We start from the raw sequence: 115,343 nt of genomic DNA on the forward strand, positions 1-115,343 counted from the left end.
GTCGATCCTCGTCAGTCGGATCATCGCAGATCTTGGCGAGATCCTGCATCATCGCAAAACCGATCGCGTAAGGGTTCAGTCCGCTGTAGCGTCGATCGTCAAATTGAGGCTGGGTGATGACGGCGGAATGCATATGCAAAAACTCGAGCATCGATCCTTCGTCGATCCTGCCGGTGTCGTACAAGCGATTCATAATCTTGTAATGAATAAAGGTCGCACAGCCCTCGTTCATCATCTTGGTTTGTCGTTGCGGATAGAAATACTGGGCGGTGCGACGAACGATATGCAAGATTTCACGCTGCCAATCTTTCAGTTTCGGGGCATGATTGGCGAGAAAGGCCAGGATGTTTTCTTCGGGTAAATGAAGGCTTTCGGCTGAGGGAGCGTCATGATCCTGATGTTCACTCGGTTGCGATTTGCTGCGGCTCGGGAGCGTTCGCCACAGATCGTTATAGGTGGATTGCTCGTGCTCGTGACGCAGCGCCGCTTTGGCAATCCGATCCTTGGCACGGAGCGAGCGTTTGGGGGCGTAGCGACTGACGCCGTGCGCCATCAAGGCGTGGGCGGCGTCGAGAATGCTTTCGACGGCATGCAACCCATAACGTTGTTCACACTCGGCGACATAATGTTTTGCATAGGCCAAGTCGTCCAACACCCGATCGGCACGCGTCCATTGGCGGAACAAATGATTGTTTTTAAAGAAATGGTTATGCCCAAAGGCCGCATGGGCGATCACCAAGGCCTGCATCGTCATGGTGTTCTCTTCCATCACATACGACACACACGGGTTCGAGTTGATTACCAACTCATACGCTAACGCGCGAGCTCCTTTGCGGTAGAGCAGTTCTTCATGAGCGAAATGTTTCCCAAAGGACCAATGTTGATACATCAACGGCATTCCAATCGCCGCATAGGCGTCGAGCATTTGTTCGCTGGTGATCACCTCAATCTGGTTGGGATAGATGTCTAGCCCGAGTTCTTGGAGTGCGATTTGTTCAATCGCTTCATGGACACGGTGCAGCGAATCGAAATCCCATTCCGAGCCCTGGTAGATCAGATTCTTTCCGTTCATCGGCGACTCCGCCTGTTAGGCTGTTTGCTTCGTGCTAGAGAACAGTTTGTGAAAAACGGGATAGATTTCGGAAGGTTCGCTTACCTGAGCCCGTTCAAAGTGAGGGTAGGGGGTGACAAGTTTGGCATAGTGTTTCCACAGCACGCTCTCGTCTCGAAACGGCTCATCGCCCACTTCGATGTAGGCATAATACTGGCACATTGGCAGAATGGATTGCTCGAGCAACGCTAGGGTTTGCGGCATATCGTGGTCGAAGTTATGGCCATCGGAGGCCTGGGCGGCATAGATGTTCCAATCCTCGACCGGATAACGTGCTTTGATGATTCGCTCCATTTCGATCAACGCCGAGGAGACCACCGTCCCACCGGTCTCACGCCCATAGAAAAAGGTCTGCTCGTCAACTTCCGACGCGGTGTAGGTGTGCCGGATGAAGACAATTTCGACCGCTTGGTAGTAGCGTGTTAGGAACAGGTGTAGCAGCATGTAAAAACGCTTAGCCAGATCTTTCAAATCTTCGGTCATCGACGCGGACGTATCCATCAAGCAAAACATGACCGCTTGCGTGGTCGGTTTGGATCGTTGTTCAAAACGGTTGTATCGCAGATCGACCGTGTCGAGATAGCTGATCCGTTGCATCCGTCGCCGCGTCTGGGTGACCTGTGCGGTTAACCGGCGAACCGCTTCCTCGTCGCCATCCTCTTGGGCTTGACTGAGTTCGGCCAACAGCGCATCGAGTTGGCTAAGTTTGGGGCGGCCCAGTGCGATGCGACGCGACAAGGATCGCCGCATCGTTTCACGTAGGTTCAATCGCTGTGGCGCTCCGTCGACCGAGTATCCCGCGCGGGTGCGAGACGTCGTCGTCATCGACTTTAGCTTGCGTTTGGCCAAGTTGGGTAACTCGAGATCGTCGAAGAACATGTCGAGGAACTCTTCTCGCGTGAGCAAGAACACAAACATGTCCTCGCCGTCGCCATCGGCGCTGCCGGTCGCTCCACCGGCCCCCCCTGCCCCGCTTGGTTTACGAATGTGATCGCCGCGTTGGTAGCCGCGGTTGCCCGGTAGCACGTAGTTGCGATTGCCGGTGCCACGTTCGAAATTGAAGTTCGGTTCGCTGACATCGCTGGCGCTGATCGACACCTTTTCGCTGCCTTCGAGATCGGCAACTTTGCGATGACGAATCGCTTCCTTGACCGCTTTGCGGATATGCGATTTGACCCGTCGGACGAACCGTTGACGGTTCCCCAGACTCTTGGCATTGGGATTTTGACGGCGATCGATGACGTGCATGGTTTCAAGGGACCCCGATTTGTGTTAACCCGATTTGCTGACTCGCATGTACCAATCGACCAAGCGACGGACTTGATGTTCGGTGTAGCCGCGTTGGGTCAATCGTTGGACAAATTCGTTGTGTTTCTGTTCCGCTTCGGAGTCCTTTTTAGCTCCGAAACTGATCACCGGCAGCAGTTCCTCGATTTGACCGAACATGCGTTTTTCGATGACTTCGCGGATCTTTTCATACGACGTCCACTCGGGGTTACGCCCTTCATTTTTGGCTCGCGCCCGCAACGCAAATTTGACCACTTCGTATCGGAAGTCCTTCGCATTGGAGATGCCGGCGGGATGCTCAATCTTTTCGAGTTCGTCGTTCAAAATATCGCGATCCATCAATTGCCCGGTGTCGGGATCCTTGTAATCGGTGTCGTCGATCCAGGCGTCGGCATAGGCGATATAGCGATCGAAAATGTTTTGCCCATAGGCATGATAGGACTCGAGGTAAGCTTTGCGGATTTCGTTGCCGATGAACTCCGCGTAACGTGACGCCAATTCCTCTTTGACAAATTCCAGATAGCGATGTTCGGTGTCCTCGGGCAACTGTTCTCGCCGGATCGATTGTTCAAGCACGTACATCAAGTGAACCGGATCGGCGGCCACTTCATGGGTGTCAAAGTTAAACGTTTCGGAGAGGATTTTGTAGGCAAAACGAGTCGAAATGCCCTCCATCCCTTCGCTGACCCCCGCGGCATCATGGTATTCGCCAACCGTGCGAGCGTGAGGATCGGTGTCCTTAAGCGATTCGCCATCGTAAACTCGCATCTTCGAGTACAGACTCGAGTTTTCGTGTTCCTTTAAACGTGTTAACACTGAAAAACGTGCCATCATTTCCAAGGTGTCCGGAGCACAGGGGGCGGTGCCCAATTCCGAATGTTGGATCAATTTGTCATAGATCATCTTTTCTTCGGTCACGCGAAGACAGTACGGAACCTTGACCACACAGATGCGGTCGAGAAATGCTTCGTTGTTGCGATTCGATTTAAAGGATTCCCATTCCGACTCGTTGGAGTGGGCGACGATCATGCCTTGGTAAGGCATGGCCCCAACATTTTCGGTGCCGACGTAAGAACCATCTTGCGTCGCCGTTAACAACGGGTGCAACATCTTTAGCGGCGCTTTGAACATTTCGACAAACTCAAGCAACCCCTGAGTCGTGCGGTTCAGTCCTCCGGAGTAAGAGTACGCATCGGCATCGTCTTGCCCGAAGTGTTCCAGTTTGCGAATGTCGACCTTGCCGACCAAGGACGAAATGTCTTGGTTGTTTTCGTCCCCCGGTTCGGTCTTGGCAACCAAGGCACGCCGTTGTTCGGACGGCATCACACGAACGACCGAGAACTTGGAAATGTCGCCTCCAAATTCATCCAATCGTTTGAGGGCCCAGGGTGACATGTAGCCTGGCAATCGCCGACTGGGGATGCCGTAGTCATCTTCGAGCAAGTGACCCATCGTTTTCGGATCAAACAATCCCAGCGGGCTTTCAAAGATGGGGCTGACCTCGTCGTCGGCGCATAACACGTAAGCGGGACGCATCTGCATCAGCTTTTTCAGTTGATCGGCCAACGAACTTTTTCCACCGCCAACGGGGCCGAGCAGATAGAGGATCTGCTTGCGCTCTTCGAGCCCTTGGGCGGCATGGCGGAAATAGCCTACGATGCGCTCAATCGTTTCCTCAAGCCCGTAGAAGTGTTGGAATGCAGGATACATCTTGATCGTGCGATTCATGAAGATCCGACCCAGTCGCGAATCGCTGGCGGTGTCAAAGTGGACCGCTTCCCCAATCGCTTCGACCATGCGTTCGGCCGCGGTGCTATAAAGCGAAGCGTCGTTGCCTGCCGCTTCAAGGTACTCCTTGAGCGTGAACTTGACCTGTTTGGCTTGTTCGTACGTTTCGGAATAGAGTCGCAGGATGTTGTGGGATGATTCAGACATGGATATCCAGCTCCAATAGAGATCGCAATTTCGGACGACCAAGAGTCGCCCACGAGCCTCTCCACTTGCCGTCCCCAGGATGGGGTGCCCTCGCGAGTAGGTGTAGGGTGACGCAAGACGTCCGTCGTGCGTTTTCGTTGGGAAATAAAGATCAGGATGTGCTGCCCTCCATTATAGAGGCGAACCATCAAATCAAGCTAATAATTTTGCTCAGGGGGCGATTATGCCAATGTGCCGAACCCTGAAGCGGAGAACGATTTGCAACGCGATGGGGGCGTGAATGCAACGCAGGGGATGCAATAAATTTTCTTTTATCACGCTGGATTTGAGGGCGATGATTCCATCAAACCACCGACGTTGACACCTTTTTAAAGTTGCTGCCCTCGGTGCTGAGGGCACTTTGGGGGATCGCCTTGGAGGGGCGGTCAAGGTTTCGGTTCTGAAAGAGGAACCCCGTCGTGGAGCGACGTTTCGTGGCGAACGATTGACGTCAAAAGACGTCACGCGGGGACTCGATTCATGGCGCGGGAACTTCCTCGGGCTGACGCCCGAGGCCAGCGGGAATTGTCGTTCCGCGACTGCAAAGTGCGTCACTTCCAAACAGACGTGTCGAGTTGTGATTCTCTGGGAATCTAGCAATCGCGTCATCTCATCGCTGCCGCCTTCGGATGCATAAGACCAAAGTTAGCGGTTGCGTTTGGAGAGTCTTCTTCGCCGGTTTCGCTTGCGATGCTCCGTTTTCGGGACGGACGCGGTGGCGTGCAGGCGTATACCGCGGACGCTTCCCGCGATGATTGCGACCGCCATGGCCAACACGCTTAGAGCGGACCATGGTTGGGACGACATCCACGCCGTGCCAATGGTTAGCAAGGCGAGGCTGAGGGCGGCTAGAGTAGCGATCCACCATCGCTGGACCCTTCTGATTCTCGTGAAAAGTGCGTAAGGATTGATTACGCGTGGCCCTACCCGTATCAGCAAGTACATGCCCAAAATCATCGCAATCGTCGTGACCAAGCGATCCCACCATGTCGAACGCGACGTCGTGGCAAGGGCATGGTGGATCATGTCACGCGGTTTCATCGGGCCCATCAATAGCAGGTCGATTCGCGTTCCCGCCTGCGTGCGAAACGGGACAAACGAATCGCCTTGTTGCTGTGACATCACACTGACTTCGCCGCTCGGAGCCGTCGTAAAGTAAATTCGGACATCGCCAATTTGAGCGGGGCGATTTGACCGACCTCGTCCCTTGGACCAATACAAACGCGGTGACTGGTTAGGTCCATCGGGATGGATGAACGCATCGCGGGCGATTTCCACAGGCAACTCAGTGAGATCTAAATGCAGCGGATCGCTTGGTTCGATCTGATCAATCAGTGACGTGGACAGTCGGAAACCGCCGAGTTTTACTTCGCTGGCCTGGACGCTGAGGCTCGGGAATGGCATGGCCACTGGATTGTCGTGGCCGGAGTGTTTAAAGCTCGAGGAATCAATCGGTTGCTTGGCCCATGTTTTCCTGTAGCGATACGTGGTGTTGTAACTGCCAATCGAGTCTTCGCTTCGAAACCATCGGCGTTCTCGAGTTCGATATTCCTGCCACTGGAACATCTCGGCATGTCGTTCCAAGCGAATCCCTTTGACTGAGATCGCGAAGGTTTCGTCGCTCACCCACTCCGACGTTTCCAATCGACCGTTGACGTAGACAAGTTGGCCGTCATGCTCTGGTTTGGGGACCAACGCATCGATTTCAATCGCGGAGGTTGCGGCTTCGTCAAGCCCGGCGGCGGTTTGGACGCCACGCGTTTCGCTCTGGAAAAGCAAGGAGGTCGAGCTCAGTAACAACAGACTGGCGCCCAGGATACCGATGGCGGTTCCAATGCGATTAAGCCATGAATGAGGTGCGTGGTCGCCGTTCATCTCTGCCCGACCGTGTGCGATTGCAGTGCGGTGTGGTTGTCAGGAGGTGAACTGCATTGTAGCCGCCATGATGCGGGCTTTCACGGCATCGGGTCGGTTTGCACTACCAATGGCGTTGGGCTTGTTCGAACGCTGCGACGTTGACGCCGAATTGGTTCAAATAACGCTCGGTTTCGTTGATGAAGTTCACTTCGGCATCGCGATTTTCAAAGCGGAATCGCTCAATCGGTGGTGGGGCAATCTGGCGAATCGAATAGAGTTCGACGAGCGAAATGAGACGCTCGGAGTGGTTGACTTGCTCGGCGGGCGAATCGGATGGCTCGGCAACCTCGCGGCTCCAGTGTTCGATTCTCAGCGGCATGAATTTACCAAAGCCCGAGTCTTTGTTTCCGACTTTGGAAACGACCACACAGATTTTGACCGGGTACAGGGTCGGCCATTCGGTGCGTCCGTAAATCTGAATTAATTCGTCTTGCTTGGCTTCGGGAAGCGTCGCGGTGACGACCCAGACCGGTTGTCCTTGCAATTTACCGCTCGCGACATGCAATTGATGATCGCGTTGAATTTGCTCGAACATTTCAATCCAACCGCCGACTCGCAGTCGCAGTGGCAAGGAGGCCTCCGCTGGGGTCGCGTTAGACCATTCGTCCAAGCGGGCAACATCAACTCGGCGCAACGAGATTTGGCCGGCGACTTCGGTTCGTGTCCATGCCAAGCGACCGTCGCTGATTTGTTGCAGTGTGTGTTTGCCCTCGCCGTCATGCATCGTCATTTGGAAATTGAATTGTCCCGTCGCTTGACCGGACTGTTCATAGGTACCGACCCCCACCACTTCACGACCGGATGTCCAGACGCGTTGACGGACTTTGGATTCAAACGCAGGCCCGCTGGCGAGTTGAAAGATGACCCGTTGCAAAAGTTTTTTTGCCGCTTCTTGATTTTGCAGCGGCGCGTCCGGGGGATTGGCTTGCGCCGGTGTCGCGGTCTCGGCGGCAGGCTCCTGGGCGACGGCGGGCAGACGATTGAGTAGGGAAAACGTTAGCAAAACGATGGTCGTTGTGATCAAGCCGCTGCGCCACGCTGGTCCGCGACGCGGCGTGAAACCGGCCATGAAACCGCTGCAGGTTTTGCTATCGCTTGTCAAACGCTTGTAACGATCAATCTTCATTGTCCGGTTATGTCGATTTTTCCAAAGATAACACCCTCCGCATGCCGATGACCAACTACGAAGAAGGTCTGGCCGTCTGCCGAACGGATCGTAGTTTGATTCTCGACCACGCGTCCACCCAGATCGTTCACACTTACAAAACAATTATTTGGATGGGGTGAGGATGTCTGCTCGCAACACTGCGATGCAGCATTCCGAAGCCTCATCTGCCAAGGAACGAGGGGAAAGATGAAACGAATCGTCACTCATTTGTCGCTGCTGGCGGCCGCGGCGGTCTTCGCCACCGGGTGTGTGCCGGTTCGCCACAACTTGCCACCCGAACAGCGTATGCTCGAACCGGGTCCTGGTGTTGGCGGACCCGGTCCCGGAGTCATGGGACCACCCGCAATGGCGCCAGGCATGGGCGGGGGAATGCCCATGATGGGAGCTGGGGGAATGATGGGAGCCGGTGGAATGGGCCCAGGACCGATGCCTCCAGGGGCAATCGGTGCCGCAGGCCCCGATGTGATGCGGAGTGCTCCTTTGGGGCCGAACGCAGGCAACTTCCAACTCGCTAGCATGCGTAGCGGCGGCGGGAATGATTGTCCCGGCTGTGCGGCTGGCACCTGCAATGGCGGACCGGGGTGTGCCAACGCTTCCTCAGGGATTCCCCTGGGCGGCGGCGTGTCATCGATGATGCCAATGATGCCCAGCGTTCCCGCTACGGTGCAAGTCACGATGAGTCAACCCGAAGGGATGCAGGTTCGCTACGATGCGAGCGGCGGCGGCACGTTCGACAGCGATCCGCTTGTCGTTCCGGCTCGTCAAAACTTCCCTCAAGGTGGACTGTACCGTCTGAAGCTGACCAACATCCCGACTCGCGAAGGGGTCGAACTCTATCCGACCGTGGAACTTGCCTATGCAAATCCCCGTACCGGAGCCTACTTGGCTCACAACTCGGTGCCGATTCAATTCACTGCCGAAGACTTTGACCAAGTTCTGACCGGTAACTTTGTTACCAAGGTGATCTACCTTCCCGATCCCGACTTCCAGGGGCCTGCACTTGCCGGCATCGATACACTCGTCAGCACGCGGCTTGATCCAGGAATCGATCCCATCGTGGAAGCCGATCGTCGAGGTTCGATCTTAGCGATCATTCGCCTCGGTGACAAAGATATCGAAATGATGGGAGCCGATGGAAGTGGCGGAATCATGGGCGGAATGATGGGGCCACCGATTGCAGGCTTGCCTGCTCCGTTTGCGGCGGCAATGACCGAAGGCTGTGGCGGACCAGGCGGCAACGGAGCTCCCTTGCCCATGGGACTTCCCGGCATGATCGCGGGTGCCACCGCACCTCAATACGGCATGCCCATCACGGGCACGCCCATTGGATTGCCCGGGCCACCTCACATCCCCTTGGGAAGCCCTGCGGGATTGAAGAAGCACGTGATGCGTAACCACACCCCGATGCACATGCCACGACCGGTGGACAAGGTCAAGATCGGTGTGCGAATGCAGCCAGGCTATAGCTACCCCAACCCGGTCAGCCGTATCAACATCACCGAGCAGAACATCCATCCAGGGGTTCCAAACGGACGGCCACTGTATCAACACGCTAGTCAAGATGTTGAACCGGGAAACCACTAGCGATTTGCTGATTCGTCTAAGGCAACCAAACGCTCGATCTTCGTGTCGAGCGTTTCTTTATCCACCGCAGCACAGGTTTCTGGCTGCGGCCATTTTCGCATCTCGCTCGGCCATCGCATGTTGAATCGCCAAACGCATTCTCGAACCTCTCGCGTCTCTCGAACGTCTCGCACCTTGTGGGCTATCGTGTCATGCACTCTGGTTGTCTGGGGTGGCGTGGATGCGCGAGCGGCTGATCCGAGCGATTACCTTAGCAGCGGTGGACAACACCGCATCCTGCGTGGGGATATGCCCGCCGGAGTGATCGGCCAAGCTCGGCTTTCAGGCCGAGGCCCGGTGCAAGGGTATTTTCAACCGGTCGCATTTTCGGGCCCCCAAGGGGTGAGCTTCTCGATGCCGCAAGGCAATGAGTTTTTTGGGCAAGAGGAAGCGACGCTGCAAGCCGGATTGCTGATCGGTGCGGTCTATCGCTTTCGTATCACAGGCATTCCTCAAGCCGAGGGCGCCGAGTTGTATCCCACCGTGGAGTTGATCGATCGCATCTACCCACCGCCGGGGCTGGCGACGACGTTTCCCATTCCGATCAACCTCGATCGCGATGATCTCGAAGCGGCACTCGAGGGCCGATTGGTCACACGCGTGATCTATTTGGAAGACCCCTCGACCGCGCTGCCGATCGCGGAAACGCCGAAAACCTCGCGTGCGATTGAGCTTTCGGAATACCAAGACGCACTGCAGGTGGCCGATGAAATGGGACGCCCCGTGGCGATTGTTCGCATTGGATCGGTCGCCCCCCCAAGTGCCCCCGCCTTGATGCCTCAATTCTTCTTTGGTTATCCCGCTTGGACTCCCATCTATCAAGTCGAGCAAACTCAACCTGAGCAAGCGGTACAGCAATGACACGGGCTCCGAAAGAAAGTGCTCTGATGAACCAATCCAAACCCTTCCACGCGCGTCAAAGCGTCAGCGTGTTGACACTTGCGATCACGTTGTTCGTCGGTGCCATGTTGATGGGATGTCAAGTGCCATCCGTCAAACAAACGCCCATGGCGGCGCCCAACGCAGCGCCATACGCAGCAGCGCCATACGCAGCAGCGCAAGTCGCTCCACGCCCAGCGGCCGGACCGCAACACACCACCGCGATGCCGCCAACGTCACGATCGCCTCAGTTGCAAGCGTCTCCGTTGCAAACGGGGGCAAATCCAAAGGTACAGCAAGTCGGTTGGCAGCCTCACCATGCCCCGACTGCGAGCGGAGTGGCTGCGCATCCAGGTGCCTGTGGATGCGGTGCCTGTGGAGCCTACGGCGCGCAGGTCCAAGCCGGAACTCACGGCCAAGCCGGGCCTCATGGCTATGCGACTTATTCGCACGGCGGATGGAATGCCCATGGCCTTGATCCGAACGAGTTTCTATGCGATGGAGGCGACCGTGCTCCAAGCGTTGCGGTACGGCATAACGAAACCCTAGCGGGCCTTCATCCCGAAGACACCGTGGTCCACTACACCACCGATGCGGGTGATATTGAAATCAACGCCAGCAACCGGGTTTGTGTGTATGCACCGCGTTTTGCGTCGGTGCGAAAGATCACCGGTGCCGTCGCGGGTGGGCGTGCGGTCGGCATCGCTGGCTTCCAGCACGATGTCGGTTTGAACCGGATTCAAGACGAAACGCCTGGCTTGGTCATCAACGACTCGACCGGAATCGCCCATGCCGACGTGACACGCCGCATCGACGCCATGCGAGATCGCAATCGGGGTGTGCGTGTCGAAGGGGTTTTGCAACCCGAGATTGCCGAAGACGTGTTGGCGGCGCTGGCTGGTTTGTCGGTGCTCGAGATGAGCCAATTGCAAGAAAACCAACTGGCGGTCGTGCAAGAATCCGCATTGGCGGCGATGGCTTGGAGTATCGAAGAGTCGATCGAAGTGGCGATCGAAGACATGAAGCCACCGACATTGACCCGCGATCAACGCGTGGAAGAGATTCGGGTTTACGATTTCCCGGATGCCGGTCGATTGCAGATCAGCAAGTTTGCTGATCGCCAACATGCTCAACCCGGCGAACGCGTTACGTTCGCGATTCGCGTCGAAAACGTCGGCGATTCCGCGGTCAATCATGTCACTTTGACCGACAACCTGACGACTCGTTTAGAGTACGTCGCGGACAGTCAAACGTGCAGCGGCGGGGCCGAATTCACGAGCAATCGCAACGAAGCTGAATCGTTAACATTGCAGTGGAAGTTGACGGACGAATTGAAGGTGGGCGAAAGCGTCACCATCCGCTTCCAATGCAAGGTTCGTTAGAGACCTCGCATGTGATTAGTTTTCCAACCCGATTTGGTTTGGCTTTGTCCATGCGATCCGTGACATCCGGAGGTCGCCGCGTGCGGCCCGTTTAGGCATCCACTCACCGACCGTGACCCAGGATTCATCTGGACTCGCGTTGGTGACGTGGAAATTGCCCATCAAGGCGACGTCGTCTGGCGCGGCGACGCCATCGCCGACGAGCGGCAGGACCACTTGTTCGGTATCACGAAGCAAACAAAGTCGGTTGCGATCGACTTGCGCGATCCACAGCGGTGAACGCCAACGGATCACGTTCGTGTTCGTTTCGTCTTGGCGGGTGTAAACCAAGAACAATGCATCCGAATGAGTGACCCAGTGCTGTTGCGTGGTGGACATGGGGATCGGAGTTCCATCGTCCCACGCCCAGACGCGTTTTTCGCCGTAGTCGAGACCGTCAGCACTAGTCGCCACATATCCATGTCCATCTTCGGCACGAATCGTGATGTAGTACCGCTGATTCAAGTAAGTCACCGAAGGCTCGAGCAATCCTCGTCCGACGTTTAGGGTGAGCGGCTTGCCGACGTCGGCGATCTGTAATTGCTCGCCATCGAAGCTGCATCGCACGCCCACCACCATCCGGTTCTTGCTGGTCGCACCGCAAGTGAAGGACATGGTAATGTCGCCGTTGGGATCGACGACGCGTTGTCCGCAATTGTTGGTATAGATGAACGCACCCCGAGGGTCGTCCCAGTCGAGGATTTTTCGTTCGGACCATGATCCGTCGTCGCGGCGGACCGCGTACACCGGGTAGCGAGAAAGTTGCTCACGACTCGAAAACTTTTTGCCACGATAGAAAACGACGTGTCCCATCGCCAGCACGGTGTTGGTGTTCGCGTGGTATTCGGGAACGACATCGCAAACGCCCGCCTGTAGCCCCTCGTGCTCGGGTACGGGAACTCGCCCGAGCGCTTCAATCGGCTCGGGATCGGACCATGTCACGCCTTGATCGTCGGACCGTGACCAATGCACGGGGCCAAAGTAATCGGAGCCACGAATCCACTGCATCGTCATCAATGCAAATGAACCGCCGTCGCTACGAGGCACCCTGCAGGCGCGGGGGTGAAACCAAGTTTCCGATTGGCCATCGCGATTGCGGCGAAGGGTTTGCGGCGTGATGGACTTGATCAAGCCTGTGGGTTCCGCGGCAAAGCCAAGCGTGGGCAGCGCCCCAATCGCGGCTGAAATACCACCGATGAATTCACGTCGCAGCATCTGGCGTTCTCCTAGTGTGTAACGCCATCGGGTCGCGGAGGCAGAGCTCCGAGAGCGTTATGAAGTTTGAGGATTCACGATCGATCCGATTTGATCAACGACATGCTGCACTAACTCGGCTCGGTCTTCGCAAAGGTAGGCAACATGATCCATCGCAGGATGGAAACAGGACGACACTTCGTGGCGTCCCCTCAGTTCGGGGAACATGTGATCGAACTGGTTTGCGTAACTATAATACATCCCCACGCCACCGGTGTAGATAAAGTGCAAACGGGTTTGTCGATCGGCTAAGTTGGCTAATTGGGCGACCGCCTCGGTGCGTGAGGGGAACTCTCGGATGTCGTCCCCTTGTTGTAGTGATCGCGGTACTTTCTTGCGAATCCCCGTGATGCGGCGGATGACGTCGACCCATTTGCTCGGTCGCAGCATCCGTTGCAGATGGTGTCCTGCAAAACGATGCCAATAGTAGGCGGGGGTGCGGTATCCGCATCCATCCATCGGCACGACCCCCACGACACGATCATCGCGAACCGCGGCGTGCAGTGAGTCGTCCGCACCACTGCACAAGCCAAAGAGAATCACCTTTTCGATCTTCGTGTTTTGCTCGATCCAATCGATCGCTTGGCTAATCTCGTCTGCGGCGCGATCGATGGATCGCCCTCCCACGCCGACACCAAAACTCTCGCCGATTCCCGAAATGTCGAAACGCAACGACGCAATGCCATGACGAGCGAGGGATCGCGCCAAGTCGACATGCAAACGAAACGGGCCGACATGATGTAACATTCCTGCCGTGACGAAGATCACCGCAGTGTCGGTCTGAGTTTGCTGGACCGACGGCTGCCAAACGCCAAGCAAATGGTTGTAGTTGCCAAAGACGATCGCGTTCGGTTGCGAGTTCGGCACCGTTGGCTGTGTTTCCGACTGAAGATTCACCGAGGTGGGCGAATCGTCGGACGTGTGTCGCGGAAGGAGTCCGAGAATCGCTTTGACGCTTTCGGGTGAGGAAAACGCACTCTCCGTGTATTGAGTTGCTTCCCAACGAACGTCATCGGAAACATCGATGACGTTGGATTGCGAACGCAACCAAGCTGATTCGCCAGCGGAAGTCATACTTTGCTTGGTGACGATCACGGCGGTGTTCGGTCGGTTCAAGGGGACGCGAAGCGACTTTAGGCTGTTTCGTTTTTTGGGCGACATCGCGTGACCATAGCTTTGGTCGATCGCACCCGCCGATCGGATGCTGCGGAAACGCTGCAGTCCCACCAATTCCTGGTGATGAAATTGGTCCAGCATTTTGACGAACGTATCGCCGTTGATGACCGGATCCCAAAGGATGAATTGATCAAAGGTTGCCGGGGGCACGGTCGCGGCGATGCTGGCTCCCATCCGCAGCCCGATGGCGGTGATGTGCTGCACACCGCTTTGCCGCTGTAAATGATCGCGAGCGTCAATCAGGTTGCGTTGCATTTGCTCGGCGGTTAACTCTTCACAGCGGCCATGGGAGTTGCCGGTGTTGGCGTAATCAAAACGCAGGACATCGAAGCCATGGCTGCACAATTGCAAGGCTAATTGCTGCAAATTGCGATAGCCGCGTGCATATTCGTGCCCGATCGAATGGCAAAGCACGACGCCGCGGCGAAGTCGATTCCCCCGAGGCCGGTAATGCACGCCGTAAAGCGATTGGCCATCGCTCGGAAAAAAGTGAGCCTCGGCATGGGGTAAGCGTTCGCGAAACGCCCAAATGTCTTCGTCGGGCGATTCGCCATCGACTTGACCGAGTAAGCGACGCAAATGGCGAGCGGATGTTGCGATCGTAGGGTTGGCAAAAAAATCACGCACTGGCAAATCGATGTCCATGTCCGTGGTCAAACGAGCCACCACCTGAGTGACCAACAGCGAACTTCCGCCGAGCAAGAAAAAATCGTCATGGATGCCAATCTCAGGCACGTTCAATACGTCTTGCCAAAGCTCCACGAGGCGACGTTCGAGATCGTCACGCGGCGCTACAAAACTTTCGTCTCGTGGCACAATCCCTTCGTTTGGCGACGGTAATGCTCGACGATCAATTTTGCCGTTGATCGTTTTCGGAAAGGAATCAATGAAGACGTACCGAGCCGGAATCATGTACGCCGGCAGCAAGTTGCGCAGGGACTTTGCAATCAGATTGGCGTCAATCGATTGTTTGCCATGAGCGACATACGCAACAAGGTATTTCTTGCCATCGACCTCGTCGTAGCTCACCAATGAACTTAGCACCCCAGGGGCTTGGTCGATCGCGGCTTCAATCTCCGCCGGTTCAATGCGGTAAGACCCCAGTTTGATTTGGTGATCGACACGTCCGCCAAAGTCGATGTTGCCATCGGGTAACCAACGCGCCAAATCGCCGGTGCGATACAAACGTAGATCCTCTCCGTTGATCGTGACGTTTAGAAAAACCTCGTCGGTGAGCTCGGGCCGGTTCAAGTATCCCAACGCCAGCCCGGGGCCACCAATATACAGGTGGCCTGTTTCGCCTTCGGCGACGGGTTTCAATTCATGATCGAGAATGTGAGCGGTGTATCGCTTCAGCGGTTTGCCGATTGGCATATTGGCCGCATCAAACGTCTCATCAGGAATATAAACGGTCGACGTGACGGTGGCTTCGGTCGGTCCATACGCGTTGCAAAACAAGACGTCGTGATCGCATAACGTTTGCCAGCGTCGATAGTGCTGGACCGACACCTTTTCTCCGGTCGGGATGATCAAACGCAGGGTCTCCGGCACGCGTTCTTTGGACGCGACCATCAAATCAACCCATTGGTGCCAATACGCCGCAGCGATATGAACCGCCGTGATTTCGAAACGACGAATCAGGCTTGAGAGTTCATTGCGATGATTGGCGCGGCCGCGCGGACGAACCACCACGCAGCTGCCCGAGAGCAACGGTGGGAAAATTTCTTCGATCGCAATGTCAAAGCACAGCGTGGAAAACTGAAGCGTGCGATCGCTCTCACTCAAGCGAAAGACATCGATATCCGCAAAGCAATAGGTGGCCAACGCCGAATGTTGAATCTGGACCCCTTTGGGTTTCCCCGTCGAACCGGAGGTGTACATGATGTACGCCAAATCGCTGGGCGCAATCGTGAGCGTGGGGTTCAGCATTGCCGAATTCGTATTCGCATGCAAAGGGGCGGGTTTGCACTCGATCCAGTTTGTCGTGTTGAGCTTTTCTTGTCCGGGGCTGCTGGCCTGGATCAACGGAACGCCAATCGATTCACGATAATTTTCATGACCGATGATCGTGGTGATGGCGGCATCCTCGACCATGTACCGGAGGCGATCGACGGGGTAATCGGGGTCCAGCGGCACAAAGACCGCACCGAGCTTCATGATCCCCAGCATCGACGCAATCGCCTCGGGCGATCGGTCCACACACAGACCAACACGGGAACCGTGTTGGATCCCGTGGTCGATCAACTCACACGCGATCGCGCTGGATTGGCGATCGAGTTCCTGGTACGTCCACTGAACGTCTTCGCTGACGATGGCAACACGGTCGGGAGTACGGTCGAGTTGACGCGCCCATAACTCTGGAAACGAAATCAGTTCTTCCAAAGTTTGACTTTGAAGTGAATTTGGCATGAGCAGCGTGAGATCGGAGTCTGGGTGTGGGAATGCATGTCGAAACGTCTTTGTTAAAGGTTCGTCGTGACGCTCATACTCGCGGTATGGAACACCTCGGCAGGTGCCTTGACGGGTTTGAATAACGAAGCATCTACCGCCGACTCGAGGATTTGCAACCCTTTTTCAAGCAGCGATGTTTCGATGGTTAACGCCGGCATCACCTTCAATACCTGGTCATGTGCCCCGGCTCCTTCGATCAATAAGCCATGCTTGAATGCTTCGGCAATCGTCTCGCTAGCGAGATCACCACAGCGGAGGTCGAGGCCCCAGATGAGTCCGCGTCCGCGCACTCGAAATTGTCGCGCGCTGTGTTTCGCACAAATGGCATGCAGTTTGGTTTGGACCCTCTGGCTGCGTTCTTCGATCTGTTGCTCGAAATCGGAGTCGTTCCAATACTCGAGCACGGCGCGAGCCGAGATGAATGCCAAATTGTTCCCACGGAATGTACCGGTATGTTCCCCCGGTTTCCAAACGTCGATTTCGGGACGGATTAAAACCAAGGACATTGGCAATCCGCCGCCGATGGACTTGGAAATACAAACCATGTCGGGAACGATCCCAGCGTGTTCAAAACTGAAGAATTTTCCACTGCGACCGTTGCCGACTTGGATATCGTCAACGATTAAGTGGATGCCGTGCTGTTTGCATAGCGAGGCGATGCGTCGGAGCCAAGCGTCGCTGGCAACGTTGATGCCCCCTTCGCCCTGAATCGTTTCCAGGATCACGGCAGCAGGAAGTGGCAATCCACTGCTAGGATCATTGAGCATCTTTTCGAAAAGTGTTGAAGTATCTAGGTCTCCCATGTAGCCATCAAATGGCAGGTGGGTTACATCGTTGTGCGAACCGTAGTATTCGCTGTGGAAGAACTGGTTGCCGGTCAACGCCAAGGCGCCAAGCGAATGGCCGTGATATGCGTTTGTAAACGCAACGACATGCGAACGCTGAGTTTGCTTGCGAGCGAGCTTGACCGCAGCTTCGACCGCATTCGTTCCGGTCGGTCCGGTGAACTGAATGCGGTAATCGAGCTTTCGAGGTCGCAGGATGATACGTTCAAAGGCATCGAGAAAATCGACCTTGGCCGAGGTCACGGTGTCCAACGAATGTTGAATGCCATCCCGCTCGATGTAAGCGAGTAACGCCTGTTTCGCCTGCCGATTGTTATGCCCATAGTTGAGCGAACCCGCGCCACAAAAGAAATCGATGAAGGATTTACCATGGGTATCCGTCATCGTGGATCCTACCGCCGTGTCAAAAACAGTGGGAAACAGACGTGCATAACCCCGTACGTTCGATTCGATTGGTTCAATAGGATCTTGCATCGGTGACGATTCCTTGGGCAATAGGAATGGGAAATCTAGCGATTAGGCGAGAGGGCAAGGTTCTCGCCGAGGACGCAGCAAGCTTAGCTTTGTCTTAAAACGGGGCCGAAATGGCCGCCCGGTTCGATTGCGATTCCCACGAAGAGAGACGGTCTCTAACCCCTTCTGCGGATATTAACGGATATCACGGTTACGTGATTCAGAGGGGGGGATCTCGTTTGGGGGGCGTTGAGTACGCTGCGTTTGAATTCGCTCAAGATGATGTGAAATCTGCGATGCCAATCCGCAACCCACTTTCTTGCCCTGCTAAAATAAGATAACAGGAACACCTGCCTCCGTGGAGGGGTTTTCGGGGCGGGGACTTTTCTTGCCAATTAGGGTCTCCGCTCAGTGCGAGGGGAGGTGCGGATCGTCGGAACCTCGGTGTCCCCGCTGCGTTTCGCCCCTTTTGTCCGTTTCGATGCTTACGATTGAGGAACAGGATGCGCCCGAGTTTTCGCTACATTTCGCCAATCGTCTGCGGGCTTTTCGCCGCGGGGTTCGGTTTCGCAGAGACGCCAATCGATTTTAATCGTGATATTCGCCCGCTGCTGTTCGGCCGCTGTGTGGCCTGTCACGGACCCGATGAAGAGCAACGGGCCGCCGGACTAAGGCTAGATACCGAAGAGGGGTCACGTGAAGACCTGGGCGGCTATGTTGCTATCAAACCAGGCGATCCGGAGCAAAGCGAGATCATCGAACGCTTGGCGACCGACGACGAAGAGATGCGGATGCCACCGGCTGGAAAAGGCGATCCGTTCTCGGCACGCGAGCTCGCGTTGGTGCGTCAATGGATCAAGCAGGACGCCAACTACGCAAAGCATTGGTCATACGAAAAACCGAGCCGCCCTGCCCTACCCCCAGTCAAGCAAACCGATTGGATTCGAAATTCGATTGATGCGTTTGTGTTGTCCAAGCTCGAAGCACAGCAAATGAAACCGTCCCCTGAAGCGGACCGTTTGACGCTGGCGCGGCGTTTGGCGATCGATTTAACGGGCGTGCCGCCGACATGGCAGGAAGCTCAGAGCTTCGTCAATGATGTCGACGAAGACGCTTACGGAAACTACGTCGATCGGTTGTTAGCCAAGCCGTCCTTTGGCCGGCGATGGGCCGGCGTGTGGCTCGATTTGGCTCGCTATGCCGACTCAGCTGGCTATGCGGATGATCCGCCACGAACGATTTGGGCGTATCGCGATTATGTGATCGCCTCGCTGAACGCAAACAAGCCGTTTGACCAATTTACGATCGAGCAAATCGCCGGAGACTTGCTCGAGAATCCTAGCGACGAGCAATTGATTGCGACCTCGTTCCATCGCAATACGATGACCAATAGCGAAGGGGGAACCAACGATGAAGAGTTTCGTAATGTGGCGGTCGTTGATCGTGTCAACACGACGATGGCGGTGTGGATGGGGACCACGATGGCGTGTGCTCAATGCCACACCCACAAATACGATCCGATTACCCAACACGAGTATTTTCAACTATTTGCATTTTTTAACCAATCCGCCGATCGCGACCTTCGTGACGAAGCACCCCTACACGAGGTCTGGGGGGCCAAACAAATCGAGCGCAAGCAAGCCTTGCAAGCTCAAATCGATGCGTTGGCGTTGCAGCTCAACGAATCAACTCCCACGTTGGTAAAGGAGCAAGCGGAGTGGATCGAATCGCTGCGACACCCGCCCACTTGGACGCCGCTGTTAACGAGCGACATGACCGCCCGCCAGCGGCAATTGAACTGCGACGAAGAGGGGTGGGTTACCGCGATAGGAGAAAAGCCTCCACAGGAATCCTACGAGCTTGTCTTTCCCATGCGTGACGCAGCCGACGCAAACGTTGGTCCGCTTGTCGCTTTGCGATTAGAAGTGAGTGACAAGCAGACAGAAAACTTCGTGCTTTCAAAGGTCACCGGCACTTGGACGCCGCAAGTCAACTTGCCTCGAAAGGCACAGTTTGTCCGGCTCGAGTTATCGGGCAAGAAACGGATGATTCATGTCGCGGAATTGCAAGTCTTCAGTGGCAACGAGAACGTTGCATTGAGCGGAAAAGCAACCCAAAGTTCGACTGGATCTAATGGTCCGGCGGAACTCGCCAACGATGGTAACACCAGCGGTGACTTTCAAGAGCGATCGGTCACGCACACGACCGCCGAAGACAATCCATGGCTCGAGATCGACCTCGGAGCAGAGTTTCCGGTGGATCGAATTGTATTGTGGAATCGAACGGACGGAGGGGCGGCGATCGCCGAACGTTTAGCGGGCTATCGACTTCAATTGCTTGATCCATCGCGTCAGGTGATTTGGGAGCAGTCGCCTGCGACGCTGCCTTCGCCGAGTATCGAACTGAAAACCAACGGAGAAATTCCGCTTCGTTTCACGGCGGCATTTGCTGATTTTGAACAACCCAAATTCACTGCGACAAGCATCTTGGCTAACCCCGTTGACGCTCGCCAAGGTTGGGGGATCGGTGGCGGTTTGGCCGCCGCTCACCAGCTAACGCTCCTGCTCGATCAACCCATTCCACTTTCCGAAGGCCGTTTGACTTTAAACTTGGATCAAGAGTCGATTCATGAAAAACATTTGCTCGATCATTTTCGGTGGTCGATGACGTCCGATGCGTCGGTCGCACGTTGGGCTTCATTGGCTCCCCATGTCCAAGCATTGTTAGCTGCCGAAGAATCCTCTCGGACTGCGTCGGAGCAAGCTGAGCTAGCGGCTTACTTTCGAAGCATTGCCCCTTCGTTGGAGCCGATTCGCAAACAGCATGCGAAATTGGAACGCGAGCTTCGCGAAATGAAACCTGTGACGACCACGCCTATCATGCAGCCATTGGCGGTGGATCAGCGGCGGAAAACCCATGTCCATCTCCGCGGCAGCTACCTGAGTTTAGGCGATGAGGTGAGTGAGGGGACTCCACAAGCATTTCACCCGCTCGAGCACGATGATGCTCTCGATCGATTGGATCTGGCGCGATGGTTGGTCGATGTCGAAAATCCATTAACGGCTCGAGTGATTGCCAATCGCCATTGGGAACAACTTTTCGGGACCGGGATTGTCGAGTCGAGCGAAGAGTTTGGGGCGCAAGGGGAATTGCCTTCCCATCCAGAGTTGTTGGATTGGTTGGCGACCGAATTGCGCGACGGTGGCTGGGACCTCAAAGCGTTCTTGAAACGGTTGGTGATGTCGGCGACCTATCGGCAAAGCTCGGTGACAAGTCAGGCTCAACAAGCAATCGATCCGATGAACCGGATGCTCGCGCGGGGGCCGCGTGTCCGCGCTTCCGCCGAGATGGTCCGCGATCAAGCACTCTTCGTGGCAGGATTGTTGAGTGATAAAATGGGCGGGCCGCCCGTCAATCCTCCCCAACCTGCATTGGGATTGCGCGCCGCCTTTGGTGGCAACACCGATTGGAAGACAAGCGATGGGGAAGACCGCTATCGCGCTGCGATCTACACGATGTGGCGACGATCGAGTCCCTATCCTTCGATGTCGCAATTCGATGCTCCGAATCGCGACGTGTGTCAGGTGCGACGAACCCCAACCAATACACCGTTACAAGCACTTGTGACGCTAAACGATCCCGTTTACGTCGAAGCCGCCCAGGCGCTGGCGCGGCGCACCGTGGCGGCGGCCGAAACGAGCGAGGAGCGAATTCAGTTCCTGTTCCAAACCTGCTTGATTCGCGAGCCTAACGACGCGGAAATTACGAGAATCCGGCAACTCTTGGACGATGCCTTGCAAGCGTTTTCGGCAGACCCCGTTGCGGCCAACCAGATGGCGACCGATCCGATCGGCGAGGCTCCCCAAGGAGCCAACGTGGTGCAACTCGCCGCCTGGACGGTGATTGGAAACGTGATGTTAAATCTCGATGAGATGTTGATGAAGCGTTAGGACAAGGCGATCCACAATAATGTCCCCGGCTTCCGATTTCCCAAGGCGTCTGGCGGGTTTCCCGCCGTGGACTGTCGCTTCACCCGCCGACCGAGAGGTTCCCGCCAGCCGTTTTTTTGCGTACACTCGCCGATCCTCTCCACGCCTTGTCGAGGCGTTTCCCCCTCCTTTCTGCTACGGCCACCCCTTTCCTTTTGGGTAGCGAAAAATATGCCAAACACCACAACCACTATCTCGACGCTCGCCGTTTTGGGCTTGCTTCACTTGACGCTTGCCGCTGGCGGCTTGGTTCATGCCGAACAGCCCCCGTTTGTTGCCGGCAAACCCTATCGAATCACGGCAGAGCATGCCGTATTAAACACCGAAACGACCGAAATCGTCGCTGAATCGCGACTGAACAGCAAACAGGGGATCACGCTCAAACCGAAGGCGGCCGCAGCCGTTGAGAGTGATCGCGACCCGTCGGATATTTCCTTCAGCATCAAAGCCCCCGCGGCGGGGCTGTACGTGATCAGCACCTACGCGGTGGTGGATGACGAAGGGGCCGCGCTGATGGAGAAGGCGAAAGGAAAATACGATTCGCTATTCATGAAACTCCAAATCGATGACGAACGCCCGACAAAGCGAGTGGTCTACGTCCCTTGGAACCGCCCACGTCAAGAAACGGGGAAGTTCCACCTCAACGGTCAGGATCAGCAGCTGAAGCTCTGGTTGCCTCGAGGCGTGCGACTGGGATACATCGAACTGAGAACCTACACACCACCGGCGGTTCCTGAGAAAGCCCAGGCTTACCAGCCCCCCGTGGTTCCTCCCAAGACCCGACCACGATTGTGGGTTAACGAAGCGTCATTGCAAACCGTGAAGGAACGCTTGACGGTGGGCGAAAACGCAGCGGTTTGGGAGAAACTCACCGCGTCCGCTAAAAAACCGTTCGTGTTTAAGTTTTCCTCAAGCGAGGAAGTTCCGTTCAATGCGGCACTCGAAAAAACGGCCGAAATCAAGGCCTTCTACTATCTGATGACTGGCGACAAAGCGGTGGGACGCGAGGCGGTTCAATTGACCGCCGATTACCTCTCGCATGTCGAGTTTGGCAATGTCTTGGATGTCACTCGCGAAATCGGCCGCGCGATTTACACCGCGTCGGTGGTATACGATTGGTGCCACGATCTGATGAGCGAAGCCGAACAGTCACTGCTGCGTGAGCATTTGATGCGACTGTCGATCGACATGGAATGTGGTTGGCCCCCATTTCGCCAAAGTGTCGTCAACGGGCATGGCAATGAAGCCCAAGTCAACCGCGATCTGCTGGCGATGAGCATCGCACTCTACGGCGACGATTCGAAACCGTACCAATACACTTCTCATCTCATTTTAGAAGATTTGGTGCCGATGCGAAAATTCGAGTACCAATCGCCACGTCACAACCAAGGGGTGAATTACGGTGCCTATCGTTTTGGATGGGAGATGCATGCGGCATGGTTATTCTACCGCATGACGGGCCAACCCGTTTTTGACGAGAACTTGAAAGGGGTCCGGAAATTTTGGCAGTACATGCGGCTCCCCGATGGGCAAATGCTTCGTGACGGTGATGGATTCAACGCCGGACGGCCTGGCACGTTTTATTACTGGCGCCATCCCCAGACGATGCTGTTGATGTACGCCTACGCAAACGATCCGGTGCTGAAGGGAGATTTCGAGCGTCAGGGTGGATTGGCGGGTAACCCCGTGTTGTTTTTGCTGCTGAACGATCCGAATCTGAAGTCGATCGAAAGCCTTGATTCGTTACCGCTGACAATCGATTTTGGTCCGATTCTCGGGTCGATGATCGCTCGTACCGGATGGGACATCAGTCTCGACAGCAACGATGTGGTGGCGGAAATCAAAGGGGGCGGATTCCATTTCGGCAACCACCAACATTCCGATGCCGGAGCGCTACAAATCTACTACCGGGGTCAGCAGGTCGCCGACCTGGGCGTCTATAAGTTCTATGGAACCCCGTACGACGTCAACTTCAACAAGCGTTCGATCGCCCACAGCATGATGCTGGCTCGAGATCCGGATGAGAAGTTTCTTAACACGGAATCCAACGACGGCGGGACCCGCTACAACCAAAGTCATCCCCGCACCCCGGCGCAGACCAAGCGGGATCCAAAATTTCACAATGGCAAAGTCGTCTCGACCGACTTTGGTCCCTCCAAGCAAACACCGGCCTACAGTTATTTCAAGGCCGATTTGACGAGTGCGTATTCGGCGAAAATGGAACAGTACACTCGCGGGTTCTGCTTCCTCAATCTGCAACGAGACGACGTTCCTGCGGCGATCATCTTGACCGATGATATGACGACCGCGAATCCAGCATTCCAGAAATACTGGCAAATCAACACCCTGGAACCCCCGCAGCAAACCGCCGACGGCGTCATCCTGCAGAACAAACGAGGCGAGTTGGTTGGCAAGACCCACGTGAACATGCTGGTTCCTGCCGCGACCGATCGCCAAACGGAGATCTTCAGCGGGAAAAAAGCAAACAGTTCGTTCGAGTTCCAATACGATGCGCCGCCGACCTATCATCCCGAGGCCAGCGGGCATCGGATCATGATCTCGCCTAAAACAGCGAATCAGCAAGATCGGTTCCTGACCGTTTTCCAGATGACCGCGGGCGACGCCAAGCCGTTGAAGGTTGAGTTCAGCGAGACGGAGCAGAACTTTGTGGTCCACCTTGCCGATCGAGTCGTTTCGATGAGCAAAGGCTCCGCGCTCCTCGAAGCGAGTTTTACGATCCAGGTTCTAGGCGAGGGCAAGCGTCAGGTGTTGTTGACTGGATTGAAGCCAGGCAACTGGAATGTCCAAAGTGGCGATGGCAAGCAAATTACCGCTGCAAAGGTCTCCGCGGGCCAAAACACGATGTACTTCGAAGCGAACGCTGGGGAATTCCTCGTGACGCCCAAATGAGGGCCTGAGTCATGCCGATCCCCACGGCGAATGTTCCCAGGCGAGCCGCCTGGGAACGGGGGGAAACGAGAACGGGAAGCTCAATGCCGCTTGATTGCCGCGTTTGAGTTCATCGCATTGGGCGATCGTGTAGAATGGAAGCCGGCTTGATTGCCGAAGCGATCCCCGCACCGTTCTCGAGGAAGAATCATGGATCCCCGATTCGAACAAATGCTGCTTCGAACGCGACGCCACTTCCTTCAGCAATCCGCTGCGGGGATTGGCGGCATCGCACTGGCGGCCTTGACCAACGAGCATGCGAAGGGACAGGACGTGCTTGCGTCTGCTCCCCTGCCCTCGGACCCGTTGGCCCCAAACCCGTTGGCCCTGCGCAAACCTCACTTTCCTGCGAAAGCAAAGCGAGTGATCTATTTGCATATGACCGGTTCGCCACCGAACTTGGATCTGTTTGATTACAAGCCAAGTTTAGCGGAACACACCGATCAAGATTGCCCCGCCGAGTTTCTGCAGGGCCGCGAATTTGCCTTCACCAGCGGTACGCCAAAGCTAATGGGGTCACCCCGCCGTTGGTCTCAGGTGGGGGACCAGGGGACTTGGATGTCCGACGCGATTCCCCATTTTCATGGGATCGCAGATGATCTTTGTATGGTCCATTCGATGTACACCGACCAATTCAATCACGCTCCGGCGGAGTTGTTGGTTTACACCGGTTCGCCTCGATCGGGGCGGCCGTCGATGGGATCGTGGGTGACCTATGGGCTCGGCAGCGAGAACGAAAATCTGCCGGGATTTGTGGTGCTGATTTCGAGCGGGGTACAGCCCAATGGGGGCAAGTCGTCGTTCGGCAGCGGGTTTTTGCCCTCGGTTTATCAAGGCGTTCAGTGTCGCTCGAAGGGCGACCCCGTGTTGTACGCCTCGGACCCCGCCGGGATGGATCGCCCGCTGCGCCGCAAGACCCTCGATGCTCTTGGGGATCTGAATCAAATCCAAGCGTCCGCGATGGGACACCCCGAAACCTTGACGCGTATTTCACAGTATGAATTGGCGTTCCGCATGCAGACCGCGGTTCCCGAGGTGATGGATATTTCGCAAGAGAGTCAAGCGACGCTCGAGGCCTACGGAGCGAAACCGGGCGAATCAAGTTTGGCGAATAATTGCTTACTCGCGAGGCGATTAGTCGAGTCGGGGGTCCGCTTTGTCCAATTGTTTGATTGGGGCTGGGATTTCCACGGCACGTCGGTCGGTTCTGGAATTACCGACGGATTGACGAGTAAATGTGCCACGATGGATAAGCCGATCGCCGCGTTGATTAAGGATTTGAAACAGCGTGGATTGTTCGAAGACACGTTGGTGGTCTGGGGAGGCGAATTTGGCCGCACCCCGTTCCGCGAAGGTCGCACGGCGTCGAGCAAGGTGCTTGGACGCGATCATTACCCCGACGTCTTCTCAATGTGGTTGGCCGGTGGCGGCACGAAAGCGGGATTCGACTACGGAGCATCGGACGAACTTGGGTTTTCGGTCGCGGAAAACCCGGTCCATATTCATGATTTGCAAGCCACCATCTTGCACCTACTCGGCTTCGATCACGAACAATTGAGCTATCGCTTCCAAGGTCGCGATTACCGTTTGACCGATGTGCATGGACGCGTCGTTAAAGAACTGCTCGCCTAACATGCCCGCCTTTGAACCGGAGGGCGCGCGTGGTGGTGGGGGTGAGGGCGGCGTTCCGCCACATGGCTATTGCTCGCTGTCTTGAATCAGGGTGACTAATTGAGTGCCCAAGTCGTTCAGATCTTGGGCTAAGCGTTCGGATTGTCGATTGGCAGCGAGCGTTTGCTGCGTTCCCTGGTCCACTTGAGCCATGGCCGTATTGATTTGCGATAGCGCGTTGGCTTGTTCCCCCACACTCTCGACGATTTGAGTCGCCGCTTTTGCGGCCGTCTTGATTGTCTCTCCTAACGTTCGGATCACCTCGTCGGCGTGGGATACCACTTCGCTCGCCTCGTCGATCAAGTGGGATCCTTTCTCGGCCGTGGAAACCACTTGAGTAATGGCTTGATGAACGTCCATCAAAATCGTGCGAATCTCGACGACGGTTTGTTTGGACTGGGCCGATAACGATTTGACCTCGGCCGCGACGACGGCAAAACCTTTACCGTGTTCACCGGCGCGTGAAGCTTCCACGGCGGCATTCAGCGCTAACACGTTGGTTTGTTCGGCAATGTCGGTCACCTTGCTGAGGAATTGTCCGATCGTTTGAGAACGTTCGGCGAGCATCAGGATCGCTTGGCCCACCGATCCGGATTGTTCACGGACGTGATGCATCGCTTTGATCGTATCGCGTACCGATGCCAAGCCCGTTTGTCCCACTTCGTCGGCTCGCAGCGAGGATTGTGCCACGTGTTTGGCATGGTCGGCCGCATGACTTGCCGTGGTCGCTACCTGGTGCACGGTGGCGGTGATTTCCGAAACCATCGCGACCTGTTGCTGAGTCATTGCCGCTTGCTGTGAAGTCGAGGCAAGGATTTCCTTGCTGGCGGTGGAGAGTTGTTCCGCGGCATTGCGGATGCCCGCAAACAACCGCTTGCGTTCCGCTTCGATCTGTTGCCGCATCGTAATGTCTTGCAGGGTCAGGATGATCCATCGATTTTCACTCGCTTCCATTTCGGTTCGCCGCACCGCCAATGGAATCTTGGTTCCGTTGGGATGGTGGATCTCGACGACCGTCTCGGCATTGGGATCGGGTGAGGCGGGCACGGCGGCTAAGCCGGCGGATAACTGCTGCAAGCTTTGCCCGATCACCTCGTCCGCGCTGCGATTAAACAATTTCTCTGCGGCGACGTTGAACGAGCGAATCGGTCCCTGGTCGATGAAGGTTACGATGGCGTCGGCGGTGGAGTCGAGGATTGTTTGGGTGTGCGCTTTTTGTTCGGAGATTTCTCGTACTTTCAAGCTTAACGTTTCAGCCATCCGGTTGAATTCGTTCGCCAAGTCGCCGATTTCATCGTGGGAATCGACCGTGACCCGTTCGTTAAGCGAACCGCGGCCCATTCGCTGTACCGATTTCCTCAACTTCACAATCGGTCGGGAAATCGATTGTGAGACGATAACGGCGATCGTCAGCACCGCTAAGAACGCCAGCGCGGCAATGAACATCGCTTGATTGCGCAGCATTCGCACCGGTGCGAACGCTTCGCTGGAATCCATTTTTACGACCATGCCCCAGCGAAACGACGGAAGGTATCGCCAAACCGCGAGCACCGGTTCGCCACGATAGTCAATCGTTTCACCACGCCCCCGATAGCCTTGGACGGCCAAATACATCGGCTGTTCTGGGACCGAACTCATCTTCCAACGTCGTCGATAACCGATTTCGGAATCGAACCGCGTCGAGGTGGCAAAGACGATCTCGTCACCGACACGTGATCCAATCAATGTCTCGCCGCTCTGACCCAACCCTGTGTCTTCGTGAACGAGCGAGATGATGCGGTCGTCGCTGGTGGCCAACGCCACGACTCCCACGGCGACTTCCCCTAGCGTCACCGGCGCCGCGATCAAGCGAACCTGGGATGTCGCGGAAATCAGGATGGGATCGGAAACCGAGGTTTCCAGGAGCGTGGCGGCACGATTGGCGACTTTGGATAGTGCCTCGGGGAACGTTTTGATTTGTCCGAGTACATTATTGTCCCCCTCGGCAGTCGAAAACACTTCCTTTCCGTCATTCGAAACCAAATAAAGCTCCTTGTAACGAATGCCTTCAAGGTACGACTTCGACAAACTCCGCATGCTGGCCCGCGCCGCGACCGCATCGCTTGCGTCGGCGTCATTAATGGAAAGGATTTCGAGCGCATTGGCGACATCGGGGATTTTGGACAACGTCGCGACATCGTCGATGCGCTCTTGGAAAAAGGTATTGATCTGCAGCGACTTGCTATCCGCAGTGGCCCATAAGTGACTCTCGATTTGTTTCCGCAGGGCGTGCTCGGCACTGATGTGAGCTAACAGCGCGACGATCGCCATCGGCACAAGCGAAATCGCCAAGAACCACGCAATCAATCGGGGGAGAAGCCGGCGTGAAATCATGGTTTGTCGCGCTCCGAGTCAGCCGGCTTGGACCAACTTTGCCCCCAATCCCGATACATGTCCTCAAGAAACTGTTCCCATTGTTCGCGAGATTGGTAGATCGGAAACGTGACGGGGCGGACCGGGTAGTCCGAGGTCCAAACGATGTCGAATTGACCATCCCCACGGATGCGTCCAATCCGGAGTGTTTTCCAGGTGTGATGCGTCTCGGGATCGATCGAAACGATGCCTTGCGGAGCGGGGAAGCTTTGATTGCCAACCTTGGTTCGCACGGCGCTTGGTTTGTCGGTGCCCGCATCTTCGACGGCTTGCTTCCACAGATAAACACCAAAGTAACCCGCTTCGATCGGGTCATCGGTGACGCGGTCACTTCCAAAACGGTCCTGGAAACGCTTGACGAACGCTGTGTTGCGTTCGCTCGCGATACTTTGAAAGTAGGTCCATGCGGCATAGTCGCCTTGCGTCTGATCGTAACGCATGTTCAACAATTCGACTTCGGCAATACTGAATGACATCGTGGGAATATCGCTGGCTGCGATACCGGCAGCGCGCAACGATGAAAAGAATGCGTGATTGCTGTGTCCGTTGAGGGTGTTGAGGATGAAATCGGGCTTTGTCGCCACAATTTTCGCAACAATCGCATCGGCTTGTTCGCTGTCAAGCAACATGTATTCTTCGCCAACAACTTCGCCCTGCAACGCGCTGATTTGAGTTCGCAAGATGGTGTTGACGGTGCGTGGAAAGACATAGTCGGAACCGACCAGAAAGAACGACCTCGCGCCAAGGTTGTCGAAACACCATTTCACCGCGGGAAGGATTTGTTGATTCGGAGTCGTGCCGGTGTAGACAATGTTCGGTGATTGCTCCAGTCCTTCGTATTGAACGGGATAGAACAAGAGATGCTGGTGTCGTTCAAAAATGGGGCGAACGGCTTTCCGGCTCGCCGAGGTCCAGCAGCCAAAGACCACGCTGACCTGTTCATCCACGATCAACCACTCGGCCTGACTCGCAAAAATGGCCTCCTTGGATTGGCCATCGGCGCTGACCACTTCGATGGGTCTGCCAAGAATACCACCGCTGGCGTTGATTTCTTCAATCGCCATCAGCGTGGCGTCACGCACGGGCGATTCGCTGATCGCCATCGTACCGGTTTGTGAGTGCAGGATTCCGACTCGAATCGGTCGGCGGCTCGCTTGGGAATTGATCGACCGACCGAGGAGAACTGCCGCGATGGAGAGCACGATGGTGGCGAGAAAGAGCCACCGCCAATGGGGCGGTTTCATTTGCAGCCTTCATTTAAGCGCAAGCGACCAGCGACGATTCAACGCTCTTAGCCGCTTCCACGCTATCGCGGTCGCGACCTCAATACCTCGCTAGTATAGCCGATAGCGTCGGCACCGCAGGGCACGATTTTACCGCGATCGAGCGATATCTCGGAACTCGCCGGTCGCTCGCAGCGCTCCACTGGATGGCCGTTTACCGCAGTCGCTCGAGCCATGCATCGGTCGCGATCACTTCGCTAATGAACATCTGTTGCGAGACCAGAATCGAATCTTGCAGCTGTTGGGCGGTCACCGATCCCGCTTCATTTGCAACGTCCAACGTGCCAGTCGCATCGCGCAGAAACTCGACTTTGTATCCGCGATGAAACGCTTGACGAGCCGTCGTATCACAACACATTTGTGTCATGTAACCAGCGATCGCCACCGTGTCGGCATCAACTTTTTTTAGCCATTCAGCCAAATTCGTGTTGGTGAAGGAACCGGGCAATTGTTTGTCGATCAAAACATCGCGATGTCGTTTTTCGACTTCGGGATGCAATTGCCATGCCTCGGAGTTAAGCCGAAAGATCGGTGATTCAGGATCGGCTTGGTGATGGCGGATCACCGCAGTCGGGACGCCCGCCTGTTTCGCTTCGTCCATCACCCGCAAGATTTGATCGAGATGACCGACCGGATAGGTCACCGGCAAGGCGCCACTGAAATATTCTTGCTGAACGTCAATCACCAATAAGGCACGGCTCATCGCGTTAAATCCAATTTGAGAATTGGGGCGGGGGTCAGGGAACGATTGGACCTATTCTATCGCAGCCCGACTTTGGAGAAAACACAGTCGCCCGAGGTCTCCGACGACGATGCACGCCGTGACCCTCTCCGGAGAAATCGCTAAAGGCTCGTTTCCCGGCCCTCCCAGCTTCGCTGGGAGGGGGAAACAAGTCGTTGCTACAGTTTGCGTTCGACGCGAGCTGCGATCACTCGTCGGTGACGCAACCTTCGCTGGCGCTCTTGACGTTCTTGATGTACTTGTAAAGCGTGCCACGCGTCGCTTTCAACGGCGGTGCCGTCCACGCTTCACGCCGCTTGCCAAGTTCGGCTTCGTCGACATCGACGTCGAGCCGGTTGGTTTCGGCATCGATCGTGATCGTGTCACCATCTTGAACGAGCGCGATCGGGCCGCCGACTTGAGCTTCCGGGGTGATGTGGCCCACGATGAAGCCGTGGCTGCCCCCGCTGAAACGCCCGTCGGTCAACATCGCGACATCCGATCCGAGCCCAGCACCCATGATGGCACTGGTCGGGGTCAGCATTTCGGGCATACCCGGACCACCCTTGGGACCTTCGTAGCGAATCACGACAACGTCCCCCTTTTGGATCTTCTTTTCCTCGAGCGCGTGCAGCATGGCTTCTTCGTTGTCGAAGACGCGTGCGGGGCCGCTGAACTGCAATCCTTCTTTGCCGGTGATCTTGGCCACGGCGCCCTCAGGCGATAGGGAGCCACGCAAGATACGGATGTGGCCCGACTTTTTGATCGGTTCTTTGACCGAATGCACGATCGTTTGACCCACTTTTAAATCGGGCAGCGGCTCCAGATTCTCGGCCAACGTCTTGCCGGTGACGGTCATGCACGAACCGTCCAACAATCCCTCTTTGAGCAAGTACTTCATCACGGCCGGGGTGCCGCCGATGGAGTGCAAGTCCTCTTGGACAAACTTGCCGCTCGGTTTCAAGTCGGCGAGGAACGGGATCCGGTCGCTGACGCTTTGGAAGTCATCGATCGTTAGCGGGACGTCGACGGCGCGAGCCATTGCGATCAAATGCAAGACCGCATTCGTGCTGCCGCCGAGCGCCATCACGGTGACCATCGCGTTCTCGAACGCGGTGCGCGTCATGATGTCACGCGGTTTCAAGTCCATCTTGAGCAGTTTCAGGATGGCATCGCCCGCGTGCAGACACTCTGCTTTTTTATCGGGATCTTCGGCGGGAATGCTTGCCGAGTAAGGCAGCGACATGCCGAGGGCTTCGATCGCCGAGGCCATCGTGTTGGCGGTATACATCCCGCCACAGGCACCGGCACCCGGGCAGCTGTGGCGAACGATTTCGCTGCGTTCTTCTTCGTTGATTTGTCCGGCCAAGTATTGCCCGTAGCACTGAAACGCGCTGACGATATCAAGATTCTCGTTCTTGTAATGGCCCGGCTTGATCGTGCCACCGTAGACCATGATCGCAGGACGGTTCAGCCGTCCCATCGCGATCAAACATCCCGGCATGTTCTTGTCGCACCCCGGCAATGCAATCAGAGCGTCGTACCACTGGGCGCCCATGATGGTTTCGATCGAGTCGGCGATCAAATCACGGCTCTGCAACGAGTAGCTCATCCCGTCGGTGCCCATCGAAATGCCGTCGCTGACGCCAACCGTATTGAATCGCATCCCGACCATTCCCGCAGCGGTGACCCCGGCTTTAACCTCGGCGGCCAAATCCAACAGGTGCATGTTGCAGCTGTTGCCTTCGTACCAAACGCTGCCGATGCCGATTTGCGGCTTGTTCATGTCTTCGGAAGTCAACCCGGTTGCGTAGAGCATCGCTTGGGACGCCCCTTGGCTCTTGGGTTGAGTGATCTTTTGGCTGTACTTGTTTAACGGTGCATTCATGGCCAGTAGAGTACGCAGTGCAGGAGGAAGTGGATGGAGGTCGACAAGCGAAAGGCGACGGACATGGGGTGGGATGTGCTTTGGGTGGCAGCATCATCCGCATCGATTTGCCGACTTCGCAGGCCAACGATTATGATCTTCATCGGGCGTTTCACAACGGGACGGCTCTACGATCCTTTGGGGAGTTGAGAAAATGAGAGGTTTTTACGGTTTTCTGTTCGTCTTCGTAATTGCGTGTCCCGCTGCGACGCTGCAAATTCAACGCGGGTTCGCGGACGATTTTCAACTCAAGTCGAGGTCGCTGTTCGATGGCCAGACGTTGGCCGGTTGGGAAGGCAATGCCTATTGGTTCCGAATCGAAGACGATGCGATCGTAGCCGGCCGGCTGGATCAGCCGATTCCGCACAACGAATTCCTCTGCACTACCGAATTATTCGCGGATTTCGAATTGAGGTTGGAGGCGAAATTGATCGCCGCGAGTGAAGAAAGTGCCACCTCGTTGAACGCCGGGGTGCAATTTCGCACCAAACGGATCCCCCACGATAGCGAAGTTTCTGGCTATCAGGCCGATATGGGCAAGATGGGGGAACGGTTGATTTGGGGCGGTTTGTACGACGAATCGCGGCGGAACCGGTTTTTGGTCGAGCCCCCGTCGGACCTTACCAAGGACCTTGTCAAAGAGAACGACTGGAACGAAATCCGTATTCGTTGCCAAGGACCGCGAATTCAAATTTTCGTTAACGGCGTGCAAACGGTCGATTACACCGAAACCGATGACCAAATCCCTCGCCATGGCATCCTCGGATTGCAAATTCACGGTGGTCCAGCGGCCGAAGCTCATTACCGAAACCTTCGTATTCGCAACCTAATCAGCAAGTAAATGTCGCTGATCGCTCCGCGATCTTGCGTTTTTAGGGACCAGCGTTTTTAAGAGCTCGCGTTTTTTACAACGACTCGTTTTGATCGCGGATCGATCAACGACACTTCAGACATATTTTATGAATATTGAATTTGTTTATTTCGATCTCGGAAACGTCCTGGTTTCGTTTGACCCGAAGATTGCGGTCGACAATGTGGCGAATCGTTTCGGCGTCGATGCAGTGCATGCCGCGCAAGCGATTTACGGGAGCGGATTGCAAGACCGGTTCGAACATGGACACGTGACGGGCGAAGAATATGCCGCGGCGGTGCGTGACTCGCTTGCGGCGAGTGAGGCTGCGATGCCAACGCTCGCATTGTTAGAGGCGATCAGCGACATGTTCACTCCGATCGAATCGATGCGGGAGACGATTGACCGAGTGCACCAAGCGGGCACTCGTTATGGGTTGCTCTCGAATACCTGCCATGCCCATTGGGATTGGATTGGGCGGCAACCGTGGCTGATCTCCTCGGTGGTTTGGCCGGTGTGTGTGTTGAGTTGTGAGGTCAGCTCGATGAAGCCCGATTTTGCCATTTATCAGGCTGCCGAACGATTGGCCAACGTGCCGCCTGAAGCGATCCTTTTTCTCGACGATAAAGCCGAGAATGTCGCGGCGGCGATCGAGCGAGGATGGAATGCGGTCCAGTGTTTAGGCGGCGACCAGGCCGACGCGGCACTCAGAAAATACAGGGTGATTTCGTGAATGGAGGGGGGATGGGCCTAAACGATGACTGATTTGGTGTCGTGCGAGGGAATCGTTCGAGAGATCACGCGGAGAGATCTCGCGGGCGCGGAACGTTCGACTGTGCCCAATGCCAGACGCCCCGTATGATGCCGTATGATAATGGCACTCAAAAACGCTTCCTCTTTTCGAATGCGATTCCACAGCAATGGCTCAGCTGGTTCCCCCCCCCACGATTTCGCTTCATTCCACACCTCCTCGCCCGGTGGCGGTCATCGATATCGGCGCGACCAGCATTCGAATGGCGATTGCGGAAATCCATGCCGATGGGGAGGTGCGCACCTTGGATACCTTGGTGCAGCCGGTCAACTTGGGGCGTGAAGCGTTTGATGTGCGGCGGTTGTCGCGGGCGAGCATCGAGAAGGCAGCGGGGATTCTGAAGAAATATCAGCGTGTCTTGAAAGAGTATGGCATCACCGGGCCCCAAGATTTACGCGTCGTCGCAACCACGGCGGTTCGCGAAGCGCTCAATCGTCTCGCCTTTACCGACCGTGTCTTTATCGTCACAGGGCTGAATGTCGAACCCATCGATGAAGCGGAGGTGAACCGGATTACCTACATGGGAATCACGCCTCATCTTCGTTCGCACCCGGAACTAGCGGACGCCCGTTCGGTGGTGGTCGAAGTGGGCGGTGGTAATACCGAATTGTTGGTCATCCGCAGTGGCAATGTGCTGCATAGCCAATCTTATCGGTTGGGCTCGCTAAGGCTATTGCAACTGCTCGATGACGCCAATGTTTCCGCATCGCGTCGCCGCATCTTGTTGGAAAGTCACATCCGACGGACCTTGGATTTGATCCTCGAAGAAGTGCACTCCGATGCGATGATTCACTTAGTGGCATTCGGAGGCGACATGCGTTTCGCCGCCCATCAATTGCTCGATGATTGGGACGGCACCTCGTTAGCCCAGTTGTCGACTGATCGGTTGATCGAATTTACCAACGAAGTGTTGAAGCTCGACGACGACGCTATCGTCAAACGCTTTGGCGCGAGTTTTATTGAAGCGGAAACACTCGGCCCTGCCCTGCTCGCTTATTCGATGCTCGCCCAAGCCTTCAATCAATCGCTGGTTTATGTTTGTGATACCAATTTGCGTGACGGCCTATTGCATGACATGGCGATTGGGGGGGAGTGGACTGCGGAGTTCCGTAACCAAATTGTTCGCTCCGCGCTCACCTTGGGACGCCGCTTTGATTTCGATGAAACCCATGCCCGGAATGTCGCCGAACTGGCTCGCAAACTGTTTGAACAATTGGGCGCCGAGCACCAATTGGATCAACGTCATGAAGTGATCTTGCATGTCGCGGCGCTACTGCATGAAATTGGCATGATGATCAATGTGCGCAGCAACCATAAGCATGCCTTGTACGTGATTCGCCACAGCGGTTTGTTCGGATTGTCCAAAAGCGAATTGCTGCAGGTCGGGTTGGTGGCACGTTACTATCGCCGCGCCTATCCGCAACCTTCGCACGAAGGCTACGGATCCCTGGAACGCGAAGATCGCGTCGTGGTGGCGAAGTTGGCGGCGATTCTGCGGATCGCGATCGCGTTGGACGATACTCGCAGCGGCCGCATTCGCGAGATCGAGTGTGTGCGTGAAGCCAGACAATTGGTGATTCACGTTCCCGGCGTCGACGATGTTTCGCTAGAACAAGTGGCGATGCGCCAAAATGCGGGACTGTTTCGCGATGTGTTCGGGATGCTCGTTCTGCTGCGAGCGGGGAAATAGACTGCACCCTCCACGAAACGATGGGTTAAGGCGGCTTTGTCGAAATTAGCATGGCCGTGAACCGCAATGACTCAATTAAGATGAAAGTAAAGTCGCCAAGCGTGCGATGACGCTGCAAAATTGAGCAAATGGGGGCGAGCGTCGTTGATGTTAATCATGCTTGATCGCCGTCATGCTTGATCGCAGGGAAAAATGCAGAGGAAAAAATTATGAGTTCTCGTTTTCACGTTGCGGATCGCATCCCCTTCCTTTTTCTCTTTGGGAGCTTCCTGTTGGCTTTTTTGATTCGTAGCGAAGAAACCGCCGCCGAGGATCTGTATACCATTCTCCGCGAACGTTTAGTCGAAGACCGGATCGCCACGGCGGGGGTCAAGGACTCTCGCGTGCTCGATGCCATTCGAAATACCCCGCGGCATGAGTTCGTCCCCCGGAGCCTGCGCGATCGAGCGTACTTGGACATGGCGTTGCCGATCGGAGAGTCGCAAACGATTAGCAGCCCCTTTACCGTAGCCTCGATGACCGAAGCGATCGAACCACAGTCGACCGATAAAGTGCTCGAAATTGGCACCGGCAGCGGGTACCAGGCCGCCGTGCTGAGCCCCTTGGTGGAGCGGGTCTATTCCATCGAAATCGTTGATGAGTTGGGACGACAAGCCGCCCAAACGCTGGCGCGACTCGGCTATGAGAACGTTCACACACGCGTTGGCGACGGCTTCCTTGGCTGGCCCGATGCGGCGCCGTTCGACAAAATTATCGTCACCTGTAGCCCCGAATCAGTGCCGCTGCCGCTCATCGAGCAACTGCGAGAGGGGGGACTAATCATCATTCCCGTCGGTCAGCGTTATCAGCAGACTTTGTATCGGATGCAAAAAGTCGATGGGAAATTGGTCCGGCAAGCGTTGCATCCGACGCTCTTTGTGCCGATGACGGGTGCAGCCGAAGAGGGACGCAAAGAATTGCCCGACCCCGCAAATCCGGTGGTCGTCAACGGCGCCTTCGAGATCCTGCCGAGCCAATCGCAAGCCACGACCGAGGATTTTGTTCCAGGATGGTACTACGGTCGCCAAGTCACTCAGGTCACTCCCTCTGCAGCGAGCCAAAGCGCCGGGGCTAACGAGGCGTCCAGCCGAGAAGCGGCCCCCGAAGGAAAGACCTTTGTACGATTCGAGAACGAAACGCCGGGGTTAAGTTCGCACCTATTGCAGGGCATCGCGATCGATGGTCGTGAAGTGTCGATGATTCGGTTGAGCGGACGAGTGCAAGTCGAGGGGGTCAAAATCGGGCCCAATACCGATTCGCTCCCGATGATTGCGGTCAGTTTGTATGACGACCAGCGTCGCGATCTCGGTGCCTTTTGGTTGGGGCCGTTCCGCGGCACCCGTTCTTGGCGTGATGTCAGCCGCTTAGTGCGAATTCCTCCTCAGACGCGGGAACTCATTTTGCGAATTGGGCTGTTTGGGGGGACCGGGAAGGCCGAATTCGACGCAATCGCGATTCAGAAAGTCGACTAGGGTCTGAGCAAATTTTTCAAAAATAATTCGCCCCTGTAATGCTTGTTTGAGCGCTGGGTCGGCGTCCAGCGAGTGGTGAAAAATTCGCTCACGTTTGCCCCCGGCGATCTGTTCCTAAGTCCTTTGTTATAAACGTCTTAACGCGATTGACTTGAGGCGGGTTGGGAGCCTGGGTTGCGTGCGGATTGTCACTCTTGATGGCGACGTCGACGCTCCCTTCCTGGCGGGGGCTGCTCAGTCACCCCCCGATTCGAGTGTTCTGCCGTTAAATTTTACCCAGGCTGCTTGTTTAACGTATTCCAACCGTTATTCTACCGGTGACACCAATTGTATCGGTTGCCGGTACGAGGCTTTCACGAGTTTAGAAATCGACGGAGGGGAGATTAAATCAGCTATGAGGTATTTCCAAGTATTGACCATCGCAGCGTCGGTGGTTGCTTTCTCTAGCTTGCCGAACTCGGTTCAGGCAGGTGGTTCGTACGGTGGCAGCTACGGTTCATCCGGTGGCAGCTACGGTTCGTCCGGCGGTAGCCACGGTTCGTCCGGTGGCTACACATCCTCTAGCCACGGATCTTCCGGTGGTGGACTTTTGAGCGGTTGGAGATCTCGTCGAGGCGGCTCCAGTGGCGGGTCGAGCGGAGGCTCCAGTGGGGGTTCGAGTGGCGGCGCCAGCTGGAGTTCCAGCGGTGGGTCAAGCGGAGGGTCTAGCGGTGGGTCTTCGGGTGGCTATTCCTCCGCCTCGGTTTCCTACGCTGGTAGTTCCGGAGGTTCTTCGGGAGGACGCGTCGGACCGATCCGACGATTGTTCGCTCACATCGGATCCAAACGGAGTTCGCAGGGCAGCAGCGGTGGTTCGAGCGGCGGTAGCAGTGGCGGTTCGAGCGGTGGCTATGCCGTTAGCTACGGTAGCCATGGATCCTCCGGGGGAAGTTCCGGGGGAGGACACGTTCATTATGCCCGCTACTCGATGAGCTCGGGTGGTTCGTCAGGCGGTTCGTCTGGAGGCTCCTCCGGTGGTGTTTACAGCACCTACTCGAGTCCGGTTATCCACTCGCATTCGCACGGGGTGGACGTGGGTTATGAATCGCCGATGGTTGAATCCTCTTACGAAACGTACTCCACTCCGATTGAAGGCACCATCATCGATGGTGGCTTTGATTCGGGCACCGTTATCGACAGCGTTCCTGTGGAAGGTGCACCTTTGGGCGCCGAAACGATCAACGATTCCACACGTTATGAGTCGGCCAAGCCAAAATTGGATGACGATTCGGCGATGTTGACGGTTGCCGTTCCTAGCGACGCGAAGGTCACTGTTAACGGTCACGCCACGACGAGCGAAGGAAATCTTCGCCAGTTCATGTCTCGCGGATTGAAGGATGGTTACGTTTACACCTACGTTGTGAATGTGGACTACACGATCGATGGCGAGAAGCAATCGGATTCCAAGGAAGTGAAGCTTCGTTTGGGAGATGTCGAGCAATTGGTATTCGATGTGACCGACAAGAAGAGCGACTCGGAGTCCACCGAGAAGTCCGACGCGATCGTTACCGTTGTGAAATTGCATGTCCCCGCTGACGCGCAGGTCACATTGGCTGGTAACGATACCGATGGTAAGGGTTCGGTTCGTACTTTCCGCACAAACCAATTGAAGGTTGGCGAGCAATGGGCCGGTTACACCGTCCGTGTCACCTCCACCGTCAACGGCGAAGCGGTTAGCAAAGAGCAAACGGTCGACGTGATTGCCGGTGGCACCACCGAGCTCGTCTTCGACTTCAAGGATTCGTCGCTCGCTCAACGCTAGTTTGTTGCTGTGCGACCACCGCGACGTTGAAAAATGAAGCATGGATTGGCCGCGTTCTCTTGGGAGAACGCGGCTTTTTTTTGCGTCGGTTTTCCGCACTGCGGTCAACGCATCTGTACTTCCGAATGTCTCGAGTTACCTTAGAACCGACTCGGAATTCACTCATTTAAGAACAAATTGAGCTCCATGACGACCGCAGAAAATCCAGAGGTGTCGCGCCGGATCAAATGGTTGGTTTCCATTCTGCTCTGCGCTCATCTACTTGCACTCGTGATGCCTCCTCTCGCCTTCCAAACTCGCGGGGCGCTGGGCGATTCACCTTCGGTGCAAACCTTGCTGAGCGTGGTTCGACATTACGCTCAATTCATGTACGTGGATCGTGGCTATGCCTTTTTTGCACCTGATCCAGGACCCAGCCATCTGATCCAAGCGGCGATTACCGATGCCTCGGGCAATACGGTCGAGAAGATGATCCCAAGCTTGGATGACCAGTGGCCTCGCCTGCTGTACCACCGCCATTTCATGTTGGCGGAATATCTGAACGAGATTTATCAGCCTCCCAATCCGCCTGAAGAGATTGCCAGGCTCGACCCCGTGGGGGCACAGTTGTGGGCGCAATCGCGAGCGAGATACGAGTACGTTCGCCAATCCGTGGTCGACCATTTGAAACATCAGAACAAGGGGCAACGCGTCGTGATCCGGCGTGTCGAACATGTGCTGCCGGGATTCATTGAAATGGCACGCGATCCGATCGCATTGAACGATCCAAGGTTGTATCGCGTGTTGCCAGATCAAGCGTTGGATCCGGCGCAGAGCAATGAAGCGGCTCGTCGCCCGCCCGAGGCGATTCCCGCACCCCAGGCACTGGAATCCCTGCCTGCGGGAACAACGCCGTCCAGTGCGGCACCTCCGCTGAATCAAGGCGAAGTGCCGCCGCCGATCGGCAACCGTGTTCCGCCATCCGCTGACAACGAAGACAAGCAAGGCGAGTCGAATGTTGCTTCGACCTCAGAGGTCCCGTCATGAATGTACCGGCCATGATCGAAATTTTTAAAGCATGGATTGGACAACTCTTTTCGGCCTGGGATCGGTTTTGGTTCACGCCACGCTATCCCCATGTTTTGGGGATCTTGCGAATCTTGACCGGTGCGATGTTGTTCTATTCGCATCTCGTGCTGGCGACACAACTTGGCGATTTTTTAGGCGATCACGCTTGGATCAATAATACCATTGCGGCCCAACTACATGATGGTGCGTTTGGGCCGGCGGATATGGGACGCAGCTACCTGTGGCATCTCAGTAACCCCCTTCTGCTGTGGCTGCATCACGCCGCAACGTTGCTGATCACTGCCGCATTTGCCGTCGGTTTTATGACGCGAGTCACGGCGCCGGCCGCTTGGTTCTTGCAAATCATGTATTTGCATCGGCTGACGGGGACCCTCTTTGGACTCGACCAAATTGTGACCTACATGGCGATGTACTTGATGCTCACTCCCAGCGGAAGTTGCTATAGTGTCGACGCCTGGCTGCGCGAACGTTTTTTCGAACGTCGAGCATCCAATCGTAAATTGGTTTGGCTATTGCCCGAATGTCGCGCCACTCTCGCAGCGAATGTGGGGACGCGTTTGCTGCAATTGCACCTGTGCATCATTTATTTGTTTGGCGGGCTTGCCAAAGCACGCGGTGAACTGTGGTGGGACGGGACGGCGATGTGGTTCTCGGTGGCTAATTACGAATACCAATCGATCAACATGACTTGGATTGGGGCTTATCCACGAGTGTTCTCGGCGTTGACGCACCTGACGCTGTTCTGGGAAGTCTTCTATTGTGCGTTGGTGTGGCCACGGTTGACTCGCCCCATTGTGATCGTGATCGCCGTGGTGGTGCATGGGGGGATCGCAACGACGCTGGGGATGGCCACCTTCGGTATGATGATGATTGCAGCGAACTTTATCTTTATCGAACCGAAATGGTTACTCACAATTCAACCTTGGTTGGCGACCAAGATGGCGCCGTTGCCTGCTGTGGTTGACGGCCCGCCGCAGATCGCGTCGCGGGATGAATCGGAAATTGCAGCTCGCGAGCAGCGGCTTGCCGAGGAGAAGGAGAAGCTGAAGCAACGGGTGGAAACGTTGAAGAAACGTGAGCGTAAAGTACGTCGTGCCGCAGAAAAACTTCGCAAACGGGGTGAAGTGCTTAGCGAGGATTTTGATGAATTGGATGAGCCGCTCGAACTTCGTTAGCCCGCATTGGAATCGGGGCTAGCCGCGGGGAGGCTACCGCGATTGCCCGCGACATCCGTAGCGAGTCGCCCTCTGAAGGGACGCAGCTTCTAATAGGCTTCGGGCTGACTCCAGGCCACACGTAGGGTCTTGAACAAAATTCGGATGTCCAACCACAGCGACCAACTGCGGATGTAGCGATGGTCCCAATCGATGCGGCGTTCCATCTTTTCGATCGTGTCCGTTTCGCCTCGGCAACCGTTCACTTGAGCAAGACCCGTGATCCCAGGCTTCACCTTGTGGCGAAGCATGTAACCATGAATGCGGCTGCGGTATTGTTCGTTATGGGCGGTCGCATGGGGGCGTGGCCCTACCAAGGACATGGATCCGGTGATCACATTGAATAACTGCGGCAATTCATCCAAGCTGGTGCGCCGGAGGATGTTCCCCAGACGAGTCACGCGGGGATCGCCCTTGGTGGCCTGTTTAACGACGGCTCCATTGTCACACGTTCGCATCGAACGAAACTTCCAAACCAGAATTTCTCGACCATCCAAACCATACCGGCGTTGTCGAAAAAAGATGGGTCCAGGCGACGTGATCTTGACCGCCATCGCGATGATCAGCATGGGAATTGCCGCCATGCTGAGGGCGACGATGGCGAGCGCCACGTCGGTCACTCGCTTGAGCACTCCGTCGACACCAAACAACGGGTTCTCGAATACGCTAACCGCAGGGATTCCCCCCATGCTGGTCCAACGAGAATGAAGAAGTTCGAAGACAAAAAAATCAGGGACGATGTAAACCGAAGCGGTCGAATCGCTCAATTGATCCAACAAGTAGCGGATCCGATTTTCGGCACGCATGGGAAGCGTGATGAAAATGGTATCGATTTTGCCTTCACGAGCGTGTTGGATCATCTCGCTCAGATTGCCGCTGAGTGAAAATTCGGCGGGCGACTTGTCGGCGGATCGCAGTTCATTGCGATCGTCAAAAAAGCCAACCAGTTGGAATCCGAGCGAAGGATCTTCGGCCACGTTGGTGGCCACTTGGATCCCCAGTTCATTCAGTCCAGCAATGGCGATGCGTCGGGTGCCAATGCCACGCTGTAAAAAGGCTTGTTGGACAATGCGCAAACACATCCGCCCTAACCCGATCACCGTTGGCGCTAGAATGATCCATGCGAGCATCACCGACCGCGCGAACTCTTGAGCGTAGCGTGTGGCGTAACCTAATAACGCCAACCCTAAAATCGTCATGCACCACGCCGATGCAACATTGGACATCTCTGTGTTCGCGGAACCAGAATGCGATTTTCCATAGAGACCGGTCAAGTGACCTGACAACAAGAACACGATGACGGCGATTAGGCCCATCACTAGCGTCGTGTCATCGACCCAACCGCGTGCGATCCACTTGACGAGTGCCAAGGACGCCATCACGCCGGCCGCATCAAGGCATGGTTGAACGAAGTCCCACCATTGACGTTGGGGAAGGATCGGTAACCGCATGATAACTTTGGGGGCAAACGGAGCGTGGGCATTGGGTGGACGCGATGGAGCAGCGTGTTTGGAATACGCTCCCTCTAATCGCGACGGTACAAAACCCTAGCTCAATGTTTCATCGAACCAATCGAAACCGAGGTCCAACCATGTCGCTTGGTGGGTCAAAGCCCCACAACTGATTCGCTCTACGCCCGTTGTAGCGATTTCCGCGATCGTATCGATATTCACGTTACCGGATGCTTCAAGTTCGACCGCGGAGTTGTCTTGATTGCGAATCGCGACTGCCGTGCGAAGTTCCTCGATCGAAAAATTGTCCAGCAGCACAATGTCGGGATGCGTCGAGATCACATCTCGAAATTGCTCGAGCGAGTCGACTTCGATCTCAACGATTGCGGGGGCAATCAATTGCTCGATGTTTGCGCCACGCCACTGAAGGGCCTTTTGTGCTGCACGGCTGGCGAGGATGGGCCCCGACGCATCGCCGGCTAATGCGAGATGATTGTCTTTGATCAAAAAGCCGTCATACAGCCCGCTGCGATGATTGTGCCCGCCGCCACATGCGACCGCGTACTTTTCCAGCAATCGCCAACCGGGGGTCGTTTTGCGGGTGTCGTAGAGGCGTGATTTCGTCGCCGCAATCTTTTCCACATAACGCTGGGTTTGCGTCGCGACGCCGCACAGACGACTCAATATATTCAAGATCGTTCGCTCACACGTCAACAGATCGCGAGCGTTACCGGTTAACCGAGCCATCGGGCGTCCGGCGACGAGAGGGGAGCCGTCTTGTTGCAAGCACTGGACTTCGAGCGATGCATCAAACTCGTCCACGATCCAATCCAGGGTCGCAAGCCCCGCACAGATCCCGTCAACGCGAGGAACAATCTGGCATCCTCCTTGTCGGTCTGGGGCGATCAAGCAGACCGTGGTCCAATCCATCGCGTCACGCAAGTCTTCCGCGATGGAAAGACGCACCAGCATCCGCAGATCATTCTCGAGCAATTCGTCAGCACCCACGCGGGCATAATCAATCATTTCTCAACTTTCAGTTTTGATTTTTGGGGGTAGCGGCATCCATCGCAATCCATCCGTGGGACCACTCCCGTTGCAATTTGCAGTCGCTAGCATTGTAGCGTTTTTGTAAAAAAGTGGGCCCCGCCGCTCCGCTAAACGCTGTTTTCAACTCAACGTCGGGAGGATAATGAAATGAGCGTGATGTTGAGAGGTTGAGAGCGTGATTTGGAGCACGGTTCGCCCATGAAGACTTTTTCCCCCACTTTGCGAAGCCATTCTCCGCTCTTGCAATCATCGATCCAATGGACGCTGGCGTTCGCCGTGTCGCTTGGATTTTTGACGATGGGGATCTTGATTTCCAGCATCAAGCCGACGCACCTTTCGGAAAACGAGCGTGGCGAGGGGACCAAGCTGCTGTGTTTGGATTTGAACCAAGCCGCGGATTACGAATTGTCGCTTTTACCAACCGTGGGACCAGTGCTTGCCCGTCGAATTGTCGGTGATCGCCAAGCGAATGGACCGTTTCGATCGGTTGATGATTTACGGCGAGTGACTGGGATTGGTCCCAAAACGATCGCCGAGATTTCTGAGTATTGCTGTGTGGACGCCGATCTCTCCCCCCTCTCCTTGGCGGCGACTCAGCCTTGAAGCAAGCGGCTAGCTGGATCCCACTAACACGGTGGGGGATCGGTGAGTCGTCGATTCCCGCCGGGATACCCCCTAGGGACGCAGTCCGAGTCGCTTCGATGCAGAGCCGCCGCTGGTCCAGGTCGCCCTGTTTCGACCGTTCGCAATTCCCGGGGCGCCATCGTCGTCGCTACGCTTGTTCGCTAAAGTGGGATGGTCAAACGCATGTCATCATGACCGCCGCCGGAACCATTTATGACGTCCAATTCAAAAAAGCTTCCCCCCGCTGAATTTCACCTCAATCAACCATTTCCGCCTGCTGGGGATCAACCGCAAGCGATTGCGGAATTGACTCGTGGATTTCTTGCCGGACGTCAGGCCCAGACCCTGTTGGGAGCCACCGGCACGGGCAAGACCTATACGATGGCAAACGTCATTGCCAATCTCGGGCGTCCTGCATTGATTCTCAGCCACAATAAAACTTTGGCGGCTCAGCTTTACGGTGAATTTCGCGAATTCTTTCCCGAGAATGCGGTCCACTACTTCGTCAGCTACTACGACTACTATCAACCCGAGGCGTACATCCCTCAACGCGACGTCTATATTGAGAAAGATTCGTCAATCAATGAAGAGATCGACCGACTTCGCTTAGCCACCACCAGTTCGCTGGTCAGTCGTCGCGACGTCGTCATCGTGGCATCGGTCAGCAGTATTTACGGATTGGGATCGCCGGAGGATTACAAGGAGTTGATCGTCTCGCTGCATAAAGGCGAGAAGATGCGACGGGATCACTTGTTGCTGAAATTTGTCGACGTGCTTTACGAACGCAATGACGTTGCCTTTGAACGTGGGAAATTTCGTGTTCGCGGGGATAGCATCGAACTGTGGCCGAGTTACGAAGAGTTCGCTTATCGAATTGAAATGTGGGGTGACGAGATTGAGCAGATCTCGTTGATCAAACCGGTTTCGGGCGAAACGATCAAAACCGTGAACGATCTCTACATCTACCCCGCGAAACACTTCGTGATGCCTGAGAAGCGTATTCAAAGTGCGATTCGTGCGATCCGTGAAGAGCTTGCCGAGCAAGTGGAGTTGTTTCAGCAGCGAGGTAAACTGCTCGAGGCTCAGCGGATTTCAGCACGCACCCGCTTCGATCTGGAAATGTTGAGCGAGGTGGGGCATTGTCCTGGTATCGAAAACTACAGCCGCCCGTTGTCGGGTAAACCACCGGGGTCCACTCCGGATACGTTGTACGAATTCTTTCCCGAGGACTTTGTCACCTTTGTCGATGAATCACATGTCACGGTTTCACAGGTGCGGGCGATGTACGCGGGGGACCGCAGTCGCAAAACAACGTTGGTTGAGCATGGCTTCCGCTTGCCGAGCGCGCTGGACAATCGGCCGCTGAAGTTCGAAGAGTGGGAAGCACGCACCGGTCAGATTTGTTTCGTTAGCGCGACGCCCGCCGATTACGAACTCAATCGTACCGGAGGCGAAGTGGTCGAACAAATCATTCGCCCCACCGGGTTGCTCGATCCTGTGGTCGAAGTGGAACCGGCTCGAGGACAAGTGAATCATCTGTTAGAGCAGATTCGGCTTCGCGCTGAGAAGAACGAACGCGTGCTCGTGACAGCGCTGACGAAACGATTGGCCGAGGATCTTTCCACGTACCTTCAAGAACAAAATGTGCGATGCCGTTGGTTGCACAGTGAACTGAATGCGTTTGAACGAGTTGATTTGTTACAAGAACTGCGCTCCGGCCGATTCGATTGTTTGGTCGGTGTCAACTTGTTGCGTGAAGGACTCGATTTACCCGAAGTCTCGCTGGTGGCGATCCTGGATGCCGATAAAGAAGGCTTTTTGAGAAGCGAGACCAGTTTGATTCAAACGATTGGTCGGGCGGCTCGGAATGCGAATTCGAAAGTGATTCTCTATGCCGATAAAGTAACGGCGTCCATGCAAATGGCGATCGAAGAGACGAGTCGTCGACGACAAATCCAAGAAGCCTATAACGCCAAGCATGGCATCGTTCCGCAAACGATTTTGAAATCGATTCGCACTGGCATTGATTCCGAGGGAGCGAAACGTAAGCAAGAAACCGCACTGGCCAAAAGTGAAGCCGAAACCGTTTACATTACCCTTGAGTATGTGGAGGCCTTGGAGCGAGAAATGTTGTCAGCCGCCGAGGATCTTGAGTTTGAACGGGCCGCATCGTTACGCGACCGAGTGCTGCAGTTGCGTGAAAATATTGGGAAACCGATGGCAGACGTTGAGTTCACCTCCTCAAGCGATGCCAGCGGTCGACAACAAAAGCGGCGCAAAGGAGTCAAGGGAGCGGGCCGCAAAAACGTCCCCCGACCTAACCGCGGTTAAGCGAGTCCTCAACCGTCAGTCAGAAGCAATTGGCCCAGCCCTGGTTAGTCTAGACTGCTAAAGCCTTTTAATTTTGATGCGATTACCGTCGCTAGACGGTGGACTACGTTCTTGCCAGCGCAGCGAGGGTAGGAATCCCACGTCAATTTTCAAAATGCTCTACGCCTTAAACAAGCGAGAGTTTTGTAGGAAAGGGGTTTTGACCCGGGGACACCTACGTGTAAATGATGCCTCGCGGTGAATTATGATATCGCGTTTCTCGTAATCGAAACGGCCTGATGGCTTTGCCTCCTTTTGATTCTTGATCGTAATCTTACTCTTGATCCTAATCTTCTTCGGTTGGTTATGGGCAACCACGGTTGCTCAGACGGGATTAAGATCAAGAGTAGGATTAAGATTAGGCGTTGCTTGTTTAAGGTCTAGATGAATCTTTTTGCCAGACTCCCCAGGGTATGCGATGAATTTTGTATTGAGTCGAGTGTTGTTTTTGGCCTGCCTGGTTCCTTGTGCGACAACGTCGCTTGGCAGAGAACCTCAAGATTTGCCGACGATTGATCTTTCTGGGGAAACCGAGCGTCAGCTCGTGATCGCCGAGGGAACGCCGCAAACGTACCAAGGACATCCCACAACGTTAAAACTGCCCGGTAGCGACACACTCTTTTGCGTGTGGTGCATTAACCATGGCGGCTCGGCGGGACCAATGGCGCGAAGCGATGATGGGGGACGGAATTGGGTGCGTTTGGATGCTTCGCTGCCGCCAGGGTTTTCGACGCATCAAAATTGTCCCAGCATTTATCGAATGGTGGATCCCCAAGGAGTCGCTCGGCTGTGGGTATTTTCGGCCGCGCTCGGGAAACGAGGTGGCCCAGGGATGCCGAGCATCATGAGTGAAGACGAAGGCAAAACGTGGAGGGAAATGCCACCGCTCGGCTTTCCCTGTGTGATGACGTTTAGCAGCATCATTCGACTACACGACGGACGCTATCTCGGGCTCTATCACAAAGGCCCCGACGGGCAAGACCGAACCCCGCTGAGCGTGTTGCAGTCGATCACGGCGGATGGAGGCCTGACTTGGTCAGAACCCGAAGTGGTCGCTGCGGTCGAGGGAAAAAATCCGTGCGAACCGTTTGTGCTGCGATCGCCCGATGGAAAGGAATTGTGTTGTTTGATGCGGGAAAATACGCACACCGGAAACAGTTTGATGATGTTTTCTCGTGATGAAGGAGAAACTTGGACCGAGCCCGTCGACACCGCTTGGGGGTTGACCGGGGATCGCCACATGGGCGTTCAAGCCCCCGATGGACGCTGGGTCATCGCATTTCGTGATTTAGCGCCGCATAGTAAAACCAAGGGGCACTTTGTGGCGTGGGTGGGCACCTACGAAGATATTCAACAAGGGCGTCCCGGCCAGTATCGGATCAAACTATTGCACAGTCATGCGAAAAATGTTTTCGACTGCGGCTATCCGGGACTCGAGCGTTTGAGTGATGGAACCATCCACGCGACGACCTACATCAAGTATCGTCCAGGCCCCGAAAAACACTCGGTCGTTAGCACGCGTTTTCAGTTGTCCGAAATCGACGAGCGGGCGAAATCGCAGTAATGCGATCGAAGCATTGAGTAAGGATGTAGGGCCGGTTCCTACCGGCCAATTACAAGGTGGTCGGTGGGAACCGGCCCTACGGCCATTGCAATGAAACACATCGCATTGGAAATCGGTGGTCCGGGTGAATCATTCGAACTAATCTTGTTTTGCACCACCGAGCGTGACCGAAAGCTTGTACTTGTTTTGTAAATGAGCGTGAGCTTGACTGGCATGCCGGTCCTTGGGGAACTGCTTGCACACTTTCTTGAACGCTGTAATCGCTCGCTCTTGATTACCCGCTTCTTCTTCGGTATAGCCAATTTGTAACACGGCCCAGGGAGCAGACGACTCATGGCCCCCTGCGATTTGGTTGTACAAAATCACCGCCTCGCCATATTGCTTTAGCCGTCGATGACACCATGCCATCTCGCGGTAATTGTTCGGGAACTGATCGCTTTGTCGGAAAAAGCCGATCGCTTCCTTCCATTTTGAGGCATCACGATACGTCATCGCGGTTTCCCATAACCACTTGTCACTGTGCTCACGATCTTCATTTAACAATGCTTCGTAGATCTTGATCGCTTCGGCGTGCTTGGACGCTTCACGATACGTCATGGCCATTTCCGCTTTCCAAACTGCAGTTTGTTCGGGATCGATGGAGACCAGTTGCGCGTAGGTGAGGATCGCCAACTCAGGATTCTTTTCTTGGCGATAGCTGCGGGCGACACGGGACAGCCCGTCCGGTTGGTTTTTGAAGTTACGGAACGCTTGCCGAGCTTTGTCGAAATTCTGTTTGGCTTGGTAATACTCAGCCGTTTGGCTGAGCAATTCATCATCGGCGCCAAACCGGTTTGCAATTTCGCCGAATGTTTTGAGTACATCCTCGTCGCGATTCACAACTCGCTGAACACGAGCGATGAGGTAAAGCAACTGAGTTGCAGCCGATTTTGCCGATGCATCATCGAGTTCGGCTGGTTCTTGCTCACGCAAAAATTGGATCAATTGATCCGCGAGACGATTCCCTTGGCTTGCCGTTGCACTCTCTCGCATCGATGTTTCCAGGACACTCTGTGAACGGTTCACCAACTCCAAAGGTAGTCGCTCGGCGTCATACGTGGTCTCTAACGCCTTGACCGCTTCGTCAAATTCGCCATGGGCTAATTGGTGCGACGCTAGGTGTTGCGAAGCCTCTTGGCACCACCGGGATGTCGCATTGTCGCGAATGACATCGAAGGTGAGATGACGCCATTGCTTAATCTTGTCCCCGAGATTGTCCTCCAACGCAGCAATCTCCGCCAATTGCACCGCAGCATAAACCGAGACATGGTGTTTGGGGTGGTCTTCTAAAACCTGTTGCAGCGCCGGCTTTGCCTTTTCATTTTGTCCGATGTCTTTGAGCGTTTTTCCTTTGTAGTAGCTGGCTGCGATGGCGTCGTCGGATTCGGGCCAGTAGTCAATGACGGATTGGAAGCCGTCCTTGATTGCTGTGTTTTGTCGCCGCATTTCGACTTGGCATAAGCTCCATTTCAACATCACGTACGATGCCGCATCACTACTTTCATAAAGAGTTAGGTACTTGTCGTATTCGTCCGCAGCGACACTCCAGCTCTTTTCAAGAAAGTATTTTTCCGCGATCTTCAGCTGATGGCGTTCGACTTCGCGCAGCTTCGCCCATCGCTCAAGAGACATCTCGTTGATTCCGTGCGATTGAGCCGACAGCGGATTGCCGACTGAAACCGTCAGCGCCGTGAGGATCACCGCAATGATTAATCTTTGTTTTGAGCTTCGAGCCATTTTGAGTATTCCGCGTGTGCGTAAAATATGACGTTAGTACCCGTGCGGTAACATGATTCCCAAATGTCCGCGTTAACTCCGGCGTGCCCATCGGCCCAGGCGTCGCCAATGTCACCGGGATGATAATAGGCCAACCAGCGGCCATCCCGGTACCATCCCAGTGCCTCTTTGCCACCATGGGGCGCGACGTAAGGCAAGTAGGGAATTTGATAAGGGATTCGATGGATCACATCATCAAGTGGGATCGGAACGGCTTGAACATCGGGCAGGACACGATTCATCATCGCGATGAATTGGTTGTGAAAATGCCGGCTTCCGCCGTTGTCAGCAAACAACATCCCGTGCTTGTCCACTAGATACTCTCGCATCGTTTTGACTTCCGAGCTCGACAGCGAGATGTTCTGTTGACCGGTCATGTAAACCAGAGGAGGGCTTTTGCCGATGGGGAAATTGTGGAGCTGGCTGATGGTGCGTGATTCGGTTTGTTCGGCGACGTGATGTGACGTCCGGATGCCGTACTCCAACAACATGTTCAAGTCGCCACCAATGCCAAAGTCTTGGTCCCAGTCGCCGCCGGAATACTCCAAGCGAATCAATCGCACTTTGCCGCGAAAGGTGCCCTCGCTGAACCCCGCTCCTTTGCCTTCCCCAAAACCGACGGTGTAGGCGTGTTCGGTGATCTCCATCAATTTGAGTTGCACCTCATCAATCGGAGGGACCGCGAAACGGATGGCACTGAGCGGATTGACGACGTATTTCTTGCGGATCACCTTTTTGATTTTGACCACTTGGGCGAGTTGCTTTTGTTCTCCACCTCCAGCGGGCATTTCGTAAATCTCGCGGCATCCCCGTAGCTGGCTGAACAATAGCGATAGCAGCAAGAACGCAAAACTATAACTCAGCAGCGCCACAAACGATTGATCGAGTTTGCGATTTCGCATACTCGGTTTCCAAGACGCGACACGATTCGGATGGCGAATCAGTGATAGGAGATTGCCGAGCGGAGGTGGCCACCACTGAACCGCATAGAACCAGGCACGTAAATCCAAGGGGTTCCAGATCCGTTTGCCATCTTCCGGCAATGGCGTTTGTGCGTAAAACGTCGACGCTCGTTCAATCCCCCAAACCACCCACATCAAGCCGATGAAAAAGAGTGCCCCCATTCCGACGCGTGCCAAAGAGGCTCGGGCGGCATCCCAAACCAAGAGGTCCAATATCAGTAACGCCAAATGCCACCACAGCACATAGATTACCGACGCAACGAGATAGCGTCGTTCACGCTGTGAAAGTCGCCAGCGAGGCGGAGTTTGCCGAACACGGCTTTGGGTTTCGTTGCCTACAAACAACTCCGAAGGTCGAGCGACGATCTCAGTCGACTCCCAGAGCGGATGAAGTGTGTCAGACGTCACCGTGATCCGGGCGCGGCGAAACCAAACCATCCCCAGCGGAATCGTGATAACGCAATACAACACGTGTATCCCGAGCGGAAACCACTGGACCGTCCTTAATTCGAATAGCAGCAACAACCAAACGGCCAAATAGCCGATCGTCCACTGCGCAGGCGGGCTCAGCTTGCGAAATCGATTGACTGCGTTCACTCGAGTCCGTCCAATAATTTGTCGAGTCGCGATTGGAGGGGTTCGGTGCTGGAATTGGGATCTTTCGTTTCACTGATCCCCATCGCGTCAACTGCGGCTTCGGTCGCCGGCTTTGGTACCGCCGGATCTTGAGCTGCGGTAGTGACGCTCGCTTGCGGTTCCTTGGAAGGAGCAACCGAGGCTTGCTCGGTCATCGTTTTTGCAACCTCGGTCGTCGGTTTTTTGGGCGAAGGTTCAGAAGCAAACAGAAAGACGGTGGCTGTCATCACGACGATCAACAAGCCACCGATCAACGTGGCCATGATCGTGCTGGCAATCAGACTGCTTGACGCTGCTTGCCCCATCACTTCTTGAGGACTGCGAGGCTGCAGCCCCGCGACGAGCGCACGTAACTCGTCCGCGGATGATTTTTTTTTGATTGCGGGTGGCAGATTCATGGACTTACCCGTTTTTCTTCCAATATATGAAACAATTGACCCCCAGCTTCGCTGACGGCTTCAATCACCGGCTCAAAATGATTGGCCGTTGCGTCGCGGTGAACTTTTAGCAGCACTTTGCGATCCTCCAGCGGTGCATCGCCGAGAATCTCGTTAATCTGAGGCGAGATTTGAGCGATGCCGACAGGTTCTCCATTGATGTAATACTTGTTTTCAACATCAATCACGACACTGACCGTCGAGACGCCACCGGTCGTGACTTGCTCTGCATCCGCGGGTTCCCATTGCAAGTGGCTGTCATCAGTCGCCCGCGCAAGAATGACGAAGAAGATTAGCAGATTGAACGCGATATCTCCCATCGCCATGCTCGGCACCGTGGCAGCGTGTTTTTTGCGAGTGATTTTCATAACGCTACTTAGTCAACCTGGATCGTTTGCTCTTCTTCGCGTTGGATCGTGACTAGCCCGCCCGACTGCTCGATAGCGCCCGTGATATCGATCCAGTGATGGTAAGGAGTATCCGTTTTGCTTTTGACAATCACAATCCGGTCCTCGGGTCGTGTTTTGCCTTTCATCATGGCGGATAGCTTCGAGGTCAGTTCCGAAGATCGAATCGTGTCGCCGTTAATTGAAACTGCATTGAGATTGCTTGTAATTGCGATTTCAATATTCTTGGCTTCTTCTTTCTGCTGTTGGTTCTCCTCGCTTCGAGGGATGTCTTGTTGGCGTCCGCTATCCGGCTGAATTGATGCGCACACTAAGAAAAACACAATCAGATTGAACGCAATGTCGCCCGTTGCGCTCGTCGGCGGCTCGATCAACAGCTTGCTGGTTCGTCTAGCACTTCGCATTTTGATCCGCAGCGGCAATTGCGTTTTGGAGGGTTACGGCTTCGATCATTTCAGTTGCGGATTCTTCTACGTCCAACACAAAGCGATTGATCACCCCGGTGAAGTAATTGAAGGCCACGAACGCAGGGATGCCGACGATCAATCCGAAACATGTCGTCATTAACGAAACCTTGATACCCGATGCCGCGGCCTCGACGATATTGGTTTCGCCCATTTTCAGGACGATGTCATCGAAGGCGACGATCATTCCTTGAACCGTTCCCAGGAACCCGAGCATGGGGGCGGCGCTGGAGATCGTTGCCAGGATCGGCAGGTGTCGCTCCAACGCAGCGACAATGTGAACGCTGTAGTCATCCATCGACTTGACGACCTGCTCTTCAATCTTGGCGGGTTCATGTCCAAGTCGCTGCATCACTAAATACTTTCGCAATCCTGTTGCCAGGATGGCTGGGACGGGGCCCTGTTGGGCATTACAGAGATCGAACGCTGGTTGAATCTGATCCTCATCCAACATCGTTCGCACGTCGCTGCGGAGTTGCGTTGAGTCGGTCGCCAACATGTTCAAACTTCGGTAACGCTCGATGATCACCCCTGCGCCAATGATTCCCATCAAGAGAATCGGCCACATGAAAATGCCACCTTGGAACATGTATCCAAGAGGCGGTGTGTTGAGGAACTCTTGGATGTGGCTCAGCAGCCCGTCCTCGGTGGTTGAGGTTTGTGAAGGGGGGGCGTCTGGCGTCCCACTCTCATTCGAACCCGCCTCATTCGGTGGGGCGTCGCTTGACGGCAGAGGAGGTGTCGGCGAGTTAGAAGTCGCCCCGTCCATGTCCGAGATTCCGGCGTTTGCCGGTGCCACCGCGTCTTGAGCGAAGCCCCCCATGGGACTCAGCAAGACCAGCCACAGACCGACCATCATGGTTCGTGTTATCAATCTATTCATTATCGACGCTATTGGCTTCCGCTTCAAATTGTTGCAGCATTTCAGGGAGTGCGAGTCGACCTCGAGAGTATTTCGCAGCCTCGCTTTCGGGATAATCCCAACGACAACGATTGTACCTGCGAAACGCTTCTTGATTATTTCGGCCCAGCCGATAGGCTTCGCCGGACCAAAAAAGTGAATCGGAACTAAGTTCGTCATCAGGGAACGTTTTGGCAAACTGGTCGAACGCCGTTCCGGCCAACTTGAAGTTTTCCATTTTGTAATAACATTGACCGATGCGGAACGCCATCTCCGCAGCGTGTTCGTGACCCTCGAACCGCTCGCCAAATTTCTCGCCCACCTGAGCTGCGACATCAAAGTCTTCTTTTTGGTAGAAGTAGTCGGAAATACGGATCATCACGCTGGCAATCAATGGGCTGTTGGGGTGTGTCGCGGCAAGCGTCACATAGGCCTCGAGGGCTTCGTCGAAATCACCCGCCTGTTCGTAGGATTGCGCCAATTTGTACCGTGCGTCGGCGGCCAGGGTATGGTCGGGATAGCGACGGATAATCATCTCATACGACCGGATTGCTTCATCCCATTGCTCAAGTTCTTGGGCGAATTGACCCAACAGGTAGGCGATGCGGGGAGCATATTTGGGATCCGGATAGTCCTCCATCACCTCGCGTAAAACTCGCCGTCCGGCTTCTAAATCTCGCTTTTGATCGTCGCCACGTTCGAGCTGTTTGTGACTTTTGAAAAGTTCAAAGTAACTTTCTGCAATTCGAAATTTCGTCTCGACCGCGAGCGATTCGTCATTGAATGTTTTCGTAAACGCGGTGACCAAACCATCCGTGCCCACGACGACGGGAATCGATTGTTTGCACTGAAACGATTCAGCAGGCGTCGCCGACGTGGGGTCGTTGTAGGTCAATGTGATCGTGTCACCAAAATATGACTCGATCTCCGCTTGGCTCTCCGTCATATTGTTGGGTGTTGGTGTTTCCGAGGCAGCGAGGGTAAACGATCCGGCAAACAAACCGCTATGAGCCAAGGTTTCGGAAAGAGTCACGGACTCGCTTTCACCACGTTCCGTTTGGATGAGCACCGTAACGCGGTCCCGCTCGTCCGACTGATCCTGATCAGGATCGGCGAGCGTGATGTAAAGTTTCTCGCCAACATGGACACTCTTAATCGCGTCCTTGTATTCGCGATCGGTGACTGTCAGTACCCCATCGGTGACCAAGCGTCCGGTTGCCAAACGTTTTAGCGGGGCGTGGTCTGTGTTCTCTTTATCTTGATATGCTGCGGTAATCTTATCTTTTCCCGTTACATTGAGCACGCGGACGATCATGGGGTTGCTCAACGCGTCATCGGATTTTCGGTCGGCTGCGAGTACGGAGCCGATCAAATTACGGGGCATTTGTGCGGTTTGCGGAACTAACTCGGGACTATGGACGCCTCCGAGTTGCAGATTCACTTGACCCACGAAGCGTCCTTCCTGAAGTGCTTGGTCGATGTCTCGAGATTGGCGACGACCAACATATGCGTTGGAAACGACACACTCGACAATCACCGCCGAACCTTCGTCGGTCAATAATGCGACCTTGACCGTGCTGCCGCTGTTCTTCGCTCGGTCGGGATCCACCACTTCGATAGTCAAAGGGGCATCGAGGGCAACCAGACTGTCGTTTGCTGCATCGGGGTGCTTTTCAATTTGAGGTTGGTCGAGCACTTCAATTTGCGGTGGCCCAAGATTGTCCGACGTCCGAGGTTTCGTTCGCGTTTGCAAAATGCGGATCTGGCCATTGCTGGGTTGGCTGACATAAACGATTGCTTCGCGAGCAATACCGTGACCTGGGAATGTATTCTGAGCATCGAAGTAACGAAGCCTCACTTGATCACCGGGTTGCACCTTTAGTTTGCCCTCTTCCTCATGATCCGACGTGTCCACTTCTTTCGTGAAAATCCCTGAGTATTCTTCGGTCTCCGTCGCAATCAGTTTCAGGACTTCGCCCTCGTTGACCGCAACTTCGACTTCGATTTCATCGCGTTGCGGAGTGCGGTCCTGGTCGTAGTCGCGAACTTCAATCACGATGCGCTCCTTCGCATCGATTCGTTTCAACTTCAATTGCGATTCGCTGACTCGGCCAAGTCGATCACGCGTGAACGCGTAGGTGATCGGAGTGATTTGGGCGTTGAAATAGGTGGCGGTTAATTTTTTGCTAAGCAATTGGCTGCTGCCTGTTTCATTCTGGGTCATCATGTCGGTGTAGGTTGCTGTGACCGTATCGCCCGCCGCAATTTCCAATGAGTCATTGCTCGCCAACGCCAACACATCCTGCTTGGTGGGAATGAATACGTCGTCGGGATTTTCTCCTGCGATTTGGATATGATTCACCGCGACGCTTTCGCCAAGGTATTCGTTGAATTCGAAACGTGCGTAACGAATCTCACGGGTTGGGAATCGTATGTCCCAGGCATTGTCCATCGCCAGGATCGCCGCCGATGTGGGCGATCGTAGTGTGATCCCACGCAAATCCATCAGGCCCCCATTGGTGATGGCAATTGGCTTAATGCGAAGCGTTTTGCGTCCCGGTTCTTGGAACAGGAGCGTGGTCACATGGGTGTCTTGGAATCGGTTCCAGTTGCGTGTGTCGGGCACCTCGGCCGAAAACGAACGCCCTTCCACTTCCACGGCAAAACGACTCGCCTCGCCTGGGTGCGCGCAATCGAGCCAGAGTTCATACACTCCAGGTTTTTCGACATCAAATTCCCACGCCGCTGAATCTTCAAGCGACGCCCAAGAATGCAGCAACGGTTGCTCGCCGTTGGCCTTTTCCCCGAACTGGCCCGATTGGTTGTCGATCTTGGTATCCGCGATATTTAGCGAAATCGGTGTCACGGTGGACGTGGGTTTCGGGTTGACGTTCGCTGCAGAATCGTCGAGGTCAAAGTCCGATGCCTGGAAACGCGACAGCGTGACTCGCTCGGATTGTAGGCTGGCTCGGGCGATCGTGGCTTCCACTGGATTGCCATTCGCATTGGTCGCCGCAAAGAGCGTCAAATCGTGGCTGCCGCGAGCAAGCCAAAGGTCGACGGATCGTTTTCCTGTCCCCATGGGTAACTCCAGCGACTCGCCCACCGCGATTGCACTGACGGCGGCTTTCACCATGATCCGGACGGCGCCATCGCGAGGTTGAATGAATTTCCCAGACCAGATGACCGCGTGCGGATTGCGAGCTTGATCATCCTTTTCACTCGGAGCCCATGCCAGCTCATCAACCTTCTGAGTTTCTGCTGCTTCGCGATTATTACCGAGGTCGACGACTTGGTTCCACTGCGAATAATGGTAGTACTTGCCCACATAAACTCGTTGTCGCATGCGACCAAATGAGGTCTCCGCTGCAGCGACTCTTTCGTTTTTAGGTTGGCTGGCGATCCGGAACCAAAACTCACCGTCATGACTGCCCCGCAAGTCAAAGCGAACCGGAGCACTTTTGGTTGCATCCGGCGTCGTCATCTTGATTTGTGTTACCTCACGCAAATCTTTCATGTCCACGGTCAAGGTTTTTGGCGTCGCACCGTCAGGCTCGGCTAACCACATCGTTTTTTCATCGTGATCGATCGCCATCAACGGGTTGTGATCGATGGCGGTGTCGCTGGCGAGCGCACCGGCAGGCAGTTCAGCTGTTTTCGCGGTCCCCTCAAAAATTCCCGTGTGCGGTTCGGTCTCTGTTAGCAATAGTTGCAAATGATCGCCGCTGTCAGCAAGCAATTTGATCGGGACTTGATCACGATCATTCGTGCGATCGCGGTCTGGATCGATGACTCGAAAATGAATGTCATTTCCAGGCTTGATCTGATTCTCGGGACGAATTTGTGAGACTCTCAAGTCGGCGGCATTTGCATTTTCTTCTTCGGCGGCTTCTCTCGCGACGCGGTCGCTAAACGACTCGGCTACTTGATCGACGATCTTACTGCTGGCGGCTTCGAACTTGGCATTCGATGCGATCCGGATTTCCACATCCGATAGAGGCACCCGTTTGAATTCCGACTTAAACTCATCGGGATAATCACACTGAATCGTGTCTCCACCCAGCAATTGCAGAACGCCATCGTCGGGCTGGGCATCGCCGAGTCGAGTTTCAACATCCGCTCGGAAGAGTCCTCGTCCGGCTCCGGCACTGGTTAACATCACACGCTCGACGTCACCGCTTGGCTGGGTTGTGACGATGACTGGGATTTTGTTATGCCCGCGACTAATTCCTAAGTCGCTGTCGTGAACGACGATCGAAAGCGGCATGCCCGGAGAATGCAAGCGAGTGCTACGCCGCCCTAATCGTCCGACGGTGCGGAGTAAATTCAATTGATCGATGTAACGTTCTTCGACGCCATAAACTTCGGACAGGCTAAAAAGAGCTTGGTTTGCAAGTTCGACATTGGGGACACGTTCCAAAACACTTCGGAAAATTTCACGAGCGTCGTCACGGTCACCACGCCGGAACGCGAGTACGCCACGCAAAAACTCCGCTCGCACTACGATTTCGAGTTCCCGGTTACGTGAAAGTTCCTCGAACACAAGTTCCGCTTGGTCATAAACCTTTTGCGCCATAAACGATTCGCCGATCCCAAAGCGGGCTTCGATTGCCTGTTTGGAATCGGGATAGCGATTGATCGTCGAGGTGTATTCGCTACGAGCAACGTCGTAACGTTTGGCTTTGAAGTAGTTGGTTGCCAGTAGGAGCTGGATTTCCGCCTTGGATTCCTCGTCGACTTGTTTCGATTCACTATGTGCGACCAACCATCCTCTCAACACATCTTCGACATACTCGTGATTGCTATCTCCACTAGCTGTCATCCGTTGTTGACAAACAAATCGAATCAAGTCGATGGGAAGTTCGTTTCGGTGTGAATCAAACAAAGCACGATTTTCATCGTACGTTGCCAATGCCAAGGCTTCATCACCGAGTCTCAAATAGAGTGCGGCTTGCATCAGCGGCGCGATCGGACTGGATTCATCAATCGTCAATCCCACGCTGCCCATTTGCGTATAGCTTTGCGTCACGATGTCGCGTGCTGATTTTAAGCGGCGGTCGTCCACTTTGGAGAAATTGGCGAGTAAGCCCGAGGCGATCGTCGCCGCTTCCATGTACTGCTGGGACGTCAGGAATGATTGAGAAAACGGAAACAATGCGTCCCAAGCGTTCCAGCGGTCGTCGACCAAGACGGTGGCGCGTTGGCAGGCCAGGATACGTTTCATCCGTCCACTCGGATCTGCCGAATCTCGCTCCATCATCGCTAAACGTGCTGCCGAAGAGAGCGTGCCATATTGCATGGATGCAACGGCGGTGTGGACTTGGCGACGTTCCTCGTCGGTTACCTCGGTTTCTCGTCGATAGCGGGCGACCCATTCGTTGATACGTCCATGATCAATGTCCCATGCTTCGAAAGGATGTTCCGCACGACGCGCGGTGGCATCGGCGATCACCTTGGCAAAGCGGGTGTAATCTTTCCGTTTTAGGTATTCGTCAGCCAGCCAAGTCGCATAACGACCATGAAACGGCGTGTCGTGCGAGATCAATTCTTCGAGAAAGGCGATCACCTTGTCTTCCTCGAGTTCACGAATGAGACGCGACGCACATTCCCGAGATTCGTAATGACGGCGATCCGTTGTTAGATGAGTTTGCCAGAGTTTAATCGCCTCAGGCTTTAAGCCCAATTTATGCAGCACATCTCCGATGTAGGACGCGGAGCCGGGATCGATTCCAAACTTGGCTTGTGCTTGTGTCATCCAGACGAGTGATTGGCGGGCAAGCTCGGCATCACTGTTTTTGTCGGCAGCTTTCATCAGCCGCCGCAAAACATCGGATCCGCAATCTTGAGGTGGGAAACTCAGAACATGCAGCGCAGATTCTTTGGCAACTTCGTCGGCAGCATAGTCCGTTGCCGACTCGAGCCATTTACGTGCCGGTTCGAACTCCTTGGGTTGACGCAGTGCAAGTTTTCCATAGTAGGTCGCCGACGCTTTTCGCTCACTTGCATGGACATAGTGACGATAGAAATAGCCTTGAACATCGAGTAAGCGATTGATGTACGTCTCGTTCAGCTTCTCGATCGTATCGTCAGCAAGTAATTGGTCGCGAATTTTTGCTTGTTGACTGGAATGACCAAAGGTTTGGCTCGCGATTAGTTTTTCCACAGGCCCATCATCAGCACGGTCTAGCTCGCGTTTGGCGATCTGACTCCGCTCTTTTCGCTTCGCATCTCGCCGCGCGCCTTGTTGCCAATCACCCACGAATTTTGCAAACGTCGCCAGCTCGGGATGGGCTCGCCGCGCCTTTAAGATGCGAGCTAATTCCTCATCGAATTCCTTCTCGTCACGTGCCGAGTTTAAAAGCCAATCGACCGCAGCGCGTGAATACCCATCGTCCGTTGGCGACTGCTGGATCAATTCTCGTAGTATCGCACGCGTTTTCTCTTCCTGCTTCATTCGATCGCGATAAAGTGAGAACGCTAAAACGTAACGTAGGTAAGCCGCTTGAGACGGGTTTTTCTCAATCGCCGCGAGTAGTGCTTTTTCGGACTCTTGCATGCGATCCGGGTCGGTCGCATTTTGTTGCACATAGACTTGTCCGCTGTCGTTGGTGATGGCATCGAACGCGAGCACGCGGTGGAGCAGCGAGATGGCGGCCCCGGGATTGTTTTCGCGAACGTAAGCCTGAGCTAAGACGCTCAGTCCGCGAAACTGATCTTTGCGATCCGTATAGGTTTGAGCGTACTGTTTTGCGATCGGTCCAATCTCTTGCGAGCTCGCCTTCGCATAGCTCAATTGGTCGATCATGGCAGCGTGAGTGGGGTGATCGTCTTTGATTTCCCGAGCTTCCGCGTAGCTTCGAACACTGCTGGTGTGTTGTTTCAACCGAGCGTAGTTTTCTGCCATGCGAAGATGCAATTCGCGAAGTGGGGGCGGGTCCTTAACGACCTTTTTCTGTAACAGCCGTTGGGCGGCGCGATTGGATTCGGCCCATTTTCCAATCTTCGCATAAGAATGGACACTTTTGAGTCCGACATCGACCGCGAATGTGCCGTCCGTCAGTTCCAATAAGTCCTCGGCCAGTTTCGCCCCAATTTCAATTTGGTCCTTGCCCAGTGACGTATAACGCTCAATCGCACGCGTCGCGGCGAGGCGTCCTGACGCATTGTTTTTTTCCCGATTCCAAATCGCATGAAACGCGGCAGCTGCGGATTTTTGGTCTCCGTCGGCAGCCAATGTTTCCGCTAAACGGATTTCAATTTCTCCGCATTCTTTTGCTTGAGGATAGCGAAAAAGAAACTGACGACACGCGACGATCAACTCTTTGTTGCGGCTCATCGCCTGCAAGCCATCGATCGTCTGCAGCATGACATCTTTGTGTCGCGGGTCGTTGGGATGAGTGGCAACAAAACGATTGCCAATTCGCACTAATCCAAACACCCGGGCGTCGCTGTGATACAACGCAACGAGCTTTACCATCACGTCGGCCGCTTCGGTCGCGGCGTCATTGTACTTGCCTAATTCGGCTTCGAGCTGCGAAGCTTGGCGGCTGATTTCGTCAAGTGGGGTTTCGGCAAGCGTTGGCTGGACAGCGATGACCAAAAAGTAAAACCACAGCACCAATCGGAGCCTAGCCATCACCGATGCACTTCGCCTCGGTGAGAGTCGTTCACGCAGAGTTAGCGGTTGCTTTTGAGCCTGCATTAAAATCCTGCCTGAGACAACGTCATGGAAATCTGTTTGGCATCGGATGCCAAAGGACTCTCGGGGAACTCACTAATCAATTGATCGAAGCGGCGACGCGCTTCGGCTTTTCGCTGCATCCGATACAAACAGCGACCGTAGTTAAACAAAATCACATCCAAAAAGATTGCATCGGGATGATTGTCTAGCACCGTTTCAAAGGTATCGATGGCGCGATCAAAGTCTTCGCGTTGATAGTAGTAATCCGCCATCTTGGCGACGGCTTCGCCAACACGACCGCTGTCCGGGAAATGGTCAAACACCTTTTTGTATTCCTGGAATGCGCGGTCGCCGAGTTCTGCACCTCCACGCTCGCCCGCCGCTTCCGCCATCTTTTGGTAAACTTCGGCAATCCCGAATTGAGCTTCGCCACGCAGTTGGCTCTGCTCCATCTCCACCAAGCGAGTGTAGATGCCGATGGCGCGTCGAAAGTTCTCTTGTTTGATTGCCACTTCTCCCAACTGCAACAACGCATCGTCCACAAAACCGCTGTTGGGAAATTCGCGTTGTAATTTTTGGCACATGGTCGCGGCTAATTCCAAGCGTTCCATCTCAAAGTAGATGTGCCAAAATTGGACGTAGGTTTCCTCCAGCATCCGGCCGCCGAGACGGCGTGCATCCACCATGATTTCTTCGCAAACGTCCAATGCGGCTTCATATTTCTCAGTTGCCTTTTGCTTCAGCCCGAACTCCTTGTAACGGTTGCCGATCTTGGTCAACGCACTGGCCGTTTTAAGCTGAGTTTGTACACGCAATTCATGGTCGGAGATCTCCGCTCGCGTTACACGCACGCCGCCAATGTTGCCCTCTAAACAGCGAGCCTTCGCCATTAACGTTTTCTCTCCCTCGTCACTGTTGGATTGATCAAGGTAGGTCAAACGCAATTGGTCACTCGGTAATGCCCCAAGCGACTGGTCATTCGGATCGAGCGTGTCGGTTTTGACTAACGCAACCGTTCCGTAGAAAACGCCTGTGTGAATGGCGTGAACTGGATTGGTGATGGGCACGTTGGTCGTTGCCGCTAGCTGCGAGGCCGTTGATTCGTCCTGGGTTGATTCGTCTTGGGGGGAACGGTCCAGCGGTGTGTCACTTCGCGCGATGCCTTGTTGTTGTTCGGTAAGTTCACTTTCGATGAGCGTGACTTCGAGTCGATCGACTTGTTTGTAACGGTCGATCTCGTCTTCGTTATCGGCATCGGATGTCGCATGTCGCTTGGTCATCTCGCTTTCGAGTTCTTCGTCCGTCTTCAAACGATAAATCTCGACAAGTGCCATCAGTGAGTCCGCCTCGTCCGAAACGTCACGGTCCGGATCGACAACTCGCAGATTCACGTTTTTGTCCAAGACCACTCCGCTGAGCGTTTCTTCGAATGCACCATCGGTAATCGCAACCACACCATCGCCAACGACGCGGACTTCCATCACCACCGGGACTTTCAGCTGCTTTTCGGCGGTGTGCTCGTCAATGTAGGTCACGCTAACCGTGTCGCCTCCTTTGACTTCTAAGAAACCATTGCCTGGGATCGGGGTGCCAAGTCGCGAAGCAATTGATCCCAGCACCAAACGAACGTTACGGCCGACGGAGTAACAGATGGCTTCCTCCAAATCACCACCGCTCGATTTGCACTGAACCTTGACTCCGGTTTCCGGTCCAAGGATGGCTAAATCGGCATCCTCGATTTTGATAAAGAACCGCTTTCCCGCTTCCAACTTGTTGCCATCGGTCTTATCGCTCGAAAGCGTGGTGCCCACTTTCTCTAACGCGTCAATCGCTCGACTGTAGTGCGCCAATTGAAAGTGACCGAGCCCGATGTAGTAATAGGCTTGGTTCACTTCAGGGCTGGTCGGAAAGGATTCGATGACGCTACGCATCAATTGAAAGCACTTGCCGTAATTCCTGGCGTGATAGAAACAGATGCCCATCTTCAACGTTGCTTCAGCACGCTGTGTTTGATCCGTGTTCGCTTCGTCGGCGACCGGTTCAAATTGAACACGGGCACGATCGTAGGCGCGGTCACGCTCGAGAAAATAGTCGCCGAGTCTCATGTGGGCGACGAAACGAACTTTGCTGCGCGGGTAGCGTTCAATCACCGATTGCCAAATCTCAACCGCCTTAGAGACCTCCTCCGCTTCGTAACGCGTGTCGCCGGCGGCGACCAATTTTTGCGCAGCACGGTCTTCGACTAGCGAACCTCGAGGTGCGGTTTGTGCCGAAACGATAACACCCCTTACTGACCATGTTGTCAGCAATGAAACGAGAATCGCAAAACGCAAGGCAGCATTTAGTCGGTGGGGTCGCATTGAAGGTGACAAAGGTGGGGAACGGAAGCGTTGGAATGCTCCCTATCTTAGATAGAAAAGTTGGTCTCGGTGAATCATTTTGGGCCTTGGAAGCTACGGCAGCACGGAGGGCTGAGCCCCTTGCCATTTAAATTTTTCGCCGTTCATGGATCTCTCAACTCTGCGTCAACGGATGGCGAGTGTTTCAACTGCGTTAAGCGTGGGAGCGTTAGAGCTTGATAACGTTTCTTCGGCACGGATCAACGACAACGAATTTTAACAGCTACCGTGCACCAAATCGCAATCGGTAATCTGGTAGCCGCACTAGAACCTATTGAAAATGGATGCGGGATGTCGGGCCGGTTCCCACCGGCCAATCACAAGCTAGCCAATCCCAAGCCGTCTGGTGGGAACCGGCCCGACGACCGATCTCAAAAACACTTTAGGCGAATAAATTCTTAATCACGGTGCCTTTGTCAACCAGCATCATCGGACGCCCTTGGGGTGTGATCACTTCTTTGTCTGGATCGATTCCCAAGGCGTAACAAATCGATGCGTGAATATCAGAAACCTGGACAGGGTTGTCTTTGGGGGTTCCCCCGTCTTCGTCGCTCGAACCGATCACCGTTCCGCCGTGGATACCCCCGCCCGCAAGGAAGGCACTAAAGCATTTTGGCCAGTGATCTCGCCCCGCGTCTTCGTTAATGCGTGGGGTGCGGCCAAATTCCGACAACATAATGATCATCGTCTTGTCGATCATCCCGCTGTCGGCGAGGTCTTCGATCAGCGAACCGAGCGCCGGGTCCATGACCTCGCCATGTTCTCGCATTTTGAAAAAGTTATCACCGTGGGTATCGAAACCACCGCGGTTAATTTGAACAAAACGAACACCTTGCTCGACCAACCGTTTGGCTAACAAGGCACCACGGCCAAAGGGAGTGTCACCGTAACGCTCGCGATCCCGTTGAGGAACCTTGTCTAATTCAAACGCCGTCAAGGCTGGACTTTGCATCAGCCGCACCGCTTCGTCGATCGACGTCGAGGTTGACGTCAATCGAGAGTCCGACGTGCCTCGATTAAAGCGGCCGTTGAAACGTTCCAGTGTTTCAAGCCGTTTGCTGCCACGCTGCTGCGTCACTCCCGCAGGAAACTTCAAGTAAGGATCGGGGTCACCGGGATTGGCGATAAAGTAAGCTTCACACCGCTGCCCTAAATAGCTGGCTGTTCTCGCTTGACCACTAATGGAGATAAAGGAGGGGAGATCGCCGCGTTTTGTCTTCTCATGTGCGATCACCGAACCGATCCCAGGATGTTGCACGGGCCCAGGCAGGAAACTTGTCTGCAAATGATAGGCCGCACGCTCATGAGCGCCTTGGGTGCCGGCGATCGAGCGAATCAGCGCCGCATGATGCATCTGTTTGGCAACGGTCGGAAAGATTTCCGAAATTTGAATGTCGGCGACCGAGGTTCGGATCGCAGCGAATTCTCCCTGGGTGGGACGTCCCGGTTTGGGATCCCAGGTGTCGATGTGGGACATGCCACCGCCGTTCCAAAACAGGATCACGTTTTCGCATGTTGCCGCGTGGTCTCGACCCGAGGCGGCCAGTAATTGAGGGATCGGCATCCCCAATAACGTGGCGCCGGCCGCCGAGCCTGCCATCATTTGGCGACGCGACAACTTGTAACCTTGGCATCCAAACATGATTCGGCTCCGGTGCGGAAATTAAACGGTACAGTGAGAGCGGTCGATTCGCCTACGGTAAAAAACGAAACTCGTTACAGTTCAGTAGGATCCAACGGAAATCGGCGAATCCGGTCATCGTGTCACTTCCTTCGGCAACGATTTGTTTCGCTTCGATTACTTCTTCCGTCGTTGGCAATCGCGTCAGAATCTCGACGTAGGTGTAGCGAACGGCGCGAGTTAAATCTTGATCAGGCCCAACGAGCATGGGGTAGACCGGTTCAAGCGAACCGACCCGGGCCGCCTCGTGGGTTAATTGTCCATTGAGCATCATCAGGGCCTGACGCATCGAAGCATTCTCAGGACGGTCTTCGCCGAGATCCACTCGCGAAGGTTGACCGAACAATCGCAAGAAGTGGCCGGCCGGGGCCGGTGTTGCCATTCGATAAGCGGAGCTGAACTGAGGATTGTCATCAATCGTTCTTTCCACAATCTTGGTCACATATTTCATTCCCAATTTTGGTTTGGGGTTCTCCTTCATTCGCATCGCTTCGATTTCTGCTCGCGACATTTTCTCCATCGCTTCAATCATCGGTGCGTCTTCTTTGACGGTTAGTAACTCGCCAAAATCCAATTCAATTGCTTTCTCGAGTCCATAGTTTTCCGCCGAAGCCATCATCGAATCTTGCATCGCGGGGGTTTGATTCATGTCACTATCGCTTGCAATGTCTGGCGCCGCAGTGGATGCTTGCGAACCAGAGTCCGCTTGCGTGTCGGGGTCAACGGGGACGCGGACGCGTTGTTTGATCACGCGAAGATTTTGGCCCGCCAAATGTTTCGGTTCGCTGAGATGACCCGCCGTGACGATGCTATCGTACATCGCCTCGGCCTTCATTCGCCGCATCGGGGTCGCAAGAAAAGCTTTTTCAAGTTGCTCACGCTTCATTTCATCGGCGTCGAGCGGCACATGGCTCCTGGCATAGGTGTCGCTCGTCACAATTTCATTGACGAGCCAACGAAAGCTAAATCCGCTGGCGACAAATTCCTCGGCCAAGTAGTCCAATGTCTCGGGATGCGTCGCAGGATTGTCCTCGCGAAAATCATCGACGGGTTCGACAAAGCCGGTGCCGACGAGATCCTTCCAAACGCGATTGACGAGTAGTCGAGCGAAAAACCGATTTCGGGGACTGGTGATTTTCTCCGCCAAGGTTTGACGCAATTCACTCGTTTGGAACAGGTCGGCGTTCACATCGATCTTGCGGATATCGCGTTTAGCTTCGACGGACACTTTCATCGCGTCACCGAAGTTGCCGTTCAGCCGTCCCTTGGCTTTCGAGTCGGCAGCCGCTAACAGATCGTCGACTGAGGGAGCCGAAGTTTCGCTCGCACTTTTAGCAGCCTCTTGTTCCGCACGTAACGTTTCGAAACGCTCAATGAAGCTCAGGTTTTCCGATTCGTCTAAGAACGGAAACGGAAAACTCGGTGTCATGGGTTGACGTTCGTCGGGGTCCGATTCGTCTTCAGGCGGCCACATCACCCTCATCATTTTGTCTTCGGTGGTGTAAACCGTTTTCGTAAGGTTGTTTTCACGACGCCGCGTTTTGCCGAAGAAGGCAGCCACCGAATAAAAGTCTTCGCGTGTCCATTTGTCAAAAGGATGGTCGTGACATTGGGCACAACTAATGCGAATCCCCATGAAGACCTGCGTCGTCGAACTTGCCAACGCCATCGGATCTGCATCATCCCCAAGGATAAATCCAACCTCGGGAGTGCGTCCTGATTTCCCATTGGTCGCGATCAGTCGCCGGGCCATTTCGTCATAGGGCATATCCGATTGGATCGCATTATGAACAAACGCCAAAAGTGCGGTGCCTCCTTCTGCGTTGCTGCGAATGCGAAGTAGATCGGCGAAGAATGCGGTCCAGCGATTCGCAAAACCTTGGTCCTGCATGTAACGTTCGATCAACTTCGCTCGTCGTTCGGACTCAGGCCATTTCAAATACTCGGCAATTTCTTTGCCCGTGGGAATGCGGCCGGTCAAGTCGAGACTCAGCCGGCGGGCAAAACCAAGGTCGTCGACGAGTGCAATGGGGTTTTGCTCGACCCCTTTTTCGGCATTCTCTCGTTGCAACGTCGCGTCGAGCTCGGCCGCCAACGCGAAGGGAGAGGCAGCGAATGGCAGACAGCATCCCAGCAGCAGCAGCGCGAGCCAAAACAGACTCGACGTTTGAGCGATTTTCCGCATTCGAAGTGGCTCCGTGAGGATCGTGGCCTTAAGGCGGGGTGGAGCGGGGGCGTTTCTCCACCTTACGAGGAACCGCTGATCTTAAACGAAGTACCCAATTGGATGAGAAAAGAGATGTATATTTTGCCGAAATCGGTCTGCCGCCTACGCTAGGCTTCGTCCGTTCGGGCAATCGACCGTTCTTTTGCATCACGCTCCAGCTAGTGGAGACAGCTGATTTAGTACGGCATCACCGCTCCTAAGTTAGCCATTTGGGCTAACGCTGTGAAAGATTTTGAGACGGTAAATTACGGCATTTGCGTTCGGTAGCTACGCTTGCCAGAGCGTGGAACGTTGGCACGCAAATGCGAATCACCACCTTCTGGCGAAGCTAGCTACGAGAAAATGCTTCACCGCGTTGGCCAAAACGACTAACGAAATCAGCAGTCTCCTGTGTGATCGCGTCGTGTCGCTTTGGCATTGCAAAGCCGCCCCTTAATTTGCGTATTGCAAACGGGGGTCATCCAAGCCCAATCGCTTCATCTTCTTGTAAAGCGTCGTGCGATTGATGTCCAATGCGTCGGCGGTCGCGGCTCGATTCCAGCGATGCGAACGGAGCGATTGAAGGATGATTTCTCGCTCGGGGGCTTCGAGCGCTTCACGCAATGTTTTGCCGTCGAGTTGCCCGATCACATGGTTGATGCGGCTTGTGGGACTGGTCGCAGGGCTGGCAAATGCTACGTCGCCGGTTCGCCCGGTGACTTCGGGGGGCAGATCGTCGACCGTCAACAAAGAACCTCGACCCAGCAATACCGCTCGTTCGACGATGTTCTCGAGTTGTCGGACGTTCCCCGGCCAGCTGTAGTTTTGCAGCGCCGCGATCGCCTCGCGGTCAAAGCCTTCGATCTCTCGGCTGCATGACTCTGCCGCTTCGGTGAGGAAATGGTCCACTAGCAATGTGACGTCGCCGGGACGTTCCCGTAGCGGCGGTAACACGATGTTGACGACATTAATCCGGTAGTACAAATCTTGGCGGAAGGAGCCGCTCGTGACTGCGCCGGTGAGATCTTCGTTGGTTGCCAAGATCACGCGGGTGTCGACCGAGTGTGTTTCGTTGCCACCGAGAGGTTCGAATTTGAATTCTTGTAAAACTCGCAACAGCTTGACTTGCATCGCCGGCGTTGCCGTCGCGATTTCGTCCAAGAAAAGCGTTCCGCCGTGAGCCATGTCGAACTTGCCGGGCTTGTCATGGTTGGCCCCAGTGAACGCTCCAGAAACATGGCCGAATAATTCGCTTTCGAGTAGCGTGTCGGGGAGCGCCCCGCAAGCGACCTCGACGAACGGACCGTTTCGACGTGAGCTGCGAGCGTGGATGGCTCGCGCAATCATACTCTTGCCGGTGCCGTTTTCGCCAGTGATTAAGACGGAGGCACGCGCGTCCGCGACGCTGTCGATGACATCAAAGACTTTGAGCATGCGGTAGTCGTGACTGAGGATATTTTCCATCCCCCTGCGGCGATCCAACTGCAAACGCAGCGTTTCGTTTTCATGGGCAATCTTTCGCTGCTCGACAGCACGCTCAATCGCCAACGTCAATTCGTCGTCGATCAACGGTTTGGTCAATAGATCAAACGCGCCCGCGCGAACCGCTTGGACGGCAGTGTCGGGAGTCGCATAGCCGGTGATCACCAGCACCGATGTCTCAGGATGTTGTTGTTTGGTGTACCCGATCAAATCAAAGCCGTCTTCGTCGCCCAGGCGAAGGTCGGTGATGACCAAGTCGAACTTTTGTTTCTTCAACGCCGCTTTCGCAGACCCAAGTGTCCAAGCGGTCTCGACATCATGAGACATTTCACGCAACCACTGAGCCATGGAGTCGGCCAAGTGTTGATCGTCGTCGACCAGAAGGATCGATGCTGGTGCGCTCATGAGTATTTCGTAGATCGAAAGGCGTTTGATGGGGGAACGATATGGTGGTGCCTGAGGGTACTAACGTAGGGGGGACACAAGGTTTGCGAAAATTCACCCCGGTTCCGAACACCAGAGATATCTAGGTCGCCATTGGGAACTAGTCAAATGATTCAAGCGTCTTACTGTAAACAGAATGCCCCTTTGCTGGGCGGGTTGGTCGCCTCCTGATTTACTGCAAGTGCTTTGTTAACAATACTTTAGGTGTTAATGTGGGCTAGCACTGGTTTTGCAAACAGTGAACAATCGTCAACACTACATGGTTTACAGCAGGTTCACGATTTATTGCCCGTTTTGGAAACGCGAATGTCCCAAAAATTACTGGTTGTCGACGATCACGAGGCGGTGCGCTGTGGTTTGGAGTACCTGTTTAACGGGGAATCCACGAGTTTCGACGTGAGCACCAGCATTTCAGTGGACGCCTTTGAACTGCTTTCTCAACAGTCATTTGCGGCGGTGATTATCGATATCCGAATGCCCGAGATGGACGGGCTCGAACTGCTTGAGAAAATTCGTCAATCCGAATCGGATGTGCCGGTTGTCGTGCTTAGTGGCTACGATAACCCGACCTATATCGCCCGCGCGGCGGCCTTGGGCGCTAATGATTACGTTTTAAAGAATACCGAGCGTCAGGGGGTGATTGACGCGGTGTTACGCGCCATCCACTCTCAGGGGGCCGTTCCGGAAGGACGGTTTCACCAGATTCGTGAAAAGATGCTCAATCAAGTCGATCTGACACAGTTCGCTTGTGATTGGCCGCTGACCAACCGCGAGTCCCAGGTGCTGCTGCACATCGCGTTGGGGCTCAGCAATAAAGAGATTGCCAAGTCGTTGATGATCAGTGTCGAGACCGTGAAGGAGCACGTTCAAAACATTTTGCGAAAACTTGGTGCCAACGATCGAACCGACGCTGCTGTGAAAGCGGTTCGAGTCGGGTTCATCGACTAACGCGGAAACGGGAACCGGTTTTCCTGCTCGCCATCGCCGCTATTAACGGCACAGCGGTCCCGGCGCTTGAACGCTCGCTGACAACGCCGCGCGGTCTCACTATTTGATCGCGACGATGTAACAGATCCAGCTTGGATCGCTCGAGGCGTTTTCAGAGCGTTCCCAGCTCGATTCCTCGCTGTCATCTTCGATTTCCCAATAGACGTGATTTTCGCTGAAGCCGGCTTCGACGAGCATCTCACGGACTTCGGGGATCGTCCAGAATCGCCAATGGTACTCGAACGCTCGCTTGAGCTTGCTGCCATCCTTGAACTTAAAGCTGATGTAAAAGCTCGCGTCCGCGTTGATGGGATTAAACGAAGCTTGTTTCCATTCGTAGCGAAATCCTTTGCGGCCTTTCTTGATGACACGTTTGTCGACTTGTCCTTCCGTGTAGCAATCGCCGCCGCCCATCATGTCCATCACCATCACTCCCTCGCTCTTCAAGTTCGCGCGTGCGGTTTTGAAGTAGGCGATGACTTCGGCCCGCGTCTTGAATAGCCAGAAGGAAAAGTTTTGCGCCGCGAGCACGTCGACTTGGGGGCGGTTGCGTTTCCGCACATCTTGCTCGATCAACTTCACGCGGCTTTGCTCCGCTGGGTCGAGTGACGCAAGATTATGTTCGCGTCCCCAGGCAAGTGTTTCGCTACAGAGGTCTACCCCGACCGCGGTTCGCTTGGGATCGGATTGAACCCAGTGGCAACAGACCGCAAACGTGCCGCAAAAGTCTTCACGCAGTGTGTAGGGCTTCTTGCCATAGGCGTCGCGATAAGCGTGTTCGAAGAACTCGACTTCGTGCTCAGGGGTTTGCACTGATTTTTGGTAGCAGTCGAACTTGTCCGCGGTTTCGGCCAAGGTGGGCTTGGCGTTTGTTGCAGACGACTTTTTGGGGGCCGCGTTATTCGTTTTCGATTTTCCCATGAGGGGGGATCAAATTCATTGGGGGCGAAAGGGGTTTAGAGCGTTCAGAGTAAACCACGCCTGATCACAATGAAACGGGCACTTGCGCAGAATTCGCCGTTCCTACGGCTTGTGGCGTTGCAACGGTGCTCAAGACCCTTGCTCGTGTACGCGACAAGCCGTTGGCGAATGACGAGCTTGGTGAGAGCCCGTGAGCGTGCTTAACTGACTTCCATGGATGTACCCATGGTGGTACCGGGGGCCGGTAACTCGCTCGAACCTTCTAGGTAGATGTCGATCGCACGCGCGGCACCCCGCCCTTCATTGATCGCCCAGACCACCAAGCTTTGCCCGCGACGACAATCTCCAGCAGCAAAAACTCCTTCGATGCTGGTGGCAAACTTGCCATGCGTCGCTTGGAAATTGCTGCGTGGGTCGACTTCGACTCCAAGCGATTTGGCGATGTATTGCTCCGGTCCCAAGAAGCCCATTGCCAGCAGGATCAATTGTGCTGGCCATTCCTTTTCGCTGCCTTCGACCTCGGCCATCTTCCAACCGCCATCGTCCCCTTTGGTCCAAGCCACTTGAACGGTCTTGATGCCACGTAAGTTACCGGCATCATCGAGCAAAAATTCCTTGCTGAGGATTTCGTACTCGCGAGGGTCACGCCCGAACTTGGCGGAGCATTCTTCATGGCCATAGTCGACACGGAAGACGCGCGGCCATTCGGGCCATGGGTTGTCCGGAGCGCGGTCCTCCGGAGGTTGCGGCAATAATTCAAAGTTCACCAAGCTACGGCAACCGTGTCGGAGACTCGTTCCGATACAGTCGGTGCCGGTGTCTCCACCGCCAATCACGATGACATCTTTGCCTTCGGCGTTGATAAACGAATCGCCAAGCGAATCGCCGTGAACCTTGTGCTTGGTGTTGGCCGTCAAGAATTCCATGGCGAAGTGAACGCCGCTCGCATCGCGATTGGCAATCGGCAAATCGCGTGGCTTGGTTGCACCACACGCCAACAGCAAGGCGTCGAAATCGTTGGTCAACTCTTTCGGGTCGATATCCTCTCCGACGTTCACGCCGGTAACAAACTCGATCCCCTCGGCGGTCATCTTGTCGATTCGACGCTGGATGACCTCCTTCGATAGCTTCATGTTGGGGATTCCGTATTGCAGCAGTCCGCCAACGCGGTCGGCACGCTCGTAGACCGTGACGAGATGGCCCGCTTGGTTCAACTGGTCTGCCGCGGTCAAGCCAGCAGGCCCGCTACCGACGATGGCCACCTTTTTACCCGTCCGCGACTTGGGCGGGGTGGGGCGAATCCAGCCTTTGCTCCAAGCGTGATCGACGACCGCGTTTTCGATGTTTTTGATCGTGACCGGAGGATTGGTGATCCCCAGCACACAGGCGCCTTCACACGGAGCCGGACAGACACGCCCGGTGAACTCCGGAAAGTTGTTGGTCTTGTGCAGCCGCTCGTTCGCATCTTTCCAGCGGTCGTTGTAGACCAAGTCATTCCACTCAGGAATCAAGTTGTCGATCGGACAACCGGTGGTGGATTGACAAAACGGCACGCCGCAATCCATACACCTCGCACCCTGTTCTTGCAGTTGTTCGGTCTCAGGATCGGTGTAGATTTCGTCGTAGTCGCCCAGGCGTACCACGGGCAAACGCCAGGCCACTTTTTTGCGATCAAACTCTTTGAATCCAGTTGGCTTTCCCATCGCGATGTCTCGTTCTTGTCTTGGTTTGGTTGTTCGGTAAAGCGGGGCTGCAAAATTCAGCGGCCCCGGTGGGAGTCCTGCGGCCATGGGGATGGCCGCAGGAAAAGGGTCAGCGGGTTACGAGGCGGCAGCGGCCGTTTGAGCCTGCATTTCCTTCAAGACCCGTTTGTAGTCTCGTGGCATCACCTTGACGCACTGGTTTAAGAACGTCGGCCAATCGTCCAACGCTCGCTTCGCAGCCGCACTTTGCGTGTGGTCATAGTGCAATTGAATCAAGGCCTTGACCTCGGCTTGTTCCTGGTCGCCTTCGATCGACTCAAGTTCCACCGTTGCTAGGTTGCAGTTCAAATTGAAGTCGCCCTTCTTGTCCCAAACGTAGGCGATCCCACCGGACATCCCGGCAGCAAAGTTGCGCCCCGTGGTCCCAAGCACGACCACGCGTCCACCGGTCATGTATTCACACCCGTGGTCGCCGACGCCTTCGACCACCGTGTTGGCGCCGCTATTGCGGACCGCAAAACGCTCGGCCGCTCGGCCGCGTAAAAACGCTTCGCCACCGGTCGCCCCGTACAAGCAAACGTTACCCACTAGGATGTTGTCCTCGGCGGTGAAGCTGCTTTGCTTCGGCGGATAAACCACGATTCGGCCACCGGAGAGTCCCTTGCCGACGTAATCGTTTGCGTCGCCTTCGAGCTCGATCGTGATCCCGTGCGACAGGAACGCGCCGAGACTTTGTCCAGCCGAACCCTTGAGCGACAGGTGGATCGTGTCATCGGGCAGCCCCGCTTGGCCATATCGCTTGGCGACTTCGTTGCTGAGGATCGTGCCGACGGTGCGATTGATGTTGATGATCGGTGATTCGATCTTGACCTTCGTGCCGTTCTCAATCGCGGGCATCGCCGCTTCGAGTAACACCATCATGTCAAGCGACTTTTCCAGTCCATGATCTTGAGCACGGGTGCAGCGGACATCGACATTCGCATGCGGCTTGTTTGCCGGTTGCAAAATTGGCGTCAAATCGAGACCGTCCATCTTCCAGTGACGGATCGCTTCTTCGGTTTTCAGACAATCGGTGCGTCCGACCATTTCGTCGATCGTACGGAAGCCAAGCTTTGCCATGATCCGTCGAGCTTCCTCGGCGACCATGAACAAGTAGTTCACGACATGCTCTGGCTTGCCCGTGAACTTGGCTCGCAGTTCAGGATCCTGAGTCGCGATCCCAACCGGGCAAGTGTTCAAGTGGCACTTACGCATCATGATGCATCCCAGTGTGATCAACGGCGCGGTCGCGAAACCGAACTCTTCGGCCCCCAACAATGCCGCGATTACCACATCACGGCCTGTCTTTAGACCGCCATCGGTTTGCAAGACCACGCGACTTCGCAAGTCATTGAGCACCAAGACTTGATGAGTTTCGGCGATCCCCAATTCCCACGGCAAACCGGCATGTTTGATACTCGTCAATGGTGAAGCGCCCGTGCCTCCGGTGTCGCCAGCGATCAAAATGTGATCGGCGTGTGCCTTGGCAACTCCGGATGCAATCACTCCGACGCCCACTTCGCTGACGAGCTTGACGCTAATGCGAGCGGCTCGGTTGGCGTTCTTCAGATCGTGGATCAGTTGAGCCAAATCCTCGATCGAGTAAATGTCATGGTGAGGCGGCGGGCTGATCAAACCCACCCCAGGCGTGCTGTAACGAATCCGAGCGATGTTCTTATCGACCTTCTTGCCGGGCAACTCGCCCCCTTCGCCAGGCTTGGCACCTTGCGAAATCTTGATTTGAAGCTCGTCGGCGTTCGTCAAATATTCGATCGTGACGCCAAAGCGTCCCGAGGCGATTTGCTTGATCGCCGAACGCTTCGAATCGCCATTGTCCATCGTGGTGAAGCGAACCGGGTCTTCACCGCCTTCCCCAGTATTGCTTTTCCCACCGAGGCGGTTCATCGCGACCGCTAGCGTTTCATGCGATTCGGCACTGATGCTGCCAAAACTCATCGCTCCAGTGCAAAAGCGTTTAACGATTTCACTTGCCGGTTGCACTTCATCTAAGGGGATCGCTTCACCGGCGACTCCTTCTTGGAATCCCAGCAAGCCACGCAGGGCGCATCGATTGCGATTGTCTTCGTTGACCCCGTGAGCAAATTTCCAATACGCATCTTCGTTATTGGTTCGTGCCGCGACCTGTAGCGATGCGATCGACTGAGGATTCCAGGCGTGTTTTTCCCCTTCGGCGCGCCAATGGTACTCGCCCATGTTGGGCAATTGCGGCAGAGGTTTGGCATTGCGTTCAGGGTAGCCGAGGTGATGACGTCGCATCGTTTCTTCGCCCAAAATGTCGAACGAGACTCCTTGGATACGGCTGGCCGTTCCCACGAAGCAGGTTGCAATGATCTCGTCCTTCAAGCCGAGCGCTTCGAAGATCTGGGCCCCTTTGTAGCTCTGCAGTGTGCTGATCCCCATTTTCGCCATCACCTTGAGCATGCCCTTGGCGACCCCCTTGCGATAAGCTGCGACAATCTTGTCGTCGTCTAGCGTGGGGTCCATGAAGCCATCGCGGCGGGCTTGCCAAAGGGCCTCGAACGCCAAGTAAGGATTGATGGCATCGGCACCGTAGCCGATCAGCAAACAATGGTGATGCACTTCGCGAGCTTCACCGGTTTCCAGCACCAATCCAATTCGAGTTCGTTTGGCTTGCTTGACCAAGTGATGATGCACGGCACCGACCGCCAACAGGGCGCTGACCGGCACGCGGTCATGGCTGACTGCGCGATCACTCAGCACGACGAGTTGAATTCCTTGGTCCGCCGCCGCTTCGGCTTCTTGAGCGATTCGCGCGAGCGTCGCTTGCAAACCCGCTTTGCCTTCGCTGCGGTCAAACGTGATGTCGATCACGCGACTATGCCAGCCTTCGTGATCGATGTGTTTGATCGCCGCGATTTCTTCGTTCGTCAAAATCGGATGCTCGACAAGCAAGCGATGGCAATGCTCGGGACTCGCATCAAGCAGGTTTTGTTCCGGCCCGATATAGCACTCCAACGACATGATCACTTCTTCGCGGATCGAATCGATCGCAGGATTGGTGACCTGTGCAAATAATTGCTTGAAGTAATCGTAGATCATTCGCGGCTTGTCACTCAAACACGCCAATGCGCTGTCGTTCCCCATCGATCCGACGGGGTCGCGAAGTTGTTCCACCAAGGGGCGTAACATGAAGTTGAGCGTTTCGAGCGTGTAGCCAAACGCTTGCATGCGAGGCAGCAGTGTCTCGCTATCGAAACCGTGTGCTTCCGCTTCGGGGTGCAAGTCCGACAAGCGAATGCGATTCTCTTTGAGCCAATCGCCGTAAGGCATTTTCTTTGCGAATGTACTCTTCAGTTCTTCGTCGGGGATCAGTCGACCTTCGGCGAAATCCACCAAGAACATTTTCCCTGGTTGCAGACGCCCTTTTTCTTTGACGATCGCAGGATCCAGCGGCAGCACGCCAACCTCGCTGGCCATGATCACACGGTCATCGTGGGTGATGTAGTAGCGACTTGGACGCAGACCGTTGCGGTCCAGCGTGGCGCCGATGTAATGCCCATCGGTAAAGGCAATCGATGCGGGGCCATCCCAAGGTTCCATCAAGCAGGAGAAGTACTCGTAGAACGCCCGTTTGTCTTCGGGCATCGTTTCATGCTTTTGCCACGCCTCGGGGACCATCATCATGATCGCCTCTTGCAACGTACGGCCGTTCATCAACAAAAACTCAAGCACGTTGTCGAAGGTGCCCGAATCGCTGCAATGCGGTTCCACCACCGGGAACAATTTGCTTAGATCCTCGCCAAATAATTCGCTCTTCGCGGAACCCTGGCGAGCACGCATCCAATTGGAATTGCCACGTAGCGTATTGATTTCACCGTTGTGGCTCATGAAACGCAGCGGTTGAGCGCGGTCCCAACTGGGGAACGTGTTGGTCGAAAAACGACTGTGCACCATCGCCAAATGAGTCTCAAAGTCCTCGTCCTGCAAATCAGGATAATAGGGCAGCACTTGCGCCGGTGTGAGCATGCCCTTGTAGATGATGACTTTGGTACTCAGCGAACAAATGTAGAACATCATCGCTTGTTTGAGCGATTCGTCGGCCCGCAGCTTACTGGCTTGCTTGTGAATCATGTACAGTTTGCGGTCAAACGCATCGTCGCTCAGTCCATCGTTGGCGCCCACGAAGAGTTGTTCGATGACCGGTTCACTGCGCCGCGCGGTTGGGCCGACATCCGCCACATCGGGACGTTGCGGTACGGTTCTCCAGCCGATGAATTTTTGGCCCGCTTCGGCAATCAATTTTTCAACGGTGTCTTTGCACGTTTTTCGCTCCCCGGCATCCTTCGGCAGGAAGACCAGCCCAGCGGCGTATTGTCCCGCGGCGGGCAAATCGACGCCCAAATCTTGCTTGGCCGCTTTCTTCAAAAATGCGTGAGGCAACCCCACCATGATCCCCGAACCATCGCCGGTGTTGGGTTCGCAACCACATGCACCACGATGGTCCATCGCTTGCAAAATCGTGTCCGCGTCGAGCACGATTTGGTGGCTCGGCTTTCCTTTGATGTGCGCGATGAAGCCTACACCACATGAATCCTTCTCATGGCTCGGATCGTACAAGCCTTGAGCCGGAGGAAGATGGAAATCGGCAACCTGTTTTGTGACCGACTGTGGCTGTGGGAGCGAGTTGTTTCGGAGCGGGGTCTTTTGATCGGGGTGAAGAGTCATATCCAGTCTTTTCGTTTCGCAAGTTTAAATGAGAGGTGGCATCCGAGCGTCGCGTTCATCGAACGCAAGGAGGCAAAGCCGTTGTAAGAGATTCGATTGGCTGTGAACCAGGGTTGGCTTTGAAACTCGGCGGATTCAAACGCCAATCGATGAGTTGTTTTTGAGATCGGGAATAGGGTCTTCTTCGGCCGGTTTTTCGCTGCCCGGCTTTCGTTTACCCGTCTCCATTTTTCGCCCCAGAAGCAAGGAGCTATACTCAATCGCTGCTTGGCTCAATTGTCCTCGTCGACGATAAATCACGCCAAGCGGCCGGGTCATCCGTAGCCCATGACACGCCACCTCTTTCAATGAACCACTGGCCGTCTCGCGACGCACCGCAGCCTCAGGGACAATCCCCACGCCACGGCTTGCCTGGATGGCTCGGATCAAGGAATCGGCGTTGTCGAATTCCATGCGGGTGTCGACGGTGACGCCCGCTTTGAGAAGGTATTGGTCGATCTCTTTTCGCAACGTCAAGGTGCGATCAAATCCGACCATCGCAATGCCTTGCAACGCATCAAGGGAAAGATTGGTGCAGGACGCAAAGGGGTGTTCCAATGCACAAACCAAACGCATCGGTTCCTGTTGCCACATCACGCTCTGCAACGTCTTGGTGTTGCGGGGAAAGCTAACCAAGCCAAAGTCGACCTCGCCGTCGGCCGTCATCTCGACAACCCTTTCCACCGAGCCGAACTCGAGCTTGACGTCCACGTCGCAGTGCATGGCGGCGAATTGCTCGCTGGCCTGTGGCAAATAACTCAGGCCCACGGAATAGATCGTGCCAATCTTTAATTGGCCGCTGAGCATGCCGCCAATGGAAACGACCTCGGATTCGAGACGTTGAAGTTGACGCAACACATCGCGCAGTCCGCGTACATAGGTTTGTCCGGCAGCGGTCAGAACGAGGGGGCGTTTGGAACGATCGATGAGCTGGACGCGGAGGGAGTCTTCCAGCTGTTGCATCGCTTGGCTGACCGCACTCTGCGTCAAATCGTACTCCGCCGCAGCTTTGGAAAAGCTGCGTTCTTCGGCGACGCTACAGAACAATTCGAGGTTTCGGAGGTGCAACTTGAAATTCGTGTTAAATAAGTATTCCTAATAATGCGGCACTCTGTTGGTAGCCGGGTTAATGCAAGGTAAATATCGTCCCGAACTTCGTCAAGACTTTGATCGCTCACAAAACCACGGAAAATGCCAGCGAAAATTACTGACCCGGCGATTGCCGCCAGCGGGCGTAGCGAATCGGAATCAAATACGTGTAGACAATGGTGAGGATCCCACCGCTAAGCAGCGACCAGGGCATCCAGTCTTTCGGCCGGAACACTTTCGGAGGGCTTGCCATTACCCCGGATGGGTCTGCCATGTTGACCACTTTTGCCGATTCGCCCTGGTAAATTGTTGCCGAATCGATCAGCAGACACTCCACGCCGATGATGACCGCCATGATGCCAAGGGCAATAAAGATTGAACGCCACATATCCACTTTGTCCGTTGAGAGGATCCGAAGTACATCGGTCCTTATTCGGCGGATCTAAGCCTTCAACATCAATGATATCAAATGCGGCTTTACAGCACTCAGAGTCGGAAAGCTTTCCCTAGATGGTAAGTCTGGCGCTCGGCGAGCAGCATGGCGAGCGTAATGCAACCAGGCGGGGGGCGGGGCCCGGAGAGATCGAGTCCCAGAGACATCGAGTCCCAGAAAGATCGAGTGCAGGGTAGATCGAGTGCAGGGTAGATCGAGTTCAGGGGGGGGCAACGTCCACGATGCTGGAACCGGCTGTGCCGTAGCGGCGCAAACCGACCGGTGATTCCACGGCGTCGGAAGTCGTTCGGGGCAGATCGATTGGCCGTTACAGCAAGTGTTTGGCTTTGATGTCGAGGTATTGATTCACCAACGGTGCGGTCAGCTCGTCGGGAAATGCATCGACACACAACACACCGCGGTGCTGGAGATCCTTGAGCACCTGATGTCGCCACAGCAAGATGTCGGCGGCCGCTGCGGCGCGATACATTTGGAAACGGTCGTCGTTCGACGGAGCGTCGGCGGCATCAAACATCTCGCGGTCGCGAAGCAGCACGCCCAGCGGAAGATGTTGTCCATTGATGTTCGATAGGTAATCGACCACCACGCTAGCGTTGACCTCATCGATGACATTGGTCGCCAGCACGACCAAGGATCGGCGTTTGCAATGCGTCGAGAGATACAGGAACGCTTGGTCGTAGCGTGACTCGACTAAACGCGGGAATTGATCGAAGCCTGCTTGAATCAAGCGATTCATTTGGCTGCTGCCACCACGCGGCGGGATGTAGGCGTGAATCGTATCGGAAAAGCAGAGCATGCCGACCGCGTCGCCTTGATGGAGGGCGACGTAGGCCATCATCAGGACCGCATTCAACGCATGGTCTAACAGCGAGTAACCGTTTTGTTCGTTTGTCATCATGCGCCCGCAATCGAGCAAAAAGATGACGCGTTGGCTTTGGTCGCTCTGGAATTGCCGCACGGTTAGCTTGTGGCGTCGCGCCGTGCTGCGCCAATCGATGTGCCGATAGTTGTCGTCGCGGCTGTAATCGCGAAGGCGTTCGAAGTCACTGTCTTGGCCAATTCGCCTTGTTCGACGGACACCGATCAAGCTCAAGCGGTTGGTACGCGCTAGTAACGCGTAGTCCGACAATTGTTTCATATCCGGATAAACGTTTAGCCGATCATGCACTTCAATTTGCAGATGTCGATTCCAGAGTTTCAGAGGGCTGAAGAAGCGGAGGTAGACACGTTCAAGTTCGAATGCGCCTCGTCGCCCGGGAGTCAGTTTGCGATGAGCGGTCATCCGTCCACGCGGTGGCAATCGCAGTGCATGTTGTTCGGGGGTCGCCGTGAAGTGCTCCGGCAAGTCATCACAAGCCGCGCCGGTGAGTGTCAGCGGCGTCTCGTTTTCGATCGTGATTTCACTGGCCACAGGAACGCCAAGTGAGCAAGTGCGAGGCAAGCTTCGTGTCGCTCGGATGCCATGGTTTGTCGCGAAGTAGACGAGCAAGAAGTCGAGCACCGCAGCGATCAGGATGATGCCGTCGATCAGCCCCACGGCGATGATCATCGCGGGAACGAAAACGGTGATCAAGCTAAAGACAATCGAGCTGCCAAGAAGACCGACCCACCACCGTGTCGGATAAATCTTGGCTCGCCAAGACGCCACAATCAACGGTAACGCAATCAGGCTGAGGAATAGCCAAGGGATTTGCGTCAGCCACTGAAACTCGTCTTTAGCAACTTGAGTGATTGCGTCGTTCACGAACAGACGGGCCTGGGTTCACGGTTTTTGAGGCGGAACAGAGTGTGGTTGAATTGTAATCAATCCACTCGCCGCGGGGGATCGGTGCTAGGTCACTCGAAACGCCGACGCCAAGCCGAGCGCGGGAATGACCAAGGCAAAAATGGCGAGCCCCCACACCGGGCCTGCGCCAAGCAGTGCGATTGCGGCCGCCAGCGGGATGATGGTCAAAATCCCTGAGCGGATCGTGGATTGCACATTCGTTGGGGTCGCGTGACGGACACAGCGGATACCGCGGAGGACGACCGGATAGGCGATCATGGCGATCAACAGCGGAAAGGCAAACGGAGTGCGGATGAAGTTGGGGAAGCCTGCGGGAGCTTGCTGTGGTGCAAACGCTAAAGTGAACAAGCCAATGATCAACAAGCTCAGCCCGACTTTCAAATTGGTATCGTTGCCGCCGGCGGCTTCCTCGCGAGCCATCGTGGTGATCCCGGTGATGTAGATGCCAAACCCCAGTGCGATCGCAACGAGATGCAGCGGGATGAAGGGGCCGTCGGGCTGTACCACGATCACGGGGGACGCCCCGAGTAAGAAACTGAGCACGCGACAGGCTCCCATCGCGGCGGGGGCGAGCGGTGTTTTTTTCAGCGGTCCATCGTAGGCCACGATCATCACCGCTAGCACGATTGCGATCGCGGCGGGAAGCCAAGTGGTGCCGACGTTTTCTGCGGGCAGGTATCCACTAAGCGATCCCAAAATGACTCCTAAGACCAGCATCGCCCAGCCGGCGGTGCGAGCGGCGGTGAGCGAGATTCGCCCCGCAGGCAACGGGCGTTTCGCTCGCTCGGCACGATCGCGTTCAATGTCAAAAACATCATTCAAGATCATGCCTGCCCAATACAGCGAGATCCCGGCGGCGAGTACGCAGATCCACCGGGTAGCGGGCGATGGGCCGTGAGCGGCAATCAGGAACGCGGCGGAAACATCGGCGATGACGGTAAAGACATTCGGCAACCGAACCAATTGGGCCCAGGCAACCAGGCGGCTGGATTGTTGTGTTTCGGCGGTCAAAGGATTCAATTCCGTGTGGAGGGTGCGTTCGTCGCAAGCACATTGCGGCTTGCAGCAACATGGATGATATCCCCAAGGCGATCATCGGGACAGCGTGTGGTGGACCGGCATGGGAACCCACCGAATTGCCCTGCCCTGCTCTCCCCTGCCCCGTTTCGCTTTGGATGTCGTGCGGATCATCATTTGATCGAAGTGAGTCGTTGAGAGTGTAATGCTCTCCCCGAAAATCTCGTCGAAAAATTCAATTTACGCCCTTCCCCGGCGCTGGCCAGGAAAGTGCGGTGACGATTCGTTGCTACTGCGCTACTTTCGCAACAGACTTTTGGGGATGAGCTCGCCATCGTCGGCGAACCAGCGAAGCACTCGTCGGCGAGGTCCGTTCAGGGCGCTCTCGCGAACGTGAGCTTTCCAAAGAATGTCGCCGGGGCCCTCGGAGGTTTCGCCGTCTTTGATGACCTCTCCATTTTGCAGCAAGTAGATACCGACGTCGCGCAGGAAGTTTTCGACTTCGGCAGCGTCGTAATCTTGCGGTCGAAAGCAGCCTTCCACATCGGGGATGTCAAGTTGGACGTGCCCCACCGTGTCCATCACCGACCATTGCGGGTCGACTTCAAAGAAACGCATGTTGGCCCACAATTCGACGGGCGGCAGCGAATGTTCGACCGAGAACTCGGCGCATTCGGTGAGCACGTTGAGGTCGCAGAGGGCTTCGCCGCCAGGGTTGAAGTAACAGATCGCTTCGGGCAATTCCAACAGCATCCCGACCACTTCGGTCATGAACGCGAGTTCATTGTACGGATCGTAGTTCTCGGGCAGGTTCGGAGGCGTGGCTTTGCCGTCGAGCGCGTAGCTACAGCGAACGCGTATAAACGCTTGGTGCAATTTGGTCGCTGTTCTTCCCGCTTCCCAGTTCCATGATTGTTGCGTCGCGCGCTGCAGGGATTCGGGGGCCGTGAACGGACCGAATTGGCCTTCTTGATACGCTCGGGCGATCCGGCTCGGGTCTGCCGCGGTCGTCGGGTCATCCGGCCACAGTTGGTCGACCACATCGACCACGACTTTTCCCTCGTCTTGGTCATCGATATCCAACTGGATCGACGGGCCGCAGGTGAAGACATCCGCGGCCGCAGGTTGGGGATCCGAAGGAGAGAAATCGCCAAGAATTGTGGCGACGGACTCGATGGAGACCGCTTCGCGCATCAGCACGACAAATGTTTGTGTGTAAAAGCCTTTGGACATTCCCAGTCTCTGTTTATCAGATAGGTATTCGATATTGAGCGGGGATTCTATCAGAAACGATGGGAATTGGGCGTAGGCCACCGTTAAACGTGCGGTCGCTTGAATTTCACTGCCGCGAGCGGAAATCGTTTTTTTGCGAAGCTGGGGCAGCCGGAGATTCGTCATAACCGGTTCAACTCAATCCGAATTGCGGGGGGGAGGGTGGAAGTCTTCAAATTATGGCCGCAATATTCCGATTTCTTTCGCGAAGTCGGCATAGCGTTTAATTGCCTAATCACTCTCTCTCGCTCGTCTGCTTTTCTACTGAATTAGCTCACCCGACAAAGACAGTCCGATCGCAAGTTTCGGGACGCAAAGTCATGGGGCGTTTTGTGAATCGCGAGACCATGGTGAATGTGACGAGAGCGTCAATTGGGTTCTACAAAGTGATGCCTTTTATGAGAACAGAACGATGATGCGATTTGCACAGACCATGATCGGGGGGATTCTCTTGCTAACGCTCTCTTTGGCGGCGAATAGTTATGCCGAGGAGGTGGCAATTTCTAAGATCGAAGAAGACTGGGAGATGGTGCTCAACGAACCCGACCCTGCCCGTCACTCGCCACAAGTCACTTTTTTCACCACTCCCACGAATGATCCAAACCGTTACTTTCAGCTGCAGTTCAATCACGCGGTCGACGCCGATTTTTCCGGCGGCGGTTTTCGAGTCGCCGCGGTTGAGAATGACCAAGTCCTGAGCAGTGCTCGGAGCGAGACGCGGGCCGCGTTGGCCGCCGACGATGATCGTGTTCGCTGGACCAGCGTCCTGGCAGCGGTCGAGGGGGGGACTCTATTTGCAATTAAGAACGGGCACTCCAACCAGTGGGGAGAGTTCGGAGGTCCTGAGTTTCTAGTCCGAATGAATTCCGACGCTTTGTCAGGGCTGTCTCAGTACCATCCGCAGAAAAGCTTGGATGCGGTGGATATCGGATTGGGAGCAAATCGAGTGGATTCCATCACGCTAATCGAAGTACGTGTTTTCTACGTGGACGGGACCGTCATTCCGGTGCCAGTGAACCGGCATCCCTAGTGCGGTTTGTCATCTTGCTTGCCACTCTCAAATCGTAATTCCTCAATCACTGTGAAATCAGGGAGGTCTGCTCATGCAACCTTTACAATCCAAGCGACATGTTTCGTTGAAAACGGGAGGGAAGGTCACCCCGCCTCGTCGCCGAATGCCAGCACGCAGACGTCGCGGCGCTGCGGCAGTGTTCGGCTTGATTTTGACTGTAAGCCTGGTGGCCTTGATGGCCGTCACGATTGATATGGGGCACATTCGCGTCGCTGAAGCCGAGTTGCAGCGATCCGCTGACGCTTCGGCAATGGCCGCATGTTGGGAACTGTTTGATCAACAAGTTTCGGGAGCCTCCGAAGGTGCGATGCAAGCCAGTGCAAGGCAAGCCGCCAATAGCATCGCGAGCCGGAACTTTGTCGGCCAACAGGCCCCTGAATTTTCATCGGGGGATGTCGAGCTTGGAACCTACTCGCCCGATCAAGCTTGGAGCACATCCGATCCGTCTAGTTACAACGCAGCTCGGGTCACGTTGCGATTGCAAGGTGGTGGCAACGGCGAGCTGCCGCTGTTTTTTGGTGACGTGACCGGACGGCAAAGCCAATCGCTGCATGCCACGGCAACCGCCGCGATGTTTAATTCTATCTCGGGGTTCAACGAGCCAGGCACGAGTGACGAAACGATTGATATTCTACCGTTTGCACTTGATCTTCCGAGCTGGCTCGCCGTGCTTGCGGGCGCTACCGATGACAGTTTTGCGTTCAGCAATGGGTCGGTCCATTCCGGTTCCGATGGGCTTTGCGAAACCAATCTTTATCCCCAAGGCACGGGATCGCCCGGTAACCGCGGAACGGTTGATATCGGTGGCAGCAACAACAGCACCAAGGATTTGTCACGTCAAATTCTGCATGGGATTTCCAAGCAAGATTTCATCGACTTGGGCAAGCCGCTCAAATTCGACTCCAATGGGGAGCTAAAGCTCAACGGTGATACGGGGATCAGTGCCGGGGTCAAAGATGAGCTGGCCTCGATCATTGGTAAGGTTCGCATCATCCCGATTTACACCACCGTTACCGGCAACGGAAACAATGCGATGTACACGATCGTGAGGTTCGAAGGCGTACGAATTTTGGAGGTCAAGCTAACCGGCAAAATGTCGCAGAAGCGTGTCATCATCCAACCTGCCAAAGCGGTGGCACGCCACGCGATCGTGGATTCCTCCGCAGTTACGCATAGTTCGTATCTATACACTCCCGTGATGTTGGTTCAGTGACACTCGTTCAGAAAATCTACGAATCATGATTCACAAAACTTACCGACGAAAGAAAAAGGCGACACGGCTGGCGGCATCCGCAGTCGAGTTCGCCTTGGTCGCACCGTTGATGATCGCCTTTACGTTCGGCTTGGTCGAACTGGGGCGAATGATGTTGGTCAAACAAACGGCCACGCATGCGACGCGCGAAGGGGCGCGAATCGCAGTGCGTCCGACGGCAACGACAAGCGAGGTCGTCGACCGAGTGAATGACGAACTAGCCTTGATGGGGATTCAAAACGCGACCGTTGTAACCGTCCCGGCTTCGATCCAGACGTCAACGCCCAGTGGCATTGTCACCGTTCGCGTTGCGATTGACATTTCATCGATCACCTGGGTCCCAGGGTTTTTAAATCTGGACGCGACCCAGATCGTTGCCGAGTCATCAATGCGTCGCGAGAGCACGAACTAGCGCATTTTTATCTTTGATGTCGCTACCGTCACCAGACGGTGGACCACGTTCTGGCGAACGTAGCTACGTTTTTTTTAACCTGCGTCATTTCTCAAATGGCTCTAATGCAATTGTGTTAGCTCACATCTTGCATCTCACATCTTTCCGGCTGCCCACAGCGTGCCTTTGACGATCGTGTCGAGGTAAACCGCATCTTCGAACGTCTCGTTCGAGTGGCCATAGGTGGTGCCAAAGACGCGTGCCTTGCCATATTGGTTTGTCCAGAAAACCGGGTGAGCTTGGTCGCTCTTTTCACTCTTGCTGGTCGCGAGTACCGTGGTGTTGGGCCATGTCTTTTCGATCACATACAACTCGTCCATGGCTGTTTTGTAGCCGGCGGGGAACCCTTTCATGATCGCGTGTTCGGCGGCAACCACGTCGACGGCGTAATGGCTTTGGTGTTCATGGCGGCGGCTGGTGACGCCTAGGAATTCTCGCCAATCATCAATCTTGGCATCGCGATACGTGTGCATCGCACAGTGGATCACGACCGCGTTGGTTCCGGCGTGATGCGACTTCGTAATGCTGCGGATGTAGTCGGGGTTGGTCGTCGCAGCAAAGCATTCATTGTGGATCACGACATCGAAGCCTGCGGACCATTGTGGGTTTTGGTAGAGCTCGATTTCGGCATCGGTCCCATTGCCACCGTCGTTCACGACGGTCCAATTCGCGGCGATGCCTCGTGCTTTAAAGGCCAGTTGCATGGACTTGGTTTGAAAGTCGTAATCGTGGCAACAACCTCCCGTGACAAGCAGTATCTTGATCGACGTCTCGGAGTCGGGTTCGGCGGCGGTTGCGGGGAATGGGGCGACCGTCAATTGTGTCGCGAGACAAAGCAAGAGCGAAAGGATGGGCGTTTTCAAGGCAAAGGCTCCGGGGAAGCGAAAAAAAAGGACGGATTAGAAATCCGTCCTGATGTTATCGAGGTGGTGTGCATGAGACCGGCCGAGCCGCGAAACTCTCACAGCGGCGGTGCATTGCTCATCTCAAATTCGATGCTAGAAACGATCGTCGATTTCGACCGTTTCCATAACTTTGGTGTTGCGCTCGACCGCGATGACGGTCGTGCGTTGGCGAAGTCCATCGCGGCTCTCGCACGTCACGGGAAGCACTTGGCGTTTGTCGGGCAGTTCCATGCGGACGGTGAAGGAGCCATCGGTTTGAAGTTTGACCGGGCGGCCGGCGATATTGACCGATGCCGTGGGGGTGGTTTTTCCAAACACAATCAATTCCGCGTCGACCTGGAAGGGCAGCTTCGATTGCCGGAGCATGCTGGGGTCTGCCACCGTTTGTCCTTGCGAACCACGGCTCGGCATGGGGCGGTGAAGACGCTCCTCGAAAACGGCTTTGAGGTCGCCACCGTCTTGATCGTAACCACCGCTAAGCGAATAAAATCGCTCGTAATCTTCTGCGATGTCGCTCCAGTGCTCGTCCAAGCGTTCGCATTCACCCGGACGCGGTGTCTCGACAATGTTACTGCGGCAAATCGTGTAGAATTCTCCAAAATCGGCGAGGTAGCCGATGATGACGCGGAAGCGAGATGGGGGCTCGTCCACGTCGATGTACCAGTTGTTGACACCGCCGTGAATTGGGATGTCGCGGGCGACGCTCTCGGCTTGGTTGCTAGCAACATCGCCTACGGCCAGCACGCGCAGAATGGGTTTGGCGGAGTGCCAGCGTTCGGCCATCGCCGATTCGGCACGTTGCACGCTAGCTCGGGTGATTTCCCACGTCGCTTGCAACCAATACGAATCGCGAACGAGTAGAACGACGCGGTCTTGGTGCGTTTCGGTTGCACGGGTGCGGTTGGTTCCATTGGTGACCGCAGATCCACCCACGAGTGTTCCGGTCGAAATGTCGCGATGGCGATCCAGGGTTTCGCGACGGCGACGCATTTGAGCGCGAATGCGAGCCGTTTTGGCTGAAACCCGTTCCTTTTGCTCGGTTTGGTCGAGCACTTCGGCGCATCGTTGGGCGCTGACTGCAGCAGCGCGTGCTCGGGCCGCAGCAAGTTGAGCCCCTTTGTTAGCCGAGGCGGTCGCCTTGGATTTCGACTTCACCGTGCTCGTTCTCGCCGCTGGGGACGCCTTCTTGGACCCCTGGCTTTTCGCGGCGGGGGCCGATTTCTTAGCCTCCGCTTTTCGCCTTAGGCGTCGTTGAACTTTGGAGATTTCGCTCACTAGGTCATCTTTCCGCATGCTGTGCCAGCCAGATACACCGTAGCTTTTCGCTAACTCTGCGAGTTCGCGTCGTGTTTGCGCTTTAAGGTCTGCCGTTTTAATCACCCTGCATCTCCAAGCTGAAAGCCCAGTCGAATTCGAAATAGGCCGTTAGTATTGATTTCATCTCGACTCGCGTGACTCCACCCCAAAAGTGGTTGCGGTCGCTTTTCGTACTCAGTCGCTCTCCATGGCCGCTTCCGTGTCGGTCACTTTCGCAATCCGCCGCTGCTTGGAAACTGCGTTCAAATTCCTTGGTTTCGAACCACGCTAGAGTGTCGCAAAATAAGAATCGCAGCTTCTCGTAGGTGATTTCAGTACGGCGCTGCGGCCTTTTGACGCTGTAAAACCAGGTCGTTTCGCGGTTTTTTAGCGGGGGTCAGGATCCGCCTGCGAGGCCGCAACGGGGTAATCGTCACCTGAAACATTATGGCAAGGGGATGCGAGTAGTTCTAGATGCAGTCTGGTAAAAGAATCCGAATCGTTGGCAGGAATCTCGCATTTCCTAGGGGAATTGGAAAAATAGGTGCGTTTAACACAGTTTGCCCATGCTCCCTGGGTTTCGCACACCTCCCGGACTGTGTGTCGTCTCCGCGGTGTCGACCTGGATGGATTGGCTATTCAGGGGGGGGAGGGAGGTGCTTTGCTAAGCCCTCTCGGCGGCTTGGCGGCCCACGCCGAGTCGATCTTGGGGATGTCGTGCAGCGACGAGTCTCATTTTGCAACTCCACAGCGTGCGGGGCGTGTTTTGTCGGGGGGGACGCGGGGCCAGAGTGCGGGCGATTTTCTGAATTCGCATTTTGGGGTGCGGCGATCCGTCGCTGCCTCTAGATGTTCTTGATTCGCGAGTCAAACTGTGCACGTCGCAGTGACGCGGGACCAAGAATTGGGGACGCGGGACCAAAATTGGGATTGGGTCTGGGTAATGCATTGCGATCGCGTTTGACGCAATGGAATTTGACTCTCGCAGGAAACGGTTTGATGCCAAATCCAGTAGACGATCTTCCAGAGCCAAGCGTTCCAGAGCCAAACGATAGAGCAACCGCTACGGACGACGGTTCATCAGGCCCTGTTGAGAAACACCACGCGAGCGTTACGAATGCAGGCGAAGGTGTGGCTTGGATTGGGTTTGTTGGTTTAGGGATGGAGCTAGCGGGAGTGACGTTGCTGTTCGCGGGGATCGGTTATTGGATCGATTCTTGGCGAGGCCATGTGGTGATGTACGCAACGGCGTTGAGCACGATGGTCGGGTTTGGGTTTGCGATGGCACGTTTTATTGTCAAAGTATCCCGCAAACGCTCCCGATAGTCCGTGCATTGATTACAGTCGGTTGCTAATTGCCAATCATTTTAATTTCAAACGGAAACCAAGGCGTTTTGCCTTTTGCCCAAGACGTGACCGAACCGACATCCAACCGTTCAGCGAGAGCCACGCAAAACGTGACCGATTTGTATCGGGTTGCGTTTCGGTGGGTGTTGGCGGCTTGGGTTGTAGGGGTGGTAGTCACGGTTGGTTGGGTTGAGGTACAAGATTCCAGTCGCGTGGGTGACACCTTGTTTGTTGCTGCCATGAGTGGCGCGATTGCATTGGTGTCGATGTTGCCCGGTTTGTGTATTCGATGGGGGAAAGCGGTTCGGAGAAGACTGACGAGCGGGGCAAACTCGCCCGTCGCTGAGACGTCGTTGGATCAGTTCAGCGAATTTGCGTTTGCTTCAGGGATGGGGATGATCTTTCGGTTGTTTGGGACGGTTGCACTGTTTTTGTTCTGCCGTTATCAATTGGCCGAGACAAAGCAATGGGTGGCTGGCTTCACGATTGGCTGGTATGCCTTTTTGACCTTGGTCGAGGTGGGAGTGCTCGCTGGTAAGCGAGATCGGACTTTCACGCGACCGGAAGCTAGTGCGTCTGACACGGATGTGAGTTTGTTAGCAAAAAAATTGCCTGCCAAGGCAGGCGATGCTCCTTCACCTTTAGTAGACTCGTCCGTGTCCCTCTTTTCCTCGCTGCTACTTTTGAACAATTTGACTGCTCTGCATCCACGCTCGTTGGGTGTGTTGGAAGCGTAACGATTGTTGGTTGTGTTCACTAAATTTAAATTTGTCGCTCAAATACGATTTACCTGATGCCTTTGCTTGTTGCTTCTGCCGACCACAGCCCGATAACGCATGTGCTGCCGCACCGGTTGCACGAGAATCCGATCGTGCACGTTCCGGTTGGCGATGGGGATATTCCCGCGCTGCATGTGTTCGATGGGCGTTACGAGTTTTTCATCACCAATCATCTGATGATGAGTTTGGTCGGTGCCGTGACGGTGTTGTTGGTCTTCGCCCATGTCGCGAGTCGCGTGCGTGCAAAGGGGCAAGGGCTCGAGGCGTTTAAGACTCGCGGTCGTGTCGCTCAGTTGTTCGAGACGATGTGCTCGTTCATTCGTGACGAGGTTGCGCGGCCGAACTTGGGTCATTTGACCGACAAGTACATCTACTACATCTGGACCATCTTCTTCTTTGTCCTGTTCTGCAATGTGATTGGCTTGGTCCCGATTGGCTATATCCTTTATTCGTTCACGGGTAGCCAGTCGTTATCGCATTGGGGTGGAACGGCGACGGGCAATCTGTCGTTGAATGCTGTGTTAGCATTGGGAAGCTTTTTCGCGATCTTGTTTATCGGTATCCGAGAAACGGGCGTGAAAGCCTTCTTCTTGCACTTCAATCCAATTGGTTGGAATGACCCCAAGATGCTGTTGATCGGCATTCCGCTCTACGCTTTGGAGTGGCTTGGATTGATTATTAAGTGCGTGGTACTTGCGATGCGGCTTTTTGGAACGATGATGGCAGGCCACTTGGTGATCGCCGCGTTTGTTGGCCTCGTCTTCACTGCCGCTGAGTTTTCACATGCTCTTGGTTACGGTGTTGGCTTGTCGGTCATCGGCGGCGGCATTGTTCTTACCTTGCTCGAGTTGTTTATCTGCTTTTTGCAAGCGTTTATCTTTACCTTCTTGACGGTGTTGTTCATTGCGATGACTGCGGTTCATCATGACGAGCATCACGAAGAGGATCATTTGTTAAACGACGAAAACCAGATGGACATGGATAAGTTGATTGATCCAAAACGACTGGGGCCTTTGGTGCACGAGTAGTGTGCCTCCGCGATCCAGCCTTGATTCACTGAATATTGTTTGACCCTTTAACCAAAAACTGTCGGCGTCCAAGTTCATGGGCGCAGGCATTTCCCGTTCGAGAATTAGCTCAGGAGTTTATGAAAGATGTTTGATTTCGCGCTTGTTTTGGCCCAGGAAGCTCTTAACGTCGGCAAGATGGGTGTCGGTATCGGAATGGGCCTTGTCATTCTCGGCGCTGGCTTTGGTATTGGCCGCATCGGTAGTGCCGCTGTCGATGCAATCGCTCGTCAACCCGAAGCGAGCGGAGCGATCAGCACCCAGATGCTGATCTCGGCTGCACTTATCGAAGGTGCGACTGTGATTGCTTTGATTCTGATGCTGATCCTTAGCTAAATCCGCCTTTGGCAAAGATGAAACGATGGTTTTAAAATTGACTCGTTTATCGGTGTTGTGCTTGTTGGCGATGGGCGCGTTCTGTGTCTCGCCAGCTAGCAGCTATGCCGATGAAAAAGCGAAATCCGCAGTGGCGGCTGAGGCATCCGAATCGGATGACGCAACCGTATTGGTTGCCGCTAACTCGGAAGTGCACGACGAGGAAGACGTTGTGGGTGATCACGATCATCCTGCAGCGGCAGACGGACACGACTCGCATGCGAACACTCCGCCGTTGTTGTCATTCGACATTGGTTCGGCGGTTTGTAACATCGCGATTTTTCTTGGTGTGTTTGCAATCTTGTCCAAGTTTGTCTGGCCTCCCATCTTAAGTGGGTTGAAGGCACGCGAAGACAAGATCAGTGGCGACCTCGAAAATGCGGAGCGTATTAACGCTGAAGCACGGTCGTTGTTGAGTGACTATCAAACCAAGCTCGATGAAGCGGCAAACCAAGTGCAAGGCATGTTAGCCGAAGCACGGCGTGACGCCGAAACCAACGGCCAACGAATCGTTGCGGATGCGAAGGCGGAAGCCGAGCGGACGCGTGATCGTGCGGTCGCGGATATCGAGACGGCTAAGAAAGTGGCGTTGGCCGATTTGGCTGGTCAAACTTCGGACATGGCGATGCAGGTTGCCAAGTCAGTGGTCGGCCGCGAACTTCGTCCCGAAGACCATGCCGATTTGATTCGTCAATCGCTGGATCGACTTCCTAGTAATAACTAATGAATGGCTCGCGGTAAGGGCTTCTGCTCTTGCCGCTTGCTTGTGGAATCGAACCGCAAACGTGGCTCGGTTTATTGATAAAATGTTTCGTCCTTTCAACGCGTTTCCATCACGCCCTGACAACCCATGACCGAAGCCCCCAAACACGACACGGTTCTCGATACCGGCGCCGAGCAATTGGGCACTACCTATGCGCGAGCCTTAATCGCGGTGGCACAAAACGAAGGTGTCGCGGACCAGGTCGTCCAACAGTTGGGCCAGATGGTCGACGAGTACCTTTCGCAGAGCCCGCAACTCGCTGCGTCGTTCGCTTCGCCGCGAATTGATGCCAGCGAAAAGTGCCGGGTGCTTGATCGCATTTTTGGTGATGAATTTCACCCGACCTTGATCAAGTTCTTGAAAGTAATGGCAAACCGTGACCGCTTGGGTTACGTGGCTGCCGTGCGTCGTGCCTCGGAAACCCAATTGGACGAAATGCTCGGTCGCTTGGTTGCTACCGTGCGTACCGCGGTCCCGCTTGAAGATGCCATGCGAAGCCAGATTGCCGAACGGCTCTCCGCGGTGCTTCACCGCGAAGTTCGCTTGAAAGAATCGGTGGATCCCGACTTGATCGGTGGCATGGTGATCCGCATTGGCGATACGGTTTACGACAGCAGTGTTGTGAACCGCATCGACAAAATGCAAAAGAAGGCCAAGGCTGGATTCTCGAGTCAATTGCTCAAACGGTTCGACGAATTCGTGCAGGACAAGACTTGATTTCAACATCGCCTATGACTCGTTCATGGGCTGATCCCCTAGTATAAAAATTCCAATTCAAACGCCCCTATCGATTGATTAGCGTTACCCATGAAATTTAGTAGCGATGAAATCGCATCGGTCTTGCAACAAGAGATCGAGCAATTCGACAGTAAGATTGATGTTCGTGAAGTCGGCACCGTGTTGGAGGTGGGCGACGGTATCGCTCGCGTCTACGGTTTGTCGGGTGTCATGGCCGGTGAAATGGTCGAGTTCCCCAACGGTGCGATCGGGCTAGCGTTCAACCTCGAAGAAAACTCCGTCGGGGTCATCATCCTTGGTGACTACTTGACGATCGAAGAAGGCGACGAGGTCAAAGCACTCGGCACGCTGTTGTCCGTTCCTGCGGGCGACGCCGTGATGGGCCGCGTGCTCGATCCATTGGGGAACCCTCTGGACGGCAAAGGCCCCGTGCAAACCGATATCACTCGTCCTGTGGAAATCATCGCGACGGGCGTTTCGGAGCGTCAACCGGTAACCGAGCCGATGCAAACCGGCGTCAAAGCCATCGATGCGATGACCCCGATCGGTCGTGGTCAACGTGAATTGATCATTGGTGACCGTAAGACCGGAAAAACGGCCATCGCGATCGACGCGATCATCAACCAAAAAGGCAAAGGCGTGATGTGTTTCTACATCGCGGTTGGCCAAAAGGACTCGGCGGTTGCATCGATCGTCGAAGTGCTGCAGCAAAACGGGGCGATGGAATACACCTGTGTGATCGCTTCGGGTGCCAGCTCCCCTGCCCCGCTCCAGTACATCGCGCCGTACGCCGGAACCGCGATGGCCGAGCACTTCATGTTCAACGGTGGCCATGCCCTTGTGGTCTATGATGACTTGAGCAAGCAAGCCACGGCGTATCGCCAAATGAGTTTGTTGATGCGTCGCCCGCCGGGCCGCGAAGCTTACCCAGGGGACGTTTTCTACTGTCACAGTCGTCTGCTAGAGCGTTCGGCGAAATTGTCGGACGAACTTGGTGGCGGTTCGATCACCAGTTTGCCGATCATCGAAACGCTCGAAGGCGAAGTGTCCGCTTACATTCCGACGAACGTGATTTCGATCACTGACGGTCAAATTTACCTGCAACCCGACTTGTTCTTCGCCGGGATTCGTCCTGCGATGAACGCCGGTATTTCGGTCTCTCGCGTGGGTGGAGCCGCTCAGATCAAGGCGATGAAGAAAGTTGCCGGTGGTTTGCGCCTCGACTTGGCAGCGTTTCGTGCCTTGGAAGCATTCGCCCAACTCGGTACCGACCTTGATGCTGACACGCAAAGCCAATTGGATCGCGGATATCGCATGGTCGAGCTGCTCAAACAGCCTCAATACCAACCGATGTCGGTGACCGAACAAGTTTTGAGTTTGTTCGCAGGAACCCGCGGTTATTTGGACGATGTACCGATCAAGTCGGTCCCTCAGTGGGAAAAGGACTTCATCCAATTTGTCCACGACAAGCACAGCAAGCTGCTTAGCGATTTGGAGGCAAAGGGTGACCTGACCGACGAGATCACTGAGTCGATCATTGCCGTCATCAAAGAATTCAAGTCCGGCTACAAGCCAGTACAAGTGGAAGTGTAGTGCCTCCCTCGTGCGGTGGCCGGAGAAAGGTAAGGTTTCATGTCGAGCCCATTTCTGCCACCCGAGTCGAGTCACCAACAACCACCAATCGAACCGCCCGATTTTACTCCTAACAACGCCGATCGAAATTTAGCGTTGATTGCACATCTATCCGGATGTGCCGGGATTTTGGCGGGTGGTTTGATAGGGTTTATCGGCCCTTTGATTATTTACTTAACCCAAAAAGACAAGTCACCGTTTGCGGAGTTGCAAGCCAAAGAAGCACTCAATTTTCAGATCACGTTGCTGATTTTGAGTTTGGTTTGTGGAATTCTGTTCGTCGCCAGTTGTGGTGTTCTCTTTCCGATTGTGTTTGTGCCGATGGTGCTGCAAATCGTATTCGGAATTATCGCCGCACTGGCCGTACGCGACGGTCGAGCTTACCTATATCCGTTTAACCTCCGTTTGTTCCAGTAACGATCGCCTCATCTTATGGCCAACGCACGAGCACTCGATAAACGACGCAAGTCGATTCGCAATATTCGCAAAATCACGCGAACGATGGAGTTGATTGCGACGGCGCGTTACAAAAAAGCAATGGATCGTGCCCAGGCTGCGACCGCCTATACCGATCAAATCACCAAGATCGTCAAACGCTTGGCCGCTGCCGGTTTGGACGTCAAACACCCGCTGCTCGAACCCCGTGACAACCCCGGCAGGGCCCGTGTGCTTGTTTTGGCGAGCAACCGTGGTTTGTGTGGCGGTTACAACGGCAACATTCTGCGAACCGCGATGCCACGCATTCGTGAACTTCGCGACACGATCGACGAAGTCGCGGTGGATGCTAGCGGCAAGCGCGGCGTGAACGGGTTGAAGTTCCGCAAAACGCTTGTCGACAACGCTTACTTGGGCTTCGAAGATCAACCGGCTTATGACGAAGTCGAAAAGATCGCCGAAAAGTACCTAACCGAATATGTGACGGGCAAGATTGATCGCTTGGATGTGGTTTACACCAAGTTCATCAGCACCAGTCGTCAAGTGGCCACGATCGAAACGCTGCTGCCACTGGGGTCCTTGAGTGACGAGGAAACCGCCGCCAGCGAAGACGACGAAAAGTCGGTCGAATTCGAATTCTTGCCGTCCGCCGAAAGCATCTTGGAAGAAGTCGTGCCGACCAGTTTCAAGGTGCGTTTGTTCAAGTGTTTCCTCGACGCCGCGGTCAGCGAGCAAGTCGCTCGGATGATTGCGATGAAGGGGGCGACCGAGAATGCAGGCGACATGATCAAGCAGCTCTCGATGACGTACAACCGAGCACGTCAGAGCCAGATTACTGGCGAAATTATGGAAATCATCGGCGGCGTCGAAGCACTCGCCAAGTAACCCATCACAAAACGCACCCGCGTCCATCGCTGGTGCAAATGGTTCCCCACACAGAGGCTAGCAGTGCTAGCCAATCCAAAACATCAACTTCCTCTCGATACCTAAAAACAAGCTATGTCCACCGCAATCGAACAAGGCGCCGTTGGTAAAGTCACGCAAGTCATTGGTTCTACCTTTGATGCGGAGTTCCCTGAGAAGCAGCTTCCTAAGATCTACAACGCTGTAGAGATCAAGAGCGAGCACAAAGGGGTCACGATCAATTTGGTCGGCGAAGTTCAACAACACCTCGGTGGCGGACGCGTTCGTGCGATCGCACTGGGCAGTACCGACGGAATGATGCGAGGCATGGAAGTGCTCGACTTGGGCCGCCCCGTGACCGTCCCCGTGGGTGTCAAAACCCTCGGCCGCGTGTTCAACGTACTCGGTAACCCGATCGATAACCGCGGCGAAGTCGAAGCCGAAGATTACTGGCCGATTCACCGCCAAGCTCCTCCGATTTCCGAGCTGTCGACGAACACCGAAGTGTTTGAAACCGGCATCAAGGTGATCGACCTGCTGACCCCGTTTGTTCGTGGTGGTAAGGCAGGTTTGTTCGGCGGTGCGGGACTGGGCAAGACCGTTATTTTGACCGAGTTGATCGCACGTATCGCAAGTAGCCACGGCGGTTACTCGGTATTCGCCGGCGTGGGTGAGCGAACTCGCGAAGGAACCGACCTTTGGTTGGAAATGCAAGAAGCCGAAATCGGCGAAACCGGCCGTAAGGTCATCGAGCAAACTTGTATGGTGTTCGGCCAGATGAACGAGCCACCAGGTTCGCGTCTTCGCGTTGCACTGTCCGCTTTGACTATGGCTGAATTCTTCCGTGATTCGACCGGAGCGGACACGTTGTTGTTCGTCGACAACATCTTCCGTTTCTCGCAAGCGGGTTCGGAAGTATCGGCGCTACTCGGACGTATGCCTTCGGCGGTCGGTTACCAACCGACGCTGGCCACCGAAATGGGTGCCTTGCAAGAGCGGATTACATCGACCAAGAAGGGAGCGATCACCTCGGTTCAAGCCGTTTACGTTCCTGCGGATGACCCGACTGACCCTGCACCGGCAACGGCGTTCGGCCAATTGGACGCGTTCATCTACCTCGAGCGATCGATTTCGGAAAAGGGGATTTACCCTGCGATCGATCCGTTGGCATCGAACTCGCGTATTTTGGATCCACAATACGTTGGCGATCGTCACTACACGATTGCTCGACGCGTGCAAACGATTCTGCAACGTTACCGCGAACTTCAAGACATCATCGCGATTCTCGGTGTCGATGAATTGAGCGAAGACGACAAGATGATCGTGCATCGTGCTCGTCGTATCGAGCGATTCTTGTCGCAACCGTTCCTCGTGGCCGAAGTCTTCACCGGCAAGAAGGGTGAAATCACCTCGCTCGAAGACACCATCCGCAGCTTCGAAGGAATCTGTAACGGTGACTACGATCACTTGCCCGAGCGAGCGTTCATGTACGTCGGTGCGATCGAGCAAGCGGAAGCTCAGGCTAAGAAGATGGAGAACAAGTAAACGATGTCCATTCGATGTATTGTCGTCACGCCTGAGCGTACGGAGTTTGACCGCGAGGCCGACTTTGTTGCGTTACCGATGGCCGATGGCGAGTTAGGTATCCTAACGGGCCGCGCGCCGATGATCGGGCGACTCGGGTTTGGTACGCTGCGGTTGCAAACCGCCGCGGGGCCGGAACGCTACTTCATCGACGGTGGGTTCGCCCAAGTCGAAGGCGATGTGGTCAGCATTTTGACCGCACGTGCGACACCTGTCGATTTGCTCGATAGCGAGAAGGCGCGAGCCACGCTAAACGAGGCGTTGGAAATGCCATCGGCGAGCGTTCAAGAAGCCGAGATCAAAGAGACGGCTATTCGCCGTGCTCGCGGTTTGCTGCGAGCGTCGCGGTAGGTTTCGAGTTGTGTACTCGCAGCCGTAGCGAAAGTCGCCAAGACTTTCGGGGCGCGAGTACGACAGTCGTTCGGTAGCGAAAGTCGCGAAGACTTTTGGCCGTGCGTTTAACAAAACTCTCCACGAGTTTCGCTACGCGGCCTTCTACAGCTTTACGTCCACGCCGGCGCTTTGCGAAGCGATCTGCGGCGTGTTGATTGGTCCACGACCCACGATTGCCCCGTGATCTTGCGTGGGTCTGGGACGAGGCGATTGGCGGGGTGATTGCCATCGATCACTCGAGTACCCTGCCCCGCCCTGCTCCGCTCCGGATTGGTTGCCGCTATAGGATCGCTCTCCTGATTGGGGATCCTTTTCGACTTCCACCGACAACTGTTCGATTTGAAGACCTTGGGACTGCAGGCGGGCTCGCAGTTCGGGAAGGTTCTCACGCAGCGCGGCCGCTGCGGCTTCGGTTTCGGCGACCACACGCGTTTGAATCTTGCTCGATTTGATGTGCATTTCCAAACGCACCGTTCCGAGTTCTGCGGGTGCCAAACGCAGCCGCACGTGACCGCCGTCGGGACCGAGATGCTGGAACGCACGGCTCACGCGTTGAATCAATTTGGCCCGCGAAATCAAATCGGTTGCGGATGAGTTGCCTGCCTTATCGGTTTGTTTCTTCGTCGCATCCGAAGGGGATGTGGTTGTGGTCGCTGCCGAGATCGCTCCGCTGGCATCTTTTGCTGCGTTGCTGGCGGTATTGGTCTTTGTCGGATTGGCATTTGACGAGGTTCGCGTCGCTGCGGCTGCTGCGGCGGCTGTCGAACTTGAGATCGCGTCCACCGCTTGTTGTGCAGCAGGAGCGGTGGTGGCTGCGTTGCGAGGCGGTTCGGGCGGCGCGACGGCTTCCGTGATTCCGGCCGCCGCTGCACCGGCGGCAGCTGATTCGACCGCCGACGCGTTGTTGGCCTGTGAGGCGGATTCGGCGGACGCAGGGTTGGCCTGATTGCCACCATTGACCGGGCCAAAATGGTCGCGTCGCCGTGCACGCGTTTCGCCGGAATGCCGCTCGGAGCGTGATCCCGTTTCGGGTGATGATGCCGCGGGGTGATTCGTGGAATCCGTCTCTGCGGCAGACGCTTCCTGATCGCTCTGGTGTCCGTCGGTGAGCGTTGGGGATGGCTCCGCAGCGTCTTGCTCGGACGAGGAGTTTCGTTGCTCGTGACCCTGGTCGGAAGTCGGGTCCGAAGCCAGTCCTGTGGCGGCGGCGGGCGGCGTCGATTCCGACGCCGGTGCGGTTGCTGCCGCGGGATGCTCGACGACCGGCGGGGGTGTCTCGGGGGTCGCTTGGGCGGTCTCGGGTTCGGCGGCGACGGTGACCACATTGATTGTGGGAACGTCGCTCGATGCCACGGCGTCGCTCGATGCCACGGCGTCGCTCGGTGTCACGGCATCGTTGGGTGTCACGGCATCGTTGGGTGTCGCAGCATCGCTCGACGCTTCGGCGAGGGCAAGTGCCGTCGCGGCGGCATCTTCGTCTTGCTGCGGTGCGCTGGATTCGCTCGACGTGGGATCGGCGGCGATGGATTCGGCGGACATGGATTCGGAGGCGATCGCAAATGCCGCTAGATCAGGATCGATCTCGTGGGGTAGCTTCGCGGTCGCCGCCTCATCGTGCTCGGCTTCCTCGGTGTCGGCGGTGGTTACGGTCGACTCGGATGATTCGGCTGCGGAGGAATCCTTGGGCTGGCGAGGCGGATTTGCCGGCGCATTGATCGTTGCCATTTGAGCAAAGACGTCGGCAAAGGCGTCGACAATGCCTTGCGAGACATCGAGCGCAGAGGGGGCTGACCCCAGGGAACGCAAACGGTTCGGCGAGGGCGTTCGCGATACGGCAGCGGTGCTGGATGTGGAGCGTGAATCGCTCATCGTCGAGGCCTCCCGTTAAGCGAATTGGCGCTACACGGGGACAACCGTCGCAACGCGTTACTCGCCGCCTGCCTGATTAATCAGAGACGTGGATGGATATCCTTCGCCAATGCGACGGAGGATCTCGGCAAGTTTGTCCGCTTCGCTCGGCTGCACAAACTCGGCCAATATATCTTTTCGTTTATCGATGGGCATTGCTTGAACAATATTGACGACCTCATCAATTCTTTCATCGTCATAAATTCTCAACAACTGTTCCTTCGCTTGGACGGCATCGAGAGATTGCAGTGTTTTTTGGACTTCCATCAGCCCCTTGTCCTTCGCTCCCTGCTCCATCTCCGCCAGTTTGACATTAAACGCTTCGCGGCGTTCGTCGAATCGCTGCGTTTTATCGCGTAGGCTGAGTTCCATTTTGCGGAGTTCGTCGCGGTATTGGTCCTGGCTTCTTAGCCGCATATCCATCTCCAAGCTCTCCATTTTTCTGGCTTGCAAGATCTCTTCGAAATCAGGTTGTTCGCGATCCTCGTTCTGAGTCATGATCTGTTGAAGGCGGTTACCGGAGATATCGATGCCGTTCATGAGCGCAATGACCTTGGTCAAGGTGTCGGCGTTGAGCGACCCTTGAGCGAGAAAGTACCCCAACAGAATCGTTTGAGTCAGCAGGGTGCCGATACAAAAGGCCGTGAAGGCATTGGTAAGCTTATGGATCATGATGGAGGGGGTGCATTTTGGTGCTGCGAGTGCTGCTTGCTGTGGCCTGTTGCTAGCGATGGTCCGCGTCGCGTGCTTTTTGGCTTGCAATCGCAAACCGTCGATTGTTCATTTCGTCGATTTCGATTTGTTCGCGACGATTCATTTCCTGCTGATGTTGGTTGAAATCAATTTCCTTCATCCGCTGAAATTTCTTGACTTCGGTTTCCGCATCGCGAAGTCGCTGTTGTCGTCGTTGAAGCTCTTCGTCGAGTTTCACGCGAGTTTGTTCTAGCCCGTAAATTTCGGCTTGCAGTTGTAGGTTGTAACGTCCTTTGGCAAGCAATTGGTCGACGGCGATGCCACCGATGCGTGCTTCGACTTGTTCACTCAAGGCCGTTTGCCGTTGCTGCTGAAGGTCTTCGATTTGACTCTCGATCTTGGCAATCGCCGCATTGGCTTCGCCGACGAGTCCTCCCGCTTCGTCACGTTCACGTTGACGAAGGTCTAGGATCGATGCAAAACGAAATTCGTATTTCATGTGAGATAGGCTCGCAGCCCGTTATCAATGTGGGATAGGCTTCTAGTGTGTCGTCTACTTAGGATCATCCCGTAGGGATAGTCGCTCGTTTTGGCTTCTGCGACTTCTGTATAACACCGATGCCATAATCTCTGCTTTTCCTAACTCGCCGAGGGCGCCGATCCGGGCTGCGGATTTGCGGGTGGAGAATGGGGCGCCGCAGCGTTTTGAGGATTCAACCCTACTTGGCTCGTGATCAACGCTTCGAGCACCGCCAAGGATTGCTCCATTGGGGCGATGTCTCCGGAATCTTGTGAGAGAAACCGTTTCAATGGTTCACGCATCGAAATCGCACGATCGACATTGGGGTCGCTTCCGTTTCGATAGGCGCCGATGGAAATGAGATCCGCATTCTTTTTGTAGTCGCTCAAGTAGCGTCTCGCCGCGCTTGCGGCTTTCAACGTTGCTGGAGAGATGAGATGGGTTTGCAGTCGGCTCAGACTCTGCAGCACATCGATCGGAGGCCATTGTGCTTGAGCGGCCAAGTCGCGGCTGAGCACGATATGGCCATCGAGCAACCCACGGAGCGTATCGGCAATCGGTTCGTTGTGATCGTCTCCTTCAACCAACACGGTGTAGAACGCGGTGATCGAACCGAGGTTGGTTCGACCGGCGCGTTCGACCACCTGCGGCAGCAGATTAAAAACGCTGGGCGGATAACCACGCGTGGTGGGCGGTTCGCCTGAGGCGAGTCCGAGTTCACGTTGGGCCATCGCAAGACGCGTGACCGAATCCATCAACAACAGCACGTCTTTGCCTTCGTCGCGAAACGATTCTGCGATCGCGGTGGCGGTCCAGGTTGCCGCAATTCGCTGTGCCGCGGGCCGATCGCTGGTGGCGACCACGACCACGCTGCGACGCAGTCCCTCTTCGCCGAGGCATCGTTGGATGAACTCTTGCACCTCGCGGCCTCGCTCACCGACCATACAAATGACGATGCGATCCGCGCTCGATCCGCGTGCAAGCATTCCTAAAAGCGTGCTTTTTCCCACACCCGAGCCTGCGAAAATTCCTAAGCGTTGTCCCTTTCCGCAGGTCAACATTGCATCGATCGCGCGGACGCCGGTTTGTAGCGGCGTGTCGATCGGGGGCCGGTCAAGCGATTCCGGTGCCATCCGATTGCTCTCCACCGGAATCAGATCCTCGGGGAGCGGTTTGTTATCGATCGGTCGTCCCAACGCGTCGATCACACGTCCACAAAGTGATGCACCGGCACGCAAGTTCAATGCCCCGCCCACCAATCGGACTTTATCACCCGCGGCGATCGGAGCCATCGTTTCGAGGGGAGCGATGATCGGCCGTACGCCTTGGAATCCGATCACCCGCGCGAGTCTTCGGTTGGGGGTGCCGGGACACACTTCGCAAATCGCGCCGATCGGCGCCGTGATTCCTTCCAATTCAATCGCATCCCCACGGACCGCAGCAATCCGCCCGGTGATCTGATGCGTCACCGCCTCGTCGATAATGCGCGTGGCAGCCGCAGCGTGATGAATCTTGGGTGGATTGATTTTGTATTGGAATCGTGTCGCACTCATACCAACAACTCCTGTAATCGCAGCAGTTGTTCGTCGAGTCCCGCTCGGATCTCGCCGCCGGGTTGTCGGACGACGACCGCATCGCGCGCGATCGTTTCGTCCGGTTCCACCATGGTTTGTTCCGGCAAGTCGGGTGACGCCAGCAATTCGTCAAAGACTTGACCGAGGTTGACCAACGTTTCGGGATGGACCGCCAAAATCAATCGAGTCGCCGATCGCGTGCTGCGCAGTGCCTCTTCGGCCCAACGCACAAGGATGGTTTCGTCGCCATCGAGTTTGTGACGGATCACTTTTTCTGCGGCCGCGATCGCGATCGACGTCAACGAGTCGGCGTATTGCTGCATCCAATCCTCGTGGATTCGGTGCAACTGCTCGACCGCGTTATGGATGATTTTCAGCGAATCGGCCGCCAGAGTTTCCGCTTGGGTCTTGATCTTTTTATCGGAATCGATGGCGGCCTGGGCGAGCCCTTCCTGGTACCCCTTTTGATGCGCTTGTTTGCGAATCAACTCCGCTTCTTTTTTCGCTTCGTCGAGCATCGCGGCCACTTGTTTGCGGCATTCGTCAATGCGGCTACGTCCCGCGTCGGCGAGGTCGTCCAGGTTGAAGCCTGCCAATCCGGTCACACTGCGTGCGGCATTGGTGGGGTCCGACGGACGTTCCGATTTTAAAACGATGGCCATGACAAGCTTCCTCGAATACGTTGCGGCAGGACGAACTTACGCCGCCAGCGTGGTGGTCTTTGCGGACGACGCGGCGGCCGATCCGTTCAATTTCAGTGAAACGGCGGCGACGGCCGATTTCGCTTCGTCGATTTCTCGCAACTCCAACGATTGGATGCGACTCATTTGATGGCGAACCTGTTTGGCATAGGCTCGCGGTAAAACTCGCAAAGCCGCTTCCGCGACATGCTTGGGAAGACCGCACAGTGTCAACATCGCCTGGCGGGTTTCCACTTGCCCTAACGCTTGGCACAAATCGTGTGGGGCGAGCGAGATGAGTTGCTGATGAACCGTTTCGGTTGACGATGATTCCGCAGTAGTGCTCTCCGGGGCAATGCGAAGTGAATGAATTTCGCTTCGCTCGAAACGGTCGGGGTGAACCGTTGCAGATTCGGTTTGGGCTTGATGCTCGGCGATTCGATTGACGCCGGCGCTCGCCGATGTCACCCGGGCGTTGCTGGAGTGGACGAACGGTTCGGCCGGGGAAGTCGCAAGCGGAGCGTGTGGCGTTGTAGGTGAAGCTTGTTTGGGGGATGGCATCGCAGCCAAAATTGCGTTCAGGGCGCGTTGGCCGGTCGATTGCGAACCTGGCTTTCGCTGCGAACGCAGGCTTTGCTGAACTCGATTGCGTAGATGGGATGCGAGTTCTTGAACCGCTTCTTCGGGAACGTCGTTGAGTCGCCCGATTCGGCTCAACGCATCCTTCTGCACACTGGCGTCGAGTTGGGGCAGGATCCGAGCAGCTTGGGCGGGGGAAATCGAGGCCAACACCAATGCGACCGCTTGGGGATGCTCGCCATCGAGGACACCGACAAGCACGTCATCTTCGGCGTCCCCCAAAAACGAAAGTGCCGTGTTGGAATTCGACTCGAGATTGGGATCGTTACCCAATTCCCGCTTCATGACTGCGCTCGATAACGTTGGGTTTGTATCGCCGCGCCCACGCAGCATCACCTCATCTCCATCATCGGAGTGGGACCGCGTCGCTTGATCTTGTTGCGATTCGAGAGAGCCCTTGAATGCTTGGAGTGCCCGTTGACGTTCCAGCGGATCGACATCGGCCAGCGACGTCATGGTTCGTCGCAATGATTGCTTCATTGCATCGTCAAAACTGTTTAATAGCCCCAGGGCAACGGAGCTTGGCAAGCTACTCAAAACGATGGCAACTCGTCGTAGCGAGGCTTCCCGATTGGCTCCGGTTTGGTGAGCGGCAGTCATTGCGTGCACTCCTTTGCGAAAAAACGTAGCGAATCTGTGGCTCCGTCGGCGATGGCGTGATCCTTCACTCCGTTTCTACTTGTAAGGGAACGGCGCAATGCAGGAAAGAGCGGAATTCGTCGGCGTGGCGAGCGGCCGAGCCTTGCCGCCCTTCCTCCTAGCTGCGGTGCAATCCGTCGAGGGGGCTATGTCGCCCTTGGGGATCGAGGTCGGCCCACCCGAACAGGTGTGCGGAAGCTTGCGGGCCTTTGCAATCGTTCTCAATCAACTTAAGCGGCACCGACCCAGTTGCGGATTACATTGGCTGCGACTTCGGGATTATTTTCCACAATGCTAGCCAATTCGTCTTTCAAGGTTCCGCCGGTGATCTCCATCGTATCGACGGGGTCCGTCTCGGCCTCCGCGACCGCGGGAGGGGTGGGCAATTCGAGTCCAAAGCCTTCGTTAAATTCCGTGGGGACGCCGTCGCCGGAGCCACGGATCGCACCGCGGGCAACGAACAGGGCGACCGTCGCCAACACGATCAATGCGATCGTTTGCCACGATTGAGCAAGCCACGTCATCGCGATTTTGGCCGTTTCCGGCTCAGGCATTTCCGGTTCAGGCAAGTTCAGGTAGTCCGTGACCTCGACCAATTCAATTTTGCTTTCCCCCGCATTCACTTCGGGCAAAAGCGGAGTGACCGCTTTTTGGATGTTGCTTTTTACGTCGAGCCGCAATTTGTCGAGATCGGCGGTTCGCATCGGCGGTATTTCGTTGACCTTTAAATCGGGATTGTCACGCAAATTATTTTGTGCCCAAACGTGTTGGTAATAGCTTTGCGGCAAACTAATCGACACGCGAACTCGTTTGACTTGCAACGAAGCGACTCGCGAGTTTTCGTATTGTTGGCCAGCCACTCCCATGCTCTCCCGCTCATCCTCCTTTAGCTTTGTCGTTTGAGCGTTCTCCTCCAAGCTGGCTGCCCGATTGCCGATGGCATTGGGGACCGTCCCAGGCACTCCTTGGTTGAGGGGACGGTTGCTTTGGGAATCGACTTTCCGCGAACGATCCGTCAACGTGGTGCGTTCGGAATCGTACTTGAGGACCGTCTTTTGAATGTCCATGGTGGGATCAATCTCAGCGTATACCGCGACACGCACATCGGGACCGTAGCCACCGAGTTGTTTACGTACCTTTTGTTCGTAACGAGCTTCTTCTTCACGTCGCTTGTTCGCCAAGGGGTCGCTGTCTTCATTGAAGTCCATCATGCCCGATGCATTCGTGTCGATCACCACGACATCGTCACTCGACATGCCTGCGAATGAGCCGCGGATCAGATCCTTGATCATTTGGATGCGTTGTCGCGGTAGCGGGTCCGTACCCTCGGGGGCAACGACCACGCTCGCCGATTGCGGCCGCGCCCGGCTCAATCCGAAACGCTCTCCCCGGTCGTGTTCGACACTGGCCCATTTGATGTCCGAGAACGCGGCAATCTTGCTGCCGAGATCTTGTTCTTTAGCGTGCATTTCCCGCGAATTGCGTTGTTCGCTTGAATCGAATGCACTGTTACTCTCGATTGCAGCTTGCACGTTGCTACGCAGTGAAATCGGCAAGGACGCCGATGCTTGCAACGCAGCTAAGTAGGCGGCACGGTTTGCTTTAGGAATCCGGATGCGTCGACCCTCGCGTTCCCATTCGTTCAACCCCGCACTGCTGAAAGCCAATTCGACCGAATCAAGCTCTTGTTCACCGAGCACGCGGCCCCCAAACAAAACTTCGAGGTTGGAGGTCCCGCTACCGCGAACGAGAAAACCCAAGCCAATCGCAATCGCAACGACCAACAGCAACGTGATCATTCGCGATTGCATTGGCATCGCAGTGAATGTCTCACGGATCTGTTCTACGGATTGGTTGAAGACGTTCATGGTTTACGCGGGTGTCGTAATGCGGAGAGAGGTTTTGCGACGGGGACTTTTGGGGGCTCGTCGACTCGGGAGCGGACGGAAACGCATCGTCGATGCGATTGGTTTAGATTTGGATCTGTTGGACTTCGCGATAGGCTTCGATCAATTTGTTGCGAACTTGCAGCAACATGCGAAACGCAAGATCGGCTTTTTGCACGGCTGTCAATACTTCGGCTTCATTCACATCGGCGCCCGTCAACAACGAATGGACCATGCCATCGGCGTTATTTTGCATGGAGTTGACGTTCCCGACTTGGTCGGACAATAGCTTGGCAAACGAATCGATCCCGCTTTTGGGAACCTTCGACGTGCCGTCGGGTTGCGGCGACGAAAGGGTCCCAAACGGATTGACCGGACGTGGGGGCGGTGCGAGTGAGGAGATGGGTTTCATGGGTCAGGGCTAGGTGCCGAGCCGCTAGGCAGATGCCGAGCCGCTAGGCGAGAATGGTCAACGTCTCGCGACTGAGGTTCTTGGAAATTTCCATCACACCGACGTTCGCCTCGTAGGCTCGCGTCGTCTCCATCGCGTCGACCATTTGCGTGGTCATGTCGATATTGGGATAGGCGACATAGCCTTTCCATTGGCCCTCTTGGATCGCCAAAGGGTGATTCGGTTGATAGCGATAGCGATGATCGGCTTCGCTCGTTTTGATTTCGGCGACTTTGACGCCCGAAGCCCCGGTCGTCGTCAATGAATCGTCGGTTTGGAAGACCACTTCACGAGCGCGATACGGGTTCGCGGCTCCGGTTTCATCGGTTAACGAGGACATGTTGGCAATGTTGCCCGTGATCGCGTTGAGTCGGGTGCGCTGAGCGACCAACGCCGAGGTGCTGATGTCGATGGATCGTATCATAATGCTCGGAATCCTCCTTCAAGGGACGCGGAAGCGGTTTCGCTTGTATTGGCCTCAGCCCGGGGTATTCATCTGGCGACTGATTTTTGCTGCAAAGTGTTTCATGACGTCGGGTCGTGAATCATCTGGGCTAAGCCCGTTGGTTCGCCTAAGCGCGTTCGGTAATGGCCGCACGCAACAGGGAAAACTGGCTTCGCATGGTGGTGATGGCCAGTCCATGCAAATGTTGGTTCTTGGCAATTTCGGTGATTTGGCTTTCCAGTGATACATCGCTGCCATCGTGAAAGACGACTTGTTCGGACGCGGCTCGTGGACCGGCGTAAAGGTCGTCGCGGGTCACCGTCCCGACGCGATCGTTGGCGTTGCCTCGTTGAGCGTTATCGATCGATTCGGCCAGTGCGTTTTGAAAATCCGCTTCATCCAAGTCACGCGAGCGGTAACCCGGCGTGTCGAGGTTGGCGATGTTCCCGGCAAGCAATTCGTGACGACGTTCGGAGAACGTCAACGATTGCTCAAGCGCCGGAATCGTAGTGGATTTGAAAATGCCAAGCATGGTTTACGCTGCGATGCGAGCAGCCCCTTGTTGTGGCCGGAAGACGATGGTGGCCGCAGCCCCGCCTTGGGGACAATTTTGCCAACGAATTCGTGCTCCCACCGCCGCCACGGCAAACGGAATGCGGGTTTCACGTAGTTCGACAGCGCGGCCCGTGTCGGCAATCTCCAATTCAATCCCGTTTGGCCCATCGACGGCTGTAATCGTCAATTCGCCCCCCTGCTGCATCTCCGCGACCGCTTGCATCACCATGGTGCGGATCAGATCGACCGTTTGGTTGGGGTTTGCGGGCAGTTTTAGCGAGGAAGCGATGTCGACTTCTAAGCAAATCGGGGCCGAGTTTTGAGTCAGTAACACGGATGCCACCGATTCGACAAGAATCGCTAAAGATTCGCAGCGGTTCGGGTCGATCCAAAGATGTGACATGATACGCTCCCAAGGAAGTGATTTGGGGGTGAGAAAAAAATCGGTTCCAGTGGCTGATAACGCATTGCGCGAGGTGGACGCAAGACGAGTTTGCCGTTCCACGCTCACTTCAGAACGATCATGTCAACGCGGAAAATGACAAACCACTCGGTTCGTTACCGCCTCCTTCCCTTGCTTGCAAAACCGCACTTTGCGTGCACTCCGTCATCCGCTGCTGCGCGATCGCTGAGGCACAGACGGGTTTCCGTTGAAGAAGCCGTGAGCCAAATTCGACGTTGGCCGCGAGCGTGATTGTCACCCGCAAGGGGGGCGGAAGTGACCGAACGTTTTGCGGTAACCCATCGCGTTTCGATGCGGAAACTCGATTAAACTAAATGCACCAACACAGAGAGTTTCCAACGTAGAGCCTCGTCCCCATCAAGCATGCCTCCCCAGTCGTAGATAATCACGGTTAGCGGACCCTAGATCAATGATGGTCGCACCAACGCTGGGCCTGATCGACATGCGTGGCAACCTCATTGCCGCCGCAATCTTGCTCGTGATCGGCGTCGTCGTTCTTCGGTTGGTTCGCCCACCGTCCGCGACAACCGGTTCGCGACTTTGGCTGCCGATTGTTGCTTTCATTGCAGGACCGCTGGTGGCGTTTCTTTGGACCATTGCTGACGTACTCTGGATTCAACCCGGCACTTATCTCAATTTCGCCGAATACATTGAAACACTGATTCCCGTTCTCAAGATCGGTGTGATTGGTGGCGTGGTCGGGGCGGCTGTCTTTTGGGTTGGGGACCGTTTAACGCTGCACCGGGGCCGCTAACATGGTTTTTAGGCAAAGGTCGCTTCGCGATCAGCTTCGTTCTTTGGCAATGCATGCGTTCGCGAGTGCAAAGGGATGTAACGAATCGTCACCGTCGTCTGAACTTCGATGGTGCGATTGTTCACGCAATGTTGCCAATCACACTCGCCTGCTTGTACGTGACCAGTGATTTTTGTCCACCTTGGATCGGCTACTTCGCTGTCGAGCGATGACACAATCCTGGGCACTTGTGCGTTCACGTCACCACCAAAGAACAACGTCCTTGAAATTGCCTACATTACGTTTCCAGAGTAAGAAGGCTGTGGCCGCGCAACGGAGATGGCCCGGCGATTGACGGGCCTTGCGAACGAATCAGATACCGAAGTCCAGGTCATTGCTCACACGCGTGATACTTCTTGCAATGCGCAGCGTTCGTCGTACGGGTCATCGCGAATCGTTTGTTGTCAGTGACACGTAGGATTGGTAGTAGCGGCGGCCAAACTCTCGCAACGAGGCGGCGTCAAAATGAACGTTGTCTCCGCGGTGCTTTAGACCGGTGGAGCTGACGAAACCGCAATTCGATAGCTGCTCTGGCAAAGCTCGGTGCGCCGCATCGATCTGGTGCCGAAGCTCGTCCCAGGGACGATCTTCAAATTGACCGAGTTGCCCCGCGATAAAGGGTAGCTTGGGATCGCCAACGGTCGTGCGAAATCGCTCGACCAATGCATGCAAGCGAGCTTCGTATTTTGGCGCCGATCCTTGATTTGCATCGGATTCGCCCTGATGCCATAACACCCCTTTGATAACACCCGACTTCATCGCTTGCTGCATCCGCGACTGGCAATCGTCCCAGGGATGCGTTTGGGTTTGATCGTGATAGCCTCCGGGTTGCCATGCGATGATCGGTGAACCGCCGACCGCGGTGGGGACCAGCCCGACGGTGACTCCAGGGTGGGCATCGGCGTAGGCGATCGCAAACGTTCTTCCCACACCGACGCCGACGACCGAAGGTTTGTCGAAATGCAATGGATCACGAGCCGGCACCCAACGCTTCGCCTTGTCCAACATCAACACCCGGGGATCGAGTTCGGTGTCGATCGGTTCCACTTTGCCGCGACCGGCCATATTCGATTGACCCGCCAAGACAAACAAATGGAATTGGTTTGGATCGTCCGGCAGCGGAGCTTCGCTCGACGCAGAAGAATGGGGCAACGAGGGATCTTGGGCCGCAGCCAACTGAGAAACAAAGACGGCTAAGATCGCCATGCCAAGCGTCATTTTTATCATGCGACAAAATTTCAGAGAGGGATCGGGAGAACGCTAAGGGTCGTCCCTTAGTTTAACCTAATCCCCATTGGCGATGCGAAGGTGCAAATTTTGAAGTTGCGTTTGTTCACAACCCGACGCGTTAGCGAGGGGGAATCACGCTTGACTCGGTTCCTCGCTAACGCGTCGGGCTATGATTTGCTGGGAAACGGCAATAACGCGACCTTAAAACGTGCAAACGGGCCTCAATGTCCAACGAGGTTGAATTCGAGCAAGAAAGCGGGTTGGAGGAAGAAAGCGGGACAGGGGGGGAATCGCTCCAATCGTAGACACCTCTTTTTATTCAACGAACCCGAATGAGCTCGAGGATCCTTATTGACTCGACAAATCGAGGGATCCACCACAGGTAGCAGCGGGCTGCGCTGATTTAGCGTAGTGCAGGTTGGCTTGCTTGGCTCCGTCACTGCGGCGAATTTGTTCCCCAATCGAATCGCGACTTTTTGAAAGCGACAGCTCACATTCACGTTCGACTTGCATCAATTGCAGCAGCAGTTGTTCGGTTTGTTCGTGTTGTTTTCGGCACTCGGTGCGCAATGCGGTGGAAGCCCATTGTCTTGATTCAGGATCGTCGCCGATCGCGGCATGAAGCTGTTTGGAGAGCTCGCCAAGGGTCGCCAAGGGCTGCTGTTTTCTCGACAACAATTGCATCAGCTCGTTCATGTGCCCCGCTTGGACCGCTTGGAGTTGAGCTTGTCCGAGCTCCACCAGTTGGCAAACCACGGCATGACGTTGTTCGATCAACGTGGAAAGTTCATTGGCGTTCATTGTGGGGGACTCCTCGAGACGTTGGCTGACAGGATGCGTTGGCCGACAGGGGGAAAACGTGTGTCATCGATTGGGGGTGGAGGGGCTGGAGATCAAGCGGCTTAGACGCCGCCGACGGGGGCTTGGATTCCGGCCGTCATCCAGGCCATCATCTGTTTCCAACCCTGGCGATCGTAGCGGGTCGTTTTGGTGAATTCATCGTCTAGCGTTGCCGGGATTTGTTCTAACACGACGCCGGCTTGTCGGATCAATAGGTCCGCTTCGCGATTGCGTCCTAGTTCACGCACGCAGCGGGCTTGCCCCAGGATCGCTTCGAGAGCGGGCGGTTCGTTCATGTAACGCAATGACATCGTACGATAGGCGGTGGCGGCGTCTTCTAACCGACCCATTTCTTTGAGCGTGTCCGCTTCGGCCATCATACAATTTCTCAGAATGGCTTGGGCATCTTGGGTCAAGTCTTGTTCTTCCTCACGTTGCAATAACCCCTCTTTGAGATCGCGAAAGCCAGTCAATGCGGCTTCGAGCTCCGTTTCGACCTTGGTTCGCAACGCCCGACGTGCTGCGTCGAGGATATCGGGGGATTGAGATTCCAAACGTGGCCATTGAGCTGCCAAAACATGTGATCGAGCTGCGAGATAGGCAGCCGATTCCGTGCGTGGCGCAGGCCAATAACGCTGGACCGCTTCATCCAGCCGACGGATCGCGGCCTCCAGAATCGGTTGGTTTTCCTGTAGCAATTTTGCCCGCTCCGCGGCATCGGAGTGTTCGGCAAGCAAGCTGTTCTCGTAGCTCTTGCGGTAAAGAATCTCGGCGAGGGTGAACAGTGAATCACGCCAAGCCGGGCTTTGCGGTGTCAGTTCGCCGTCTTGTAAATTGTCGATCAAGTGGAGGCGTGCGTTTTCAATGTCGCCGATCTCCGAATAGGCCATCGCCAAATGGAGTCGCGCATCGTAGCGAAGCGGATCGCGGGGGAATTCGACGATCACGGTTTCCAGCGTTTGGATCGCTTCGGCAGGATTGTTTTCGGCTAATAGGGCACGCCCCATCGCGACCAAGCCACGCGGTTGACGCTGGCGTTCTTCGTATCGCAGGTAGGGGCGGAGCAGTCGGACGCTGCGTTGAAAATGGCGTCCCTGTTGATAGGCATCGATTGCATCCCATTGAGTCGCGGTGTATCGCGGTGTGTCAAAGTCGAGTTCGGCGGCGAGGGCAAACGCGTCACCGGCGGACCGAAAACGACTGCGTGATAACGAGGACGCCTGGGGGGAAATGTCGCCATTGCTTTGCGTCCCTGCGGCCAAGGTGGTCGTGGCCCATTCGCGGAATGTAATCCCTTCCTGCGTTAACGCTTCAGGACGCGTGAACAGAGGGGGCAGGCTACGGGCGATGTCGATCGTTTCTTCGTAGTCGCGTTTCTCGCGAAGTTGTTGAAGCGCGGAGATCACACGCTGACGGAACTCGTTGAGCGAGACCATCGAGGGATCAAAGCCGCGTTCGTCTCCCATTTCTCGCATCAGATAACGAATGGTTTGCAGCATCTCGATACCGAGACCTTGGTCGGCCAATTGCTCGATTTCCTCAAGCCCACTGGCGATCGCTTCTCCGCCGAAGGGACGCTGTTGTCGAACGGAGGTCCATTGGGAAAGGGCTCGCTCGGGCATGCCTTGGCACAAGTAGGCGCGTCCCGCCCAGATTTGAGCGCGGGCTGCAACCTGCGGAGAGGCTTCGCGTTGGAGGGTGAGTAGATCCATCATCGTGGTGGACAATTCGGCAATCGCAGCTTGGCGATCGTCCCCCGGGTGCTGCGGCTTTTTGCCGTAACGCCCCATCGCCTTTTCGACCTGAACGACGCAGTCGGCCAATTTGAAACGGTGCAGAAAGTCGATGTAGTCAGCCTGTTTCGTCACCTCTGCGGACGCGATCGCTTGGTTGCCACGAGCGATCGCCGCTTCGGCTTCCTCGAAACGTCCTAGACGGGTCAAGGCTTTGATGCGGATCAGTTTGGCCTCGAACCGAATGGAGCGTCGTAACGTGGTGTCTTTGAGCAGTGCATCGATCGTGTTCAAGGCAAGTGCCGGGCGTGGCTCATTGGATCGCAGATGCGTTTCAGCCAGTGACGGCAACAAGCTCCGCCGCAATGTGGGATCCAATGCAATCAGTTGTTCAAAGAGGGTGGCGGCTTTATCGTATTCCCCTAATTGATACAACGATTCGGCGAGCAGGCGTTTGCCTTCGACCTCGCGTCCGAGCGGCAATCCGTTTTTGACGGCGACTTCGAATTCAGGGACCACCGCGAACAAGAGGTTGCGTCGCTCACGCGCGTCATCGAGCGTGCGAGCCTGCATCACGTTTCCCGCATGGATCAGAAATTGACGCAGTTTTCGCCACTCCGCCATCTCGTCCGCTTGTCGGGCTTCGTCGGTTGAACGCGTCTGCGACGCTGGGGGGGCGGTGTCGTCCGCATCGCTGGATTCCGTGGACGCCGCGGGGGGCGGCTCCGCGCCGGTACCCGTGGCTTGGTTTTCGGGGGGGAACTCGTCTCCCAGTTCGACGGTTTGGGCAAGCTGCCCCGCCACGATAGGATTGCCGGCCATGTATTCGCGTGACGCGATTTTCAGCGTTTCAATCGCCTCGGGAGGCCCGTTTCCAAACCAAACGGAAAAAGCGACCCCCAAACCGATCGTTGCAATCACCGCGGCGGCAAGCATCAACGCGGCGCTTATTTTATCGCTCCCCCAATAGGGAGGGCGAGGTTCGGTGTTGTCAGCCTTTGGGTCAGCCACCTTTTTTCTCAGGCACTTTTTTCACTTGGGGCGGTTTAGCAGCCGTCAATGCTCGGATGCCTATCTTCACGATGCCTGGGGATTAGCAGAAAACCGGCCGTGCGGTCAAGTTGTTGTCGGCCATCCCGGACGCTGCCATCCCGGACACTGGTAGGGACGATTTCCAGGCGGCCGAGTTACACCGCAAAAACGCTCGCTCCCGATCGCCGGGCGATGCGGCGAGGTACGATCGAGATTGAATCGATCT

Annotated in this window: 83 protein-coding genes (2 of these 83 running past the window's edge); 32 read left to right on the forward strand and 51 right to left on the reverse strand. The window is 55.3% G+C overall.

The features are described 5' to 3' along the window. From Pla52o_RS02110 to Pla52o_RS02130, 5 genes are all read right to left on the reverse strand, one after another. Nucleotides 1–1,072 carry the 5' portion of a SpoVR family protein gene (locus Pla52o_RS02110; RefSeq protein ID WP_146592919.1) on the reverse strand. It extends 461 nt beyond the left edge of the window, so only the first 1,072 of its 1,533 coding nucleotides appear in the window; its start codon is at nucleotides 1,070–1,072; its stop codon lies beyond the left edge, outside the window. 15 nt (nucleotides 1,073–1,087) lie between these two features. Then, nucleotides 1,088–2,359, reverse strand: a complete 1,272-nt coding sequence (locus tag Pla52o_RS02115; protein WP_146592920.1) for a YeaH/YhbH family protein — start codon at nucleotides 2,357–2,359, stop codon at nucleotides 1,088–1,090. Between the two features lie 24 nt (nucleotides 2,360–2,383). Then, nucleotides 2,384–4,333: a PrkA family serine protein kinase gene (locus Pla52o_RS02120; protein WP_146592921.1), complete on the reverse strand. Its 1,950-nt coding sequence runs from the start codon at nucleotides 4,331–4,333 to the stop codon at nucleotides 2,384–2,386. A 684-nt stretch (nucleotides 4,334–5,017) separates the two neighbouring features. Beyond that, nucleotides 5,018–6,247, reverse strand: a complete 1,230-nt coding sequence (locus Pla52o_RS02125; protein ID WP_146592922.1) for a TMEM43 family protein — start codon at nucleotides 6,245–6,247, stop codon at nucleotides 5,018–5,020. Nucleotides 6,248–6,350: 103 nt separating this feature from the next. Beyond that, on the reverse strand, nucleotides 6,351–7,415 hold the full coding sequence (locus Pla52o_RS02130; protein ID WP_146592923.1) for a hypothetical protein: 1,065 nt from the start codon (nucleotides 7,413–7,415) through the stop codon (nucleotides 6,351–6,353). Between the two features lie 228 nt (nucleotides 7,416–7,643). On the opposite strand from Pla52o_RS02130, the gene Pla52o_RS02135 reads away from it, so the two are divergent. Then, on the forward strand, nucleotides 7,644–9,041 hold the full coding sequence (locus Pla52o_RS02135; protein ID WP_146592924.1) for a hypothetical protein: 1,398 nt from the start codon (nucleotides 7,644–7,646) through the stop codon (nucleotides 9,039–9,041). On the opposite strand, the gene Pla52o_RS26585 is transcribed toward Pla52o_RS02135, so the two are convergent. After that, nucleotides 9,038–9,238 carry a hypothetical protein gene (locus Pla52o_RS26585; RefSeq protein ID WP_197169018.1) on the reverse strand — a complete coding sequence of 67 codons (201 nt, stop codon included), beginning with the start codon at nucleotides 9,236–9,238 and terminating at the stop codon, nucleotides 9,038–9,040. The genes Pla52o_RS02135 and Pla52o_RS26585 overlap by 4 nt on opposite strands. Here Pla52o_RS26585 and Pla52o_RS02140 point away from each other — a divergent pair. Together Pla52o_RS02140 and Pla52o_RS02145 are read left to right on the forward strand one after the other, a co-directional pair. Next, on the forward strand, nucleotides 9,228–9,941 hold the full coding sequence (locus Pla52o_RS02140; protein WP_231612030.1) for a hypothetical protein: 714 nt from the start codon (nucleotides 9,228–9,230) through the stop codon (nucleotides 9,939–9,941). The two genes, Pla52o_RS26585 and Pla52o_RS02140, sit on opposite strands and share 11 nt — an antisense overlap. Before the next feature lie 26 nt (nucleotides 9,942–9,967). After that, nucleotides 9,968–11,341: a DUF11 domain-containing protein gene (locus tag Pla52o_RS02145; protein WP_231612031.1), complete on the forward strand. Its 1,374-nt coding sequence runs from the start codon at nucleotides 9,968–9,970 to the stop codon at nucleotides 11,339–11,341. Nucleotides 11,342–11,356: 15 nt separating this feature from the next. Here the strand turns inward: Pla52o_RS02145 and Pla52o_RS02150 are convergent, their stop codons facing one another. The 3 genes from Pla52o_RS02150 to ectB are packed head-to-tail and all read right to left on the reverse strand — an operon-like array spanning nucleotide 11,357 to nucleotide 17,580. Then, on the reverse strand, nucleotides 11,357–12,595 hold the full coding sequence (locus Pla52o_RS02150) for a sialidase family protein (protein ID WP_146592926.1): 1,239 nt from the start codon (nucleotides 12,593–12,595) through the stop codon (nucleotides 11,357–11,359). Nucleotides 12,596–12,652: 57 nt separating this feature from the next. Beyond that, nucleotides 12,653–16,219: an amino acid adenylation domain-containing protein gene (locus tag Pla52o_RS02155; protein WP_146592927.1), complete on the reverse strand. Its 3,567-nt coding sequence runs from the start codon at nucleotides 16,217–16,219 to the stop codon at nucleotides 12,653–12,655. Nucleotides 16,220–16,272: 53 nt separating this feature from the next. Beyond that, the gene (ectB, locus tag Pla52o_RS02160) at nucleotides 16,273–17,580 is read right to left on the reverse strand and encodes a diaminobutyrate--2-oxoglutarate transaminase (RefSeq protein ID WP_146592928.1); all 1,308 of its coding nucleotides are present in this window, start codon (nucleotides 17,578–17,580) and stop codon (nucleotides 16,273–16,275) included. A 482-nt stretch (nucleotides 17,581–18,062) separates the two neighbouring features. On the opposite strand from ectB, the gene Pla52o_RS02165 reads away from it, so the two are divergent. The 3 genes from Pla52o_RS02165 (at nucleotide 18,063) to Pla52o_RS02175 (ending at nucleotide 26,129) form a co-directional block, all read left to right on the forward strand. Next, nucleotides 18,063–21,509 (forward strand): DUF1553 domain-containing protein, encoded by a 3,447-nt coding sequence (locus tag Pla52o_RS02165; protein ID WP_146592929.1) that lies wholly within the window; start codon nucleotides 18,063–18,065, stop codon nucleotides 21,507–21,509. A 210-nt stretch (nucleotides 21,510–21,719) separates the two neighbouring features. Next, nucleotides 21,720–24,458, forward strand: coding sequence for a hypothetical protein (locus Pla52o_RS02170; protein WP_146592930.1), 2,739 nt, complete (start codon nucleotides 21,720–21,722; stop codon nucleotides 24,456–24,458). Between the two features lie 189 nt (nucleotides 24,459–24,647). Beyond that, nucleotides 24,648–26,129 carry a DUF1501 domain-containing protein gene (locus Pla52o_RS02175; protein ID WP_146592931.1) on the forward strand — a complete coding sequence of 494 codons (1,482 nt, stop codon included), beginning with the start codon at nucleotides 24,648–24,650 and terminating at the stop codon, nucleotides 26,127–26,129. A gap of 66 nt (nucleotides 26,130–26,195) precedes the next feature. Here Pla52o_RS02175 and Pla52o_RS02180 read toward each other — a convergent pair whose 3' ends face one another. The 4 genes from Pla52o_RS02180 to ilvD all read right to left on the reverse strand — a co-directional run bounded on the left by Pla52o_RS02180 (nucleotide 26,196) and on the right by ilvD (nucleotide 32,472). Continuing rightward, nucleotides 26,196–28,541, reverse strand: a complete 2,346-nt coding sequence (locus Pla52o_RS02180; protein WP_146592932.1) for a methyl-accepting chemotaxis protein — start codon at nucleotides 28,539–28,541, stop codon at nucleotides 26,196–26,198. Further along, nucleotides 28,538–29,824: an urea ABC transporter substrate-binding protein gene (locus Pla52o_RS02185; protein WP_146592933.1), complete on the reverse strand. Its 1,287-nt coding sequence runs from the start codon at nucleotides 29,822–29,824 to the stop codon at nucleotides 28,538–28,540. Before Pla52o_RS02185 ends, Pla52o_RS02180 begins: the two co-directional genes overlap by 4 nt. Before the next feature lie 193 nt (nucleotides 29,825–30,017). Further along, nucleotides 30,018–30,566: a cysteine hydrolase family protein gene (locus Pla52o_RS02190; protein ID WP_146592934.1), complete on the reverse strand. Its 549-nt coding sequence runs from the start codon at nucleotides 30,564–30,566 to the stop codon at nucleotides 30,018–30,020. 226 nt (nucleotides 30,567–30,792) lie between these two features. Continuing rightward, nucleotides 30,793–32,472 (reverse strand): dihydroxy-acid dehydratase, encoded by a 1,680-nt coding sequence (gene ilvD / locus Pla52o_RS02195; protein ID WP_146592935.1) that lies wholly within the window; start codon nucleotides 32,470–32,472, stop codon nucleotides 30,793–30,795. 193 nt (nucleotides 32,473–32,665) lie between these two features. Between ilvD and Pla52o_RS02200 the strand changes: the two genes are divergently transcribed. The 7 genes from Pla52o_RS02200 (at nucleotide 32,666) to Pla52o_RS02230 (ending at nucleotide 41,417) form a co-directional block, all read left to right on the forward strand. Beyond that, nucleotides 32,666–33,352 carry a 3-keto-disaccharide hydrolase gene (locus tag Pla52o_RS02200; protein WP_146592936.1) on the forward strand — a complete coding sequence of 229 codons (687 nt, stop codon included), beginning with the start codon at nucleotides 32,666–32,668 and terminating at the stop codon, nucleotides 33,350–33,352. A gap of 118 nt (nucleotides 33,353–33,470) precedes the next feature. Next, nucleotides 33,471–34,094, forward strand: coding sequence for an HAD family hydrolase (locus Pla52o_RS02205; protein WP_146592937.1), 624 nt, complete (start codon nucleotides 33,471–33,473; stop codon nucleotides 34,092–34,094). Between the two features lie 187 nt (nucleotides 34,095–34,281). After that, nucleotides 34,282–35,862, forward strand: a complete 1,581-nt coding sequence (locus Pla52o_RS02210; RefSeq protein ID WP_146592938.1) for a Ppx/GppA phosphatase family protein — start codon at nucleotides 34,282–34,284, stop codon at nucleotides 35,860–35,862. Nucleotides 35,863–36,071: 209 nt separating this feature from the next. Then, the gene (locus tag Pla52o_RS02215) at nucleotides 36,072–37,373 is read left to right on the forward strand and encodes a protein-L-isoaspartate(D-aspartate) O-methyltransferase (RefSeq protein ID WP_146592939.1); all 1,302 of its coding nucleotides are present in this window, start codon (nucleotides 36,072–36,074) and stop codon (nucleotides 37,371–37,373) included. 394 nt (nucleotides 37,374–37,767) lie between these two features. After that, nucleotides 37,768–39,174: a TIGR03000 domain-containing protein gene (locus Pla52o_RS27635; protein ID WP_146592940.1), complete on the forward strand. Its 1,407-nt coding sequence runs from the start codon at nucleotides 37,768–37,770 to the stop codon at nucleotides 39,172–39,174. A 186-nt stretch (nucleotides 39,175–39,360) separates the two neighbouring features. Continuing rightward, nucleotides 39,361–40,200, forward strand: a complete 840-nt coding sequence (locus Pla52o_RS02225; protein ID WP_146592941.1) for a hypothetical protein — start codon at nucleotides 39,361–39,363, stop codon at nucleotides 40,198–40,200. Continuing rightward, nucleotides 40,197–41,417, forward strand: coding sequence for an HTTM domain-containing protein (locus tag Pla52o_RS02230; RefSeq protein ID WP_146592942.1), 1,221 nt, complete (start codon nucleotides 40,197–40,199; stop codon nucleotides 41,415–41,417). The genes Pla52o_RS02225 and Pla52o_RS02230 overlap by 4 nt, the downstream gene beginning before the upstream one ends. 89 nt (nucleotides 41,418–41,506) lie before the next feature. On the opposite strand, the gene Pla52o_RS02235 is transcribed toward Pla52o_RS02230, so the two are convergent. Both Pla52o_RS02235 and nadC read right to left on the reverse strand, forming a co-directional pair. Next, a complete protein-coding gene (locus Pla52o_RS02235; RefSeq protein ID WP_231612032.1) occupies nucleotides 41,507–42,907 on the reverse strand; it encodes an undecaprenyl-phosphate glucose phosphotransferase in 1,401 nt (466 codons plus the stop codon). 96 nt (nucleotides 42,908–43,003) lie between these two features. Then, a complete protein-coding gene (gene nadC, locus Pla52o_RS02240; protein WP_146593511.1) occupies nucleotides 43,004–43,930 on the reverse strand; it encodes a carboxylating nicotinate-nucleotide diphosphorylase in 927 nt (308 codons plus the stop codon). A gap of 225 nt (nucleotides 43,931–44,155) precedes the next feature. On the opposite strand from nadC, the gene Pla52o_RS02245 reads away from it, so the two are divergent. The 3 genes from Pla52o_RS02245 to Pla52o_RS02255 all read left to right on the forward strand — a co-directional run bounded on the left by Pla52o_RS02245 (nucleotide 44,156) and on the right by Pla52o_RS02255 (nucleotide 48,515). After that, a complete protein-coding gene (locus Pla52o_RS02245) occupies nucleotides 44,156–44,560 on the forward strand; it encodes a ComEA family DNA-binding protein (protein ID WP_146592943.1) in 405 nt (134 codons plus the stop codon). A 234-nt stretch (nucleotides 44,561–44,794) separates the two neighbouring features. Beyond that, nucleotides 44,795–46,912 carry an excinuclease ABC subunit UvrB gene (gene uvrB, locus Pla52o_RS02250; RefSeq protein WP_146592944.1) on the forward strand — a complete coding sequence of 706 codons (2,118 nt, stop codon included), beginning with the start codon at nucleotides 44,795–44,797 and terminating at the stop codon, nucleotides 46,910–46,912. Between the two features lie 457 nt (nucleotides 46,913–47,369). Further along, a complete protein-coding gene (locus Pla52o_RS02255) occupies nucleotides 47,370–48,515 on the forward strand; it encodes a sialidase family protein (RefSeq protein WP_197168945.1) in 1,146 nt (381 codons plus the stop codon). 138 nt (nucleotides 48,516–48,653) lie between these two features. Here the strand turns inward: Pla52o_RS02255 and Pla52o_RS02260 are convergent, their stop codons facing one another. From Pla52o_RS02260 to Pla52o_RS02310, 11 genes are all read right to left on the reverse strand, one after another. Beyond that, complete coding sequence (locus tag Pla52o_RS02260) at nucleotides 48,654–50,291, reverse strand: tetratricopeptide repeat protein (protein ID WP_146592945.1); 1,638 nt, start codon at nucleotides 50,289–50,291, stop codon at nucleotides 48,654–48,656. Beyond that, a complete protein-coding gene (locus tag Pla52o_RS02265) occupies nucleotides 50,264–51,889 on the reverse strand; it encodes a DUF4159 domain-containing protein (protein WP_146592946.1) in 1,626 nt (541 codons plus the stop codon). The genes Pla52o_RS02260 and Pla52o_RS02265 overlap by 28 nt, the downstream gene beginning before the upstream one ends. Next, on the reverse strand, nucleotides 51,886–52,326 hold the full coding sequence (locus Pla52o_RS02270; protein WP_146592947.1) for a hypothetical protein: 441 nt from the start codon (nucleotides 52,324–52,326) through the stop codon (nucleotides 51,886–51,888). The genes Pla52o_RS02265 and Pla52o_RS02270 overlap by 4 nt, the downstream gene beginning before the upstream one ends. Then, the gene (locus Pla52o_RS02275) at nucleotides 52,323–52,733 is read right to left on the reverse strand and encodes an ExbD/TolR family protein (RefSeq protein WP_146592948.1); all 411 of its coding nucleotides are present in this window, start codon (nucleotides 52,731–52,733) and stop codon (nucleotides 52,323–52,325) included. The genes Pla52o_RS02270 and Pla52o_RS02275 overlap by 4 nt, the downstream gene beginning before the upstream one ends. 8 nt (nucleotides 52,734–52,741) lie before the next feature. Continuing rightward, on the reverse strand, nucleotides 52,742–53,176 hold the full coding sequence (locus Pla52o_RS02280; RefSeq protein ID WP_146592949.1) for an ExbD/TolR family protein: 435 nt from the start codon (nucleotides 53,174–53,176) through the stop codon (nucleotides 52,742–52,744). Then, on the reverse strand, nucleotides 53,163–54,119 hold the full coding sequence (locus tag Pla52o_RS02285; RefSeq protein WP_197168946.1) for a MotA/TolQ/ExbB proton channel family protein: 957 nt from the start codon (nucleotides 54,117–54,119) through the stop codon (nucleotides 53,163–53,165). Before Pla52o_RS02285 ends, Pla52o_RS02280 begins: the two co-directional genes overlap by 14 nt. Then, the gene (locus Pla52o_RS02290; RefSeq protein WP_231612098.1) at nucleotides 54,112–61,773 is read right to left on the reverse strand and encodes a tetratricopeptide repeat protein; all 7,662 of its coding nucleotides are present in this window, start codon (nucleotides 61,771–61,773) and stop codon (nucleotides 54,112–54,114) included. The genes Pla52o_RS02285 and Pla52o_RS02290 overlap by 8 nt, the downstream gene beginning before the upstream one ends. A 65-nt stretch (nucleotides 61,774–61,838) precedes the next feature. Then, nucleotides 61,839–64,151, reverse strand: a complete 2,313-nt coding sequence (locus Pla52o_RS02295) for a tetratricopeptide repeat protein (protein ID WP_231612033.1) — start codon at nucleotides 64,149–64,151, stop codon at nucleotides 61,839–61,841. Nucleotides 64,152–64,599: 448 nt separating this feature from the next. Continuing rightward, the gene (locus Pla52o_RS02300) at nucleotides 64,600–65,859 is read right to left on the reverse strand and encodes a DUF1501 domain-containing protein (RefSeq protein ID WP_231612034.1); all 1,260 of its coding nucleotides are present in this window, start codon (nucleotides 65,857–65,859) and stop codon (nucleotides 64,600–64,602) included. 52 nt (nucleotides 65,860–65,911) lie between these two features. Beyond that, entirely contained in the window at nucleotides 65,912–68,083 is a 2,172-nt protein-coding gene (locus tag Pla52o_RS02305) for a DUF1553 domain-containing protein (protein WP_146592953.1), read from the reverse strand. Between the two features lie 474 nt (nucleotides 68,084–68,557). Beyond that, nucleotides 68,558–69,991, reverse strand: a complete 1,434-nt coding sequence (locus Pla52o_RS02310; protein WP_146592954.1) for a sigma-54-dependent transcriptional regulator — start codon at nucleotides 69,989–69,991, stop codon at nucleotides 68,558–68,560. Nucleotides 69,992–70,336: 345 nt separating this feature from the next. Here Pla52o_RS02310 and Pla52o_RS02315 point away from each other — a divergent pair, with 345 nt between their 5' ends. Next, on the forward strand, nucleotides 70,337–70,978 hold the full coding sequence (locus Pla52o_RS02315) for a response regulator transcription factor (protein WP_197168948.1): 642 nt from the start codon (nucleotides 70,337–70,339) through the stop codon (nucleotides 70,976–70,978). A 99-nt stretch (nucleotides 70,979–71,077) separates the two neighbouring features. Here Pla52o_RS02315 and Pla52o_RS02320 read toward each other — a convergent pair whose 3' ends face one another. The 8 genes from Pla52o_RS02320 to Pla52o_RS02355 form a co-directional block, all read right to left on the reverse strand. Beyond that, a complete protein-coding gene (locus tag Pla52o_RS02320) occupies nucleotides 71,078–71,938 on the reverse strand; it encodes a class I SAM-dependent methyltransferase (protein WP_146592956.1) in 861 nt (286 codons plus the stop codon). Nucleotides 71,939–72,138: 200 nt separating this feature from the next. Then, entirely contained in the window at nucleotides 72,139–73,641 is a 1,503-nt protein-coding gene (locus Pla52o_RS02325) for a glutamate synthase subunit beta (RefSeq protein WP_146592957.1), read from the reverse strand. 117 nt (nucleotides 73,642–73,758) lie between these two features. Continuing rightward, nucleotides 73,759–78,387 (reverse strand): glutamate synthase large subunit, encoded by a 4,629-nt coding sequence (gene gltB / locus Pla52o_RS02330; protein ID WP_146592958.1) that lies wholly within the window; start codon nucleotides 78,385–78,387, stop codon nucleotides 73,759–73,761. A gap of 135 nt (nucleotides 78,388–78,522) precedes the next feature. Continuing rightward, complete coding sequence (locus Pla52o_RS02335; protein WP_146592959.1) at nucleotides 78,523–79,494, reverse strand: LysR family transcriptional regulator; 972 nt, start codon at nucleotides 79,492–79,494, stop codon at nucleotides 78,523–78,525. A gap of 136 nt (nucleotides 79,495–79,630) precedes the next feature. Next, a complete protein-coding gene (locus tag Pla52o_RS02340) occupies nucleotides 79,631–79,903 on the reverse strand; it encodes a hypothetical protein (RefSeq protein ID WP_146592960.1) in 273 nt (90 codons plus the stop codon). Nucleotides 79,904–80,276: 373 nt separating this feature from the next. Further along, nucleotides 80,277–81,713, reverse strand: a complete 1,437-nt coding sequence (locus Pla52o_RS02345) for a DUF58 domain-containing protein (RefSeq protein WP_146592961.1) — start codon at nucleotides 81,711–81,713, stop codon at nucleotides 80,277–80,279. Between the two features lie 87 nt (nucleotides 81,714–81,800). Next, nucleotides 81,801–82,766: a UbiA family prenyltransferase gene (locus Pla52o_RS02350; protein WP_197168949.1), complete on the reverse strand. Its 966-nt coding sequence runs from the start codon at nucleotides 82,764–82,766 to the stop codon at nucleotides 81,801–81,803. Between the two features lie 303 nt (nucleotides 82,767–83,069). Continuing rightward, nucleotides 83,070–84,170, reverse strand: coding sequence for a DUF4261 domain-containing protein (locus Pla52o_RS02355; RefSeq protein WP_146592963.1), 1,101 nt, complete (start codon nucleotides 84,168–84,170; stop codon nucleotides 83,070–83,072). Nucleotides 84,171–84,456: 286 nt separating this feature from the next. On the opposite strand from Pla52o_RS02355, the gene Pla52o_RS02360 reads away from it, so the two are divergent. The 3 genes from Pla52o_RS02360 to Pla52o_RS02370 all read left to right on the forward strand — a co-directional run bounded on the left by Pla52o_RS02360 (nucleotide 84,457) and on the right by Pla52o_RS02370 (nucleotide 86,780). Further along, nucleotides 84,457–85,074, forward strand: coding sequence for a hypothetical protein (locus Pla52o_RS02360; protein WP_146592964.1), 618 nt, complete (start codon nucleotides 84,457–84,459; stop codon nucleotides 85,072–85,074). 73 nt (nucleotides 85,075–85,147) lie between these two features. Continuing rightward, entirely contained in the window at nucleotides 85,148–86,329 is a 1,182-nt protein-coding gene (locus Pla52o_RS02365) for a TadG family pilus assembly protein (protein ID WP_231612035.1), read from the forward strand. A 25-nt stretch (nucleotides 86,330–86,354) separates the two neighbouring features. Beyond that, the gene (locus Pla52o_RS02370) at nucleotides 86,355–86,780 is read left to right on the forward strand and encodes a TadE family protein (protein ID WP_146592965.1); all 426 of its coding nucleotides are present in this window, start codon (nucleotides 86,355–86,357) and stop codon (nucleotides 86,778–86,780) included. 134 nt (nucleotides 86,781–86,914) lie between these two features. Here the strand turns inward: Pla52o_RS02370 and Pla52o_RS02375 are convergent, their stop codons facing one another. Beyond that, nucleotides 86,915–87,682 carry a ThuA domain-containing protein gene (locus tag Pla52o_RS02375; protein ID WP_146592966.1) on the reverse strand — a complete coding sequence of 256 codons (768 nt, stop codon included), beginning with the start codon at nucleotides 87,680–87,682 and terminating at the stop codon, nucleotides 86,915–86,917. A gap of 135 nt (nucleotides 87,683–87,817) precedes the next feature. After that, a complete protein-coding gene (locus tag Pla52o_RS02380; RefSeq protein ID WP_146592967.1) occupies nucleotides 87,818–89,104 on the reverse strand; it encodes a DUF4912 domain-containing protein in 1,287 nt (428 codons plus the stop codon). A gap of 915 nt (nucleotides 89,105–90,019) precedes the next feature. Here Pla52o_RS02380 and Pla52o_RS02385 point away from each other — a divergent pair. The 11 genes from Pla52o_RS02385 to atpC all read left to right on the forward strand — a co-directional run bounded on the left by Pla52o_RS02385 (nucleotide 90,020) and on the right by atpC (nucleotide 98,994). Beyond that, nucleotides 90,020–90,346: an AtpZ/AtpI family protein gene (locus tag Pla52o_RS02385; protein ID WP_146592968.1), complete on the forward strand. Its 327-nt coding sequence runs from the start codon at nucleotides 90,020–90,022 to the stop codon at nucleotides 90,344–90,346. Nucleotides 90,347–90,414: 68 nt separating this feature from the next. Continuing rightward, nucleotides 90,415–91,104 (forward strand): hypothetical protein, encoded by a 690-nt coding sequence (locus Pla52o_RS02390; protein ID WP_146592969.1) that lies wholly within the window; start codon nucleotides 90,415–90,417, stop codon nucleotides 91,102–91,104. A gap of 56 nt (nucleotides 91,105–91,160) precedes the next feature. Beyond that, complete coding sequence (locus tag Pla52o_RS02395) at nucleotides 91,161–92,174, forward strand: F0F1 ATP synthase subunit A (RefSeq protein ID WP_197168950.1); 1,014 nt, start codon at nucleotides 91,161–91,163, stop codon at nucleotides 92,172–92,174. 126 nt (nucleotides 92,175–92,300) lie between these two features. Beyond that, nucleotides 92,301–92,549: an ATP synthase F0 subunit C gene (atpE, locus tag Pla52o_RS02400; RefSeq protein ID WP_146592971.1), complete on the forward strand. Its 249-nt coding sequence runs from the start codon at nucleotides 92,301–92,303 to the stop codon at nucleotides 92,547–92,549. Between the two features lie 25 nt (nucleotides 92,550–92,574). Continuing rightward, on the forward strand, nucleotides 92,575–93,312 hold the full coding sequence (atpF, locus tag Pla52o_RS02405; protein ID WP_146592972.1) for a F0F1 ATP synthase subunit B: 738 nt from the start codon (nucleotides 92,575–92,577) through the stop codon (nucleotides 93,310–93,312). A gap of 126 nt (nucleotides 93,313–93,438) precedes the next feature. Further along, entirely contained in the window at nucleotides 93,439–94,068 is a 630-nt protein-coding gene (gene atpH, locus Pla52o_RS02410) for an ATP synthase F1 subunit delta (RefSeq protein ID WP_146592973.1), read from the forward strand. A 90-nt stretch (nucleotides 94,069–94,158) separates the two neighbouring features. Continuing rightward, a complete protein-coding gene (gene atpA, locus Pla52o_RS02415; protein WP_146592974.1) occupies nucleotides 94,159–95,682 on the forward strand; it encodes a F0F1 ATP synthase subunit alpha in 1,524 nt (507 codons plus the stop codon). A 39-nt stretch (nucleotides 95,683–95,721) separates the two neighbouring features. After that, complete coding sequence (locus Pla52o_RS02420) at nucleotides 95,722–96,138, forward strand: DUF4870 domain-containing protein (RefSeq protein ID WP_146592975.1); 417 nt, start codon at nucleotides 95,722–95,724, stop codon at nucleotides 96,136–96,138. A 15-nt stretch (nucleotides 96,139–96,153) separates the two neighbouring features. Next, nucleotides 96,154–97,041 carry an ATP synthase F1 subunit gamma gene (atpG, locus tag Pla52o_RS02425; protein ID WP_146592976.1) on the forward strand — a complete coding sequence of 296 codons (888 nt, stop codon included), beginning with the start codon at nucleotides 96,154–96,156 and terminating at the stop codon, nucleotides 97,039–97,041. A gap of 114 nt (nucleotides 97,042–97,155) precedes the next feature. Further along, a complete protein-coding gene (atpD, locus tag Pla52o_RS02430) occupies nucleotides 97,156–98,604 on the forward strand; it encodes a F0F1 ATP synthase subunit beta (protein WP_146592977.1) in 1,449 nt (482 codons plus the stop codon). Between the two features lie 3 nt (nucleotides 98,605–98,607). Next, nucleotides 98,608–98,994, forward strand: coding sequence for an ATP synthase F1 subunit epsilon (atpC, locus tag Pla52o_RS02435; RefSeq protein ID WP_146592978.1), 387 nt, complete (start codon nucleotides 98,608–98,610; stop codon nucleotides 98,992–98,994). A 144-nt stretch (nucleotides 98,995–99,138) separates the two neighbouring features. On the opposite strand, the gene Pla52o_RS02440 is transcribed toward atpC, so the two are convergent. The 11 genes from Pla52o_RS02440 to Pla52o_RS02490 all read right to left on the reverse strand — a co-directional run bounded on the left by Pla52o_RS02440 (nucleotide 99,139) and on the right by Pla52o_RS02490 (nucleotide 109,429). After that, complete coding sequence (locus Pla52o_RS02440; protein WP_146592979.1) at nucleotides 99,139–100,905, reverse strand: flagellar hook-length control protein FliK; 1,767 nt, start codon at nucleotides 100,903–100,905, stop codon at nucleotides 99,139–99,141. 57 nt (nucleotides 100,906–100,962) lie between these two features. After that, nucleotides 100,963–101,616 (reverse strand): hypothetical protein, encoded by a 654-nt coding sequence (locus Pla52o_RS02445; RefSeq protein ID WP_197168951.1) that lies wholly within the window; start codon nucleotides 101,614–101,616, stop codon nucleotides 100,963–100,965. A gap of 52 nt (nucleotides 101,617–101,668) precedes the next feature. Next, a complete protein-coding gene (gene fliJ, locus Pla52o_RS02450; protein ID WP_146592980.1) occupies nucleotides 101,669–102,136 on the reverse strand; it encodes a flagellar export protein FliJ in 468 nt (155 codons plus the stop codon). A gap of 140 nt (nucleotides 102,137–102,276) precedes the next feature. Continuing rightward, nucleotides 102,277–103,710, reverse strand: a complete 1,434-nt coding sequence (locus Pla52o_RS02455) for a FliI/YscN family ATPase (protein WP_146592981.1) — start codon at nucleotides 103,708–103,710, stop codon at nucleotides 102,277–102,279. Next, complete coding sequence (locus Pla52o_RS02460; protein ID WP_146592982.1) at nucleotides 103,707–104,393, reverse strand: FliH/SctL family protein; 687 nt, start codon at nucleotides 104,391–104,393, stop codon at nucleotides 103,707–103,709. The genes Pla52o_RS02455 and Pla52o_RS02460 overlap by 4 nt, the downstream gene beginning before the upstream one ends. A 36-nt stretch (nucleotides 104,394–104,429) precedes the next feature. Further along, nucleotides 104,430–105,650, reverse strand: a complete 1,221-nt coding sequence (locus tag Pla52o_RS02465; RefSeq protein ID WP_146592983.1) for a FliG C-terminal domain-containing protein — start codon at nucleotides 105,648–105,650, stop codon at nucleotides 104,430–104,432. 269 nt (nucleotides 105,651–105,919) lie between these two features. Then, nucleotides 105,920–107,557, reverse strand: coding sequence for a beta-cystathionase (locus Pla52o_RS02470; RefSeq protein WP_146592984.1), 1,638 nt, complete (start codon nucleotides 107,555–107,557; stop codon nucleotides 105,920–105,922). 103 nt (nucleotides 107,558–107,660) lie between these two features. Continuing rightward, a complete protein-coding gene (gene fliE, locus Pla52o_RS02475; protein WP_146592985.1) occupies nucleotides 107,661–107,987 on the reverse strand; it encodes a flagellar hook-basal body complex protein FliE in 327 nt (108 codons plus the stop codon). Nucleotides 107,988–108,030: 43 nt separating this feature from the next. After that, a complete protein-coding gene (gene flgC / locus Pla52o_RS02480) occupies nucleotides 108,031–108,450 on the reverse strand; it encodes a flagellar basal body rod protein FlgC (RefSeq protein ID WP_146592986.1) in 420 nt (139 codons plus the stop codon). Between the two features lie 148 nt (nucleotides 108,451–108,598). After that, on the reverse strand, nucleotides 108,599–109,003 hold the full coding sequence (locus Pla52o_RS02485; protein WP_146592987.1) for a flagellar basal body rod protein FlgB: 405 nt from the start codon (nucleotides 109,001–109,003) through the stop codon (nucleotides 108,599–108,601). Nucleotides 109,004–109,006: 3 nt separating this feature from the next. Continuing rightward, on the reverse strand, nucleotides 109,007–109,429 hold the full coding sequence (locus tag Pla52o_RS02490) for an ATPase (protein ID WP_146592988.1): 423 nt from the start codon (nucleotides 109,427–109,429) through the stop codon (nucleotides 109,007–109,009). A gap of 469 nt (nucleotides 109,430–109,898) precedes the next feature. Here Pla52o_RS02490 and Pla52o_RS02495 point away from each other — a divergent pair, with 469 nt between their 5' ends. Continuing rightward, entirely contained in the window at nucleotides 109,899–110,243 is a 345-nt protein-coding gene (locus Pla52o_RS02495; protein WP_146592989.1) for a hypothetical protein, read from the forward strand. Nucleotides 110,244–110,666: 423 nt separating this feature from the next. Here the strand turns inward: Pla52o_RS02495 and Pla52o_RS02500 are convergent, their stop codons facing one another. From Pla52o_RS02500 to Pla52o_RS02515, 4 genes are all read right to left on the reverse strand, one after another. Continuing rightward, nucleotides 110,667–111,509 (reverse strand): sialate O-acetylesterase, encoded by an 843-nt coding sequence (locus Pla52o_RS02500; RefSeq protein ID WP_231612036.1) that lies wholly within the window; start codon nucleotides 111,507–111,509, stop codon nucleotides 110,667–110,669. Nucleotides 111,510–111,860: 351 nt separating this feature from the next. Then, entirely contained in the window at nucleotides 111,861–112,313 is a 453-nt protein-coding gene (flgN, locus tag Pla52o_RS02505; RefSeq protein WP_146592990.1) for a flagellar export chaperone FlgN, read from the reverse strand. Nucleotides 112,314–112,414: 101 nt separating this feature from the next. Continuing rightward, nucleotides 112,415–115,096, reverse strand: a complete 2,682-nt coding sequence (locus Pla52o_RS02510; RefSeq protein ID WP_146592991.1) for a tetratricopeptide repeat protein — start codon at nucleotides 115,094–115,096, stop codon at nucleotides 112,415–112,417. Nucleotides 115,097–115,272: 176 nt separating this feature from the next. Next, nucleotides 115,273–115,343: the 3' portion of a 2-phosphosulfolactate phosphatase gene (locus Pla52o_RS02515; protein WP_197168952.1), read on the reverse strand. 721 nt of this gene lie beyond the right edge of the window; 71 of the gene's 792 nt are visible here — the last part of the coding sequence; its start codon lies off the right edge, out of view; it ends in the stop codon at nucleotides 115,273–115,275.

This window comes from Novipirellula galeiformis (assembly GCF_007860095.1).
In the GTDB taxonomy this organism is placed as follows: Bacteria; Planctomycetota; Planctomycetia; order Pirellulales; family Pirellulaceae; genus Novipirellula; species Novipirellula galeiformis.

Bases quoted from the DNA above. Each gene is read 5' to 3' on its own strand.
- Pla52o_RS02255 (WP_197168945.1), top strand. From the start codon at position 47,370: ATGAATTTTGTATTGAGTCGAGTGTTGTTTTTGGCCTGCCTGGTTCCT.
- Pla52o_RS02125 (WP_146592922.1), bottom strand. From the start codon at position 6,247: ATGAACGGCGACCACGCACCTCATTCATGGCTTAATCGCATTGGAACC.
- Pla52o_RS02325 (WP_146592957.1), bottom strand. From the start codon at position 73,641: ATGGGAAAGCCAACTGGATTCAAAGAGTTTGATCGCAAAAAAGTGGCC.
- atpD (WP_146592977.1), top strand. From the start codon at position 97,156: ATGTCCACCGCAATCGAACAAGGCGCCGTTGGTAAAGTCACGCAAGTC.
- Pla52o_RS02280 (WP_146592949.1), bottom strand. From the start codon at position 53,176: ATGCGAAGTGCTAGACGAACCAGCAAGCTGTTGATCGAGCCGCCGACG.
- Pla52o_RS02310 (WP_146592954.1), bottom strand. From the start codon at position 69,991: ATGAGCGCACCAGCATCGATCCTTCTGGTCGACGACGATCAACACTTG.
- ilvD (WP_146592935.1), bottom strand. From the start codon at position 32,472: ATGAATGCACCGTTAAACAAGTACAGCCAAAAGATCACTCAACCCAAG.
- flgC (WP_146592986.1), bottom strand. From the start codon at position 108,450: ATGATACGATCCATCGACATCAGCACCTCGGCGTTGGTCGCTCAGCGC.
- Pla52o_RS02365 (WP_231612035.1), top strand. From the start codon at position 85,148: ATGCAACCTTTACAATCCAAGCGACATGTTTCGTTGAAAACGGGAGGG.
- Pla52o_RS02340 (WP_146592960.1), bottom strand. From the start codon at position 79,903: ATGTGGCGTTCAATCTTTATTGCCCTTGGCATCATGGCGGTCATCATC.
- uvrB (WP_146592944.1), top strand. From the start codon at position 44,795: ATGACGTCCAATTCAAAAAAGCTTCCCCCCGCTGAATTTCACCTCAAT.
- Pla52o_RS02205 (WP_146592937.1), top strand. From the start codon at position 33,471: ATGAATATTGAATTTGTTTATTTCGATCTCGGAAACGTCCTGGTTTCG.
- Pla52o_RS02455 (WP_146592981.1), bottom strand. From the start codon at position 103,710: ATGAGTGCGACACGATTCCAATACAAAATCAATCCACCCAAGATTCAT.
- Pla52o_RS02180 (WP_146592932.1), bottom strand. From the start codon at position 28,541: ATGATTTCACGCCGGCTTCTCCCCCGATTGATTGCGTGGTTCTTGGCG.
- Pla52o_RS02355 (WP_146592963.1), bottom strand. From the start codon at position 84,170: ATGACGAATCTCCGGCTGCCCCAGCTTCGCAAAAAAACGATTTCCGCT.
- Pla52o_RS02260 (WP_146592945.1), bottom strand. From the start codon at position 50,291: ATGGCTCGAAGCTCAAAACAAAGATTAATCATTGCGGTGATCCTCACG.
- Pla52o_RS02245 (WP_146592943.1), top strand. From the start codon at position 44,156: ATGAAGACTTTTTCCCCCACTTTGCGAAGCCATTCTCCGCTCTTGCAA.
- Pla52o_RS02170 (WP_146592930.1), top strand. From the start codon at position 21,720: ATGCCAAACACCACAACCACTATCTCGACGCTCGCCGTTTTGGGCTTG.
- Pla52o_RS02210 (WP_146592938.1), top strand. From the start codon at position 34,282: ATGGCTCAGCTGGTTCCCCCCCCCACGATTTCGCTTCATTCCACACCT.
- Pla52o_RS02445 (WP_197168951.1), bottom strand. From the start codon at position 101,616: ATGATCCATAAGCTTACCAATGCCTTCACGGCCTTTTGTATCGGCACC.
- gltB (WP_146592958.1), bottom strand. From the start codon at position 78,387: ATGACTCTTCACCCCGATCAAAAGACCCCGCTCCGAAACAACTCGCTC.
- Pla52o_RS02300 (WP_231612034.1), bottom strand. From the start codon at position 65,859: ATGTTTGGATGCCAAGGTTACAAGTTGTCGCGTCGCCAAATGATGGCA.
- Pla52o_RS02200 (WP_146592936.1), top strand. From the start codon at position 32,666: ATGAGAGGTTTTTACGGTTTTCTGTTCGTCTTCGTAATTGCGTGTCCC.
- fliJ (WP_146592980.1), bottom strand. From the start codon at position 102,136: ATGAAATACGAATTTCGTTTTGCATCGATCCTAGACCTTCGTCAACGT.
- Pla52o_RS02150 (WP_146592926.1), bottom strand. From the start codon at position 12,595: ATGCTGCGACGTGAATTCATCGGTGGTATTTCAGCCGCGATTGGGGCG.
- Pla52o_RS02135 (WP_146592924.1), top strand. From the start codon at position 7,644: ATGAAACGAATCGTCACTCATTTGTCGCTGCTGGCGGCCGCGGCGGTC.
- Pla52o_RS02270 (WP_146592947.1), bottom strand. From the start codon at position 52,326: ATGAATCTGCCACCCGCAATCAAAAAAAAATCATCCGCGGACGAGTTA.
- Pla52o_RS02190 (WP_146592934.1), bottom strand. From the start codon at position 30,566: ATGAGCCGTGCCTTATTGGTGATTGACGTTCAGCAAGAATATTTCAGT.
- Pla52o_RS02130 (WP_146592923.1), bottom strand. From the start codon at position 7,415: ATGAAGATTGATCGTTACAAGCGTTTGACAAGCGATAGCAAAACCTGC.
- Pla52o_RS02465 (WP_146592983.1), bottom strand. From the start codon at position 105,650: ATGACTGCCGCTCACCAAACCGGAGCCAATCGGGAAGCCTCGCTACGA.
- Pla52o_RS02275 (WP_146592948.1), bottom strand. From the start codon at position 52,733: ATGAAAATCACTCGCAAAAAACACGCTGCCACGGTGCCGAGCATGGCG.
- Pla52o_RS02385 (WP_146592968.1), top strand. From the start codon at position 90,020: ATGCCAAATCCAGTAGACGATCTTCCAGAGCCAAGCGTTCCAGAGCCA.
- Pla52o_RS02225 (WP_146592941.1), top strand. From the start codon at position 39,361: ATGACGACCGCAGAAAATCCAGAGGTGTCGCGCCGGATCAAATGGTTG.
- Pla52o_RS02500 (WP_231612036.1), bottom strand. From the start codon at position 111,509: ATGATAAAAATGACGCTTGGCATGGCGATCTTAGCCGTCTTTGTTTCT.
- atpH (WP_146592973.1), top strand. From the start codon at position 93,439: ATGACCGAAGCCCCCAAACACGACACGGTTCTCGATACCGGCGCCGAG.
- Pla52o_RS02235 (WP_231612032.1), bottom strand. From the start codon at position 42,907: ATGCGGTTACCGATCCTTCCCCAACGTCAATGGTGGGACTTCGTTCAA.
- Pla52o_RS02185 (WP_146592933.1), bottom strand. From the start codon at position 29,824: ATGAAACCGCCCCATTGGCGGTGGCTCTTTCTCGCCACCATCGTGCTC.
- Pla52o_RS02470 (WP_146592984.1), bottom strand. From the start codon at position 107,557: ATGAACGTCTTCAACCAATCCGTAGAACAGATCCGTGAGACATTCACT.
- Pla52o_RS02420 (WP_146592975.1), top strand. From the start codon at position 95,722: ATGTCGAGCCCATTTCTGCCACCCGAGTCGAGTCACCAACAACCACCA.
- Pla52o_RS02215 (WP_146592939.1), top strand. From the start codon at position 36,072: ATGAGTTCTCGTTTTCACGTTGCGGATCGCATCCCCTTCCTTTTTCTC.
- Pla52o_RS02485 (WP_146592987.1), bottom strand. From the start codon at position 109,003: ATGCTTGGCATTTTCAAATCCACTACGATTCCGGCGCTTGAGCAATCG.
- Pla52o_RS02320 (WP_146592956.1), bottom strand. From the start codon at position 71,938: ATGGGAAAATCGAAAACGAATAACGCGGCCCCCAAAAAGTCGTCTGCA.
- Pla52o_RS27635 (WP_146592940.1), top strand. From the start codon at position 37,768: ATGAGGTATTTCCAAGTATTGACCATCGCAGCGTCGGTGGTTGCTTTC.
- Pla52o_RS02495 (WP_146592989.1), top strand. From the start codon at position 109,899: ATGATGGTCGCACCAACGCTGGGCCTGATCGACATGCGTGGCAACCTC.
- Pla52o_RS02490 (WP_146592988.1), bottom strand. From the start codon at position 109,429: ATGTCACATCTTTGGATCGACCCGAACCGCTGCGAATCTTTAGCGATT.
- Pla52o_RS02315 (WP_197168948.1), top strand. From the start codon at position 70,337: ATGTCCCAAAAATTACTGGTTGTCGACGATCACGAGGCGGTGCGCTGT.
- Pla52o_RS02115 (WP_146592920.1), bottom strand. From the start codon at position 2,359: ATGCACGTCATCGATCGCCGTCAAAATCCCAATGCCAAGAGTCTGGGG.
- Pla52o_RS02360 (WP_146592964.1), top strand. From the start codon at position 84,457: ATGATGCGATTTGCACAGACCATGATCGGGGGGATTCTCTTGCTAACG.
- fliE (WP_146592985.1), bottom strand. From the start codon at position 107,987: ATGAAACCCATCTCCTCACTCGCACCGCCCCCACGTCCGGTCAATCCG.
- Pla52o_RS02230 (WP_146592942.1), top strand. From the start codon at position 40,197: ATGAATGTACCGGCCATGATCGAAATTTTTAAAGCATGGATTGGACAA.
- Pla52o_RS02120 (WP_146592921.1), bottom strand. From the start codon at position 4,333: ATGTCTGAATCATCCCACAACATCCTGCGACTCTATTCCGAAACGTAC.
- ectB (WP_146592928.1), bottom strand. From the start codon at position 17,580: ATGCAAGATCCTATTGAACCAATCGAATCGAACGTACGGGGTTATGCA.
- flgN (WP_146592990.1), bottom strand. From the start codon at position 112,313: ATGAACGCCAATGAACTTTCCACGTTGATCGAACAACGTCATGCCGTG.
- Pla52o_RS02305 (WP_146592953.1), bottom strand. From the start codon at position 68,083: ATGCGGAAAATCGCTCAAACGTCGAGTCTGTTTTGGCTCGCGCTGCTG.
- atpA (WP_146592974.1), top strand. From the start codon at position 94,159: ATGAAATTTAGTAGCGATGAAATCGCATCGGTCTTGCAACAAGAGATC.
- Pla52o_RS02155 (WP_146592927.1), bottom strand. From the start codon at position 16,219: ATGCCAAATTCACTTCAAAGTCAAACTTTGGAAGAACTGATTTCGTTT.
- Pla52o_RS02175 (WP_146592931.1), top strand. From the start codon at position 24,648: ATGGATCCCCGATTCGAACAAATGCTGCTTCGAACGCGACGCCACTTC.
- atpF (WP_146592972.1), top strand. From the start codon at position 92,575: ATGGTTTTAAAATTGACTCGTTTATCGGTGTTGTGCTTGTTGGCGATG.
- Pla52o_RS02285 (WP_197168946.1), bottom strand. From the start codon at position 54,119: ATGAATAGATTGATAACACGAACCATGATGGTCGGTCTGTGGCTGGTC.
- atpC (WP_146592978.1), top strand. From the start codon at position 98,608: ATGTCCATTCGATGTATTGTCGTCACGCCTGAGCGTACGGAGTTTGAC.
- Pla52o_RS02440 (WP_146592979.1), bottom strand. From the start codon at position 100,905: ATGAGCGATTCACGCTCCACATCCAGCACCGCTGCCGTATCGCGAACG.
- Pla52o_RS02145 (WP_231612031.1), top strand. From the start codon at position 9,968: ATGAACCAATCCAAACCCTTCCACGCGCGTCAAAGCGTCAGCGTGTTG.
- Pla52o_RS02290 (WP_231612098.1), bottom strand. From the start codon at position 61,773: ATGGCTAGGCTCCGATTGGTGCTGTGGTTTTACTTTTTGGTCATCGCT.
- atpE (WP_146592971.1), top strand. From the start codon at position 92,301: ATGTTTGATTTCGCGCTTGTTTTGGCCCAGGAAGCTCTTAACGTCGGC.
- Pla52o_RS02165 (WP_146592929.1), top strand. From the start codon at position 18,063: ATGCGCCCGAGTTTTCGCTACATTTCGCCAATCGTCTGCGGGCTTTTC.
- Pla52o_RS02370 (WP_146592965.1), top strand. From the start codon at position 86,355: ATGATTCACAAAACTTACCGACGAAAGAAAAAGGCGACACGGCTGGCG.
- Pla52o_RS02395 (WP_197168950.1), top strand. From the start codon at position 91,161: ATGCCTTTGCTTGTTGCTTCTGCCGACCACAGCCCGATAACGCATGTG.
- Pla52o_RS02460 (WP_146592982.1), bottom strand. From the start codon at position 104,393: ATGGCCATCGTTTTAAAATCGGAACGTCCGTCGGACCCCACCAATGCC.
- atpG (WP_146592976.1), top strand. From the start codon at position 96,154: ATGGCCAACGCACGAGCACTCGATAAACGACGCAAGTCGATTCGCAAT.